Below are 98,150 nucleotides of genomic sequence, written 5' to 3' on the forward strand. Positions count from 1 at the left end.
TCTGCAGCTAAACGTGCTTTTTCATCGGCTTCTTGTTTGGCTTTGGCTTCTGCAGGTAAACGTACTTTTTCATCGGCTTCTTGTTTTGCTTTAGCTTCTGCTGCTAAACGTGCTTTTTCATCGGCTTCTTGCTTGGCTTTGGCTTCTGCAGCTAAACGTGCTTTTTCATCGGCTTCTTGTTTGGCTTTGGCTTCTGCAGCTAAACGTGCTTTTTCATCGGCTTCTTGCTTTGCTTTGGCTTCTGCAGCTAATCGTGATTTTTCATCGGCTTCTTGCTTGGCTTTAGCTTCTGCTGCTAAACGTGCTTTTTCATCGGCTTCTTGTTTTGCTTTGGCTTCTGCAGCTAATCGTAATTTTTCATCAGCTTCTTGCTTGGCTTTGGCTTCTGCAGCTAATCGTGGTTTTTCATCGGCTTCTTGTTTTGCTTTAGCTTCTGCAGCTAAACGCGATTTATCATCGGCTTCTTGCTTGGCTTTGGCTTCTGTTTCTGCACGATTTTTATTTTCGTTTTCTAATCGCTGGTTTTCTTCAAACTCTTTGCGTGCCTTATCTGCTGCTTCTTTTTTTAATTTTTCCGTAGCACTTAACTTTGCGTTTTCTTCAGCTTCAAGTCGGGATGTTTCTAGGGCATCATTTTTTGCTTTTAATTCAGCCGCTAATCGAGCTTTTTCTTCGGCTTCTTGCTTAGCTTTGGCTTCGGCTTCCAAACGCGCTTGTTCTTTAAACTTGGCTTGTTCAGCATAAAATGCAACCTTTTCAATAATACGATCATCAATTTTGGCTCCATCTAAAGAAAATCCTTTAAAACTACTAATCAATTTAATAATTATGGCACCATTTTCACCGTTTTTACCAAAAACCTCAATAGCATCTTCTGGTTCTAATTCAATAATACTTTCAATATGCTCTGGTTTTATTTTAGCATAATCGGCAAAACGAATTTTGTAACCATTTACAATAATCAATGGGTTTTTAGCACTAACTTCTATCGCATAAGAAATTGGCGAACTGGCATTAATCGTTAATGTTGCAAAAGCGCAACTAATTGATATAAGTATTTTTTTCATCTTAAATTTTAGAAATGATTGAAGCAAACTTCTCCATAGTATACAAACGTTTTTCTACGGAATATATTGGACACGACATCATAATTTCGTTTATTTGATAACGTTCGATAAAGTGTTTCAAATTTCGAGCCACATTTTCTTCGTCGCCAATAAAACTTCCGGCGGTCATTTGGCTTATCTGAGCTTCTTCTACCACAGACCAATCATCATAAAAAGCCATATCGGGTTGTTTCATTTTAGAACGTTGGTTGCGAATCAATCCTAAAAACATTTTATAAAAAGAAGAGGCACTTAATTTGGCATCCTCAGTAGTTTCACCAATAATAACATTAACACAAGCTATTTTATACGGAGCTGAAATTTCTCCGTTAGGCTGAAATTCATCGGTATAAAACTTAAAAGCAGCACCTAATTGTTGCGGAGCAAAGTGAGATGCAAATGCGTAAGGCAAACCGTAAGCAGCAGCCAACACAGCACTATCGGTACTTGATCCCAACATATAAACAGGAACGTTTGTACCTTCTGCTACAAAAGCACGAACCTTAGATTCTGTATTTTCTGTTGAAATATATTGTTGAATTGCCGAAACATTTTTAGGAAATTCATGAACGTTCTGCATAAAGTTTTCATTCATGTGTTGCGCGGTTAACCCGTCGGTACCCGGTGCGCGACCTAAACCTAAATCAACACGATTTGGATAAATTTGGGCAAGTGTTCCAAACTGTTCGGCAATTGCTAACGGTGAGTGATTTGGTAACATTACACCACCAGAACCCACACGTATTTTGTGAGTATTTGCCGCCACATAACCCATTAAAACTGATGTAGCATTACTTGCAACACCTTCCATATTATGATGTTCTGCTAACCAATAACGTGTAAATTGCAATTCATCGGCTTTTTGTGCTGTAACTTTTAATTCGTTAAACGCATCTTGAATCGTATGATTTTCTTTAACGTAAACCAGATCCAGAAAAGAATAGTTCATATTTTTTTTATAAAAATAGTCAATTTATTTCTAACCTTATTTGAAATTATTTTTTAGCTTTAAAAAAAACTTATTTCTACCTATGGATTTATTCTTAATTACATTTGCTGCCCTATTTTCTGTTATAAATCCGTTAGGATCGGTACCCATATTTTTAGGTTTAACCCAAGGCGATTCTAAAGAAACTAAGAATAAAACAGCCTTATGGGCTTCAATTAATGTTTTTATTATTCTTGTAATTTCTTTTTTAATAGGTAAAATTATTTTAAATTTTTTTGGTATTAGCATAGATGTTTTAAGAATTGCCGGTGGTGTAGTAATTTGTTCATCGGGCTTTGGACTTTTATCAGGAACTTTTAGCAAACGCCGCGGAGTAAACAAAAAAGTAACTGACGACGCACAACAGCGAAGTGATATTGCCTTGACACCGTTAGCTATACCAATGATGGCTGGTCCGGGATCTATGTCATTACTTATTGCCATGGATCAAGATTACCCAGAAATAACCAATAAACTAATTATTGTAGGTGCAATTATGGGTGTTGCAATCAGTGTTTTTTTAGTTTTACGCAGCGCTAATTATATTTCTAAACTTTTAGGAGCATCAGGAATTGTAGCTATATCAAGAATTATTGGATTTTTAGTTTTAGCAATTGGTATTCAATATATAATAAATTCGTTACTTATTATTTTTAAGATATAATCATGCTTCTTTTGTAAATAGATATCTTTGCAAAAATTAACAACAACTTTTTGTTATATACTTAATTAAGATTGTATTTATTTACAGCAATTAAGTAATTTCTTGTAAATAATTAAGAGCATGCTACTCGATTTAAAAACGTACCGAATAGAAATTTTAGCTGGTTTAACGGTTGCAATGACCATGATACCAGAATCGTTATCATTTGCAATTGTAGCAGGTTTACCACCTTTAACAGGATTGTACGGAGCGTTTATCATGGGAATTATTACTGCTTTTTTAGGCGGAAGACCTGGAATGATTTCTGGTGGTGCTGGCGCTACAGTGATTGTAATGATTTCGCTTATTGCCGTTCACGGAATAGAATATTTTTTTGCTGCAGTTGTTTTAGCAGGGCTATTTCAGGTTGTTGTCGGAGTTTTTAAACTCGGTAAGTTTGTACGCTTGGTTCCACAGCCAGTAATGTACGGATTTTTAAACGGCTTGGCAGTTGTGATATTTATGTCGCAAATAGAGCAGTTTAAATATGGGTCAGGTATTACTGCCCAATGGCTTCAAGGCGAATCGCTGTACATAATGGGTGGCTTGGTAGCTTTAACTTTAATATTGGTGTACTTTATTCCAAAGATATCAAAAGTGTTACCTACAACATTAATTGCCATTGCCATTGTTTTTGGTGTGGTTCATTTGTTTGGAATCGAAACAAAAACAGTGCAAGATATTGCATCGATCAGCGGAGGCTTTCCTCCTTTCCATATTCCACAGATACCTTTAAATTTTGAAACTTTAGAAATTATTTTTCCGTACGCAGCGATTATGGCGGGTGTAGGTTTGCTTGAAAGCTTACTGACCTTAACGCTGGTTGACGAAGTCACCGAAACGCGTGGAAATGCTAATAAAGAATCGGTAGCGCAGGGAATTGCCAATATTGCTAACGGTTTTTTCACAGGAATGGGTGGCTGCGCCATGATTGCCCAAACATTTGTAAACTTAAATGCGGGTGCGCGAAAACGTATATCGGCAATTGTGAGTAGTTTGGCTATATTGTTCATTATATTGGTCGCTGCGCCGGTTATAGAGCAAATCCCTATGGCTGCTTTGGTGGGCGTTATGATGATGGTTGCTATTACAACTTTTAGTTGGGGATTTTTTAAGAAGATGACCAAAATGCCTAAAACCGATATTTTAGTAACTGTGATTGTTGCCGGAATTACCATTATTTTTCACAATTTAGCTGTTGCCGTTTTGGTCGGAATTATTATTTCGGCATTAGTATTTGCATGGGAAAGCGCGAAACGCATCAGAGCCAGAAAATATATTGATGCAAATGGAATTAAGCATTACGAAATATACGGACCGTTATTTTTTGGATCGATCGCAAATTTTAACGAAAAGTTTGATCTAGCAAATGATCCCGAAACTATAATGATTTCTTTTAAGGAAAGTAGAATTGCCGATATGAGTGGTATTGAAGCGGTTGATTTACTGACAAAAAAATACAGCGAACGCAACAAAAAAGTAATTCTTACACATTTAAGTGAAGACAGCAGAAAGCTGTTAGAAAATGCATCGGCTATTATTAAAGTGAATATTGCAGAAGACCCGCATTATAAAATACCGAGTGATTTGTTGTAGATTAATAATAAACAATATGAGACTATCAAAATTTAAAATATTATTAATTACAGTATGTTGTTTTATAATTAGCTGTAAAAAAGAAAAATTGAATACTGCTAAAACAGAAAAATCAACTAAATATCTGTTAGAATCTCAGTATAACTCCCCTTTTTTTGAGACAATAATCTTTCAAATAAAAGAAGATAGTAGTTATATTTTCACTAAAGAAAGTGAATTAGATCATGATAATAGCTCTATAATTTCAAAAGGCAAAGTTCATATTCAAAATGATACAATTTATTTCAAATATCATCAATTTCCAATAAATCAAGCTAAGAAAGCAATATTAAAAAATAACTTAATCATTTTTTTAAATGCTGAAAATCCATATCGTCTTCCAATTTCCAAAACTAAATTAATTGTAAAGAATTATTATGATTTACATCAATTTAAAAATTACAGCACTTTTACATCAGATGAATTTTTGTTGAAATATCATTATAAGAAGGATTTTTCTAATTATGAATTACAAAACAATGATATGATACAATTAGATAGAATTCTAAAGAAAATGTTACTAGAAAATAATGATAAACTGAGAGCTTTTGAAGATTATATTATTCAATGTTGTGCGATTAAAAATGATCAAGATGAAATTGAAGTTTTTATTAATCTTTATTGTAACGATGAAATGATTAATTCTAGATTTAAAATTAGTACTATAAGAATGAAAGATGGAGGGAGTTGTAATGTAAGTTTAAAAATTAATCTAACAAAAAACACCTATTCAGATTTAGCTATAGCTGGAGTTGTATAGTAACATAAAACAAAAACGCAATGATTTCTCAATGCGTTTTTGTTTTATAAACTTAAAATTATTCCTGTGGTAAAAAAACTTCAGCCAGCATGCAACGGGCACTTCCGCCGCCACAAGCTTCAATGGTGTAAAGAGGTGTGTGTAAAATAGCACAATGCTTTTCTATTGCTTTAATCTGTACATCGGTTAAAATTTCATAAGCCTGTGTACTCATTACCATATATAATTGTCCGTCTTTTCCTTCAACCTGCAACATATTTCCTGCAAAATGATTTACTTGGTTTTCGGTAATATAGATAATTTCTTTACCGTCTTCTTTCAAGCTATTTACAACCAATTTACGTTCTTGTTTATCATCGATACTATCGCCACAAATAACAGCAAAAGTTTCGGCAATACTCATCATAACGTTGGTATGGTAAATTGGTAAACGTTTACCATCAACGGTTTGGTATGCTTCAAAAATAATTGGGTGCATGTCGTTATCTTCACAAAACTCTATAATCAGTTCTTCATCTGCACGAGGCGATAAAGCTGCATAAACTTTCGCATTTTCACGATCGATAATCATGCTTCCGGTTCCTTCTAAAAAAACATCGTCTTCTTCTGCCGATGTATAATCGTTTATTTCTGCTATTTTAAAACCTTTGTCTTCCAGAATATCCAAAATATCTTCACGACGTTCTAATCTGCGGTTTTCTGCAAACATTGGGTACAAAACTACTTCGGCATTTTCATGGAACGAAACCCAATTGTTAGGAAAGATACTGTCTGGTGTATCGCTTACTTTGGTATCATCTACCACAACCACGTTTACACCTACCGATCGCAAACGCTCTACAAAACCATCAAACTCTTCTTGTGCTTTTTGGTTTACGTTTGCCGGAGTTAATCCTTCTAATTTCTTTTGATAATAATTATTTACTGCCGTTTGTTCGTTCATACGGAATTGCACCGGACGAATCATTAATACGGTATTTGCTGCTTGCTGACTCATATATTTTATGTTGTATGTTGTGTGTTTTATGTTCTGTAATGTTTCTATTTCCAATTATTTTCAACGTATTTAATAAAAGAATAAATTTTAGCACTCAAAATTTGATAATTCTGAATCAGATCATTTCTAAATAAGTTACCGTATAAATGCTTAATCTTTTCAAGATGATTAATTGTCTCTAAAGAACTTGCCCATGAAAAGGTTAGGAATCTCACAAACTCTGCTTTATAAGCACTTCGTCCGTACCCTTCTACAATATTTGTTACAATACTATCAGACGATCTTCTTAATTGGCTACCTAATTCGTATAGTTCATATTTAGGTAATTTTAAAGACATTGGATGTACTTCATAAAACAAAGACAAACTTATTTTGTGAATATCTAAATCTTTATAACTGCTCATGATTAACCTAAAACTTATAACGTATAACTTATTCTCTAATTAACGGTAAAGTGGAACAACGTAAAAGTCCTTCTTGTTTAGAAATCTCTGCATACGGAATTTCTTCTACGGTGAATCCGTGATCGCGTAACCAGTTATTTAATCGAGTGAAATTTCGTTCTGAAACCACTACATTTTTATCAATAGAAAAAACATTCGAATTCATGTGGTACATTTCTTCACGTTCGATATGGAACAGATTTTCTCTGCCGAAAAGATTTACCAGATACATATAATCTGCTTCTTCGCGAAAGCCCGATTTATAGATAATTCCTTTATTTGCTCCTACAGGCTGAAAGCAACAGTCTAAATGCAAGGCGTTATCGCGAGGTTCAATTTTAGATTTTACCAAATCGAATTCCTTTACAATTTTATGCGGAAACAAATCTTTTATAAACTGTACACCTGCCATATTGGTACGTGCGGTAATGAAATCTTTATAATCGCTGCCTTTATAAGTTCCTATAAAAATATGATCGTTATAAAGCATTACATCGCCACCTTCGATATGAACTTCTTCTGGCGGACGAACAACCTTTGTTTGATCCATTTCATTGATTACATATTGAATTGCCTCTAATTCACGTTCACGATCTGGCAAAATATTTGCTTTAATAAAAACATCGTCAATTACAAAACCAATATCGCGACTAAAAATCTGATTGTAATCTTCAATAATTTCTGGTCTGTAAACTTTTACATTATATTTATTAAAAACCTGATTAAAAGCTTCCATTTCGTTTATCATATCTTTTTCTACCGGATACGTACCTGCTTTGATATGTTCTAACGATTTTGGATCATAAGCTTCATCTACTGTTGGTGTTGGGCCATTACTTTGAGCGGTTCCAAGTATTACGGCCTTAAGCCTTGAAGTTTCATCTGTTACATGTAATTTCATATTTTCTTGAATGTTGGTTTTAGCAAATATAAGAAGTTCTTTGTTGTTTTGCTATTAAAATCAGAAAAGCCAAATCGGTTTGATTTGGCTTTGTATTGTGAATGACAGATATTGATTATCTGTTTGACATTTCTTTGAACGGACGCAATGCTTCCCCTACATAAACTTGACGTGGGCGACCGATTGGTTCTTTGTTTTCGCGCATTTCTTTCCATTGAGCAACCCATCCTGGTAAACGACCAATTGCAAACATTACGGTGAACATTTCGGTTGGAATTCCTAATGCACGGTAAATAATACCTGAATAGAAATCTACGTTTGGATATAAGTTACGTGCTACGAAATACTCGTCTTTCAATGCCATTTCTTCTAAATCTTTAGCGATTTTTAAGATAGGATCGTTTACACCTAATTCTGCTAAAACTTCGTCTGCCGCTTTCTTGATGATACGTGCACGTGGATCGAAATTTTTATAAACACGGTGACCAAAGCCCATTAAACGGAACGGATCGTTTTTATCTTTTGCTTTTGCTAGATATTTGTTTGCGTCACCACCGTCTTTCTGAATTTCTTCTAACATTTCTAATACCGCTTGGTTTGCACCACCATGAAGTGGCCCCCAAAGTGCAGAAACGCCCGCAGAAATCGATGCAAATAAACCTGCATGAGAAGATCCTACCATTCTTACAGTAGATGTAGAACAGTTTTGTTCGTGATCTGCATGTAAAATGAACAATTTATCAATTGCATTTAAAACCACAGGGTTTACTTTGTAAGGACCAGTAGGTAATTTAAACATTAACTGTAAAAAGTTTTCTACATAAGGTAATGTATTATCGTAATAATTTAACGGATAACCGTTGATTTTTCTGTATGTCCACGTAGCTACAACCAAGAATTTACCCATGATTTTACAAACAGCCTCGTACATATCGCTTTTACTATCTGCATTTACAACTTTAGGATTAAAAGCAGTAAGCGAACAAGTTAACGATGCTAAGATACCCATTGGGTGTGCATGTTTAGGAAAACCGTCAATGATTCCTTTCATTTCTTCATTCACCAAAGTATACTTGCGTATGTCGGCTTCAAAAGTTTCAATTTGCTTAGTGGTAGGTAATTCTCCAAAAATAACTAAATAAGCTACTTCTAAAAAGTTTGAGTTTTCAGCTAAATCTTCAATAGAATAGCCACGATATCTTAAAATTCCTTCTTCGCCATCTAAAAAAGTAATAGCACTTTTACATGAACCAGAATTTTTATAACCAGGGTCTAAAGTAATGGCACCTGTTAAAGCTCTTAACTTTTCAATATCGATAGCTACTTCGTTTTCTGTTCCCACAATTACTGGAAATTCAAACGTTTTGTCATCTATCGCTATAGTTGCAGTTTTTGACATATATTTTTTAGTTTATCTTTTATTTGTTTGTTAGCGAATTTAATAAAAATGTTTCACTTGGTAAAGGATAAATATATAAATAATTCTTATTAATAATAGAAAATACTTATTATTTATACATAATGAGATAGGATACCTTGCCCCTAATTTATTGATTATTTAAGATGATCTTTTTATATTCTTAATTTTTGACGCTATCTATTGTGATATACCAAAAAAAAGAGGACAAAAAACAAAAATGACGCATAACGCGTCATTTTTATAGTAGGTGAAAATTATCTTTTTATCTTAAAGGCTTTGCTTTGTGGATAGTATGCCACACTGCCTAATTCTTCTTCAATTCTTAATAATTGATTGTATTTACTCATACGATCAGAACGTGAAGCAGAGCCTGTTTTAATTTGTCCGCAGTTTAATGCTACAGCCAAATCTGCAATGGTATTATCTTCTGTTTCGCCCGAACGGTGGCTCATTACAGATGTGTAACCTGCATTATGTGCCATGTTTACAGCAGCAATAGTTTCACTCAATGTACCAATTTGGTTTACTTTAATTAAGATCGAGTTTGCTGTGTTCTCACTGATTCCACGCTCTAAACGAGAAACATTTGTTACAAACAAATCATCGCCCACTAATTGAACTTTATTACCCACTTTTTGTGTTAATAAATTCCAACCGCTCCAATCGTCTTCATACATTCCGTCTTCGATTGATATAATTGGATATTTTTCGCACAATTCAGCTAAATAACTCGCTTGCTCTTCAGATGTACGTATTTTTCCTGTTTCGCCTTCAAATTTCGTATAATCGTAGTTTCCGTTTACATAAAATTCAGAAGCAGCACAATCTAACGCAATCATAATATCTTTTCCAAAAACATAACCTGCTTTTTCAACAGCTAATTTAATAGAATCCAAAGCATCTTCTGTTCCGCCGGCTAAATTTGGAGCAAAACCACCTTCGTCACCAACTGCTGTAGATAAATTTCTGTCGTGTAAAACTTTCTTTAAATTATGAAAAATCTCTGTTCCCATTTGCATTGCTTCGGTAAAATTAGCGGCAGAAACCGGCATAATCATAAATTCCTGAAATGCAATTGGCGCATCAGAATGCGATCCACCGTTAATGATATTCATCATTGGAACAGGCAATGTGTTTGCAGAAACACCACCAACGTAACGATACAATGGCATTCCTAATTCATTAGCTGCAGCTTTTGCAACCGCCAAAGAAACACCTAAAATAGCATTTGCTCCAAGGTTTGATTTATTTGGAGTACCGTCTAATTCAATCATTGTTTGATCGATTACGTTTTGTTCAAAAACACTAAAACCAACAATGTTTTCTGCAATTACTTCATTAACATTTTTTACTGCTGTTAAAACGCCTTTACCCATCCATTGCTTACCGCCATCACGTAACTCAACTGCTTCGTGTTCACCTGTTGACGCTCCCGATGGCACTGCTGCACGACCTAAAACGCCGTTTTCTGTAATTACATCAACTTCTACCGTTGGATTTCCGCGAGAATCTAAAATCTGGCGTGCATGAATTTTTACGATTGTACTCATAATATTTTAATTGTGTTGTATAATTTGTTGTGCAAATGTAAGTATTTGATGTTTAAAAAAAAAGAAGCTTTTTACACTTCTTTCACATCTATATTTTGATTGCTTTTTAAGTTTTCTATAAAAAATAACGTTAGTAATATGGTAAACATTAGAATGATATAATGTAGAAAACCATAACTATTTTCTAAAAACAAAACCGCTAAAACAAATAGTGCTATCGTTGAAAGTATTCTGGTTTTATATGTTCTCTTTTCTATTTGTAGATCTTTAAAATAAACCAAAGAAGCTATTGTTGACGAAAGCCCAATCATAAAAGCCAAAGGTGCTAATTCATTTTCTTGTTGCACTACTGAAAACAATAAAATAACTAAAGAAACAAGTAAGCTTATGATTGATGTTTTATTATCTTTTAATGTAATAAATTCTTGCTGATAAATATCGTTCTCAAATGAAGCGTATTCTTGTATGGTTAGTTTCACACTTCGCAAATAATCGGTTCGTAAACTATCGTAGAGAAAAAACAGTAAATTTCTATGATTAAGATGTAAGCCCATAAAAATTTCTTTCCGTTTTCTGTCTTCTTTTGTAACATACATATTGGTTTTATAATGATAAACCTTTCCTAATACAAAAGTAAGTTTTTGCGCATCGTCAGGTATTTCAATAATTGAAGTTCCTTGTGCCAAAAATTTAGTAAACAAAACATCATCTACATATAACTTTATACTTCTTAAAGAAAACCAACCATATATAAATCTTGTTTTAATATTTAAAGTTAGCATAACGATTTTATTTTAAGGAACTTAAAAATACTAAAAAATCGTTAAAAACAAAACCCTTTCAGCATTTGACTGCTGAAAGGGTTTTTCTTTATACTATGAACTATTAAGCTTCTTTTTGTTCTTTCATATAAGTAACAAACTCATCAAACAAATATTTTGAATCGTTTGGTCCTGGTGATGATTCCGGATGATATTGCACCGAAAACACCTGCTTATCTTTTAAACGGATACCTGCAACGGTATTATCATTTAAATGGTAATGTGTAATTTCTAAATTATCATTTTGCTCTACTTCTTCACGTACTACAGCAAAACCGTGGTTTTGAGAAGTAATTTCGCCTTTTCCAGAAACCGAATTCATAATAGGATGATTGATTCCGCGGTGACCATTAAACATTTTATACGTGTTTACACCCTGCGATAATGCAATGATTTGATGCCCCAAACAAATACCAAAAACCGGTTTATCTGTTGCAATAATATCTTTTGCCGTTTCAATAACCTGCGTTAACGGTTGTGGATCTCCAGGTCCGTTAGACAAGAAATATCCATCTGGATTAAAATTGTTTAAATCTTCAAGAGTAGCGTTATAAGGATACACCTTTACATAACAATCACGAGCCGCAAGACAACGTAATATATTTGTTTTAATACCAAAATCTAACGCTGCAACTTTATATGTTGCATTCTCATTGCCATAAAAATAAGGTTCTTTTGTAGAAACTGCCGAAGCCAATTCTAAACCGTTCATGTCTGGAACAGCTGCTAAAATCTCTTTTAATTCGTCGATTGATTTTCCGTCTGTTGAAATCACCGCATTCATAGCACCGTTATCTCGAATATAACTTACCAATGCACGGGTATCAACATCAGAAACAGCAACTAGATTTTTCTTTTCAAAGTAATCATACAGAGATCCATCAGCATCAGGTCGAGAAAAATCTTTACTAAAGTTTTTACAAACCAAGCCTGCAATTTTAATTCCATCTGAATCAACTTCGTCATTATGAACACCGTAATTTCCGATATGCGCTACGGTTGATAACATAATTTGCCCGTAGTATGAAGGGTCGGTAAAAATTTCTTGGTAACCCGTAACACCTGTGTTAAAACAGATTTCGCCCGTTGTTGTTCCTTTAATTCCTACAGATTTTCCATGAAAAATAGTACCATCGCTTAAAAGTACAATTGCTTTATCTTTAGAAGTATATTTCATTATTGTTGATTATTTCGGGGTACAAAATTAATACAAATACTTTAAAAAAAAGTATAAAAAAAAGGACAAACTATAAAAGTTTGTCCTTTTAATATTAAAGAATAATTTATGGTTGATAAATTACTCATTAGTTTCTTTAGCTTCAGTAGAAGTTTCAGCTGCAGGAGCAGGAGTAGTTTCAGCTGTATCCGCTTTTTTTCTACCTCTACGAGTTGTAGCTTTTTTAACTTCTTTTTTACCAGCATTATAAATTTCGTTGAAATCTACTAATTCGATCATTGCCATTTCAGCATTATCACCTAAACGATTTCCTAATTTAATAATACGAGTATATCCACCTGGACGGTCACCAACTTTAGGAGCAACCTCTCTGAATAATTCTGTAACTGCGTATTTGTCTCTTAAGTAAGAAAAAACGATACGACGGTTGTGTGTGTCGTCTGTTTTACATTTAGTTACTAAAGGCTCAATAAATTGCTTTAATGCTTTAGCTTTAGCAACTGTAGTGTTAATACGTTTGTGTTCTATTAAAGAACATGCCATATTAGCTAACATCGCTTTTCTGTGACTTGCTTGTCTACTTAAGTGATTTATTTTTTTTCCGTGTCTCATGACGTAGTTTTTTTAAGCTTCATCTTGCTTCAATCCTCTTTGGAGAGCAAAATATGAAGTAATTTATTCTTTATCTAATTTGTATTTTGATAGATCCATTCCAAAAGTTAAACCTTTAACTTGAACTAGTTCTTCTAATTCAGTTAATGATTTCTTTCCGAAGTTTCTAAATTTCATTAAATCGTTTTTGTTATAAGAAACTAAATCGCCTAATGTATCAACTTCAGCCGCTTTTAAACAATTTAATGCTCTTACTGAAAGATCTAAATCTACCAATTTGGTTTTCAGAAGCTGTCTCATGTGCAATGATTCCTCATCGTATGATTCAGTTTGAGCGATTTCATCAGCCTCTAAAGTGATTCTTTCATCAGAGAATAACATAAAATGATGAATCAACGTTTTAGCAGCTTCTGTTAAAGCATCTTTAGGATGAATAGATCCATCTGTAACGATATCAAAAACTAATTTTTCATAATCGGTTTTTTGTTCTACACGATAGTTTTCTATAGCATACTTAACATTTTTTACAGGCGTGTAAATAGAGTCTGTATAAATTGTTCCGAAAGGTGCGTTAGGTTTTCTATTTTCTTCTGCAGGTACGTAACCTCTACCTTTTTCGATAGAAATTTCCATGTTAATGGTAATTTTACCGTCAAGATTACAGATTACTAAATCAGGGTTTAAAACTTGGAATCCTGAGATATATTTTTGGAAATCGCCAGCTGTTAATTGATCTTTTCCTGTGAATGAAATGCTTACAGATTCATTATCAATATCTTCAATTTGACGTTTAAAACGTACCTGTTTTAAGTTTAAGATAATTTCTGTTACATCCTCAACAACACCAGAAATAGTAGAAAACTCATGCTCAACACCTTCAATACGTACCGAGGTTATTGCATATCCTTCTAATGATGACAGAAGCACTCTTCTTAGTGCATTACCAATGGTTAATCCATAACCAGGTTCTAAAGGACGAAATTCGAATTTCCCTTTAAAATCTGTTGAATCAATCATGATAACTTTATCGGGCTTTTGAAAATTAAATATTGCCATGTGTGTTTCGACTGAATGTCAATTATTATTTGTTGTACAACTCTACGATTAACTGTTCTTTGATGTTTTCTGGAACTTGAAGTCTAGCAGGAACACTTACATAAGTACCCTCTTTAGTATCATTATTCCAAGTAATCCATTCGTAAACAGCGCTAGAATTAGATAATGAACGTTCGATAGCCTCTAATGATTTAGATTTTTCGCGAACTGCTACTTTATCTCCAGCTTTTAATTGGTATGAAGGGATGTTAACTAATTCACCGTTAACGGTAATATGTCTGTGAGAAACAATTTGACGAGCTGCACGACGAGAAGAGGCGATACCCATTCTGTAAACAACATTGTCTAAACGAGATTCACATAACTGGATTAAAACTTCACCTGTTACACCTTTAGATGCAGATGCTTTTTTAAACATGTTACGGAATTGTTTTTCTAAAACACCGTACGTGTATTTAGCTTTTTGTTTTTCCATTAACTGGATAGCGTATTCAGATTTTTTACCTCTCTTTTTTGCTAAACCGTGTTGCCCTGGCGGGTAATTTCTTTTTTCGAATGCTTTATCATCTCCGAAGATTGCTTCTCCGAATTTACGAGCGATTTTTGTTTGTGGACCAGTATATCTTGCCATTTTAAAAAAAATAAAAAAGGTAGGGATTATGAATTCAGGTCTTATCCTCCGATAATCTATTCCTACCTTAGGTTATACTATAATATAAATTAAACTCTTCGTCTTTTTGGAGGACGACATCCGTTGTGAGGAATTGGAGTAATATCAATGATTTCTGTTACTTCGATACCACTGTTGTGGATAGAACGAATTGCAGATTCTCTACCATTTCCTGGTCCTTTAACGTAAACTTTCACTTTTTTAAGTCCAGCTTCTAACGCTACTTTACCACAATCTTCTGCTGCCATTTGTGCTGCATAAGGAGTGTTTTTCTTAGAACCACGGAATCCCATTTTACCTGCTGACGACCAAGAAATAACTTCACCTTTTTTGTTTGTTAACGAAATGATGATGTTATTGAAGGTTGCGCTGATATGAGCTTCTCCAGTAGATTCAACTATAACTTTACGTTTTTTTGTATTTGCTTTAGCCATACTACTTATTATTTAGTTGCTTTTTTCTTGTTAGCAACAGTTTTTCTTTTACCTTTTCTTGTTCTAGAGTTGTTTTTAGTTCTTTGTCCTCTTAATGGAAGACCAGCTCTATGACGGATTCCACGTTGACATCCGATATCCATTAAACGTTTAATGTTTAAAGATACTTCTGAACGTAATTCACCTTCAATTTTGTAATAAGACATTGCTTCACGAATAGCACCGATTTCTTCATCGTTCCATTCTGAAACTTTTTTGTCTTCATTAACGTTAGCTTTTGCCAACACCTCTTTTGATCTACTTAAACCTACACCGAAAATATAAGTTAAAGCAATAATTCCTCTTTTATTTTTAGGTACATCTACCCCTGCTATTCTTGCCATAATTATCCTTGTCTTTGTTTAAATCTAGGATTCTTTTTGTTTATAACGTATAATCTTCCTTTTCTACGTACAATAATGCATTCCGCACTTCTTTTTTTAACTGATGCTCTTACTTTCATTGTAAATTTGCTTTGGGCTTTAAGCTCTAGGCTTTAGGAATAAACATACTGCTTATTGCCTACTGCTTATAGCTTATTGCTTTTTTTAATATCTATAAGTAATTCTTGCTTTAGACAAATCATAAGGGCTCATTTCTAACTTCACTTTATCACCAGGTAATAATTTGATGTAATGCATACGCATTTTTCCAGAAATATGAGCAATTACAATATGTCCGTTCTCTAATTCTACACGGAACATTGCATTTGATAATGCTTCAATAATCGCTCCGTCTTGTTCTATTGCTGATTGTTTTGCCATATATTAAGCAATTGCTTTTCTATTTTTTCCACTCTTCATTAATCCGTCGTACTGCTTGTTTAACAAATAAGCATTAATTTGCTGTATTGTATCAATTGCAACACTTACTAAAATTAATAAAGATGTTCCACCATAAAACATTGCCCAACCCTGTTGAATTCCCATTAAAGATACCGCGATTGCAGGTAAAACTGCGATCACAGCAAGGAATAACGAACCTGGAAATGTGATTAACGACATTACGCGATCTAAGAAGTTTGCAGTTTCTTGTCCAGGCTTAATTCCTGGTATAAAACCTCCACTACGTTTTAAATCATCGGCCATTTTATTGGTAGGTACCGTAATTGCGGTGTAAAAGTACGAAAAAATTATGATTAACAAAGCAAAAACTAAATTATACTCTAAACCAAATATGTTACTAAACATTGTGGTTACAGTTTGCGCACTGTCTGAAGAGGATAACCCAGCAATTACTGGTGGTATAAACATAATTGCTTGTGCAAAGATAATTGGCATTACACCTGAAGCGTTAAGCTTTAAAGGAATCCACTGACGGTTTCCTGATACAGATGCAGCGTCGTATTCACCAGCTACACTTCTACGAGCGTATTGTACAGCGATTTTACGAACTGCCATTGTTAAAAATATACAAGCTATGATTATTAATAACCAGATGATAACTTCTATTACAATCATCATTGGACCACCGTTACCTGCTACCATACGAGACTGTGTCTCTTGCATGAATGCAATTGGTAATTTAGCGATGATACCAACCATAATTAATAATGAAATACCGTTTCCAATACCTTTATCAGTAATCTTTTCACCTAACCACATTGCAAAAACTGTTCCTGTAGTTAATATTAATACTGAAGAGAATAAGAAAGAGAAAGAATCAAAGCCTAATAAAAATGCATCAGGTGGTAATTGTTTATACAAGTTGTAAATGTAACCTGGACCTTGAACTAAGGTAATACCAATAGTTAACCATCTTGTAATTTGGTTCATTTTCTTTCTACCACTTTCACCATCGTTTTGAAGTTTCTGTAGGTAAGGCACAGCTATACCCATTAACTGAACTACGATAGAAGCAGAGATGTAAGGCATTATACCCAATGCAAAAATAGAAGCCTGCGAGAACGCACCTCCTGTAAATACATTTATAAGCCACCCTATTCCTTGATCAGTTTGATCTGATAAAGCGTGTAATTTTGTAGCATCAATACCTGGTAAGGTTACTTGTGCACCAAAACGATACACAAGTAACATACCTAAAGTTATTAAGATTTTATTCTTAAGTTCTTCGATATTCCAAATATTGGCTAAAGTTTCAAAAAACTTCTTCATAAGTAGTTAAAGATTTTTATAAAGATACAACTTCACCACCAGCTGCTTCAATAGCGGCTTTTGCTGTTGCTGTAAATTTATGAGCAGTTACTGTTAATTTCGCCTTAAGCTCTCCTCTACCCAAAATCTTAACTAAGCTATTTTTAGAAACTATTCTATTTTCAACTAATGCATTAAAATCAATTGCATTAGTAATTGTTCCGTTATCAACTAAAGTTTGTAATGTATCTAAATTAATACCTACATACTCTACTCTATTGATGTTTTTAAAACCAAATTTAGGAACACGTCTCTGTAAAGGCATCTGTCCACCTTCAAAACCAATTTTCTTAGAATAACCAGAACGAGATTTAGCTCCTTTGTGACCACGTGTAGACGTACCACCTTTACCAGAACCTTCACCACGACCTACTCTTTTGTTTTGATTATGTACAGAACCGTTTGCCGGTTGTAAATTACTTAAATTCATAATTCAATTAAATTAATTAATTTCTTCTACAGAAACTAAATGTTGAACTTTCTTTACCATTCCTACAATAGTTGGTGTATTATCATGCTCAACAACTTGTCCTAATTTATGTAAACCTAAAGCTTCTAATGTTCTTTTTTGGTTTTCTGGACAATTGATTTTGCTTCTAACTTGTTTTACTTTAATTTTTGACATACTACTCAAAATTAAGATTTAAATACTTTCTCTAAAGAAATTCCTCTTTGTTTTGCAATAGTAGCAGCACTTCTCATGTTTAATAAAGCATCGAAAGTTGCTTTAACAACGTTATGAGGGTTAGAAGAACCTTGAGATTTTGATAATACATTGTGAATACCTACAGCCTCTAGAACTGCACGTACGTTACCACCCGCAATAACTCCGGTACCTACTGATGCTGGCAATAAAAATACGCGAGCACCACCAAATTTACCTTTTTGTTCATGAGGAATGGTAGTTCCTTGTAATGGAATACGAACTAAGTTTTTCTTAGCATCTTCAACTGCTTTAGCAATTGCTTCAGAAACGTCTTTAGATTTTCCTAAACCATGACCCACTACACCGTTTTCGTCACCTACTACAACTACAGCAGAAAAGCCAAAAGCTCTACCCCCTTTAGTTACTTTAGTAACACGATTAACTGAAACCAAACGATCTTTTAAATCAAGACCAGCTGGTTTAACATATTCTACGTTTTTATAACTTTGATACATAACTAACTACAATTAGAATTTTAATCCAGCTTCTCTTGCGCCTTCTGCTAATGATTTAACACGACCGTGGTATAAGTTACCACCTCTGTCAAAAGAGATAGTTTCTACGCCAGCTTTCAAAGCCTTCTCTGCAATTAGTTTACCAACTGATGCAGCAGTTTCAATTTTAGTTCCTTTAGTTACACCAGCTTCTCTTGAAGATGCCGCAGCTAAAGTTACACCGTTCACATCATCTATGATTTGTGCATAGATTTCCTTGTTGCTTCTAAATACAGCTAAACGTGGTGTAGCAGCAGTACCGCTAACCGTTTTTCTAATTCTGTATTGAATTCTTTGTCTTCTTTCAGATTTGTTTAATGACATGATCTTAATTTTTAAGCTGATTTACCTGCTTTTCTTCTTAATACTTCACCAACAAACTTGATACCTTTACCTTTGTAAGGTTCTGGTTTACGGAAAGAACGAATCTTAGCTGCAACCTGACCTACCAATTGTTTGTCTGCCGATGATAATTTAACGATAGGGTTTTTACCTTTCTCAGAAACTGTTTCAACTTTTACTTCGTCAGTAATGTTTAAAACAATGTTGTGAGAGTAACCTAAAGCCAAATCAAGTTTTTGACCTTGATTTGAAGCACGGTAACCAACACCTACTAATTCTAATTCTTTAGTAAAACCTTCAGATACACCAACAACCATGTTATTGATTAAACTTCTGTATAAACCGTGTTTTGCTCTTTCTTCTTTTACATCAGATGAGCGCTCAACGATTACTTGTCCGTCTTCTACTTTCACATCAACTTTATCAAAAGCCTGTGAAAGCTCTCCTAATTTTCCTTTAACTACAATAACAGAATCTTTAACTTCTACAGTTACGCCAGCTGGTATTGCGATTGGATTTTTACCTATTCTTGACATTTCGCTAGTCTATTTTATTAGTATACGTAACAAACAACTTCACCACCAACATTTAACTGCTTCGCTTTTTTACCTGTCATTAAACCTTTAGATGTTGACACAATTGCAATACCTAAACCGTTTAAGATACGTGGTAAATCTGCAGATGATGCATATTTACGTAAACCTGGTTTACTAATTCTTTGGATATCTTTGATAACTGACTCTTTCGTGTCTTTATCATATTTTAAAGCTATTTTAATTGATCCTTGCACTGAAGAATCATCATATTTGTAGCTTAAAATATATCCTTGTTCGAATAAAATTTTTGTGATTTCTTTTTTGAAGTTAGACGCTGGGATCTCTACAACTTTGTGGTTTGCACGAGAAGCATTTCTAATTCTTGTTAAAAAATCTGCGATAGGATCTGTATACATATGTATAAAATTGCGATTAGGGTTTTCAGGAAACAAATGTTTCCTGAACCTTTAATCAATTAAAATTATTTTTTAGTTGGCAAAAGTACTAACTTTTTTCGAGATTACCAACTTGCTTTTTTAACACCTGGGATTAACCCTTGGTTAGCCATTTCACGGAAAGTTACACGTGAAAGACCAAACTGACGCATATACCCTCTTGGGCGACCTGTTAATTTACAACGGTTGTGTAAACGTACTGGCGATGCGTTAGCAGGTAATTTTTGAAGCGCTTCGTAATCACCCGCTTCTTTTAAAGCTTTGCGTTTTGCAGCATATTTAGCTACCAAAGCTTCTCTTTTTGCCTCACGGGCTTTCATTGATTCTTTAGCCATACTAGTTCTTTTTAAAAGGTACTCCTAATTCTGCTAATAATGATTTTGCTTCAGCATCTGTGTTAGCAGATGTTACAAAAGTAATATCAAAACCTGCAATTTTGTTAACTTTATCAATATCGATTTCAGGGAAAATAATTTGCTCAACTACCCCTAAGTTATAATTTCCTCTTCCGTCAAACCCAGTAGATTTAACACCAGCGAAATCACGTACACGTGGTAATGCAGATGTAACTAAACGGTCTAAGAATTCGTACATTCTTTCGCCACGTAAAGTAACTTTAGCACCAATTGGCATCCCTTTTCTTAATTTAAAAGAAGCAACGTCTTTTTTAGAAATAGTAGATACTGCTTTTTGTCCTGTAATTTTTGTTAATTCTTCAACAGCGTGATCAACTAACTTTTTATCAGAAACGGCAGCACCAACTCCACGGCTTACAACGATTTTCTCAAGTTTAGGAACTTCCATTACATTTTTGTAACCGAATTCTTCTTTTAAAGCAGAGACTACTCTGTCTTTATATTCTTGTTTAAGTCTTGGTATATAAGTCATGACTATAATGCTTGATTAGATTTTTTAGAAACGCGTACTTTCTTATCTCCTTCTACTTTGTAAGCAACTTTAGTTACACCTTTTGTGGTTGGGTCTACTAAAGCTATGTTAGAAATATGAATTGCTGCTTCTTTTTTTACAATACCTCCTTGAGGGTTGGTAGCACTTGGCTTAACATGTTTAGAAACCATGTTTACCCCTTCAACGATTGCTTTATTTTTGTCGCGGAAAACGCGAACAACTTTTCCTTCTGATCCTTTGTGATCTCCAGCAATAACGCGTACGTTATCTCCTGATTTAATTTTTAGCTTTGTCATCATTTGAAAGAATTAAAGCACTTCAGGTGCTAATGATACAATTTTCATGAATTGTTTTTCACGAAGTTCTCTTGCAACGGGACCAAAAACGCGAGTTCCTCTCATTTCACCTGCAGCGTTCAATAACACACATGCGTTGTCATCGAAACGGATGTAAGATCCATCAGCTCTTCTCACTTCTTTTTTGGTACGTACAACAACTGCAGTTGATACAGTTCCTTTTTTAGCGTTACTGTTTGGGGTAGCGTCTTTAATTGAAACTACAATTTTATCTCCAACAGAGGCATAACGACGTTTCGTTCCTCCTAAAACACGGATCGTCAAAACTTCTTTTGCGCCTGTGTTATCTGCTACTTTTAATCTAGATTCTTGTTGTACCATAATTACTTCGCTCTTTCAATGATTTCAACTAATCTCCAACATTTGTTTTTAGACAATGGACGTGTCTCCATAATTCTAACTGTGTCACCAATGTTACAGTCGTTCAATTCGTCGTGTGCAACATATTTCTTTGTTTTTAACACGAACTTTCCGTATAATGGGTGTTTTACCTTACTTGTTTCAGATACAACAATTGACTTAGTCATTTTGTTGCTTGTAACTACACCGACTCTTTCTTTTCTTAAATTTCTTTTTTCCATCTTTCAGCAGAATACAATTATTGTAAGTCTTTTTTGCTAATCTCAGTATTCACTCTTGCGATAGCTCTTCTTACAGTTCTTAATTGCAAAGGGTTAGCAATAGGTGAAATAGCGTGAGCATGTTTTAACTCAGCATATTGGTTTGTTAATTCACCAAGTTTTGCTTGTAACTCAGCTACAGATAGATTATTTATTTCTTGTTTCTTCATAATGATCTAAAATTAAGCTTCGAAATCTCTAGCAATGATAAACTTAGTTTTTACTGGAAGTTTTTGAGCAGCTAAACGTAATGCTTCTTTTGCAACTGCTAAAGGCACACCACCTACTTCAAACATAATTCTTCCTGGCTTAACAACTGCAGCCCAATACTCAACTGCACCTTTACCTTTACCCATACGAACCTCTAAAGGTTTTTTAGTAATAGGTTTATCTGGGAAGATTTTAATCCATAATTGTCCTTCACGTTTCATGAAACGAGTTGCAGCGATACGCGCAGCTTCGATTTGACGAGAAGTAATGAACGAGTAATCTAAAGATTTAATACCGAACATTCCGTTAGAAAGTTCGCTACCTCTTTGAGAAACTCCTTTCATTCTACCTTTCTGTACCTTACGGTACTTGGTTCTTTTAGGCTGTAACATTTTTCGTTAGTTTTAAATTACTTTCGTTTGTTGTTGCGTTGTTGGTTTGGTCTTCCATTTGGTTTTCCAGATCCTGATGGTTTAGACGACTTTTGTTGTTTGTCCATTCCAGCTAACGGAGAAAGATCTCTCTTACCATAAACCTCACCTTTCATGATCCATACTTTAATACCCATTCTACCGTAAGTAGTATGCGCTTCAGCTAAAGCATAATCAATATCCGCACGGAAAGTAGATAAAGGAATACGTCCATCTTTAAAGTTTTCAGAACGTGCCATTTCTGCCCCGTTCAAACGACCTGAAATTTGCACTTTCATACCTTCAGCGTTCATTCTCATTGCCGCAGCGATAGCCATTTTAATAGCTCTACGGTAAGAAATACGGCTTTCGATTTGACGTGCGATGCTTGTTGCAGCCAAATAAGCATCTAATTCTGGTCTTTTAATTTCAAAGATGTTAATTTGTACCTCTTTGTTAGTAATTTTCTTAAGTTCTTCTTTTAACTTGTCTACCTCTTGTCCGCCTTTTCCGATAATGATACCAGGTCTTGCAGTAGTGATAGTAACGGTTACAAGTTTTAAAGTTCTCTCGATAATGATTTTAGATACACTAGCTTTTGCTAAACGAGCATGGATATACTTTCTGATTTTTGCATCTTCAGCAAGTTTGTCTCCATAGTCATTTCCACCGTACCAGTTAGAGTCCCATCCTCTGATGATCCCAAGGCGATTTCCGATTGGATTAGTCTTTTGTCCCATACTGTTTATTAATTGCTTTGTGTGTTATTGTTTGATCCTAATACGATTGTAACGTGATTAGAACGTTTTCTGATTCTGTGCGCGCGACCTTGTGGTGCAGGACGTAATCTTTTCAACATTGCCCCACCGTCTACACGGATTTCTTTAACAAATAATTCTGCTTCTTCGATGTTTGCTTCAGCGTTTTTAGCTTGCCAGTTAGCAATTGCTGATAACAATAATTTTTCAATTCTACCTGAAGCTTCTTTTGTATTAAACTTTAATATGTTAAGAGCATTCTCAACTTTCTGTCCTCTTACTAAATCTGCAACTAAACGCATTTTACGAGGTGAAGTTGGGCAATTGTTTAGCTTAGCAAAAGCAATACTTTTGTTTGCTTCTTTTGTTTGCTCTGCTCTTTCTCTTTTACGAACTCCCATAGCTTCTTATTATTTTTTACCTTTATTTTTTGCACCTGCATGTCCACGGAATGAACGTGTTGGTGAAAACTCTCCTAATTTATGTCCTACCATGTTTTCTGTTACGTAAACTGGTACAAATTGACGACCGTTGTGTACTGCAATTGTTTGTCCTACGAAATCTGGAGTTATCATAGATGCTCTAGACCAAGTTTTAACAACTGCTTTGTTACCGTTTTCTGCGTTCTCTAAAACTTTTTTCTCAAGTTTAAAGTGAACATAAGGTCCTTTTTTTAATGAACGTGCCATACTTACTTAATTATTTCTTTCTACGTTCTACAATATGTTTATTACTTGCTTTTACTTTAGAACGAGTTCTATAACCCTTCGCTGGTAAACCTTTTCTAGAACGTGGGTGACCTCCTGAAGAGCGTCCTTCACCACCTCCCATTGGGTGATCAACTGGATTCATAGCAACCGGTCTAGTACGTGGTCTTCTACCTAACCAACGAGATCTACCTGCTTTACCTGAAACGATTAACTGGTGATCTGAGTTAGATACCGCACCAATTGTTGCCATACATGTTAATAAGATCAAACGAATCTCACCTGAAGGCATTTTAATTGTTGCGTATTTACCATCACGAGCAACTAATTGTGCAAAAGTTCCTGCAGAACGTGCGATAACAGCACCTTGACCTGGACGTAACTCGATACAAGAAATAATTGTACCAAGAGGAATGTTTGCTAAAGGCATTGCATTACCAACTTCTGGAGCTGCTTGTGGTCCAGAAACTACTTTCTGACCTACTTGCAATCCTGCTGGTGCTACGATGTACGTTTTTGCTCCATCTGCATATGCTAATAATGAGATAAATGCTGAACGGTTTGGATCGTATTCGATTGTTTTAACTGTTGCTGGAACTCCAGTTTTAGTTCTTTTAAAATCGATGATACGATATTGTTGTTTATGACCACCACCAATATAACGCATGGTCATTTTTCCTTGACTATTTCTACCTCCAGAGTTTTTTTTCGGTGCTAATAATGAACGCTCCGGCTTATCAGTTGTAATAGCGTCAAAACTATTAACAACTCTAAAACGCTGACCTGGGGTAATAGGTTTTAATTTTCTAACTGACATTGTTATTAGATATTAGTGTAAAAATCGATTGAATCTCCTTCTTTCAATGTTACAATTGCTTTCTTGTATGAAGACGTTTTACCAGTAATCATTCCGCTTTTCGTGAACTTTGTGCTTCTATCAGCTCTGTAAATCATTGTGTTTACATCTAAAACAGAAACTCCATAAGCTTTTTCAACCGCTTTTTTAATTTCTACTTTGTTAGCTTTTTTAGCTACTATAAATCCAAAACGGTTAAATGATTCACCGTCTTTTGTGATTTTTTCGGTAATGATAGGTTTAATAATTATACTCATTTCCCTATTTATTTACTTAAATTTTCTACAATTCCTTCTAATGAACCTTCAGTTAATACTAACGATTTTGCATTTAAAATACCGTAAGTGTTTAATTCTGAAGAAGTTACCACAGAAGCTCTTTCTAAATTGCGTGACGACAAATATACGTTTTTATTTGATTCACCCAACACAAATAATGATTTTTTACCTTCTAACCCTAAAGCTTTCAATACGTTAATGAAATTTTTAGTACTTGGTGCTTCGAAAGTAAAATCTTCTACAACAAATAAATTAGCTTCTTGAGCTTTAATTGTAAAAGCAGATTTACGAGCCAAACGCTTTAAAGCTTTATTCAATTTAAATGAATAACTTCTTGGACGTGGGCCAAAAATAGTACCACCACCTTTGAAAACAGGTGATTTCGCAGAACCTGCACGTGCAGTACCTGTACCTTTTTGTTTTTTAATTTTACGTGTAGATCCCGCTACTTCAGCTCTTTCTTTAGCTTTGTGCGTACCTTGACGTTGATTTGCCAAATATTGTTTAACATCTAAATAGATAGCATGTTTATTAGGCTCAATTGCGAAAACTGAATCAGCCAGTTGTACTGATCTGCCAGTTTCTTTTCCGTTGATATCTAAAACTTTTACTTCCATTACTTTTGAACGATTACGTAAGAGTTTTTGTGACCTGGTACAGCACCTTTAACTACTAATAAGTTTTTGTCTGTAACCACTTTTAAAACTCTAAGGTTTTGAACTGTTACTTTTTCTCCTCCCATTCTACCTGCCATACGCATACCCTTGAATACTCTTGAAGGATAAGACGATGCACCAACAGAACCTGGAGCTCTTAAACGGTTGTGCTGACCATGCGTAGCTTGACCAACCCCACCAAATCCATGACGTTTTACAACACCTTGGAATCCTTTACCTTTAGAAGTACCTTGTACATCAACAAAGTCTCCTTCAGTAAATAAGTCTACAGTGATAACATCACCTAAACCATAATTGCTTTCAAAATCTTGAATTTCAACGACTTTTTTCTTAACAGAAGTTCCTGCTTTTTTAAAGTGACCTTGCGCCGCTTTAGTTGCATTCTTTTCTCTAGCGTCATCGAAACCAAGTTGATAAGCTTCATACCCGTCAACCTCTTTGGTTCTGACTTGGGTAACGACACATGGACCTAATTCAATTACAGTACAAGGAATGTTTTTCCCGTTCTCATCGAAGATTGAAGTCATGCCGATTTTTTTTCCAATTAACCCAGACATAATTTTAAATTAGTAATTATTAAATATAAAAATTTCAAGCATCGGCAAAATTAATACCAATGCTTGAAATATACAAGTATTTTGTAAAATATTTTATTATTATACTTTTATCTCTACTTCTACACCTGAAGGAAGCTCTAATTTCATTAAAGCGTCGATCGTTTTAGATGATGATGAATAGATGTCTAATAATCTTTTGTACGAACTTAACTCGAACTGCTCTCTAGACTTTTTGTTAACGTGTGGAGAACGTAAAACAGTAAAGATTTTTTTATGAGTTGGTAATGGAATTGGTCCTGTTACCACTGCACCTGTACTTTTTACAGTTTTTACGATTTTTTCAGCCGACTTGTCAACCAAAGCATGATCGTAAGATTTTAATTTTATTCTGATTTTTTGACTCATTTTCTTAATTATTAAGCGTTACCTTTTGCTTTTTTAATTACTTCTTCTTGAATATTAGAAGGTGTTTGCTCGTAGTGAGAGAACTCCATTGTAGAAGTTGCACGTCCTGAAGATAATGTACGTAATGTTGTTACATAACCAAACATTTCTGATAACGGCACAGAAGCTTTTACAACTTTTGCTCCGTTACGATCGTCCATAGCATTAATTTGCCCACGACGACGGTTTAAGTCACCAACGATATCACCCATATTTTCTTCTGGAGTTAATACCTCTAATTTCATGATTGGCTCAAGGATAATAGCACCTGCAGCTTTTGCAGATTCTTTATATCCCATTTTAGCTGCTAATTCGAAAGATAGTGCATCCGAATCTACCGCATGGTAAGAACCATCGACTAAAGTAACTTTTAATGAATCCATTTCAAATCCTGCTAAAGGACCTTGTTTCATAGACTCACGGAAACCTTTTTCTACAGCAGGAATGTATTCTTTTGGTACGTTACCACCTTTAACTTCGTTAACGAATTGTAAACCTACAAATGGCTTACCATCAACATCGTCAGCTGGTCCAATTTTAAATACGATATCACCAAATTTACCACGTCCACCAGATTGCTTTTTATAAGTTTCTCTGTGACTAGCATCTTTTGTGAAAGCTTCTTTATATTCTACTTGAGGCTCACCTTGGTTTACTTCAACTTTGAATTCACGACGCATACGATCAACAATGATATCTAAGTGTAACTCACCCATACCAGAGATAATTGTTTGTCCTGAAGCTTGATCTGTACGAACTGTAAAAGTTGGATCTTCTTCTGCTAATTTAGCTAAAGCCATACCCATTTTATCAACATCTGCCTTAGTTTTAGGCTCGATAGCGATACCGATTACCGGATCAGGGAAATCCATAGACTCTAAAACAATTGGGTGTTTTTCGTCTGATAATGTATCTCCTGTTTTAATATCTTTAAATCCTACTGCTGCACCAATATCACCTGCCTCGATATATTCGATTGGATTTTGTTTATTAGCATGCATTTGGTAGATACGAGAAATACGTTCTTTATTACCTGAACGGTTGTTTAATACATAAGAACCTGCATCTAAACGACCTGAATAAGCACGGAAGAAAGCTAAACGACCTACGAATGGATCTGTAGCGATTTTAAATGCTAATGCAGCGAATGGATCATTTACAGATGGCTTACGTGTAATAGGCTCATCAGTATCAGGGTTAGTGCCTTCGATAGCTTCTTTATCTGTTGGTGCAGGTAAGTAATGACATACTGCATCAATCATGAACTGAACTCCTTTGTTTTTGAAAGAAGATCCACACATCATTGGAATGATACTCATATCTAAAGTAGCAGCTCTTAAAGCAGCATTTACTTCGTCTTCTGTGATAGAGTTTTCATCTTCCATGTATTTTTCAAGAAGATTTTCATCATATCCTGCAATTTCTTCGATTAATTGACCACGGTATTGTTTTACCTCGTCAACCATTTCAGCAGGAATATCAACTACGTCAAATGTAGAACCGTGATTTTCATCATGCCATACAATTGCGCGGTTTTTAATTAAATCTACCACTCCTTTGAAATCAGCTTCGTCACCAATTGGTAAAACGATAGGCACTGCGTTAGAACCTAACATTTCTTTTACTTGACGACAAACTTTTAAGAAGTCTGCACCTTGACGGTCCATCTTGTTTACAAATCCCATACGTGGAACTTTGTAGTTATCAGCTAATCTCCAGTTAGTTTCAGATTGTGGTTCAACACCATCAACTGCACTAAATAAGAAAACTAAACCATCTAGCACACGTAATGAACGATTTACCTCTACGGTAAAATCAACGTGTCCTGGAGTATCAATAATATTAAAGTGGTATTTTTGAGTATCTGCAGTGGGTTTTCCGTTTTCCATAGGAAAGTTCCACTCTACAGTTACAGCTGCAGAAGTAATTGTAATACCTCTTTCAGCCTCTTGCTCCATCCAGTCAGTAGTTGATGAACCTTCGTGAGTTTCACCAATTTTATGATTTTTTCCTGTATAGAAAAGAATACGCTCTGTTGTTGTTGTTTTACCAGCATCAATGTGAGCAGCAATTCCAATATTTCTAGTATATCTTAAATCTCTAGCCATTTCTGTTCTTTATGAAAATTAAAATCTAAAGTGAGAGAATGCTTTATTAGCATCTGCCATTTTGTGAACATCCATTCTTTTCTTAACAGCAGCACCTTCTTCTTTAGCAGCAGCTAAGATTTCAGCAGCTAATTTAGAAGCCATAGATTTATCGTTTCTTTTTCTTGCATAAAGAATCATCCATTTCATCGCCATAGAAATTTTTCTATCTGGACGAATTGGCATTGGAATTTGGAATGAAGCACCACCTACACGGCGAGAACGTACTTCAACGTGAGGCATAACGTTTGTTAATGCATCTTTCCATACTTCCAAAGAGGTTTTTTCTTCATCTTGCTTTTTAGTTTCAACGATTTCTAATGCATCGTAGAATACTTTGAAAGCTGTAGATTTTTTACCATCCCACATTAGGTTGTTCACGAAACGTGTTACTAACTGATCGTTAAATTTCGGATCTGGTAAAAGAGGTCTTTTTTTAGCCTGTCTTTTTCTCATTTCTTTGTTACTTTTAAAAGTTTCTAGTTTAAGGTTCCAAGTTTAAAGCTCTGCACTGATCAAGATCAACACATAAATCTTCACGACTTATAACTTTTGACTATTTTACTTAAATTAAATTACTTTTTTGCGTCTTTAGGGCGTTTAGCACCATATTTAGATCTTCTTTGTGTACGACCGTTAACACCGGCTGTATCTAAAGCACCACGTACAATGTGGTATCTAACTCCTGGTAAATCTTTTACCCTTCCACCTCTAACTAATACTATCGAGTGCTCTTGTAAATTGTGTCCTTCTCCTGGGATGTAAGCGTTTACTTCATTACCGTTTGTCAAACGTACACGCGCTACTTTACGCATTGCAGAGTTTGGCTTTTTAGGTGTAGTAGTATAAACACGCGTACACACACCACGTCTTTGAGGACATGAATCCAAAGCAACCGATTTACTCTTCTTAGTCAATTGGGTTCTCCCTTTTCTTACTAATTGTTGAATTGTTGGCATAATGTTTATTAAAAATTTTCTACATTCAATTTAATTTCCCGTGTATTTTCGGGGATGCAAATATATAAATTTTTACTTTCAAAACAAACCTATTTCGTTTATTTTCAAAATATTTCTGTTTTTAATAGATAACCCTATCAGAGTTAAAACTTTGATAGGGTTTATATTTTTTAGGATTACTAATTAACAATTACTTTTTAATTATTTTCTTAGTCATTGTTCTGCGGTCTTTGGTTTCAATAGTTACAAAATAATTTCCGCTTGCAAAATTAGCATGAATTTCCTGTAAAGGATTAGTATTTGAAACTTTCTTTATTAATTTTCCCGTGTTATCAAAAATTTTAATTTCTTTAATAATTTGCTCATAATCTTCTACAAAAAAATGGTCTGTAAAAGGAGTTGGATAAACTTTTACAAATTGTTCTAATTCATTTTCTTTAATATTAGCCAAAGGAATAGTGCTATAATAAGCTTTAATTCCTGCGTTGTTGGTTATGATTAGCTGATTATAACCAGAAAAATTATTAATAATATATGTAAAGGTATTATTGCGATAATTCTCAAAAAAATCATAGTATTTACCAAAATACTGAATTTCTTCATTAGTCATCCATTCACAAGGCATATTCATTGTAAGGATTATTTGTCCCGTAGGAAAAATAAAATCTGTAGATGTTACATTAACTTCAGCATCAAATTGGGAACAATAAGCACTTGTTAATTGAATTAATTCTGGGATAGGAGTATGGAAAATTGAAAAATGCCAATTTCCGCCTGTTGTTCCATTTACAGAAATAGGCACAATATCAATTTGATTATTTTCTTCTATTTGGGTTAAATACCAATTGGTATTCAATATTGGTATTTGTGCCGTGAGTTGATTTACCACTAAAACTGTAAGTACGATTAATATCTTTTTCATAACTTCAAAGCATTTGTTAATTTAATACAAACCTAGTTCTTTTTTGCAAAAAAACCTATTCAACTAACAATTAATAACAAAAACTCAAAAATAAAATTACACATTTTATAATCTACTAAATAAATACATGATTTGTAAAAAATTAAAAATGACTTGTTGCCTTAAAATGTTAGTTTAATTGTTTTTAATCTTTAGCGTATATTTACGGGAAATTTATCTGAATGCTGTTTTCAAAAAAAATCTTTTACTTACTTTTTTTAATCCTTACAACAAGCTGTAGTTTGTATGCTCAACAGATTTATCTAAAAGTAAATGGTAAAAACATCAACGAAACATCTTTTTTAAAACAAAATATTAAGGACAGTATTTTTAATAACGGACAAGAAGTTGAAACTAAATTGATTTTTTTGCAAGATTTTCTAAGAACGAACGGATATCTATTATCACCAAATAACATCGGCAGAAAAAAAAGACAGTCTGTATCTTGTACATTTTGATTTAGGCAAGAAAACTGATAGTTTAAAAATTAACTTTAACAAGCACGAAGCTCAGTTAAAATCGATCTTACAAATTAACGAACCTACCAAAACCATTGCTATACAAAATACCGAAAGCTTTCTTAAAAATATTGTTGAAAAATTAGCCAAAAAAGGTTATTCCATAAGCACGGTTAAATTGACAAATCATCAATTTTTGAATGATATGATTACTGCCGATTTAGATTTGCATTTAGATGAACAACGTAGAATAGATCAGTTGGTTTTTACGCCTTACAGCAATTTTCCGACAGGAATTAAAAACCGACTTGTAAAAAAATACGAAAAACAACCTTTTACCGAAGCTATTATTGCCGATTTACAAAAAGAAATGCGACAGTTTCCGTTTATTAAAACCACCAAACAACCCGAAGTTTTATTTACCGAAAGCAATACCGCTTTGTATTTATATGTGGAACGACAAAATGTGAGTCAGTTTGACGGATTGATTGGTTTTACGAACGATGACGACGGAAAAGTACAATTTAACGGTTATGCCGATTTACAACTGATGAATATTTTAAATAAAGGTGAACAATTGAAACTATATTGGAAAAACGACGGGAACCAGCAAACGCAGTTTAATTTATCTGGTGAAGTTCCTTATCTGTTCAATACGCCTTTTGGATTGAAAGCTTCGTTAGAATTATTCAAACAAGACAGTACCATGATGAATACCAAGTTTAATGCGGCGGTTTTATACTATCTTAATTTTAACCATAGAGTTGGTATCGGATATCAATCAACAGCATCGGTTGCGGGAACAGAAAATTTTTATCAGGCTGCAGATTACAACAACCAGTTTATTACACTGAATTATTTATTGAACAAATATCAAGATCATCCGTTGTTTCCGCAAAAATATCAGGTAACTGCTTTATTAGGAATTGGCTCTAAAACCGAAGAAAAAGATAACAGAAAAGCCGCCCAACAATTTGCACAATTAAGCGCTGAGTATCTTTGGCAGATTAACAACCGCTGGTACGCGCATCAAAAAATAGAAGGTTCTGTTTTAAACAGCGCTTCTGCCCTATTGTATAATGAGTATTATCGTTTTGGCGGTATTCATTCCATACGTGGTTTTGCAGAAAATTCGCTATTAGCAAAAACACAAGCTGGTTTATATAACGAAGTACGTTATTTATTAGCTCCGAATATGTACTTACACTCTATTACCGATGTAGCTTATTACGAAAGTGAGGATACCAATGATTTATTATATTCATTTGGTTTGGGTTTTGGTATACAAACCGGCGGCGGCTTATTCAATATTATTTATGCCAACGGTGTGCAACCTAATACCGATTTTAAACTATCGAACGCTATTTTTCATTTAAGTTATAAAACGCAGTTTTAATTTTATTTGGTTTGATAAATCAGTAAATCTAAAACAGCATTTTATTAAAAAATCAGTATATTTATAGAATATAAAACATAATAAACACTCATTTATTTATAATTTTAAAAATTACAGTTATGAGGATTTTATGTTTTTTACTTTTATTATTTACGCTCCAATCATGTGCTACTAAAAAGTATACGAAAGCGCATTTGTTACCTGAAGGAATAAAATCTGCAACCGAAGAAAGGTACAATATTTCCAATAGTCAGAAAAAACTTTTGCAGAAAAAAGAAATCACTTTTAAAAACGGTCGTATTAAACATTCAAAAACGTTTGATTCATCGGGTAAACTCACGCAGGAGACAAACAAGAAAATGTGGTTCACCGAAGAACTGTATCCCAACAAAAAAACACTTTATCGAAAAACCCGCTGGAAACCCAACCGCCGCGAGCGTATTAGCACGTACTTAAAAAAGCAAGATAAGCAAAGCGAAAGTATCTATCATTATAACAAAGACGGATCGATCAATAAAATTGTCGATAATTTTTCTACTTTCCAAACGCAGCATTTTTATTACACCCATAACGAATTATCTAAAATTGAGATAACATCAAAAGATGGTAAAATTGTTGACGAAGTTTCTATTGACTGTAAAGAAAAAGACAACCAAGGCACATGTATAAAACAAATGCGAACATCAATAAAAAAAGGCACTAAAGAAGAAATTATTATTACACCTGTTTATGATTAGGTTTTAATAAAAAGTTCTTTCAATTTCATTAAATATAAATAATATCTTTGCGGTATGCAAAACGAACATCAAATATTTGGAATTCGTGCCATTATCGAAGCGATACAGGCAGGAAAAGAAATAGATAAGGTATTTTTACAGAAAGAAGCTCAAGGCGATTTAATGCAAGAGCTTATGAAAACGTTGAAGAAAAACAATGTAAATTTTTCGTACGTCCCTGTTGAAAAACTGAATAAATTAAGCAAATTCAACAACCATCAAGGTGCAGTTGCATCTATTGCTCCAATTAAATTTGTTACGATGGAAGAATTGGTTGAGGGCGTTTTAGAGAACAAACAAAACCCATTGTTTTTAATTTTGGATCAACTTTCTGATGCTCGAAATTTTGGAGCGATTATTCGTACGGCAGAATGTACAGGTGTTGACGGCATTATTATTCAAAAACAAGGTTCGGCTCCGGTAAACGGCGATACAGTAAAAACATCGGCAGGTGCGGTTTTTAACATTCCTATTTGTAAAGTAGATCACATTAAAGATGCTGTTTTTTACTTACAAGGATCGGGAATTGCTACTGTGGCTGCCACCGAAAAAACCGAAAATAACATTTACGATATCGACTTTAACAGAGGAATTGCCATTATTATGGGATCTGAAGATAAAGGTGTGAACCCTTCGGTTTTAAAAATCATTGATGAAAAAGCTAAACTACCAATGTATGGAACTATTTCATCGTTGAATGTATCGGTTGCTTGTGGTGCTTTTTTATACGAAGCTGTTAGACAACGTTTGTAGTTTTATTTCGTTCAGTTTTTCATTCCGTGATTGATACAAGAACGAGTTTATAACTGGCAAAGCAATCGATTTATAATTATTTTTTATGAGATGTTGAACCAAGTTCAGCATGACACGAAAAAAACAAAAATGCTCTCTTTAAATTGTAAAGAGAGCATTTTTTATTGAAATACGTTTTATTAAATAAAATTATCTGATGCGTTAGTTCGTCCCGATAGCTATCGGGATTATCGAGAACTTATAGATAAAGAAACTTCTCGATAAGCTTCATTTCATTTACGCTACTCGAAGTGACGAGTTATCAGTAATTAATTCTTATTTTAAATCATAACGATCTGCGTTCATCACTTTGTTCCAAGCTTTTACAAAGTCGCTTAAAAATTGATCTTCTGAATCTGCACAAGCATACACTTCAGCGATAGAACGTAGTTCCGCATGCGAACCAAACACTAAATCGGCACGTGTAGCCGTCCATTTTGGCGTTCCTGTTTTGCGATCACTTCCTAAATAAACTTCTCTGCTATCATCCATTGCTTTCCATTGGTTATCCATGGTAAGTAGATTTACAAAGAAATCATTGGTTAATTGACCTGGACGATCGGTTAACACCCCGTGTTTAGATCCGTCGAAATTGATATTGACAGAACGTAAACCTCCTAACAACACCGTCAATTCAGGCGCAGTCAACGTTAACAAATGTGCTTTGTCAATCAACAACTCTTCTGTTGAAACAGAACGATTTTTTGATTTGCGGTAATTGCGGAATCCGTCGGCAATTGGTTCTAACCATTTTATTGAATCAATTTCGGTTTGTTCTTGCGAAGCATCGGTACGACCTGGTGCAAAAGGTACAGAAATGTCATACCCAGCATCTTTAGCTGCTTTTTCAATACCCGCATTTCCAGCTAACACAATTAAATCGGCTAAAGAAATCTTTTTAATATCTGTATTAAAGTCAGTTTGTACCGCCTCTAACGCTGTAATTACTTTATTTAGTTGAATTGGGTTGTTTACTTCCCAATTTTTCATTGGTTCTAAACGAATTCTCGCTCCGTTAGCTCCCCCACGTTTATCAGATCCACGGAAACTTGATGCCGAAGCCCAGGCTGTTCCTACCAATTCTGATACGGTTAGCCCTGTGTTTAAAACAGCTTCTTTTAATTGAGCGATATCTTGATCGTTTACCAATTCATGATCAACAGCCGGTACAGGATCTTGCCATACAAACTCCTCCGCAGGCACGTCAGGCCCTAAATAACGAGAACGAGGTCCCATATCGCGGTGTGTTAATTTAAACCATGCTTTGGCAAAAGCATCTGCAAACTGATCTGGATTTTCAAGGAAACGGCGACCAATTTTTTCGTATTCCGGATCTACTTTAAGTGCAATATCCGAAGTTAACATGGTTGGTCTTAAACGCTTGTTCGGATCGTGTGCATGCGGGATAATCTCGCCTACATTTTTAGCCACCCATTGGTGTGCACCTGCAGGTGACTTGGTTAATTCCCAATCAAAACCATAAAGGTAGCTTAAAAACAAGTTCGACCATTCGGTTGGTTTGCTTGTCCAAGTTACTTCTAAGCCCGATGTAATGGTATCGCCACCTTTACCTGTTCCGTAGCTGTTGTGCCAGCCAAAACCTTGCATCTCTAAATCGGATGCCTCTGGCTCTGATCCTACATGATCTGCCGATGCTGCTCCGTGTGTTTTACCAAAGGTATGTCCACCAGCAATTAATGCCAATGTTTCTTCATCGTTCATTGCCATACGTGCAAACGTATCACGAATATCTCTTGCTGAAGCTAACGGATCAGGATTACCGTCTGGTCCTTCTGGATTCACATAAATCAATCCCATTTGGACCGCAGCCAACGGATTTTCTAAATCGCGGGTATGAACCTTACCATCGGCATTATCATCAGACACCAAAACTCCTTCACCTTCTACTCCATGTGATCCTTGTGAATAACGTTCGTCACCACCCAACCAAGTGGTTTCTGACCCCCAATATACATCCATATCCGATTCCCATGAATCAGGGCGACCACCACCGAATCCTAAGGTTTTAAAGCCCATAGATTCTAATGCCATGTTTCCTGTTAGAATAAACAAATCGGCCCATGAAATTTTACGTCCGTATTTTTGTTTTACCGGCCATAATAAGCGGCGTGCTTTATCTAAGGATACGTTATCGGGCCATGAATTTAAAGGCGCAAAACGTTGTTGACCTGTTCCGGCTCCACCACGACCGTCTTGTACGCGGTACGTACCTGCACCGTGCCATGCCATACGGATAAATAATGGTCCGTAATGACCAAAATCTGCAGGCCACCAATCTTGTGAATCGGTCATTACTGCTTTTAAATCAGCTTTAACCGCTTCTAAATCTAATGAATTAAATTCTTTGGCGTAATCAAAATCAACCCCCATTGGGTTCATTTTTTCTGAATGCTGTTTTAATATGTGTATAGGCAGTTGATTAGGCCACCAATCTTTATTTTGTGTTCCTTTACCAGCAACAGGCTGGTTCATTGTTCCATTGTGGAACGGACATTTGCTGATGTCTCCTTTGTGATCTTCCATATTGTTGTTTTGTATTGTTCGTAACTTTTATAAAATTAACAAAAAGATCTCATAATTCCTTTTTATATCATATTAAAAATCTATTAATAAATAGATTTTTTTTAGTGTAGATCAAAAACTTTTACAGAATGATGAGTGGTTTCGTTTTTTCTGTGAAAGGTATCGTTATAAAGATAGCCATCGGCATCTTTTCTAAGTAACGGCAACGGATTAAAATTTCCTTTGGCATCAAACTGACGTATAAAATCATCTTTTGACTCGTCGTAATCTGGATGTTGCCAGTCGTATTTATACTCTGGTTCAAACTGTGTTTTTTTTAAAATATATGACAATAAAAATCCAGAAATAAATCCTGCTAAATGACCTTGCCACGAAATACCTTTTTCTACGTCGGGTAACATATACCAAACCGATCCACCGTACAAAATAATCATTAAAAACGATATTGCCATTAAACGGTATTGCTTGCTACGGATGCCTGTAAAAAACATATACGTCGTTAAAACGTAGATTAATCCGCTGGCACCAATATGCGTACCTGTTTTAGCGATAAGCCACGTTCCTATGCCCGATAACAAAATTCCACCAAAAATAAGAGTTTGCCAATTTTTATAGTAGTAATAACATATGAGCGGAAGTAATACCAAAAGTGCTAAGGTGTTGTTCCATAAGTGCTGAATGGATCCATGCAGGAAAGGAGAAAAAAGTACACCGCGCAAACCTTTAAAAGTACGTGGAACAATTCCGAAATTATTCCACTCAAAAAAATAACGCCAATCTAAATAATAAACCAGCCAAATAACCAATATGAATGCAAATGGCACCCATACGGATTCTTTTCTAAATGTTAACTGATCTGTTTTCATGGTTCATACAAATCAAAAATACATCCAAATAAAAAAGACTGCTATTTTGGCAGTCTTTTACTATTTATTTTACAATTATAATCCCTTTATCAATATCATTTAAAGAGTCGGTTTGTTGTAGAACTCCGTTGACTTTTACTTCTAATAGTTTATCTGACTCCTTCCATTCTGTTACGCTGTATTTCGTAAAAATGGTATCGTTAGGATACAATCCATTATAATCAATCACATAACGCCCCTCTTTAGTTCCGTTGTTATTTTTCATATACCAACTATAACTCAAAGAAATACTTTTTATGATTAATCCATCCGTATCAGAAATATATTCGTCAATTATACTGTTATTTCTCTGAGCTTGTGTAAGATTAATTGTGTGCTCTGCTGTTAATAAATAAAACGTTAATTGCTCTTCAGACACATATCCAAAAGTAGTGGGAAGTAACAAATTATCTCCGTTTTCATTTTTTAACGACACTATTAACCTTTCGTCAGGTCCCGGTGGAGTTACACAACCACATCCTCCGTCATCTGTAACGCAAGAAGCAAATACAAAACCAACAATACCGAGTAAAAATATTTTTTTCATAACAACAGTGTTTTTAATATTATTACTAAAATAACCCGTTGGGTGTAATTATTTTTAGGAAAAAAATTGATTAATATACTGAAATACAGCATCTTAAAATCGTTAAACAAACCAATATCCATGTCAAATATAGTAAAAAAATATTTTAGAGTCTTAGAAGTTATAAGTTCTTTGAATTGTAAATTGTAATATAAAACAGAGGTTGGTAAAAAATAAAAAATATCTGATTGTATGCTTATTGGAGACAGAGGGAGGGTTACTTGTTGGATAGTATTCAACTAGATTTATTTTCAAACCGTCAATATTAAATTAGAAAACCCCAAAAGAGCTAATCAAAAAGACTATAAACCACAACCTTATATATTTAGAAAATCAAGAAAAAGAATTGAACTGCGAAGCACATCACGAATACCTAAAAAAACAATAAAAAATGAGTAAACATTATTTTTACAATTGTGTAATCAGTTCAAAATTAGAAACAATTATGCTAAAGCTTTTGAAGGTTTTAAAACAAGATTTTTAGCAAAAATAACAGCATTAACATTGATTCAATATATCAATAAATTCATATTTGATAAACCAATTAATAATATTAAAAATCAAACAATTTAATTACGCCCAACGAGTTATACATATTACATTTTTATTAATTGATTTATGTATCATAAAAATTAATTATCTTCGCAAGGAAGAAAAAAAAAATTAATAAAATTTATAATGAAAAAATTAAGCTTATTTCTTTCTTTGTTTATGCTGGCAATGCCTTTGGGTATGTTTGCAAACGAAGGAATGTGGTTTTTAATGTTCATTGAACGTTTAAACCACCGCGATATGCAAAAAATGGGGTTACAATTAACCGCTGACGAAATTTACAGCATTAACAACCACTCTTTAAAAGATGCCATTGTACAGTTTAATGGTGGTTGTACTGCAGAAATTATTTCTGATCAAGGTTTGGTGTTAACAAATCACCACTGTGGATACGACAAAATTGCAGAACTCTCTACTCCCCAAGACGATATTTTAACAAATGGTTTCTGGGCAAAAAATAAAGCCGAAGAACGTAAACCAAAAGAAACTTCGGTGCGTTTCTTTGTTCGTATGGACGATGTAACTAAGCGAATTTTAGGTGTTGTGAATAGTTCTATGACCGAAGCTGAACGCGAAAAAGCAATCAATCAAGAAATAGCTAAAATCGATAAGGAAAACAACGAAGATGGTAAATATACTGTTTCGGTTCGATCTTTCTTCCAAGGTAACGAATATTACTATTTTGTTTATCAAGATTATACCGATGTTCGCTTGGTAGGAACTCCGCCAAACAGCATTGGTAAGTTTGGTGGCGATACAGACAACTGGGAATGGCCACGTCACACAGGCGATTTTTCATTGTTCCGCGTATATGGTGATGCTAACGGAAATCCTGCAGAATATGCTGCAAACAACGTTCCGCTAAAACCAAAACATTTTTTACCTGTAAATATTCAAGGGTTGAAACAAGGTGATTTCTCTATGATTTTAGGATATCCAGGTAGAACAAACCGTTGGATGCCGGCAGAAGGAATCCAACAAAACGTTGAATTTGCTTATCCTGCTTGGGTTGAAGGATCTCGTTTAGGAATGGATGTGATGAAAAAACACATGGATCAAAAAGACGAAGTTCGTTTGGCGTATGCAAGTAAATATGCAAGTGTTGCAAACTATTGGAAAAACCGTCAGGGTATGATTGATGCTTTAACGGTTCAAAAAACAGCTGATGCAAAACGCAAAGACGAAGCCAAATTTAATAAATGGGCGAACAAGAAAAAGAACAAAGAAGAGTACGGAACGGTTGTTGCCGATATCAACGCATATTACGCTGCAACAAACGAAAAAGCACGTCATGATAATTACTTAATGACCATTTTGCGTACGTCTGATTTAGCTGCAATTCCGTATAGTTTTGGAAATGCTTTAATTCAGTATGCGAATGAAAACGAAGCAAAACGCGCAGAAATGCGTCCAAGATTAGAAGAGGCAATTAATGATACGTACGAAGGTTTTTATGGTCCGTTAGAAGCAGAAATGTTGGCGCGCCAATTGAATCTGTATGCAACAAAATCTACAGGATATAATGTAGCTCCGTACGTAAAATCGTTAGGTGAGAAAAATAATTTCAATTATTCTAAAATTGTTGATAAAGCATTTGCAGGCAGTGTGTTTTCATCAAAAGATTTATTGATGAAATATTTAAAAAATCCTGAGAAATCAATGATCGAAAATGATGAATTATTTAAGATATCATCAGATTTATTAACAAAATACCGTGAGCAACCAGCAACAATAGCTCCTTTAAAAGAGAAATATGATGTTGCATTCCGTAAATTGGTTGACGGTTTACGCAAGGCAAATCCTAAAACAAAATACTACCCGGATGCTAACTCAACATTGCGTTTAACTTATGGAAAAGTAATAGATTTACCTCGCCGTGCAGATCGTATGAATGACGCTACAGAAAACTGGTACACAACATTAAAAGGAACCATTGCGAAACACAAAGCAGGCGACGAAGAGTTTGAAAACCCACAACGTTTAATTGATTTGTACAACGCAAAAGATTACGGACAATATGCTGATAAAGACGGAACCTTACACGTAAACTTTTTAACAGATCACGATATTACAGGTGGTAACTCTGGTTCACCGGTTTTAAACGGAAAAGGAGAGTTGATTGGTTTAGCTTTTGACGGTAACATTGAAGCTATGGCGGGTGATGTTATTTTTGATCCTAAATTACAACGTACCATTAATGTTGATATTCGTTACGTATTGTTCATTATTGATAAATACGCTGGCGCAACCAACTTAATTAACGAAATGAAGATTATTAAGTAATAACTTATCTTTTAAATAAAAAAGCTTCTCAATTGAGAAGCTTTTTTATATTTGTAAAAAAAATAAATATGAAAAGAATCGTAACTGTCTTTCTATTAATCGTTGCATTAGTTTCTTGTAATAGCAACGATGATCAAGTTAACCCTGTGGAGAATGTTTCAAAAAAATTAAAAAGCATTAAATCTTCCACTTCAGGTAGAATATTTGAGTATGGTGCAAATAATTTTATTACAAAAGAGTACATTAATTATGGTGTTGATGGTATTGTTGGTACATTAGATTATATATATAATTCTAAAAATCAAATAATTGAAATAAAACAACAAAATAAGAACAAAGAAGTTGATGGAACATTTAGAGATTTTATTGGAAATACAACCTATAAATATGATAATAATGGTTTAATTAGTTCATCATATCAATATTACAAATACAAAAATGAGCAAGATAGTACAAGAATAGAAACGGTTTATGAATATAATAATGGAAATTTAGTAAAAAAGATAGAAGAAACTACTGATACCTTTAATAACTATTATAACATTCATACTTTTTATACTTATACAAATAATAAATTAATATCTGCTGAAAGTAAACTCTTTGAGAATGGGACTTATATTCCAGGATCTAAAACTGTAAGTTATACATATGATACGAAAATAAATCCTGAATACAGCTTGTTTCCCAAAAGTTATGTTATGATAAAAGGGTATGATGTTAATAACATCATTTCATATTTTGATGACAAAAATCCTAACGCAAGTTATGATAATGTGTTTGAATATGATAAAGATAATTTTCCAAATAAAACTTCAACAACTTATAAAAATGGTAATGAAATTGAATATTTTTATGAATACCAGTAATCTGAAATTTTCATAATAAGAAATCCAGGAGCGTTATGTTCTTGGATTTTTTTATTTTAGAGATATTAATTCTTTACTATGAAAACCACTTATCACATATTATTTCTGTTCCTAATGATTTTAATGACTTCATGTAAACGTCAAATTCCTTTTGATAAAGAGAGTTGGAATACAATTAATGATATAGATTATAATCACCGTGAATTTATGGTTGAGGATATACAGCGAAATTATTTAAAGTCGAAAATGCATTATAAAGATGTTGTGAAACTTTTAGGAATTAATGGCGAATACCACGATTCAACAGATATGCAGCTTCATTATGAAATTTTTGTAGATTACGGTTGGGATATTGATCCTGTTGAAACAAAAAGTCTAATAATAAATTTTCTGCCCGATTCAACTTATGTAAGTTCAGGAATTTCTCATTGGAAAAATAATTAAGGATATAGCATTTAACATTAAAAATGATTACTTTTAATTAGAATTAAATGTTTCAGTTATGAAAAAGATCCTATTTAAAAAAGTAATACTACTTCTTTTAATTGTTGTTAGTCAGAATGTTTTGGCTCAAAACAAAAAAGTAAAATCAGTTTCACACGATGCTTTAACAAAAGCGGGTACTTATACCGAGTATGTTTCAAAAGGCGGTGCAACAGTTAAAGTAGGTGACAGTCTGCAGATTAACAACCCAAGTAATTTTGAACGTTACATGTATATCACACAAAACGATGCCTACCTGCGTGCCGACAATATGAACAAAAAGTTAAAACTGAAAGCGATTAATGTATCGGGTGACGATAAAAAAGGCTACACCGTATTTTTTACCTGTAAAGGTTTGGGTGCAACACCAGTTTTTGTTCGATACGAAGAAGCTGTACAAACAAACGAAATTAAATTGTTAGATCAAGATAACACAAATTTGCAGGAATAGTTTTTTCTTTGCATTATGAAAAAGATTTGGTTGTTAATGCTGCTGGTTACCTTGTTGGCAGCTTGTTCCACAAAAACAGAAAAAATAAACACAGCATTTTACTTTTGGCGCACAACATTTAGTTTAACCGAAACAGAACAGCAGTATTTAAAAAATCTGGAAGTAAAAAAACTATATATTCGTTATTTTGATGTTGGGTTACAAAATAATGAAGCTATTCCCGTAGCTCCGATCGTTTTTAATGTGAAACCATTAGGCTACAGCGTTGTTCCGGTGGTGTATATCAAAAACGAAGTTTTCTTGCAAAATGAAGCTGCCGATAGTTTGGCGGTAAAGGTATACAGCTACATCCAACAAATCAATAAATCAGTAAATGTATCGGTAAACGAAATTCAGTTTGATTGCGATTGGAGTCTAAAATCGAAACAAAACTACTTTCAATTTTTAGAAGAATTTAAAAAGTTACATCCCAATTTATCGGCGACGATCCGTTTGCATCAAATCAAATATCCCGATAAAACAGGTATTCCTGATGTTGATAAAGGCGTGTTAATGTATTACAACATGGGCGTTATCAATGCTGGCGAAGACAATTCCATCTACAGTCAAAAAATAGCAAGAAACTATATAAATTCGTTAAAAAATTATAACCTGCCTTTAAATATTGCATTGCCCGTTTTTAGTTGGGGCGTGCATATACGCAACAATCAGGTTACTAATTTAATAGGTGGTTTGCGAGTGAACGATTTAACGGAAGGTCAATTTGAAAAGATTACAGAAAATAGATTTAAGGTTGTAAAAGATGTTGTTTTTAAAGGCAGATATCTGGCAAAAGACGATGAAATTAAAATTGAAGCTGTAAGTGCTGAGCAATTGAAAGAAATGATGCACGATATTAAAAAGAACAGCAAACACAAACCCAACGAAATTATATTTTACGATTTAAATGAAAATAATTTAAAAGCTTATGAAAAAGAAGATTTTAAAACTGTTAGCCGCTGGTAGTTTAACTGCTATATTAGGTTACGGAACGTACGCTTATGGTTGTGCCGACGGTTGGTGGGGAGCGGGATATAATTCGGTTTTTTCACCAGAAATCACCGTAAACAATAAAGAATACGAACCTTTTTTTTACGACGATTATACCATTTTTTACAACGGATACACCGTGCAGTCGCCTGGAGATTTGTTTAAAGACGCAAACGTTGCAGACTGGACAAGTTATTTAAAAAAATACACGCCTGAAACGGTTGAATATTATTTGTACAACAAAGATTTAGACACGTCTTTAAGAACTATAAGCACGGCTAAAAATCCGGCAGCGGAGTTTAAAAAGCAAAATTTTAAATATACGTTAGATTTAAGTGATGAAAAATCGCAAAAGTTTGTGCTGTTTATAATGTTAGCGCGTGGAATTGAAATCTATTCCAACCAAACCTACAACTATTGGGATTACAAAAACCATACACAGGAAAATGCCGATACTGAGTTTACAAATAAGGTAGAAAATCTGTACAAAAAACAGACTTCAAATAAAGACGATTTCTTTAAAAATCGTATGTGGTTTCAGGTGGTTCGTTCTAAATTTTATTCATCAGATCGTGGTTCGGTGATTCCCTTTTTTAACGATACCCAGAAAGATCAGCCTAAAAACAATTTGTATTATCAGGCATTAAGTTATGTTGGTGGTGCTTATAAAAACCTGAAAAATTACGAAAAGGCAAATGCTACTTTTGCACAAGTTTTTAATCAGTGTAAACCCATGATGGCATCGGCACTTTTTGACTATAAACCGTTAGAGGCTGCTGCTTTTAAAGCATCTTTAAGTCAGGCGCCAAATCAGTCTGCCAAAGAAACAATGTATGCCTTACAAGGATATTATACCAATGAATTTACTGCTTTGCAAGACTTGTATAAGCTCAATCCAAACTCACCTCACATCGATTTTCTGTTATCGCGTTGGGTCAATATCAACGAGCAAAGTATCAATATTTATAATGAATACGAAAAGTTGGATATCGATGCTAAAAAGGTAAAGAAAGAACTGAAAGATAAGGTAAATACAGCCGAATTAAAATGGATTAACGAAGTAGCAAACGATTCTAAAGTGCATAATCTGTATATTTGGAAAGCAACTGCAGCGTATTTTAATTCGTTGGTTGGCGATTATTCTAAAGCCGATAATTTATTGAAAAGTGCGCATAGTTTAGCAGAAAATTCCAATCAAAAAGGTCAGGTTCGAAGTTTGCGTTTGTTGAATAATCTTTTAAGTGTTGATCAGATCGATTTAAAAGTAGAAGGAAAACTGATTGAAGATGTGAATTGGTTGTTTTACGAAGAAACATTTCCGGTAAAAGATTACGTTAGTGAAGGCAGAACCGGTTATTTGCAATCGTTTGCAAAAAAATATATCAGTTCGCTTTACAAAAAACAAGGTGATGGATTAATGTCTGAATTAACCTATCCTATCAAAGGATTTTATAAAGATCAAAAGCAGGGCACCGCAATGGAAAAACTGTTGTTAAGCAGTCAGCGTTCGGCGTGGCAGGATATTTTTGTAGGAATTTATCCTTACAAATTGGCAGATATTTACGAAAGTCGTGGAATTTATCTGTTCTATCAAGATAAGATTGATGAAGCTATTGTTGAATTTGAAAAAATCACTCCATTTGAAAGCCAGCAGTACAATTGGCAAAAAAGCGAATATGAAACCATAATAATTGATTATAAGACTCAAGAATTATTAGGAAATCCGTTCAACGGAAAAATTAAAGACTGCAACGATTGCGATCATTCCGCAAAACAATCGGTAAAATATTCGCAGTTGAATTTCCTTCAAAAAATAAAAGAAATGAAAGCAAAAATTGCAGCAGGTGAAGATGTTTATAACAATGCTCTTTTGGTTGGAAATGCCTTTTACAACGCCTCGTATTTTGGCAATGCACGTCCTTTTTATAACAACAGTATTATTAACGAATACGGAAACAGCATTTCAAAAGAACACGAAAAAATGTTGTACGGTATGGATAATGTGCAGAAATATTACAACATGGCTAAAAAAGCGGCTGCAGATAACGAGCAAAAAGCAAAAATGGCGTATATGTTAGCTAAAGTAGAACGCAACAATTTTTACAGCAGTACGTATTTTATGCCTAATGAATATTATTATGGTTATGGAAACAATGTGATGGTTCGTAAATGGGGTGGTTTTGAAGATCTCAAAAATACCTATAGCGATACAAAATACTATCAAGACGTAATTGCAGAATGTGGCTATTTCCGTAAATATCTAGGTTTGCAATAGTTTCTCTAGATAAAAGAAGATAGAGAAAAGAGTAAAGACGCAATGTTTTTACTCTTTTTTATTTTATATGATACAATATGTTTTCAGTGAATATATTCACCAAAAAAGGTGTATTTTGGTGAATATAATCACCAAAAAAGGCTTAATTTGGTGAATAGAACTTTAATTTGTATCTTTGTATAAACTGTAAAGATATGATACCAAGAGGGTTTATTGATGTTTTACAAACAAAACTTCACAAAGGAAAAGCGATTGTTCTAATTGGACCTCGACAAGTAGGGAAAACCACGCTTATCCGTACTTTGTTAAAAGATAAAAAGTTTCTGTTTTTAGATGGAGATGATGCTACTGTGGTTGAAATTTTATCAAACGCAAATACAGAAACATTAAGAAGTATTATTAGCGACTACAAATATGTTTTTATTGATGAAGCGCAACGTATTCCTCATATTGGATTGAAACTTAAAATCATCGTTGATCAAATCAAAGAAGTGCAGGTCATCATTAGTGGTTCGTCTGCATTTGATATCAGTAATGAAATTCAAGAACCGCTCACAGGGCGCAAATTTGAATACCATTTATTTCCTATTTCTTGGAACGAATTTGAAAATCATACAGGATATATTAAAGCTCAACAACAATTAGAATTGCGATTACTTTATGGAATGTACCCCGATGTAATTAACAATTTTGGTAACGAGTACGAAATTTTAAAGAATTTAACTTCAAGTTATCTTTATAAAGATATTTTGTCGCTGTCGAATATTAGAAAACCCGATGTTTTAGAAAAAATAGTTCAGGCATTAGCGTTTCAAGTAGGAAGCGAGGTTAGTTACAACGAAATCGCTCAATTAGTAGGTGTCGACAAAAATACCGTAAGTGATTATATCGATTTGTTAGAAAAAGCATTTGTTGTTTTCAGACTTAACAGTTTCAGTAAAAATTTACGAAATGAAATAAAAACCAATCGAAAAATTTATTTTTACGATAATGGCATCCGCAATATGGTAATAGGTAATTTCAGTCCGTTTGAAATAAGACAAGACAAAGGTGCTTTGTGGGAGAATTTTATGATTTCCGAGCGACAAAAAGTGTTGAATTTAAAACTCAGTTCTGCCAAATCGTATTTTTGGCGTACAACTTCCCAACAAGAAATTGATTATGTTGAGGTAGAAAACAACCAGCTAAAAGCAGTTGAGTTTAAATGGTCGAATCAAAAGAAAGCAACGCTTCCCAAGACATTTGCAGAAGCATATCAACCAGTTTTTTTAGTTGTTACCAAAAGTAACTTCCGTGAGTTTTTAAAATAAATTTTCATAAACAAACAAATGACACATCGCATTTACATACAACCATTGTTGTCCCATAAACAATAGTTTATAATCTGACTTCACATTGATATTTACACCGGAAAAGAATACAGAGATTAATAAATGAAAACACATTTTAATATTGAAACTGCATTAGACCTTGCTAGAAAGCAGGTTGAAAAACATTATGAAGATAAGTATGTGTATGCTTTGCCTGCTTGGGCTATGTTAAGTGCGCAGCCTACATGTATTGCGGTAGTTACCGTTTATGGAACCGAAGGCATAGCAATAGCCAAACAGCGGGTAGATTTTAGAGTTGATTTTAAAGATCCTGCATCAGTTAGCCAGTATGCTGATTTTTTAAATGAACAAATGAACACCGCACATGATATGATGGGATATGTCGTTTTTTTTGATAAAAAGGTTTATTTAAAAAAAGATCCTAATTATATAGAGGAACTGACAGAAAGCCAACAATTAGAACTCGATAAACAGAATCAACTAAAAAAAGATGTGGAAATCTCGATCATCCTACTTAATAAAAATCACCAACCTGTTGCAAATTTAGATGAACTCGCATCGAATTAATTGCAAAAAAAATAATAAACTATGAAATTATTGTGCCTCCTTATGTGTATCCCTTTTTTAAATTGTTCTGCACAGCGAAAATTAAATATAGAAACCATACTTGCTGAACCTTCTCGCATTACACAAGAAGATCCCGAAACCGGAAAAACCATTCAGCGTACTACCTTAAGCGTTGTAACAAATGTTTTAGAGCCCATTATAAAACTACAAAGTAAAGCAAACGATAAGATAACTTTTTTACTTCAAGGAAATGTCTCTTCGAGTGGGCATTCAATTAATAAAGTAAGAAGAATCCGTCTCGAAAAAGCGCAACAAGAAGGTAATAGTGTAAGATTGAAATATTATGTAGAAATTAAATATATTCCGGGAAAAGAAGGTGCTAATGTGCGTGGGTATAACTATTCACAACAAGAAACTTACCACATTCCTGAAGGGGTACAATCGGTTTATGTTGAAATGTACGAAGATCGTATCAACAAAAAAGCAGATTCAAAACAACCATACCTTAAATTGGTTGCAGAACAAGTAGTTGAATTATAATCGAAAAGGTTATTTGTAACGAAATGATTTATTTCTTTTTCATCGAATTTCATTCCAAGTGATAATTTTTTTAATTCCCTTAAAAATATTGTAGTTTTGAAATGACAAAATATAAAACAATGCGCGTACATTTTATAGCAATCGGCGGCAGCGCCATGCACAATTTAGCTTTAGCTTTACACGATAAGGGCGAACATATAACAGGAAGTGATGATGCTATTTTTGAACCATCTAAATCACGTTTACAGGCGAAAGGTTTGTTACCAGAACAGCAAGGTTGGTTTCCCGAAAAAATTACGATCGATTTAGATGCCGTTATTTTAGGTATGCACGCCAAAAGCGATAACCCAGAATTGCTAAAAGCGCAAGAATTAGGATTGAAAATTTATTCGTATCCCGAATTTATTTATGAACATTCAAAAGATAAAACCCGAGTAGTTATTGGTGGCTCGCACGGAAAAACCACTATTACATCTATGATTCTGCACGTAATGAATTATCATAATGTAGCTGTTGATTTCTTGGTGGGAGCTCAGTTAGAAGGTTTCACTAATATGGTGCATCTAACCAAAGAAAATGATTTTATAGTTATTGAAGGCGATGAGTATTTATCTTCACCAACCGATTTACGTCCGAAATTTCATTTGTATCAGCCAAATATCGCCTTAATTAGCGGAATTGCTTGGGATCATATCAATGTGTTTCCAACGTTTGAAAACTATGTCGATCAATTCAAAATTTTTATCGATAAAATAACCAACGGTGGTATTTTAATTTATAACGAAGACGATGAAACCGTAAAGCAGATCGTTGAAGAAGCTGAAAAACCCATCCGAAAATTACCGTATTCGTTACCCGAATATACTATTGATAACGGCGTAACCTATTTAGAAACGTTGGATGGATCAATGCCAATTGAAGTTTTTGGAGCGCATAATTTAAGCAATTTAGCAGGAGCCAAGTGGATTTGTCAGAATATGGGAGTTGATGAAGCCGAGTTTTACGAAGCTATTGCCTCGTTCAAAGGAGCATCAAAGCGATTAGAAAAAATTGCCCAAACACCAACGGCAGTTGCCTATAAAGATTTTGCGCATTCGCCAAGCAAAGTGAAAGCAACTACACAAGCGGTAAAAAAGCAATATCCAAATAAAAAATTAGTAGCTTGTTTAGAATTACATACTTATTCGAGTTTAAATACCGAGTTTTTAACCGAATATCAAGGAGCTTTAGATGCTGCCGATACAGCCGTAGTGTTTTATTCGCCCGATGCAGTTGCTATTAAAAAGTTAGAAGAAATAAGCAAAGAGCAAATCGAAAAAGCCTTTAACAGAGAAGATTTAATTGTGTACACCAATCCTGATGAATTTAAGTCGTTTTTATTGGTACAAGAATTTACCGATTCGGTTTTATTGCTGATGAGTTCAGGCAATTACGGCGGACTGAATTTTGATGAGGTTCAAAGTATTATAAAATAATTTAAAGCCGATTGATGCATCAATCGGCTTTAATATTTAAAATATACGGTAACCAAATTTTAAGCGCAAGATAGGTGATATACTACCTGCGGTATTTTCAAAGTCATGCATATAACCTAAGCCAATGTTGGTATTTATTGTAAATTTAGAACCTAGGTTTCTTTGTAATCCCCAATGAATATCTGTTAATAAAGCTTAGTTTTGAAAGTTTATAGATCCATCATTTCCAAAACTAAATTTAGTTTGTAAGCCTAAGTAATTAGCAGCATTGTTTTTAGTGTCTTTTTCTTTAGCAACTCTTTTGTCAAAATTATACATCCAATTAGCTCCGGTTGTAATGAAGGGAGCAACGTTTGGAATATTAAAATTGTATTCAACACCGTTTTTAGTTGCATTCATTCCTACACCCGCGCCTAAAGAACTCTCCCAAATAAATGTTTTAGCAAACGGATGTTCGTAGCTTAATTCAAATCCTTGTAATCCTAAAGAAACTTTTCCTGTTTGTTCAAGTTTTTCTTGTGAGAATATTGTCGAGTTCGTTAAAAATAGTGTGGCTAAAGCAAATGTTTTTTTCATATTTTGATTTTCTACAAATATATAAATTCTTGCATACTGTTTTAATTATAGTTAAATTTTAATATTTTATTTACAACTGATAATTAGTATATTCGTTAAAACATTTGTATGAGAGCGTATTCCGAAGAAGGTTTAAGTATTGTTGAGGTTCTACCTAAACCAAGAAATAAATTCTATGCTTTTATGGAATGGAAATATCTTTTAATAATTTTTTTGATTTCTTCACTTTTTTACTTTTTTGAAAAATATATCCCTAATGAGGATAATTTTTACTCAGGAATTTTTGTTGGTTTTCCTTTACTTTTTTATCTTACTTATGTTTCATTAGGGAATACTTTTAGAAAGGAAAATATTAGGTATAAAATTATAGGAAAAATATTTTTTAAAAATGATTTTATAGAAATTAATAACTTAAAAAATAGCTTAAGCGAAATTGATCAAATTAAGATTGATAATTATGATTTTAAGGGAAGTTTGATAACAAGTATAGGAGGGGCAAATCCTTCAAGATCTTTAGGAATTTCAAATTTTCTTACCATTTGTTTTAAAGACGGAAGAATAGAAAAAATTCAATTCCTGCAAGAAAATCAGTATCATTTAACCTTTTTTCATCAAGAATTAATGCACAATCATCATCGTAATTTAATTGATAGCACCACAATTAAACGCATATTAAATTCTTCATAACATTTACCCCTCATAAACAAAATGCCCAGTAATACGATACTTAAACAAACAATCTTCTAAAACCTGTCCGCCGCCAACATTATGAACGATTAATTTACGTTTAATATCTTTTGTTAATCGGTTGGTAACAATGCCAATATGTGGCATTTTATCATTAATCATCCAAGTAACTATAGCTCCGGTTTTATAATCATCTGCGTTTTGAGTTATTGGCAATTCCTTTCCTTTTCTGCGGAAAAAAGTTTCTAAATTCGGAACACGTCGGTGGTCTATGTTTGTATCTGGGCGATTCAATCCCCATGTTTTTGGATAGTTTTCAAAAGAATTCTTCATATCCTCATGAACTTCTTTTTGAAAATCGATACCCAATTTACGATAAGCTCTGATAATAACATCGGTACAAACACCCGTTTTTGCAGGAACATCACCATTAGGGTACGCAATAGAAACATAATCGGGCGTATATTTAATCGTAGGATCAATGATCTCTAAAGCCACTGCAGAAAGTTGTTTTCTAAATGCAGATACCTCGTCATTTATGGTGTCCTTTTGATTATTTATAGAATTTTCTGTTACTTCAGTATGATGAAATGTGTGAAGTGAAGTGTCTTTGCATGACAATACAATAAACAATCCTATAAAAATTAAAAAACCTTTCATATATTTAACAGACTAAATTGTTAGGTATGAGTAACGAAGATACGTATTTTTCAATAAAACATTGGTCGGAAGACGATCAACCACGCGAAAAATTATTGTACAAAGGCAAAGCCGCTTTAAGCGATGCTGAATTAGTAGCTATTTTAATAGGATCAGGCAGTAGAAACGAAAGTGCCGTTGATCTGTGTAAACGCATCTTACAGCAAAACAACAACCAATTGCATCAATTACAAAAGCAAAGCATTCAGCAACTCATGCAATTTAAAGGTATTGGCGAAGCAAAAGCCATTACCATTGTTGCTGCTTTAGAACTGGCTAAACGCTTGCAGTTGTCAGAAACTAAAGAACTCACAAAAATTGGTTCCTCTGCCGATGTTTGTAAATTAATGCAGCCATTAATTGGCGATCTGCCTCACGAAGAATTTTGGTGTTTGTTATTAAACAACAGTAATAAAGTTATTTATAAATTTCAGCTAAGCAAAGGCGGATTAACTCAAACTGTAGTTGATATTCGTATGCTGTTTAAAACCGTTTTAGAACATTTGGCAACCGCAATAATTTTGGTGCACAACCATCCGTCGGGACAATTACTTGCTAGTGGTGCCGATAAAGATATTACTCAAAAAATTAAACAAGCAGGAACCACTTTAGACATCAAATTATTGGATCATCTAATCATAACTGCAACCGATTATTTAAGCTTTGCCGATGAAGGGATTTTGTAAGAAGAACTTTAAACTTTAAACAAACTTAAACCGTTATTAAATCCGTAGAATATTCACTATCTTGCATACCGTTTAAGAATTTACAAAATGATTAAAACGCAAAACGTTACTTTTTCCTATTCGGCGCAACAAAATTTCCATTTCCCTGATATCGATTGTCCCAACGGACAAACTTTGCTGATTACAGGAAATTCAGGAACAGGTAAAACCACTTTATTGCATTTGCTAGGTGGCTTGTTGCAGCCAAACGCAGGAAACATTACTATAAATAATCAGGATATTTTACAGTTAAACGCAGCTAAATTGGATGCTTTTCGCGGACAATCGATCGGAATGATTTTACAGAAATCGTTTTTTATCGAAGCACTTACGGTTTTAGATAATGTTGTTTTGGCTTCTTGGATCGCTAAAAAAGCAAAAGCCAAAGAAAAAGCCTTAAATATTTTAGATAATTTAGGATTGAAAGATCATGTGCACAAATTGCCAAGTCAGTTAAGTATTGGTCAGCAACAGCGTGTAAATATTGCGAGAGCTTTAATAAACAATCCGTCGGTAATTTTGGCAGATGAACCTACATCAAGTTTAGATGATGAAAACGCCTTAATTGTAGCTCGATTGTTGAGCGATTTAGCAAAAGAATATCAATCTTCATTGATTATTGTAACACACGATCAACGCTTAAAATCATTGTTTAACCACCAAATTACCTTGTCATGATTAGTAAAATAGCTTGGAAAAACACGTGGTTTAAACCGTTGAATACTTTTTTAAGTATTGTACTTTTAACCGCATCGGTTTCTATTATATCGATATTGATTCTGCTTCAAAAACAGTTCGAAGAAAAGTTTTCATCATCAATGGATAATATCGATTTAGTTTTAGGAGCAAAAGGAAGTCCGTTGCAGTTGATTCTTTCTTCGGTTTATCAGATCGATGCACCTCCGGGAAATATTTCGTACACCGAAGCCGAAGCTTGGATGAACAAACCAATGGTAGAAAGTGCTGTTCCGTTGGCTTATGGCGATAATTATTTAGGCTATAAAATTGTAGGAACTACCGAAAACTACACCAAACATTTTGGATTGAAAATTCAACAGGGAACTTTATTTGCTAAAGATTTTGAGGTGATTGTAGGATCTAACATTGCAGCGAATATTGGTTTAAAAATTGGCGATACTTTTTTTGGAACACATGGCGATGTAGAAGAAGGTGAAGTGCACGACCATCATGCTTATAAAGTAGTAGGTATTTTAGCACCATCGGGTAAGGTGGCTGACCAATTAATTTTATCGAATATTTCATCGGTTTGGCACATGCACGATCATGAGCACGAAGATCATACCGAAGAAGCGCACGTACATGCCGAAGGCGAAATCCATCATCCGCACGAAGGAAAAGAAATTACCGCAGTTCTTTTAAAATTGCGTAACAACATGGCTAAAATGACCTGGCCAAGAATCATTCCTCAAAATACCGAAATGCAAGCCGCGTCGCCAGCTTTAGAAGTGAATCGTTTGTTTGCTTTGTTCGGTGTAGGAATTTCGGCATTAACCTATTTGGCTTATGGAATTATGTTTATTTCGGGTATCAGTATTTTTGTGGCGTTATACAATACGTTGAAAGAACGTCGATACGAATTTGCGTTGCTACGAATTACCGGAGCTACTAAATTTCAGTTATTGTGGTTGGTTCTGCTAGAAAGTATCTTTTTATGTACCATAGGTTTTATTCTTGGTATTGTTTTTGGTAGAATTGGCTTGTACTTCTTATCCGTATCTTCGCAAGAAGAATTTAAAATGGCATTTGATCCGTTTGAATTTTTATGGAAAGAAGAGGGAATGCTGTTTTTAGCCACATTATCTGTAGGAATCCTTGCAGCAATTATTCCGGCAATTAAAGCGTATTCATTAAACATATCAAAAACATTGGCAAATGCTTAATAAGATAATCATTACAGTTTATTGCGGATTAGCCTTTTTTTTAATGAGTTTTTCAGCAGATAAAACAAAAAATTTTAATGAAACCACTGTTCAGGATCAACCAACCGAAGTTACTTGGCAAATGTTGGGTAGAATGGGCGGAAGTTTAAAGGTGATGGCAAATTATGGCGATGCTATAAAAGAATCATTACAGGGCAAAAAAATAAGAATAAGCGGTTTTGTAATCCCTACCGATAATAAATCGTACGTTTTAAGTAAAAATGTATATTCGCACTGTTTTTTTTGCAGTATAAGTGCAGGCATAGAAACCATAATGGGTATACAGTTTAAAAACAAACAACCACGATTGAAAACCGACGATTACATTACGCTAGAAGGTATTTTTTATTTTAACGATAAAAACAAAGACGATTGGACTTTTAGTATACAAAACGCAGTAATTACAAATAAAAAATAAATCACATGTTAAAAAAAATATTTGTTGCAGCCTATTGTGGATTAGCTGTTTTTTTAATGAGCTTTTCTACAAATAACACAACAGAAAAACCATCGGAATTTTACTATCAGAAACCAACCGAAGTTACTTGGAAATTATTAGGACAAATTGATTTCGTTAAGAAGAAAAACCCTCATTACGGCGAAGTAATGTATCCAATGATTAACGGAACATTAAAGGCTTTGCAAGGTAAAAAAATTAAAGCTTCGGGTTTTATTGTGCCTATCGACAGTAAATCGTACGCCTTAAGTAAAAATGTTTTTGCACAATGTTTTTTCTGTGGAAATGCAGGTCCCGAAACCATTATGGGAATTAAGTTTAAAGGCAATACACCACGTTTAAAAACCGACACTTATGTAACTATTGAAGGAACTTTTAGATACAATGCAGACGATATCGACGATTGGATTTATCACATTGAAAACGCTGTAATTACACACCAAAAATAATGATTGTTAAAGAACATATTACCGATTTGTTTTTTGATCTGGATCATACCATTTATGATTTCGATAAAAATTCGGCATTAACTTTTAATGCTGTATTTGCCGAAATGCAATTAAGTGGTGTAGACAATTTTATGACGCATTTTAAAACCATAAACAATGCGTATTGGGAACGCTTTGCCAATGAAGAAATATCTAGAGATTTTTTACGTTATGGCAGATTAAAAGATACTTTTTCTGCAATCAATTTAAAGGTCTCAGATGACAATATTCATCACATAGCCAATTATTTTATTGATAATCTTACCAATTACAATCATGTTTTTACAGGAGCACATGAAACGCTAACGCATTTAAAAAGTAAATATACTTTACATATTATCACTAATGGTCCGGAGGGTGTTCAACATAAAAAACTAAAAAATGCACAATTAGATCATTACTTTAAAACAATAACAAATTCTGAAAAAGCGGGAGTGAAAAAACCCCATCCGGGCATATTTAATTACGCATTAAAATTAGCAAACGTAAAGCCGCAAAATAGCTTAATGATTGGCGATAACATAAATGCCGATGTTCATGGCGCTTTAAACGTGGGTATGCAGGCGGTTTGGTTTAACGAATTTAAGTTAGAAAACACAACTGGTGTTGCAGAAGTACAACAATTAAAACAACTTTTAGATATTTTATAAAATGAAGAAATTTTTATTATTAATGCTTTTTGTCTGCTTAGGAATAGGGACAAATGCACAAGGTTTAAGCACAAAATACATTCAAATTAAAGAAGTATACGATTTTCAGGATAAATTCAACGAATACCGTGTAAATTCTTATTTAAAACACCAGTTAGAAGAAGCAGGTTATTCCGTTTTTTATGAAAATCAAGAATTACCCCAAGAAGTAAAAGCCGATCCTTGCAAAATGCTTAAATGCAACGTAGTGCGTGATAAGTCTATGTTGGCTACAAAATTACAAATTACGTTGGTTAACTGTAAAAACGAAACTGTATTTACTGCCAACGGAGAAAGTAGAGAAAAAAAACGTAGTAAATCACACGTTGATGCTATTAAAAAGGCTTTAAAATTTTCGGTGCTAAATAAAGATAAATAGTAATAAAAAAATCTCGTCATTAATTTTTGGCGAGATTTTTTTTTGGGCGTTCCCCTTACATTTGGTTTTAAAAATAAGCTATAAGTTTGTAGCACATTCTCTGTAAATCAGAAAATAAGTGTCAGTAGTCGGGTCGGGTTTTTTGCTCCAAGTCCTCGGTGCACTTCGCTATCGCTTCGGCACCTGCGGGCTATCCGCTACAATACCTAACGCAAACATCCAGCATCCAACAGCCATCACCCATCAATACCCATACTTTCCTTGCCAACGTTGGTGTAAAGAATCTTTGGTCTGCTTCTCTCGCGCATTCTCACCAGGTTCATAAAACGGAGTATTAATTAAATCGTCTGGTAAATATTCCTGATACGTAAAATTCCCCGGATAATCGTGACTATATTTGTAATCTTCGCCATAGCCCAGCTCTTTCATTAATTTAGTTGGCGCATTACGTAAATGAATAGGAATAGATAAATCTCCCGTTTGTTTCACCGCTGCTTGTGCTTTGCCAATTGCCATATAACTTGCGTTACTTTTTGGTGAAGTAGCTAAGTAAATAGCACACTGGCTTAGTAATATTCTACTTTCGGGATAACCGATAACCGATACCGCCTGAAAAATATTGTTTGCCATAATAATTGCTGTGGGGTTTGCCAAACCAATATCTTCAGAAGCCGAAATAACCAATCTGCGTGCAATAAATTTTAAATCTTCGCCGCCTTCAATCATTCTCGCTAGCCAATAAACAGCACCGTTTGGATCACTTCCACGAATCGATTTTATAAAAGCCGATATGATATCATAATGCTGTTCGCCCGTTTTATCATACAAAACCGTGTTTTTTTGTACAATTTGCATTACTTTTTCATTGGTAATTTCAATAGTATCCTCACCAATAGAATTTACAATCAACTCAAAAGTATTCAGCAGTTTTCTGCCATCGCCTCCCGAAACCCTAAACAAAGCTTCGTTTTCTTTAATAGTTATACTTTTATCTTTTAGTTCTTCATCAACAATCAATGCACGTTTCAGTAACTCCTCTAAATCTGCTTTTGTAAAGGCATTTAATGTGTATACTTGGCAACGCGATAACAATGCAGGAATAACCTCAAAACTCGGGTTTTCGGTTGTTGCGCCAATTAGTGTAATCCATCCTTTTTCCACCGCACCTAATAAAGAATCTTGTTGCGATTTGCTAAAACGGTGAATTTCATCAATAAATAAAATAGGATTTTTTGGCGTAAATAAGCCATTGTGTCCTTTAGCTTTCTCAATAACTTCCCGCACATCTTTTACACCTGCATTTATCGCACTTAACGCATAAAAAGGTCGCTTACTTTCTTGTGCAATAATTTCTGCTAAAGTTGTTTTTCCAGTTCCTGGCGGTCCCCAAAAAATCATCGACGGGATAATACCGCGTTTAATGCTTTGTGTTAAAATGCCTGTTTCACCTACCAAATGTGTTTGACTGATGTAATCTTCTAATTGCTTAGGACGGATGCGTTCTGCTAAAGGAGTTATCATAATGTAAAATTAGGGAATTGATTTGGCGTTACAAAAAAATATGTATTTTAACCCGTTGGGTGTAATTAAATTGTTTGATTTTTAATATTATTAATTGGTCTATCAAATATGAATTTATTGATATATTGAACCAATGTTAATTCCAATTTAATATTGACGGTTTGAAAATAAATCTAGTTCAATACTATAAGACAAACAACCACCTGTTTTCAATAAGCAAACAATCGAACATTTGTGGTTTTATATTTTTTAAAAAATGAACATCATGCACTTCTGCTTTTGTAATATCCAAAGAATGAAAAATTTCATTTATAGAACAAACTCCATGTAATTTATATTCGTAAAACCAATTATTTTGAGAAGCACAAAACCCTTTTGAAGGAGCAGTTTTAAACTCATTTTACAGATTTTAATTTTCCTGTGACGTGCAAATTTACAAATCTCCAACGGCATACTAATCAATATTTTTTCTAAAAATAATGACAACCAACAGGTTATGTATAATTATTTTTTTTATATTTATTAAAATTTAAAAATTAATTTAGAGTATGGGATTATTTTCATTTATTAAAGAAAAGGGGGCTAAAATTTTTGGCAAAAAAGAACAAGAAGCTCCTGTTGAAGAGAAAAAATCATTGCAGGCACAAGCTTTGCTTGATTATGTTAAGCAATTAGGCTTACCGTATAACAAAATAAAATTATCGGTTACAGATGATGATGTTAAGGTTGAAGGTGAAGTTGCTGCACAAGCAGATGCCGAAAAAATTGTTTTAGCTATTGGTAATGTTGAAGGCGTAGATCAGGTTGATAATTTAATGACTGTTGCTACACCTGCACCGCAAGCGCAATTTTACACGGTTGTTAGCGGTGATACTTTATCAAAAATTTCAAAAACTTTTTATGGTGATGCCAACAAATACAACACAATTTTCGAAGCAAATAAACCCATGTTAAGCCACCCAGATAAAATTTACCCGGGTCAGGTTTTAAGAATACCTAATTTATAAACTACAAAATCCTCTTTAAAACTTAAAGAGGATTTTTTTATTCTTAAAAATAATACACTACTAAAAAGTTTAATTCAGCATCTGCCACAATTTATCTTTTAATTCCGTAAGTCCTTGTTGTGCAACGGATGATATAAAGATATACGGCAATCCGTCAAATTCTTTATCAAGCTGTTCTTTTAATTCTGCTTTTAGTTCATCGTCTAACATATCGCATTTAGAAATGGCTATTAAACGATCTTTATCTAACATTTCCGGATTGTATCTTCTTAATTCATCCAACAAAATATCGTATTCTTTTTTAATATCGTCTGCATCGGCAGGAATTAAAAATAACAACGTTGAATTTCGCTCAATATGGCGTAAAAAGTAATGACCTAATCCTTTTCCTTCGGCAGCACCTTCGATAATTCCAGGGATATCTGCAATTACAAACGATTTAAAATCGCGGTATTCTACAATACCCAAGTTTGGCTTTAAGGTTGTAAACGGATAATCGCCAATTTTTGGTTTTGCCGATGTTAATACAGACAGTAAAGTAGATTTTCCTGCATTTGGAAATCCAACCAAACCAACATCTGCCAAAACCTTTAATTCTAAAATAATATCAACCTCTTGCGGTGGCATACCAGGCTGCGCATAACGCGGCGTTTGATTGGTTGACGAGCGAAAATGCCAGTTACCCAAACCACCTTTACCACCTTTTGCTAAGATTTTTTCTTCGCCATTTTCGGTAATTTCAAAAAGTAATTCGCCTGTTTCTTTATCTTTTACAACGGTTCCAAGCGGTACATCGATAAAACGATCTTCTCCATCGCTACCCGTACTGCGTGAACTACCACCGTCACCACCGTGACCTGCTTTTATGTGGCGTTGAAAACGTAAATGATGCAGTGTCCATAAACTTTCGTTGCCACGAATAATTACGTGACCGCCACGACCACCATCACCACCATCGGGACCGCCTTTTTCTATAAATTTTTCACGGTGTAAATGCGATGATCCTTTACCACCTTTACCAGATGCTACATATATTTTTACGTAATCTACAAAATTTCCTTCTGTCATTGTTTTAATCTTTTAATGATTATACCACTCTATTACCTTATTTAATATCACAACTCCGTCAGTTCGAGCTTGTCGAGAACTCATAAAAAGCTTCTCGATACACTTCACTACGTTTTGTTACTCGAAGTGACGAATTCTATATAAAATTGCTGTTTGGCAAAGAATTCCAGCTAATCAATATGTTAATCTTTTAACAGGCTAATGCCTATTTTATCAATTTTTACTCCGTTTGAAGCCAATACTTCAAACTCCATTTTATTCCAAATTAATTTTTCGCCTGTTTTTGGTATGTACGATAATTCTTTCATAACCAAACCGCTTATGGTTGTTACATCGTATTCGGGCATTAATTCATCTAACTCAAAATACGAAAGCAGATCATGCAGGGGATAAAATCCATCTACAATCCACTTGCCATCGGCTACTTCTTCTAACTTAAATTCTTCTTCGTAAAATTCAGACGCATCGCCAACCAACGATTCTAAAATATCGTTTAAGGTAATTACTCCTTGAATGACACCGTATTCATCAGACACCAAAGCATAATGATTTTTCGATGATTTAAACAATTCTAGGGCTTTATATGCTGATGTATGTTCAATAAAAAACGTAGGTTCTTTTATGATTGATTTTAAATCGGTATTGCCTTTTTCAAACAAAATAAACAAATCTTTTAAAGAAACCACTCCGATAACCTCATCTAATCCGCCTTCGCAAACAGGATAAAACGAATGTAAATCTTCTATTACTTTTGCTTTTAATTCCTGTAAATTGTCTTCGCAATCTAAATACATCACCGATTTTCGATGCGTCATTAAGGCATTAACTTTTAAATCACCAATGTTAAAAACACGTTCTACGATGTCTTGTTCAATTTCTTGCACCTCGCCTACTTCGGTACTTTCTTTAATGATCGATCTAATTTCTTCTTCGGTCACTTTTCCGTCGGCTGTGGGTTTGATGTTTAAAATATTCAACAACAAATCAGACGATTTTGTAAGTAACCATACGAAAGGAGCAGCTAATTTTGAAACGAAGGTCATGGGTATCGCTACCATTTTTGAAATGGTTTCAGGATAGTTTAGTCCTAAACGTTTTGGAACCAATTCACCTAAAATCAATGTAAAAAAAGTAAGTAAAACCAATACCACGCCAACGCTTAACGACGATGCATAAGGTTGTAACGATGGTATTTGAGAAATAAACGCTTTTAAATCGGTAGTGATTTTATCGCCCGAATATATACCTGTTAAAATACCGATTAAGGTAATTCCGATTTGAACTGTCGAAAGAAAGTTATTAGGCTCTTCAACCAATTTTAATGCTGCTTTAGCACTACCACTTCCTTTTTTTGCTGCCATTTCTAAACGGTTTTTCCTGGAAGAAACCAACGCCATCTCTGACATAGAGAAAATACCGTTTAAGATGATCAAAATAAAAATAATTAAAATTTCCAATGTGCTTTGTTTGATTTGTTAAATGCAAAAATCTTACCCTAAATTACAAAAAAGAGTAAGATTATTGATAATTATTTTTCTTTGACATTAAAAACGACTGATCACCTCGCTTAAACGTTCGGTAATTTCTGCAATGGAACCGATGCCGTTTACTGCGTAATATTTGTCTTGATTTTTATAATATTCAATCAAAGGAGCTGTTTTCTCATTGTATTCTTCGTAACGCGTACGAATTTTTGTTTCGTCTTGATCGTCTGCTCTACCCGATGTTTTTCCACGTTCTAAAATACGTTGCACCAACACTTCATCGTCTGCTTCTAAAGCAACCGTAGCGGTAACTTTTAGATTAATAGATTGTAAAAAAGTATCTAAGGCTTCGGCTTGAGCTATGGTTCTTGGAAATCCGTCAAACAAAAAGCCTGCTTTATCCATATTTTTTTCAACCTCATTTTTAAGCATATCAATCGTAATTGAATCGGGAACCAATTCTCCTTTATTGATAAATTCTTGTGCTTTTTTACCTAATTCGGTTTCGTTTTTAATATTAAAACGAAAAACATCGCCTGTAGAGATGTGCGTTAAATTGTATTTTTCTTTTAAAAACTCTGCCTGTGTACCTTTACCTGCACCCGGCTTTCCGAATAAAACTATTGCAATCATTTTTGTATGTTATTTTATTTGATAAACTTCGCCTAAATTTCTACCTTGTTTGTTGTAATCCAATCCATAACCTACAATAAACTTGTTTTCGATACTAAAACCGGTGTGTTTAATATCAATAGTTTGTTTGTAAGCTTCGGGTTTAAAAAACAAAGTGGCCGTATTTATGCTCTTTATCTTGAATCTGTTTACTAAATTGTACAGTGCCGCAATGGTGTTGCCGGTATCAACGATATCTTCTACAATAACAACGTGTTTATTGGTAAGATCAATATCCAAACCTAAAAGTTCGGTTACATTCCCTGTAGTTTCTGTACCGTTGTACGATGCCATTTTTATAAATGAAATTTCGGCAGCACTGGTGTAATATTTCATTAAATCGGCAGCAAAAATAAACGCACCGTTTAAAACCACTAAAAAAACAGGAACTTCGTTTTTATAATCATTCAATAAATCTTTTGCCATACGCTGTACTTCCACATCAATTTCTAATGCCGAAAGGTAGGGTACAAAGGTTTTATCTAAGATTTGAATTTCCATATTATTTTTAACCGTGCAAATATACGAATACCCCTACTTTAAATAAAGTTTATTCGCAGTTTTACAAAATAAATTTTACTTTTAGCTTAAATTTTCTCTTTAATAATTTTTCATGGATCTAATTGATTATTTCTCAACACATAATTACAACTTAAGCACACCAAGTCGAACGCTTGCTATGAATCATATTTTAGAGCAAAAAATTTTAGCCGACGCTTTTATTGAAGTGATTTATTTTGTTGATGAAAAACAGAAAATTGTGCTGTATCATACATTGGATATGTTAGTTGAACGCCATATTGATTATTTGAACGATTATTTGGATCTGTATCTGGAAAAAGCGTTGAATGAAACCCACGAATCTACCAAACGCTGTGTATCACGTACCATTTTCCATCAGTTAAAAAACAATAAAAACCTTTACAGCAAAGAACAAAAACAACAGATTGTTCACACCATGTTCGATTGGATTATTCTACCATCGGCAGTGGCTACTCGGGTAAATGCTATTCATGTTTTGTATTTTTTGGTCGATCAAGAAGATTGGATAAAAGAACAATTAATTGCACTTATTGAACAAAATTTGCTATTACAAGAGCCATCTTTTTTAAGTCGAGGAAGAAAAATATTGAAACTTTTACATAAGCAAAAATCGTAAACCCATTATTACCGTAGTTAGAATCTATTTTTTAATAAAACTTTTTACTGCAGTACCACTTTCGGTTTTAATATGTAATAAATAAGTACCTGCAGAAAGATTGTCTACATTTAGCGTATGTTCTTTTTCAAAGCTACCTTTTTGCTCTTTTATTGTTTTACCATTAACATCATAAACTGTTAATTCTTTTATAGTAATATTCTCACTGTTGGTTACAGTAAGCATATTGGTGACCGGATTAGGGTAGATGTTGAATTTTGATGATAGAACATTATCCACACTTGCAGTAGGTACCGTGCTAACAGCAGAAACAATTATATTATCATATTTATAATCAGATGCCATTACTGTTAAAGTACTGTGTTGAAGTACAACTGATAATGTAACGGGAATTTGATTTTGACTGGTGTGTACTACGTTAAAGCCTAAAGAAGGAATAGAAAAATAAACTTTTTGGTTGGTGTAGTCAATATAAAAAGTTAAAGTATACCAAGTATTAGGTTTTAATTTAGGAAATTGACTGTGTGGTAAGTTAAAAGGATTTGGTCCTAAATTCATACTTCCATTCATGGGTACATATGTTAATACTCCAAGGTAATCACCTGATAAATTGTGAAAACTATTGGTTTTCAATATATAAAAACTGTAATTCGGTCCTGAAATAGATAAATTAGGTCCAGTAAAAAAGTCGTAGGTTACTTTTAAAACATTATTTCCCTGATTTCTATTATTCCATAAATTATCAATTCCACTTTTTAGTAAATAATTTGCACCAAAACTTGGTAAAGCACTTGTTTGTAAAACTTTTCCTTTATTGGGCTCCGATACAATTTTGAAATAATTGTTTCCAGCATCAGAAGGAACATTATCCGCTCGGGAATAAGTATGCCACCCACCTTGCCCAGGTGTAGCACCTGTAAAATCGGTACCTACGTTGCCTAAAGTTAAATTGTCAAAATTTTCGCTGTACAATACTTGCGCAGTGGTTAGTTGCGTGGCAAATAAAAACGTTGCAACAAATAGCACTTGTTTTTTCATAGCATTTTATTTAAAATAATGTTAATTATACTGTTTTTTGTTGTTTAAAGCAATTTGTTTATAATATATAGCTAAAAATTGAAGCATATTACTTTGTAGAAAAAGCGTTTTCCATTAGTAACATTTATTTTCATTAAAATGTAAAAACAGTATCTTTGTGGTTTAAAACATTATTAAATTTATATTTTTCCGTAAATTTGATTTAATTGAATGAATAAAAATGGCAACAATTTCTGACATACGTAGTGGATTAATTGACAAAATACTTGCAATTAAAAACAAAGAGCTTTTGCAGGCGCTAGATCAATTGATTGCCACAACCTCATCTGTTTCGAACATTATTGAAATTACATCTGAACAGAAAATAATACTGGAGATGAGTGAAGAAGATATTAAAAATGGTAAATTGATTTCGCAAGAAGAAATGATTAAAAGAAATCTTGAATGGCTGAACGAGCTATAATCTGGACGAAAACAGCCAATATACAATTAGAAGAAATTTTAAAATATTGGGTTCAGCGAAACAAATCAAACATTTACTCCAAAAAACTTCTTAAAGTTATAACCAAAAGAACGATACAACTTTCAGAATCGCCTTATATAGGTAAACTTACCGATTTTGAAAAAACACGAACAGTTTCTTTAGGTCAGTTTAGTATCTTCTATCAAATAACTACTGAAAAAATAATTATCACTGTTTTTTGGGATAACAGACAAAACCCTGAAAAGCTATTACAAATTTTACAAGAAAAAATAAACAAACAACAATGAACTATTTTTCATCAGATTTTAAATTGGGAATTTTAGGTGGCGGACAATTAGGTAAAATGATGCTGACCGAAACCCGAAAGTTCGATATTCAAACATATGTAGTTGATCCAAGTGCCGAAGCACCTTGCCAGTTTGGCGCTACACAATTTTTTCAAGGCTCGTTGAACGATTACGATACCGTGATGAATTTAGGAAATCAGGTAGATGTTTTAACCATTGAAATTGAAAACGTAAATCTGGAAGCTTTAGAAACCTTGGAAAACGAAGGTAAAAAAGTATATCCGTCGCCAAAAACGTTGCGATTAATTTCCAACAAAGGCAATCAAAAAGATTTTTATACTCAAAACAATATTCCAACCGCGCCTTACAAACGTTACAAAACTTTACAATCTTTAAGAATTGATGCTGAAAATGGTTTGGTTGAACTTCCGTTTGTTTGGAAAACTACCGAAGGCGGTTACGACGGAAACGGTGTAAAAGTGGTTCGTCAGATTACTGATTTGGAAAATTTACCTGAAACCGAATGTATTGCCGAAACCATGATTCCGTTTAAAAACGAATTAGCGGTGATTGTAGCTCGTTCTGCATCGGGCGAAATTAAAACGTATCCGGTGGTAGAAATGGAATTTCACCCAGAAGCCAATCAGGTAGAATACGTGATTTGTCCAGCGAGGATTGATGAAACTGTTGCTAATAATGCACGCGAAATTGCTTTGAAAGTTTCCGAAAGTTTTAATCATGTGGGTTTATTGGCTGTGGAAATGTTTCAAACTGCCGATGACGAAATTTTAGTAAACGAAGTAGCTCCGCGCCCGCATAATTCTGGTCATTATTCTATCGAAGCGAGTTATACTTCACAATTTGAACAACACATTCGTGCTATTTTAGATTTACCTTTAGGAAATACCGACAGCAAAGTTGCCGGAATTATGGTGAATTTAGTAGGCGAAGAAGGTTATTCAGGACAAGTGGTGTATGAAAACATTGAAAAAATTATGGCGATTGATGGTGTTACTCCACACATTTACGGAAAACGAGAAACACGTCCGTTCCGAAAAATGGGTCACGTTAGCATTGTTAATGCAGATATGACCGAAGCGCGCAAAGTGGCACAAGAGGTTAAGGAAACGATTAGAGTGATTGCTAAATAGTATTAAGACTGTGGTATTAAGTAGTGAGATTAGAATCTTTTTATTAACTTTAATGTAAATTTCTTCCAATGAGTACTTCAGAATTACAACTAAAGCTTGATATAATCAGCAGAATTACCGAATTAAAAGAAGTTCGGGTAATTAAGGAAATTAAAAAACTTTTAGATTTTGAACTAGAAGAAAATTTGTATGAATTATCTACAGATCAAGAAAATCGAGTTGCAGAAGCAAGAAAGGAATATAAAAACGGCGATTATATTACGAATGAAGAAGCTGATAATGAAATTGACCAATGGTTAAAAGAAGAATAGTTTGGACAAAATCGGCTCACTTGGAAAGAATAGAAATATTGAATTATTGGTTCAATAAAACCAAATCAAAACCTTATTCAAAAAAACTTAATAAATTATTTTCCGAAACAATTAAACTTCTCTGTACACATCCTGAAATTGGCAGAATTACAAAAGACAATTCTATAAGGATAACCATTGTACGAGATTATTTGATTTTTTACGCATTTACCACAACCGAATTAATAATTTTATCTGTTTGGGATACAAGAAGAGATGAAAAAGATACTGAATTTGATTACATCTCTTAATTAAAAAATATATAAACAAAAAATGAAAGTAGCAGTAGTAATGGGCAGCATTTCTGATATGCCGGTAATGCAAGATGCCATAGATATATTAAAAGAATTTGGCGTAGAAACACATGTTGATATTGTTTCTGCACACAGAACACCAGAAAAATTAGTCGATTTTTCTACCAACGCACATAAAAACGGAATTAACGTAATTATTGCTGGTGCAGGTGGAGCCGCACATTTACCAGGAATGGTTGCAAGTATGAGTCCATTGCCAGTGATTGGTGTTCCGGTAAAATCGAGCAATTCTATTGATGGTTGGGATTCTGTTTTATCAATCCTGCAAATGCCCGGCGGTGTTCCTGTGGCAACCGTAGCTTTAAACGGAGCGAAAAATGCAGGTTTGTTGGCAGTTCAAATTTTAGCTAGTCAAAATGCAGAGTTGCTACAAAAAATGACCGATTACAAATTAGGTTTAAAAGAAGCTGTTTTAAAAGCGGCTGAAGGTTTGAAATAACAAGAAGAGGCTGTCTTAAAAGTGTTCAACGTTGTCATTCCGAACTTGTTTCGGAATCTCATTGTATTGATTTTTAAATGTTAATGAGAAGCTGAAAATAATTCCGATAACTATCGGAACAACTTGACAATCAGAGACTTTCAGGACAACCTCTTTTTAGTTGCTACAAGGTTTAAAACGTCAGTTCGAGTGTTTTTTGTGTAATGAAATGAAACAGAAAATGTATCGAGAACCAATATTCAGAATGAACTTATAGAACAGCCTCTTTATTTAATCCATTGTTTTTGGAAGGAAATCGTTTCATTTTCATTTTCATCTGTAACTATTTCAGCAAAGATTTCTTTTAAGGGGTGTAGTTCTTGTAGTGAAAAATCAATAGGAAATAGTTCATATCGAATGGTGTCGATTCCTTCTATATTTCTCCCATTAAAAGATTTTGATAAGTAATACGGCTTATCATCATTATAATTGTACAGTTCCATATCAAAACCTGTTCTAAATCTTCCAAAAGCAAATGACTTTTTTGTTTTTGTGTGATACATTACTTGGTAGTTCACACCACAACCAAGACCCGTACACGGATAAAAATGAACTAAAAACATTAGAATATTCAACTCTTTATAATAATTAATTTCCAAAGGAGAATTCGCATAATCTACTTGTTGTTTTTCATCTTCAACTATATTTTGAGTAATCAATTTATAAACATTCAACGTATCTTTATTTATATATATTTTTAAGGAATCATCCAACTCAGAAAAACTTATAATAAAATCTTCAAAACGGACCATATCACTTTCAACCTGAATTCTATAAGTTGGTGTAATTTTTTTATACTCTAATTCTTTTTCAAATTGATTTAATTCAAGGTCGTATTTGTTTTGTGGTTGTGCAAAAGTGGAATAACAATTAAATACAACTATAATTAACGAAACAAAAAGTAAACTATTTTTCATAAACGGAATTTAAAATCGAATGTAAGGAATTTTCATTTAGCTTTAATACTTCATTAACGTTATAATCCTTAATTTTAAAACTTTAATTTTTAAAGGAATCATGAACAATATATTATTAACTGATTTTGATACGGCACCGTTCTCTAAAATCAATACACAATATTACGAACCAGCATTTGATCAAGCGATTGCCGATGGTAAAGAGGAAATTCAACAGATTACAGAAAATAAAGATGCTGCCGATTTTAAAAACACCATTGAAGCCATAGCTTTTTCGGGTATGCAGTTAGACCGTATTTCGAATATCTTTTTTAACTTGAATTCGGCAGAAACCAACGACGAATTACAAAAAATCGCTCAAAATGTAGCACCCAAATTATCGGCTTTTGGAAATGATATTTCGCTAAATCCTGATTTATTCGCTCGGGTAAAAGCTGTACATGACACTGTAGACCAATCGACTTTAACAACCGAACAAAAAACCTTGTTAGACAAAACATACAAAGGTTTTGTGCGCAATGGCGCTTTATTGAACGACGATCAAAAAACCAAACTCCGTGAAATTGATGCGCAATTGTCGATTCTTTCGCTAAAGTTCAACGAAAATATATTGTCTGAAACCAACGCCTATCAGTTACATATTACCAACGAAAAAGATTTAGCAGGATTACCTGAAGGTGTTATTGAAGCAGCTAAAAATCTTGCCGAACAACAAGAGAAGCAAGGTTGGATCTTTACGTTAGATTACCCAAGTTACCTGCCATTTGTAACCTATGCTAAAAACCGAGAATTGCGTAAGGAAATTGCGATTGCGAACGGTAAAAAAGGTTTTCAGGATAATGACTTCAACAACGAAGAAAATGTTTTAAAAATTGTAAAATTGCGTAATGAACGCGCACAATTATTAGGTTATGCAACTCATGCTGACTTTGTGTTGGAAGAACGCATGGCACAAAATCCGGAGAGCGTTTTTAATTTTCTTAATGAATTATTAGAGAAAGCTAAACCGGCTGCCGAAAAAGAATTTCATGAATTGACAGATTACGCTAAAAAGCTTGATAAAATTGATCAATTACAAAAATGGGACGGCAGTTATTACAGCGAAAAATTGAAACAAGAACGCTTTAATTTAGACGATGAAGTACTGAAACCGTATTTTCAATTAGAAAATGTATTGAACGGTGCTTTTGAAGTGGCTAACAAATTATACGGACTTACATTTACCGAAGTTCACAACATTGACAAATACCACGAAGATGTGCAAACTTTTGAAGTGACTAATGAATCAAGAAATTTAGTTGCTATTTTTTATTCAGATTTTTTCCCAAGAAAAGGCAAGCGAAACGGTGCGTGGATGACATCATTTAAATCACAATGGATCAAAAATGGTGTAAACGAACGCCCGCATATTTCTATTGTTTGCAACTTCACGCCTCCTACCTCATCTAAACCATCGCTATTAACTTTTAACGAAGTAACCACCTTGTTTCACGAATTTGGCCACGCATTGCACGGCATGTTAGCAAATACCACCTATCCATCATTATCAGGAACATCGGTTTATTGGGATTTTGTAGAACTTCCAAGTCAGATTATGGAAAACTGGGTGTACGAACCTGAAACATTGGCATTGTTTGCCAAACATTACCAAACTGGTGAAACGATTCCACAAATTTACATCGATAAAATAAAAGAAAGTGCCAACTTTTTAGAAGGAATGGCAACTTTGCGTCAGTTGAGTTTTGGTTTGTTAGATATGGCGTGGCATACAAAAAATCCTAACGACATTAGTAGTTTAAAAGATTTTGAAAATCAGAAATTCCAATCTACTCAGTTGTATCCTGATGTGGCAGAAAACGCCATGAGTACTGCTTTTTCGCATATTTTTGCAGGCGGTTATTCATCTGGTTACTATTCGTATAAATGGGCAGAAGTATTGGATGCCGATGCGTTTGACTATTTTAAACAACACGGTATTTTTAATAAAGAAATTGCAACCAAGTTTAAAGATTTTGTTTTATCGCAAGGTGGAACAGAGCACCCAATGACGCTCTATAAAAAATTCCGCGGACAAGAACCATCGCCTAATGCACTGCTAAAACGTGCAGGATTGATATAAATAAAAAGAGGCTGTCCTAAAAGTCTGCGATTGTCAAACTGAATTTATTTCAGCTTCTCATTAATATTTGAAAATCAATATAATGAGAGTCCGAAACAAGTTCGGAATGACAACGTTGAATACTTTTTAGACAGCCTGTTTTATTTTTATGATGCTTCTTTAACATCAGAAGGTTCATCTTCTTTTAAAACTTTTTTAGCAACTTTACCAACAGTTAATCCTTGTACAACAATGGAGAACAGAACTACGATATAGGTAACTTCTAACAAAACATCTTTTATATCGCCAACCGAATTAGGTATACTCATAACCAATGCAATAGAAACTCCGCCACGAATTCCGCCCCAAACCATGGTTGTTAACGATCCTTTAGAATAAGTGTTTTTTCTTAAAATAGTCGATGCAGGAATAAAAATAGCCAATGTTCGTGCCAATAAACAAATGAAAATTGCAATAACACCTAACAGTAATTGTTCCTGTAAATCGGGTAACATTAATAATTCAAATCCAATGAAAAGGAATAAAATGGCATTTAAAATCTCATCGATTAATTCCCAGAATTTGCTTAAATAATCGCGTGTGGTTTCGCTCATTGCAGCGGTTTTTCCAAAATTCCCGATAATTAATCCGGCTATAACCATGGCAAGTGGCGATGAAAAATGCAGTTGTTTCGCAATTAAAAATCCGCCCATTACAATTGATAACGTAATAAGAACCGATACTTTATAATCATCGATCTTTTTCATAACGTTGCTTGCGGTAAATCCTAACAGAGCTCCCAATAAAATTCCTCCACCGGCTTCCAGTAAAAACAGTTTTGAGATTGATCCAAAGGTAGCATCAAAATTAACATCGGTTGCCATTTTTAATACAACAGCAAACATTACTACGGCAACACCATCGTTAAAAAGTGATTCGCCTGTAATTTTTGTTTCGATCATTTTTGGAACCTTCGCTTCCTTCAAAATTCCTAAAACAACAATAGGATCGGTTGGCGAAATTAATGTTCCAAACAGCAAACAATATATAAAAGGAATTTGCAAACCTAACATTGGAGCAACCATATAAAACAAACCTGCAATTATTAAAGCAGACAAAACTACACTTACAGACGCATACGTTAATATGGGCCATTTATGTTCGCGTAAATCAGATATATTAATATGTAATGCACCAGCAAACAGTAAAAAATTTAACATGGCCCCCATTAGAATTTCGGTAAAATCGAACGCGCGAATTAGTTCAAAAAACTCTTTAGTGGTATCGGGAAAATATTGATCGCCCAACAAACGAATTGCTACCGAAACTAGCATGGCAATAATCATGATACCTATGGTACCAGGTAATTTTAAAAAACGAACATTCAAATAGGCAAAAATCGAGGCAAGTACTATTAAAACTGAAAACGTGTAATATAATTCCATAAAAATGTATTTACTGCAAATTTACAATTTTATGCCTTTTTATATGATGATTACAGAAATTTAAAGAATCTTTTTAATAACTTAAATTTGCTTTGAGTGTATGGTGGATATTTTAATTCATTGTCGTACCACGTTTTTCGATACACAATTGCTTTGGTTTGCGAAAAAGCTTTAAGGCTGAATTTACCATGATAATTTCCAAAACCGCTTGCATCTATTCCTCCAAATGGTACTCTGCCATTTACAATGTGCGATAAACAGTCGTTAACACACGCGCCACCGTATTTACAGTGATTTAATAGTGTTTGAATTTCGGTAGTATCATCACCAAAAACATAAAAAGCCAACGGTTTATCGTTTTCATGATTATAGGCAATAATTTCGTTTAGGTGGTTGTAATTTACAATAGGTAACACAGGACCAAATATTTCATTTTGCATGACCTCATCATTCAAATCATTAATTTTAATCAGTGTTGGTGAAATATATCGTTTTTTAGAATTGGTTTGTCCGCCAATTAAAACATTACCGCTTAAAATATAGTTTTTTATTCGGTGAAAATGTTTTTCGTTGATAATTCGTGCAAAGTATGACGATGCTTCGGGCTCTTCTCCATAAAATGTTTCCACGACTTTTTTCATTTCGGCAATAAACTGTTTTTCTACTTTTGAATGGATGAATATAAAATCGGGCGCAATACAGGTTTGTCCGGCATTTACAAATTTACCAAAAGCAATGCGTTTTGCTGCTAGCGGAATATTAGTGCTTGGCGTAACAATACAAGGCGATTTTCCGCCTAATTCTAGAACAACTGGTGTTAAAGTTTTAGCTGCTGCCTGATGTACGATTTTTCCTACCGAAGTACTTCCTGTGAAAAAAATCTTATCAAATTTATGATGTAAAAGTTCGGTTGTTTCTTCCACACCACCTTGAATTACTTGTATAAAATCACCACTAAAGTATTGGTTAATTAGTTTAAAAATTAAATTACTGGTATGTGGTGTAAGTTCTGATGGTTTTAAAACTACGCAATTCCCGGCTGCCAAAGCTGCAAGTACAGGTTGCAAAGACAACAATAAAGGATAGTTCCAAGGTGAAATAATTAAAACAACTCCGTAAGGTTGATACGCAATTGTTTCTTTTGATGGAAAATTTAATATGCTTGGAAACACCGTTTTAGGTTTCACCCAACTTTTTAAGTGCTTTTTAAAGAAATTCAATTCTTTTTGTAGCATCACAATTTCGGTAATTAGGGTTTCAAACTCAGGTTTATTAAAATCGGCTTTTAAAGCTTCTATAATTTCACCTTTATGGTTATCTAGCAAATGCTGAAACTGTTGTAAACAAGCTTTTCTATGTTCTAGACTTAGTGTTTTTCCTGTATAAAAAAAGTTACGTAAATGTTGTATGTTTTCCAAAGCGAATCATTTTTATTGAAATTATAAAAATTATGACAACTGACTCTAAACTTTAAATAAAAATATTGTAAAAATACCGTTAATTTTTTATAAGTTCGAATTGAATAAAAAGCATCAATTTAATTAAAAAATGGAAAAGCCCACAACTATAAAAGAATACCTTGCACAAGTAACTATAGAAAGACAATTGGCGTTTAATATGAAACCATTAAAATGAATCTTCCTAAAGGATTCGAAGAACAATTTATTTATGACAACATTGGTTTTGTAGTACCTAAAAGTATTTATCCGGCAGGTTATCACTGTACGCCAGAACTGCCTTTGCCTTTTATAAACATTGCATCACAAAAAAGTCATATCGCCTTATATCACATGGGTATTTATATGATGCCGCAAGTGCATGATTGGTTTGTAAACGAGTATCCAAAGCAGAGCAAACGCAAGTTAGATATGGGTAAAAGTTGTATTCGCTTTAAGAAACCAGACGATATTCCGTTTGATCTTATTACAGAATTAATTCAAAAAATATCTGCAGAAGAGTATATAAACACATACGAATCGCTCTTAAAAAAATAAACAAACTTGCCATAAGACAAGTTCATTTGCTTATTGGTGTTTTAACTTTGAATAAATTAACTCTAAAAACTAAAATCATGGCAAAAATTCATGCTTACTTAAACTTTAACGGAAATTGCGAAGAAGCATTTCTTTTTTACGAAAAAGTATTCAAATCTAAAAATATTGGTATGTACCGTTTCGGAGATATGCCTGCCGATCCTAACTTTCCAATAAACGAAGAAGACAAGAAAAAAATTATGCATACTGCTATAATGGTTAACGATAGTACCATGATTATGGGATCGGACTGTTTAGAAAACTTCGGGCATAAATTAACCTTAGGCAATAGCACTTATGTTATGTTGGATACTGATACAGCCAAAGAAGCTAAAGACTTATATGCGGCTTTAAGTGAAAACGCCATGAAAATGGAAATGGAATTGGGCGAGCAGTTTTGGGCAGAATTATATGCATCGTTTCAAGATCAGTTCGGTATTTATTGGATGATTCATTTTGAAGGAAATAAAAAAATGGAGTAACTATTAAAATTTATACTATGAAATTTTTAAAATACGCACTTTTTACCGTTTTAGGAATAATAGCTTTATTATTAATTGCTGCCGCTGTTCTACCTAAAACATTTCATGCAGAAGGATCTGTAGTAATTAACAAACCCAATGCAGAAGTTTTTAATTATGTAAAACACATTAAAAATCAGGAGAATTTTGGAGTTTGGTTTGATGCTGATCCCAATATTAAAACAACTTTAGAAGGAACCGATGGAACAGAAGGTTTTAAATACAGCTGGACAAGTGAAAAAGTTGGAAATGGTTCACAGGTAATCACAAACATTGAAGAAAACAAACGCGTTGATATCGATTTGTTTTTAATGGACAGCACCGAACCGGCAAAATCGTTTTTTACTACAGAAGAAGTTAGCGCAAACGAAACCAAAGTTCGTTGGGTGGTTGATGGCGAAATGCCTTATCCGTTTAACCTAATGGGGCTTTTTTACGATATGAACAAAGATTTTCAACAAGGAACCGCTAATTTAAAAGCTGTTTTAGAAAAGCAGTAAACCAATATTAAAAAAAGCAAAAAACCTGTAAATTAATTTACAGGTTTTTTGCTTTTTTTAATTTATTTCTTAACCAGCTTTTTAACCGCTATGCCTTCATTGGTTCGCAAATGCAGCATATACGTACCGCTTGCCAAGTTTTCTACGCTTAGGTGTATTTGGGTTTCTTCATTGAAATTTTGCGTGTTTAATTGTTTACCTACAACATCGTAAATTGTTACTTGTTGAACAACCATATTTTCGCTGTTGGTAATATTAATCACATTGGTTGCTGGGTTTGGGTACAAATTAAATTTTGCTGCCAACTTTTCGTTGGTACTTAATATATACGAAGGCAATGTTTGCAATGCAGAAATTTTAATGTTATCTAATTTAACAACTGATGATGAATTTAGACTACCTGCGCTAAAATATACATTTTCAGGCATTCTGTTATGGGCAAAAGTATCTGCTTTTTGAAGGTTTAATGTTGGTATATAAAAATACACATTTTTAGTATTGTAATCTATAAACATTTCTACTTTAATCCAATTATTAAAAGGATAAGGGTCTGTGTTATAATTTTTTAAAATGATATTTTTATTTGAAATTGAATTCCAATAATTTGCCACAATACGTTTTTGAGTAGATTGAAAAGCTATATTTATTAATGAAGGCCCTTGACTTAAAACACTACCTCCTACAACAAAATTATCAGTTCCATAGAATTCGTACTCAAACTTTAAAATATTATTACCAACCGTGCGGTTGTTCCATAAAACATCTATAATACCATAATCTTGACTAAAAGTAAGTCCCCCAACAGTAGAAACACCATTAGATGTTATAATTAGCACATTACCTTTACCCGCCTCTGGTGTAACCATTGCACTACCAAGCACGGGAGGTGTTATACCAGAGTACCATCCCCCTTGTTGGGGTGTGGTGCTGGTATAATTGTTTATTAAATGCCCAGCGGGATAATTGTTAAAATCTTCTTCAAATAAAGCCTGTGCTTTTAAAGTTGTACCAGACCCTAAAAAAAACAAGCACAAAATAGTGGTAATTAACTTTTTCATAGCAAGATTTTAATTGTACGTTAATTTAAGTTCGGAAACCGGATCATTGGTTCCGCCTAAAAATGTTTTCAGTTCTACTGTGTATGTATAAGTTTGTCCACCTACTGTGTATGTAAACGATTCCACACTAGGATAAGTACCACCTTCTAAAACAATTTCATACGATGGGTTGCCCGTATTGTAATATAAATTGGCAACACCACCTGCGGGTAAATTAGCGGTATACGGAGTATTTGTCCAATATGCCGCAACATTGGTATCGCATTCAGCCATAATGTATCCGCTACGCACCACTGCTAATGTTGTTTGGTCTAAAGCTTCCCAATAATAGAAAAACACTTTCCCGTATTTTGACAGCAAATCCTCTTCCTGTGGTGTGCTTGGTTGGTAAAGTGGTGTCAGTGGTGTAGAAATATCAAAGAAAACACCATTGGGATTGTACAAATTGGTTTGGGCATTGGTAGCTATAACGTGGCAATGATCAGCTGAAAAAACCTCTAACCTTACCGTTCCCCAATAGGTTGGAATTCCCGCACCGGTTAAAGTAAAAGGGCGTGCTGGCACAAAATTGCCAATTTCGTTACCCGTAGGGTCATATATATTAGGATACATACCAGGAGAAACTGTATTAAAATCTTCTATTGTATTACCTTGATCATCATATTTTCCATCAGGAGTGCCGTCATAATACGCCAAGCCTACATAAGGTGTTATTTTAAAATGTAGCATGGCTGGGTTGCCGTTATCACCGGTATGATTTTTATAGTGGTAAAACATCTCCCTACGTTCTGCTATATCCCAAAAAGATTGGTAACCATCAGCACCTGTGTCAGAAAAAGTAGTCGTACCGCCCGAACCATCGGTGCTAGAATTAGCTGTTTGCGAGCCATCATCTTGTTGCTCCATGTCGTTAAAAACGCTGTCGGTTGTACACGCTGTAAGGCTTAAGGCAATTACCCCCCCCCCACAAAATTTTGGTAAATTTTGTCATAAATAATTATTTTTTAATAAAGTTAGATAGTAAATATATTAAAAAATTTAACATGCTGTTAAATAAAACACAAAAATTAAAAAATACCTGTTTAAATTAACAGCAGAATATCTTAAAAAATAGCCAGGTACTCATTTATCTTATTATTTTTGTGCATTATTATATTTGTATGAAACTGAAAGTAAATAAATACTTGGCTTTTATAGCACTAGCCTCTTTATCTTTAATATCGTGTGCGGTACAGCAGCAGCAAAAACCTACAAAAGTTACGGTTGTAAAAAAATCTGAAGTAGCAATAGAAACCAAAGCACCTTCACAACCTTTAGAACCTACAAAACCAACCACAGCTAACGATTTTAAAATAAATTTACCCGAAGTTAAACGCGAGTTTCGGGCGGCGTGGATTGCTACCGTTGCCAATATCAACTGGCCAAGCAAGAAAAACCTTTCTACAGAAGAACAAAAAAGAGAAGCAATACAATTGCTTGATTTATTACAAGACGCCAATTTTAACGCCGTTGTTTTTCAAGTTCGTCCGTCTGCCGATGCTTTGTACAAAAGTAATTACGAACCTTGGTCGTACTATTTAACCGGTGAAACAGGCAAAAGTCCTTCACCTTATTACGATCCGTTGGAATTTTGGATCGAAGAAGCCCACAAACGCGGCATGGAACTACATGTTTGGCTGAATCCTTATCGTGCACATCATTTAAGCGGTGGATCGGTTAGTAGTGAATCAATGGTTAAAAAATCGCCAAGTAATATCGTAAGACTTAAAAACGGTATGTATTGGTTTGATCCGGCAAGCATAAAAACACAAGATCACGTTTCAAATGTGGTGAAAGATATTGTATCGCGCTATGATATTGATGCGGTTCATTTCGATGATTATTTTTATCCGTATGCATCCTATAACGGTGGTGCCGATTTTCCTGATACTGCTTCATGGAACACTTACAAAAATGCCGATGGATCATTATCAAGAGCCGATTGGCGTAGAGATCATGTTAATAAATTCATTGAACGTATCAACAAAGAAATCAAACAAGAAAAACCGTACGTTAAATTTGGTATTAGTCCGTTTGGAATCTGGAAATCGGGCTATCCATCAGGTGTTGTGGGCTCATCGCAATATGATGAGCTTTATGCCGATGCTAAATTATGGTTGAACAAAGGCTGGGTTGATTATTTTTCACCTCAATTATACTGGCCGATCAATTCTCAACGTCAGAATTTTCAGGATTTGTTGGAATGGTGGCAAGATGAAAACACCATGAACCGACATTTATGGCCTGGTTTGAATACGGTTGAAGTAAAAGCAGCCAACAGATCGACTGAAATTGTAAATCAGATAAAAATTACTTCCAGCGTTTTAAGTAAAAATAGCGTGGGCGCGATCCATTACAGTGTGGCAGGTTTAACTAACAACAGCGAAATGATTCCCGCACTAAAAAATGGTCCATATAAAGAAAAAGCGTTGATACCATTGAGTCCGTGGATGAAAATAAATAAAATTGCTATGCCGAATTTAACGGTTAATAATGACAATTCTTCTATAAAAATCGATTGGTCAAGCAGTAAATTGAACGATGTCTTTCAGTGGATTTTGTACATGCGTTACGATAACGAATGGCAAATTGAGATCCTTCCGAAAAACCAGCTGACTAAAAATATTGCACGTTCTAAAAACGGAAAAAACTGCAATACCGTTGCTTTAAAAGCTATTGATCGTTTAGGTAACGAAAGCGATTACGCAGCCAAAAAAATATAAACAATGAAAACTTATTTAGTTCTTTTACGCGGTGTAAATGTTTCGGGTAAAAACATTATTAAAATGGCAATTTTAAAAGATGTTTTAATTGATAACAACTTTAAAAACGTAACAACTTATATACAAAGCGGAAATATTGTTTTAAGTTCTAATTTAGAAAAACATGAAATAGAAACGAAGGTTCAACAACTTATTTACGATCATTTTCAACTGCAAATTACGGTCTTTTGTTTGGATCTTCAGGAAATGGAAATCGCTTTACAAAACAATCCGTTTAAAGAAAATATTGAACCAAATAAATTGTTTTTTACCTTTTTAAAAGAAGAGCCTGCTGCTGGTTTATTGGCTGATTTGGAAAAGATTTCATTTGAAAACGATCAGTTTAAGGTAATTGATAAAGTGCTGTATTTTTACTTACCAAACGGTATGAGTAATTCTAAATTGAGCAATAATTTCTTCGAGAAAAAACTAAAAGTAACCGCAACGGGCAGAAATTTAAACACCATTCACAAACTGATTGATCTGGCTAAAAACAACAATAATTAGCCGTATTTTGTGTATATCATACTCAAAATGTATAAGTTCATTCAAACTTTATTTGCAAAAAGCCTTTATTTATGCAGGTTTAAGCTTTGGCATTTTTATTGAATCATTCTTTACACAATTATAAATTTATAAGTTATGAAAAAAAGTATCTTCACACTTTTTGTTTTGGGTTTAATTATTTCTTGTAATAAAAAAGAATCCGAGACCACTATAAGTGCAGACAACACTGAAATTATTGCTAGCGATACACTTGCAAATATTAATGACGAGCATAATTCGCAAAATTCTTTAGATTGGAATGGAAGCTACGAGGCAACCTTGCCTTGTGCAGATTGTACTGGAATTAAAACTACAATTACTTTAATTGATAACGGAACTTTTAATTATGTAGCAGAATATTTAGATAAAGATTATACCGCAAAAGATTCAGGAGATATTATGTGGCATAGCAACGGATCGGTGGTGCATTTAAAAGGAAAAGACATTAATATAAAGCTAAAAATTGTTGAAAACGGATTGGTTGGTTTGGATACCGAAGGTAACGAAATTGATGGTCCATTAAAAGAACATTACAACTACAAGAAATTAAATTAATTGATTATCTAGAGTTATATCAAAATAAATTCGACTTTATTCTGTTGACAAACCGTCGCTTCGACTAACGAAAACGGAGTGAAGTGTATCGAGAAGTTCTCGACGGGCTCGAACTCACGAAAAGTGAATAAATCCTTTTGTTATAAATTTCACAACAATCAATTAATGTAAAAACCGGAAGCTATAAACTTCCGGTTTTTTTGTTTTAATCATGCTCTTCTAATTCAAAAAGAATGTCTAAAGGCATATTGAAAATCTTGGCAATTTTTAATGCCAAAACCGCCGAAGGAATGTATTTTTTTGTTTCGATAGAATTAATTGTCTGACGTGAAACTCCGACTTTTTCCGCCAAATCTCCTTGCGTTAAATTGTGTCGTGCACGTTCTATTTTAATGTAATTCTTCATATTGTATTATTCTTCTGATAATTCTTTTTTAAGTGAATAGCGCTTCATTTGAAACATTAATATTTGATAAAATAGTAAAACCATAATTATTTGTCCTGCTTTAATTTCTTGAATTTCATCATCAAAAACAAAAAATTCCAAAATCGGAGAAACAATTAAATATAAAGTTCCAAATAATAATGCATTCATTACTAATCTTAAACGAATTTCTAGCATCATTTCGTCATCGTCTTTATACTTTGAAAATTGAATAAAGAACAGAGACAAACATATTAAAGACATTAAAATACTTTTAACAAGTAGTTTTGTTTGTGGGTCATTAGCTAATAGATTTAATTGACCTGCAATAATAATAAAAGTAAATATTATTAGTAAAATACAGAAAGCAAACTTCCTTACTTTTGCTGGAAATAAAATATTTATATTCATAGATATATAGTTAAGTTTATTTGTTACAAATATAAACAAACTTTTCAATTTGTAAAGAAAACTTTACTTTGTGATATAAAAAAATCGATATGCTGTAATAACATACCGAATATTTTTATTCTATAACTTTAAAATTTGATATTTCCGAGGAATGACCTCCTCCTCCTGGCGGCATATTATACTGTGTAAAAGATATTCGGGTTGGTATATGATACTCTTTATTATACTTAAAATAATAAGATATATGAAATGGTGCTCCATTGTTCATACTGCCTGATAAATAAGAGTTTGCTATGTTTTCACAATTATTATAAATTTCTGAAATAGTATAAGCATCCATATCTTCATTATCACCTACTGCTATACCATTTATAACAGTTATATTATTTTCTTCATACCCAAATGATGAGGATTCACGAGAAAAAGTATAAGAATAGTTTTGATAATTTGCATTCTCCCACGCTGTTTTTTCTTGCCGAAAAGTAGGTTCATCAAATTCAAAAATATACTCATTTAAATTTTCATCTTTATCACAAGATATTAAACTTAAAAAAGTAATCATGATTAAAACACAATTTGTTCTCATAATCAACATAGTTTTTATTAAAAATAACATTTTTTATTTAATTAAATAAAAAAAAATCGATATGCTCATTGAAGCATACCGATTCTAAAAATATAGTTAGTTTAATTGTATTTATGCGGCTGCAGGTAAATCGCGGGTTAACCAACCACTGCGACCTGCGGTTATTATTGCGTAAGGTGTAATCCAAAACAAAGTAAACAAATAGAATACGCTATAAGTGTATGCCAAAAATGCTTCGGCTATATTGTATTTTTTTGCGTAGAAAAACATTTGAATGCTCGAGAACACAAAGATTCCAGCTAAACTTGAACATACAAACAATACAGGATGCGTAACTACAAAAAACATTAGCAATAATAGTAACGGATAAGCCATAATTACCTTAATCCACTGCATGCTTAATAAAATACGTGAACCTGCTGTTGATTCTTCTCTAAATTTTGTAAAAGCAAACTTACTCATCATAATATTTTCACGCACATTGCTTCGTTCCCAACGGACAAACATTTTATACAGACTTTTATATTTTTCGGGAATATTGGTATATACATACGCGTTTTTCTGGAAAAGTACGTGTAAGCCTTGTTTTAAAATCATGTTGGTCATTGCACGATCTTCGCCTATATCACTTGGTTTTCCTTGAAAAGTTTGGTTCATCCAATCTTCTAAACAATTCATTACCGCATCTTTTCTGTAAGCTGCCAAAGCACCTGGTGTGCATAAAACTGATCCAATGGCACTTTGTGCAGATCTAACAAATTCAAAACTAAAAACAAAACTTACGTTTAACATTTTTGGTATTAAACCTTTTTCTTTGTTTAAAACGCGAACATTTCCTGCAACGGCACCACATTTTTCATTTTCTGCAAACGGGCTTACCAAGTTACGTAGCGTATCTTCTTTAACGATTGAATCGCTATCTACCGTGACAAAAACATCGCCCGTTCCTTCGTTAAAACCGCGATAAAGCGCATGGCGTTTACCCATATTTTGCGGTTGCTGATAAATCGTCAATCGGTCGCCCAATTTGGCTTTTGCCTTCAACATCCATTGCCAGGTATCGTCTTTACTTCCGTCATCAATCGATAAAATCTGTAATTTTTCTGCCGGAAAATCACTGTCTGCTAAACTCAATAAGGTTTCATAAACCAGTTTTCCTTCGTTATAAGCCGGTACAATTACCGTACAAGTAGGCAATTTATCGTTACTTACCGCTTTTACAGGTTTGTATTTTATGTACAGAACAATTAAATACGTTAAAAAGCTTAATTGCAAAACCAACAAGGTTAAGGCAATGTAATTGATAGATGCTCCCCACCACGTACTCATACGTTCAAAGTGTAGCTTTTCCATATCGGGCTGAAAATTTATGAACGCAGCTACCGATAGCACCATTAAAAAAAGGGTGGCGCCTATTACTAGATAATCTTTATTTTTAAGGGAGTTTAATGAAAGTTGATCTAGAAATTTAGATCGATCTGCTTTTTGTTTTGAAATATCGTTTCGAACTACAGAAAGTGTACATTTTTGATCTTTGTTTATAGGCTCAGAAAATGGTTGGCTTTTAAATTGCTGAATTGGTGTAGGCATATACTTTACTTTAAGAAAAAATGTTCGATCTTTTATTGGTTAGATTAAAATAAACAAACATCTATGGTTTTTGTGTGAAAAACTTTTCAAGTATTGTGCCAGCGGGCATTTAGACTAAATTAAGTTAAATTTTAAGAAAATTTAAAATTAAATTGTAGAAGTGAATCCCCACATTGGGGTACGGTTATTGTAGCACCCCACGATTTCACAGTCTTTTATATAGATGTTATCTGGGTTTACTTGGGTTTAGCGAAATGAAAAATCCGTTACCAAACGATAACGGATTTTGAAATTATAGTAAATTTTAGATCAAATATAAATTATAAGTTCTCGGCAAGCTTAAACTAACGAACCGACAAATTCAATTTGATAACTTTGCTGTATAATTATTTACTTTTTATAATTCACAAAGAATTCATGCAGTGTGCGAATTCCTGTTCCTGTTCCACCTAAACCTTTATAATTTTCAGGAGCTTCGGTAAAAGCAGGTCCGGCGATATCTATATGCACAAACGGAGCTTTAGCGAAATGCTCTAAAAATTTCCCGGCAGTAATGGTTCCAGCCATGCGTCCGCCAATATTTTTAAGATCGGCACAGCTCGATTTTAACTGTTCTTTATAATCATCCCACAAAGGCAAATGCACCATACGTTCGTACACTTTTTCTCCAGCATTTAACAACGCAGTGTTCACCTCATTGGCTGCATTACTCATTAAACAGGCAGCGCGCGTACCCGCAGCAATTAAAGCCGCACCTGTTAACGTTGCAGAATTTATAATTAATTCCGGATTGTATTTAGTTGCATAACTAATAGCGTCAGCCAAAATCATACGTCCTTCGGCATCGGTATTTAAAACCTCAACCGTAGTTCCGTCCATCATAGTAACAATATCGCCCGGCGCATACGCATCGCCACCCGGACGATTGTCTGTAGCTGGGATCAATCCTATAATATGAATATTCAATTTGTTTAATGCCGCTGCGTAAACCGTTCCTGCCATCATTGCTGCACCACCCATATCCGATTTCATTAAATCCATGGAGTTCGGTGTTGGTTTAAGCGATAATCCGCCGGTATCATAAACCACACCTTTCCCAACCAAAACAATTGGTTTTTCGTTAATCGGATTCGCAGGTTTGTACTCCATTACCGTAAATGTAGGCGGTTGAATAGAACCTTTATTTACAGCCAATAATCCGCCCATTTTTAAGGCTTCGATTTCTGATTTACGAAAAACTTCAACATGAAAATGAGCTTCATCTCCAATTTCCTGAATTTCTTTTGCCAGCTGATTTGCTGTTAAGAACGAATTTGGTTCATTCACCATATCGCGCGCCCAGAAAACGGCTTTTATTACGTTATTGATTCGGTTGATTTCTTCGGCAGAAATTTCGCCCAACATAAAAATATTTTCTAAAGTGTATTCGCGCTCGTCGGCATCTTTAAAGTATTTTAAAAACTGATAGTTCGATAAAGCAAAACCTTCTGCCAACGCTAAAGTAGTTTCATCAGATCCGATGATGGTTATGTCGCTTGCCTTTTTATCTAATTTTTGTCGGATATTAAAACCAGCAACACGCATTTTTTCCAAATCGCTGTTTTCTTTTACAAAAAAGTAAAACTGACTGCCTATTTTTATAAAATCTTCTTTAGTTTCTGCTGATTGAAAGGTTTTAAAAGCCTCGCTAACGTAATCAGGTGTTTGATTATTTAAAGTAGTTTGCGCGTTTACAACGTAAACAAAAGCATTTCCTTTAATTTCTTGAGTTAATTGTAACATTGTTTGTTTTATTTTGATTTCAAAAGTACGAAAAATGTATAAAAACTTTACAAATTACCTGCAGACAATAAAAACGGTAGAAGAATACCTAAAAATATTGCTAACAATAGGGCAACAATTAATGGTAAAGTAATATCTTTTGATCGATACTTAGTTTCACCGATATAATTTTTCCATAAATAATCAACTGTAAACTTAATTGTGAAATAAGTAAATATTATTCTGATAATAAGTTGCAAAATATCGAATCCGAAAACTGATCCTAAATCAACAAGACTAACTAACACAAGATAAACTAATACTAAAATTATCTGATCAAAAATTAAAAGCAATAAAAAAGCACCCACAAGAACTAATACTATTTTTATAAGAGCACCTTTTTCTAACTTAATTCCTGTTCTTAAGTTCTCAAAAAGCATATAAAAACAAACCAAAGGACTTAAAATTGCTCCTAAAACTATAATATTCGTTTTTGAGTACATTTTTACATATTGTTCATTTTCCTTAGTATCTATTACAATATTGTTATCTAAATCATTATCTTTTAAAAAGTCTGTACTTCTTTTATTGATAATCATGTGTTTAATCCTAATTATTTCAGCTTCCGAAAAATTATGATTACGTTCTTTTATTAAGATATCAAACGCAATTTCGCATGCATCACCAACAAACTTATTATCTTCCTTTAAATAACATAAAAGTTCTTTGTCAGATAATTTTCTGATTTTACTTTTATCAATACTCATATTGTTTTTTTGTGTTTGGCAAAAATAATCTTTTATCTTTGATTATATCTAAATTTCCACCATGCAAAAATCGCTATTTATAAAACTGGTTGTGCTGTTTGTTACAGTAAACATAAGTTGTTTTTCAACATCGTTATACGCACAAAAAAAATCTGCTAAAACAACGACCACACCACAATTGACCGAAAAAGTTTTACAGGATATTTTAAACCAAAACAAACATTTCGCTGCACAAGGAAAAGTTGCCGATTATATTCCCGAATTAGGAAAAATGAGTGCCGATGCGATTGCTTTTTCTGTGGTTGATGCTCAAGGAAAAGTCATTAATGTGGGCGATACTGATAAGAAATTTACCATGCAGAGTATTTCTAAAATTATTGCATTGATGGTGGCTGTTCAGGAAAATGGTGAAGAAGCTGTTTTTAAAAACATGGGGTATTTTGGATCTGATAAACCTTTTAATCATTTTGGAAATTTAGAAATTACCGGTAAACCATTAAACCCGATGATGAATGCCGGAGCCATTTTAACGGTATCAATGATTAAAGGTGAAGGTGAAACTGCTTTCCAAAAGGTTTTAAAAATGGTGCGATTTATTACCAAAAACAACAACATTAACTATAACGAAGCTGTTTATTTGTCTGAAAAAGAAACTGGACACCGCAACCGTGGTATGTTTCATATTATGAAAAACAGCGGACTTATTATGGGAACTGAAGATCAATTAGACAATTATTTTAAACAATGTTCTATAGAAGTTACAGCAGAAGATTTGGCGAAAATTGGTTACTTTTTTGCTAATGAATGCGTTCGGTTTGATGGTGATGCTACTTACAAAAATGCCAATTTATCTAAATTAATTCAATCACAAATGCTTGTTGCAGGCATGTATGAGTTTAGTGGCGAATATGCTCGTAGAATTGGCTTACCAAGTAAATCAGGTGTTGGCGGCGGAATTACCGTTAGTGTTCCGGGTAAAATGGGAATTGGCGTTTTTAGTGCGCCTTTAGACAGTCACGGAAATTCGGTTGCTGGTTACCAAATGATTTTAGATTTTTCGGAAAGATTTAATCTAAATATTTTTCAACCTTAAATTTGATTTGCCACAGATGCAAGGATTAATTTTCACCAGATAGAAATATAGTTTTACAACTAAATTAAATATTTCTAATAAATCTGCATTTTGGATAAGAAGCACAACCAAGAAAAAATCCAAATTTCCCTTTTCTTTTTATCAAATCACAGCCACAGCTTGGGCATTTATTTGCTACTATCGATTTTTCACGATGATTAATCCTCTTTTTAATTGACTTTATGTGTTGACGCTTATCATATGAGTCAATTAAATTAGATGATTTTATTTTTTTCGTAATTTTTTCCTTTTCTGTTTCTGTAAGATTTATATCTGAATATTTTTTTATCGTTCTTAAAAGCTGACTTGAATTTATAACATCTTGAGAAGTATTTACTTTAATTTCGGCGTTGTTTGAAAAAACAATTATTGAATAGTACTTTATATGTGGATAATCAACAAGACATTTTTTTAGTGCTTTTATATGCCCTGAATTTTGTAGCAAAGGATTGTAAAATTTCTTTTTATACTTGAATATTATTTGAGTCCAAAATTCTGATTTCTCACCACCCACAATCCATCCTTTAAAATTTTTAGTTTCAATAACGAAAATTCCGTAGTTAGAAATTACAATATGATCAATTTGTGATGTTACTTCATCATTTTTTATAACAACATTATTAATTACTTTATACTTCGAGTTACCTAAAAAATATAATATTGAAGAAATAGTCTTTTCTCCAATTACACCTTTGATTTTTGCTTTGTAAAATACCCAGAAGATTGCTGGTACAATAATTAATACTAGAATAAATAGTTCCATTCTTACTCTATATAAAATTCAACTTAAGACTTCATCTGCCTAAACGTCAAACTTATTCTTGGTTCGGTCACTTTTTTTGTCGGAGCAATTCTGTGCAACCAATGCTTCTGAGTTTCGCCTTTCATTTCAATTAATGAACCATTTGGCAAATCGAACTGCTTTTTTTCTGCCGATTGTTTGTGTTTAAAATCAAAACGACGTTGTGCACCCAAACTTAAACAGGCAATAGAACCGTTATTTACCAAATCTTTTTCACCATCGCTGTGCCACGCCATACCTTCTTCTCCACTATGATACAAATTCAGCAAACACGAATTATACATACTGTCGGTATACAACTCAATCAACTGTTTTAATGCCAGTAATTCTTCAATCCACGGCGTTGCAATCCGTGTAAAACCTGAATAAGTGTACGAAAAATCTTTAGATCCGTACCAAGCAACCTTTCGTTTGGTAGTAATTTCCTTACCATAAATAACCGATTTATCGTGATACCAGTCAATTTTCTGCATTAAAGCATTAAAAAAGTGATCGGCTTCATTGGTATCCAACAAAATTCCATGATAAATAACCTCGCCATCATACGGCAATAAATTATCGGTTGTAGCGTTATTGGTAAATAAATCCATAATATCAAATCTGTCAGACAAAGATACTTATTTCATTTTTTGTATCTTCCTGTAAATTTTATCATTACCTACCTAATTTAAATTTAAACTTATGAAAAAACTTATTCTATTGTTCGCTTTTATCGGCTTGATATCATGTAATGATGATGATTTAAAACCGGTCGATATTTCAGGCGAATGGAAAATGACTGCGTATCTTGGTTTTGTACCCGAATTACCGCAGATTGAAAAAGGTTCGGTTGTTTGGAAGATCGATCCCACAAATATTTCAATGATCAACAACAGTGAACATGCTTATGTTAGCCAAGAAGGAACTTTTGGTTACAATTGGATCAATGAAGAAACCATTTTTATACACTATTCGCAATTTACCGCATATTACAAAGTTAATTTATTAGACGGAAAATTGCGTTTAACCCAAACAGTTGAACCTGGTACGCCAGAAATTTCGGATCAACCTGTTCTTGAATTTGAAAAATAAAAAAAGCAACTCGGTTTGAGTTGCTTTTGTGTTTTTAGAATACTTCCATTTGATAATGTTCTGAAATAAACGGAATCGAGATAAGTTCATCGTCAAAAATCTGCACTAAACATTCTTCGTCCAAGTTCACAAAAAGATCAATTAATTGATCGTTTGGTAAAATTTCTTGAAACAATTTCCCTTCCGGATTTTCGTCGCAATCACAAGCATCAACCACCATATCTAAATTGGTTAAAGTGGTTACAAAAGTAAACTTGTTTAAATACTCTTCTTTTGTAAAAACCGTTTTTAAATAAACTTTATCATGTGCTTTTACAATGAATAATGCCTTTACGTTTTCGTTTAAAAAAGTGGCGTTTACGGCTTTAAAATAATTGATAAAATTTTGACTTTCGTCTGTTGATTGAAAATAATTTTCGGTCATAATAGTACATTTTGTTTAGTTAATTGTTTAAATATACAGCTTACACTTTATGTACTGTTATTAAAAATGTTAATTTATAAAATTTAACAAACCACAACTACTTAACGACAAACAACGTCATTCCAAATCAGGAAATTTGGTTAAAACAAAAAATATGATTACTTACTACAGACATCAATATGAATTATTACAGTTGAACCTACAAATTGTGAACTGCAATTTAGAAAAACTTACGTGGTTGGAAATTAACGATGAACAATCGGTTAAATTATATCAAGATAAACTGAACAGCCTAGAGTTTAAAAAAGAAAATTATTTGAATAATTTACTACAAAGTTTATTGAAAACCGAAATCACCCAGCAAAATATTAGCGAAGTAAAACTTTGTTACGAGCTAATTGAACAATACAGTAAAAAACATTACAGCCTGCTTTTTAAAACACATTTAAACAGAACTATTGAAAATCATCAGAAAAAATACGGCGATTTTTTATTGAGAAACCAGTTAAAAAAAGCGGTAGAAATTGAACAAATTATTACAAATTTAGAACGTGTCGCTTAATATTATTTAGTTTGAACATTACTAAAAGTATTCCATTTTATATTATTCAAAGATCCGCTGGTTTCTTCTACTTTATTTAAATGAAACGTTTTACCATTCTCCTTTACTAGAATTTCTTTTGATGAAACTTCGTAGATGGTGCTTTTGTTTTTAAAAGTTAATGTTTGCGTGGCTTTATTAAATATAAAATCAGAATCAATAAATAATTCCACCACATTATCTGCATTAGTAAAAATATACCCAAATGATCGCCACCATATATTTTGGTAAGATACATTTTTTTGCCATTTTCAAAAATCATGGTAAACACATTTTCGCTATTTTGTAAAGGAAATTCTTGATAGTGACTAGTAAGCATTTTACCATTCACGCGTTTCTGAACCGAATATTCTGCAAAAATACCCGAATATGATTCTTCGATGATTTCGATAGGAACCGCCTGATTATTTTCTACCACATAGGTTGAAAACTGATGCCAGCAACAACCACTTTTCGTCATGGTTTGCAACTGTTTTTTTTCATTATCAACCATAAACATTCCGCAGTAGTTTGATCCTAATTCGGTAAAACTTTCATTGTAAACAAAACTGTTTTTATCTGCCAAATAAATCTCAAACGACGGACCACCGTAACAACTGAAATTCCCCGTTCGTAAGGCAATATCTTCTTTTCCGTCAAAATTAAAATCTTCGTAAATTAAAATACTTTGTTCTCCATAAGGAATTTTGTGAATGTTCGATTTTACTTTAGAATCTTCTAAATCATAATCCGAATAAAAAGCAGGTTTAGAGAAAATCAGCTTGCCGTTTTTCTTTTGATAGATATTCAGCGTACAATTGGTTTCCAAATCAGAATTTTCTTGATTGTCATCAACAATAATTTTTGCCGAAAGATCATCAGAAAAATCAATTAAATCATACGATTCTTGCGCGGTTGCAAAAAAGGGCATCAATAGTAAAACAAACAACAACTTTTTCATGAAGTTTTAGAGAAAGTTAAACAAAATAATCAATAAATACCATAAAACAGGAATACTTTCTACCCAAAAAAGCGTGTAATATTTAGATCGGTTTTTCGTTAAAATCTAAATACTTTGTTTACTTAGATCTTTTTTATATTTTTACATTAAGCTAACGCCCAAAATAACAAATGTGCTAATATAAAAAATCTTTACTTGTCGGTAAGGTAGCTATTTGTAATGTTTGAATCAAAATCTCTATTGGCACATAAGGTATTTAACCTTGTTTTTCATATTTGTGGGATAAATTACAAAAAGACTGACAGCTCGGAAAGACGAGTTTTTTCTAATCACAAATAATGTGTATTAAACAAAATAATCAACAAATACCATAAAACAGGAATACTTTCTACCCAAAAAAGCGTGTAATATTTTGATCGGTTTGGATTGGCATAATACGTAAACAATGCAATGACAGATACCAAAATAAGATTGATGATCCATTGATTTCCGTAATAATTCACTTTTAAAAACTCGAGAAAGTAAAACGGAATCAGCAACAAACCAATCAGGTATTTTGTTTTTAAAACGCCAATCGTCTGCGGAACGGTTTTCAGTCGGATATCATCGTACTTTAAATCGTTAATTTCGAAAACTAAAATGAGAATCAATGTAAGAATAAATCGCTGTAAAAACTTAAAAAGAATATCATTTTCTATGGTTTGATCGGCATTTACAATGGGCAATAAAGTGGTTACACCCGCCCAACATAACGATACAATATATATTTTTATGCCCGCATAATTACGCAGATTGGTCTTTGATTTTGCCAACGGAATTACATACAAAACACACAACAACCCAAAGAAAACAGTGAGCAGTTGTGCTTTTAAATCCAGAAACAAAAAACTTATCAACGCAATTATTAAACTAATTACGCTTAAAACAATAATACTTTTTAAAAACCGGGTAAGTTCTTTTTTCTTGGCAATAACTTGTGCATACTTAATAAAGTTGTAGCTAAAAACAGTACCAAAAAAAACAAGGCTGGTAATAGCGATATTAAAAGGTAAAAAACAAAAATAAAACGTCATTTGTACCAACACCGTAGTAGCTAATGCCACGTGTAAACTTGCGTGCAAATACCAGTCAAAAAAACGTTTTATAGTACTATTACTTTGCTGCTGCATAACTTGTTGGGGGTCGCTTTATATTATTTTAATATCCCGTAAAATTAATCAAATAATAGTTGTATTTTTGCTTTCTTTATACACAACTATAATTATATTAATAGCAGATGAAGACAAATGCTTTTGCTTTAAGACATATTGGTCCTAGAGCAACCGACTTACAACACATGTTTGACACAGTAGGTGTGAAAGATATGGATCAATTGTTATACGAAACTTTTCCAGACAAAATTCGTTTAGAGAAAGACATCGTTTTAGACGAAGCTCTTACAGAATACGAATATTTGGCACATGCTACGGCATTAGGTGCACAAAACAAAGCATTCAAATCAATGATTGGTTTAGGATATAACGAAGCAATTGTTCCGGCTGTTATCCAACGTAATATTTTCGAAAACCCAGGTTGGTACACTGCTTACACACCTTATCAGGCAGAAATTGCTCAAGGACGTTTAGAGGCTTTATTGAATTTCCAAACTACGGTTATTGAATTATCGGGAATGGAAATTGCGAACGCTTCGTTATTAGACGAATCTACTGCAGTTGCCGAAGCTATGGCTTTGTTGTTTGATGTTCGTACAAGAGATCAAAAGAAAAACAACGCAAACAAATTATTTGTTTCAGAAGAAATTCTACCTCAATCGTTATCGGTTTTACAGACTCGTTCTACGCCAATTGGCATTGAAGTTGTTGTTGGAAACCACGAAGCATTCGAGTTTACAGAAGATTTCTTCGCTGCAATTTTACAATATCCTGGTAAATTTGGTCAGGTTCACGATTATGAAGATTTCATAAACAAAGCACATTCAAAAGATATTAAAGTAGCCGTTGCTGCCGATATTTTATCGTTAGCACGTTTAAAATCTCCAGGCGAAATGGGTGCCGATGTTGTTGTTGGTACTACACAGCGTTTTGGTATTCCGTTAGGTTTTGGTGGACCACACGCTGGTTTCTTCTGTACAAAAGAAGAATACAAACGTTCTATGCCGGGTAGAATCATTGGTGTTTCTCAAGATACCAACGGAAACCGTGCATTGCGTATGGCATTACAAACGCGTGAACAGCACATTAAACGTGAAAAAGCAACATCGAACATCTGTACTGCACAAGTATTGTTAGCTGTTATGGCAGGTATGTATGCGGTTTATCACGGACCAAAAGGTTTACGCCGCATTGCAAACGAAGCACACGCAAAAGCAGTTACTATTGAAACCGAATTAACCAAATTAGGTTTTGAACAAGTAAACGATGCGTATTTTGATACTATTTTAGTAAAAGCCGATGTTGCTAAAGTAAAAGCGGTTGCCGAAGCTAAAGAATTCAATTTTTATTATGTTGATGCTAATACCGTTTCAATTTCTGTAAACGAAACTATTTCATTAAACGATATTAATACAGTAATTGGTATTTTTGCCGAAGTTGCCGGAAAATCATTTGATGCCGTTACCGAACTTTCTCAAGAAGCTTTGGTTCCTGTAAAATTAGAAAGAACATCAACTTTCCTTGAGCATGATGTTTTCAATACGTATCATTCAGAATCTCAGTTGATGCGTTATATTAAAAAGTTAGAGCGTAAAGATTTAGCATTAAACCATTCTATGATTTCTTTAGGATCTTGTACAATGAAATTGAATGCAGCAGCAGAAATGTTGCCTTTAAGCAATCCTAACTGGAATAATATCCACCCATTTGCTCCGGCAGATCAAACCAAAGGATATTTAACTATGTTGCATAAGTTAGAGCAGCAGTTAAACGTAATTACCGGTTTTGCTGGCACCACGTTACAACCAAACTCTGGCGCACAAGGTGAATATGCTGGTTTAATGGTTATTCGTGCATACCACGAATCTCGTGGCGAAGGTCACAGAAACATTGCGTTAATTCCTGCATCGGCTCACGGAACAAACCCTGCATCGGCTGCAATGGCTGGTATGAAAGTGGTTGTTACCAAAACGACGGAAGAAGGAAATATCGATGTAGAAGATTTAAGAGCGAAAGCAGAATTACACAAAGACAATTTATCTTGTGTAATGATTACCTACCCTTCTACTCACGGAGTTTACGAATCATCGATCATTGAAATTACCGACTTGATCCACGCTAACGGCGGACACGTTTATATGGATGGTGCCAATATGAACGCACAAGTTGGATTGACAAATCCTGCTAAAATTGGTGCCGATGTTTGTCACTTAAACTTACACAAAACGTTTGCAATTCCTCACGGTGGTGGTGGTCCAGGTGTTGGCCCAATCTGTGTAGCAAAACATCTAGTAGAATTTTTACCAACCAACCCAGTTATTAAAGTAGGTGGCGATAACGCTATTACGGCAATTTCGGCAGCTCCTTACGGTTCGGCTTTGGTTTGTTTAATTTCTTACGGGTACATTTGTATGTTGGGTGCCGATGGTTTGAAAGAATCTACCATGACTGCGATCTTAAACGCTAACTATATGAAAGCGCGTTTAAGCGAAGGTTACGATGTATTGTATTCTGGAGAACGCGGACGTGCAGCGCACGAAATGATTATTGACTGCCGTATGTTTAAAGCAAAAGGTATTGAAGTTACCGATATTGCTAAACGTTTAATGGATTACGGTTTCCACGCACCAACGGTTTCTTTCCCTGTGGCAGGTACGTTGATGATTGAACCAACAGAATCGGAAGATTTAGCAGAATTAGATCGTTTTTGTGATGCCATGCTTTCAATTCGTAAAGAAATTGAAGCTGCAACTGCAGAAGACACCAACAACGTATTGAAAAATGCACCACATACTTTAGCTATGTTAACTGCCGAAACTTGGGAATTACCTTATTCTCGTGAAAAAGCAGCATATCCGTTAGAATATGTTTCAGAAAACAAATTCTGGCCAAGTGTACGCAGAGTTGATGATGCGTATGGCGACAGAAACCTTATTTGTTCTTGTGCTCCTATTGAAGCTTATATGGAAGCGTAATTGCTTTTTGATAAATAAAATGCCCAACTGAAAAGTTGGGCATTTTTTGTTTTGTATTGATAGCTTAGAGAATCTCAATTGTGGCTTCGAGTAGCTTTATTGTGACTTCGAGAGCCCATCTATTGTTCCCTTCGAGTGCCTCAGGGAACTCGTGGAAGAACCTCAGGGAACTAAAATTACCGGTGGCTGAAGCTCTCAAAGTCACGTCTCTTTCACTTCGAGAACTCATATCTTGTTCCCTTAGAGTGGCTCAGGGAACTCGTGGAAGAACCTCAGGGAACTAAAATTACCGGTGGCTGAGGACTCTCGAAGTCACGGTTCATTTAATTATTAACTACGCACCCATTTAGATATACTTTCTAAAAGCTGGGGTTTGTCTTCCAGTGCTATTTTGGCTACGCTGTAAAATTCGCTTACCCATTTACTAACCTCATCAAAGGCTTTTTTTTTGTCTTGGGTGGCTTGTTGGCTTTCGCCTTTTTCCTGCACATAAGCAGCGTAAACGGTTTGTACGTTGATTACATTTGCCAATTGCTGGTTTACGTGGTCTGTGGTAATTTTTAAGCGTTGTAAGGCATTTAGCAATTCGGTGTTATTGTGCAGCATGTCGTAAAACAAACGCATGGTATCAATAACCAAGGCATTGCGTTCTAGCAAGGGTTTGTTTAATTGTAAGTTTCGCAATACATCGGGTTGATTTTTATACAATTTATGCCTTTTTACGATCGGTTTTGTAAATAGCTGCGGTGGTTTCAAATGCGTTGCTAAATAAGGCATACGCTGTAGTTTCTTGTGCAGTTTCTGTTTTGTTGGTGTCGTACTTTTGTACAAAGTTGTTGTAAAGTGCTTCGCCTTGTGCTATGGCTGCGGCATTGTAACCGTATTCTGCCAGTTCGGCTGCTAAAACAGTATCCTTTTTTACGTTTTCAAATAAAACGCTGTAGCTTTGCATTAACTGTGTTTCTGATTTTTTCTTGCCCATTCTTCTAAATTTAAAATTGATTATATAAAGTATTGTGATTTTACATTACTTCCGACCCGATTTGTGTTGCTACCGACCCGATTTGTATTGCTACCGACCCGATTTGTACTGCCACTGACTCGATTTGTGTTGCTACCGACCCGATTTGTGTTGCTACCGACCCGATTTATCTTGCTACTGATCCGATTTATCTTGCTACTGATCCGATTTGTGTTGCTACCGACCCGATTTGCATTGCTACCGATCCGATTTGTATTGCTACCGACCCGATTTGTATTGCTACCGACCAGATTTGTGTTGCTACTGACTGGATTTGCTTTACTACCGATCCGATTTGTGTTGCTACCGACCAGATTTGTGTTGCTACTGACTGGGTTTGCTTTACTACCGATCCGATTTGTTTTGCTACTGATCAGATTTTAAAGCTGGTGCGAGCATCTTGATCGTGCAATTATTACATTTTAATACGAGCGTGACGCTCGCACTAACCGAATCAACTTATTTATATTATTTTTCTTTATTTATTACCAACAACTGGTTTAAATTAACATTTTTTAGAATAGGTTGCAAATTATTTATAATAAAACATACACTTCATTATTATGTTGTTTTTGTATATTAGCTTATACAGTATACTGAAAACATATTACAAACATTACTACAAATATTAATTATGGAATTACAAGAAGCGCGTAAAATTGTTAAAGACTCTCCTTATAAGGATTTTTTAAATACGATTGAACTACCTTTTACTCTTCGCCATATCAATGTTGAATATAATATTGTAGGCATTATTAACATCTTCAAATTTTTTAAAGAAAATGATGAACAATGGACAGAGAGAAAAAAAGAATTAGATAATAACCTTTTTAGTGAATCAATTTCTTTTTTCACTACAGCTCGTACTTATATAGATGAGTTTATAAATACTTATGTGAAAAATGAAGGTTACGATGAAAGCAGTTTACAACAACAGTTTACAAGTTTTACTAGATATTATTTTTCTCCATCTCAACATGTATTTACTGCTAACAGTCCTGAAATTGATTTCATGATTAAGTTGTAAGCTGAAAATCCGAATATTTTCAACGGAGCACTTTTGTATTTTACCAATCAAGGCATGAGTTACAGTGACAGAAGTAGTATTAACGGATATTTGTTAGCCTACGAATTTACTCATCGCGAAAATTCTGTATTATTTTCCAGAAGAGAAACTGATAAAAGATATATTAATGATATTAGAAACAAAATCGAAACTTTAGAAAATGATTATCAGAATAAAGTTATTTCATTAATAAGAAATATAGAAGATGATTATACAAAGAACAATGATTTCCAAACAGAAAGAGTATCTGAGTCTCGAAAGTTATTAGCGAATTGGTTACATTATAAAAGAAACAAATTTTCATCGTTTATAAATCATACCGATAAAGAATTTAAAGATCTTTTTGAAACTACTGATTCTGAATTCACAAGTCTTCAAAATCAATATAGCGAATTACTAAAACTCGAAGAACCAGTCAAGTATTGGAAAGATAGAGCTAGCGAATTAAATAAAAAGGCTAACATGATGATGTGGGTTTTAGGTGCAATTACTTTCGTAGCAGTTATTTTAACTTATTTTCTATTGTGGCAAACACCAGAAGGTATGCTTGAATCAATTTTTCAAGGAGATACAACAGCTGCAATCCGTTGGTCTATTGTTTTCGCGTTATTTATTTCGTTCATAGCATTTATGTTCAGAGCTGTAATGAAATTTATGTTTAGTAATTATCATTTGGCTCGTGACGCAGAAGAAAGAGAAAAATTAACCTATTTATATATTTCTCTGTTAAGCAAAGGAGATTTTTCTGAAGAAGAAAAGAAAATTGTTTTTCAAGCACTATTCAGTCGATCGGACACAGGACTATTAAAAGATGACTCATCGCCCACCATGCCTGGTATATCATCAGTTATTGAAAAAGTGAAATAGATTTTAAACATTAACCTACAAGGTTTTAAAACCTTGTAGGTTGTGTATTTACTTCTTACTCTCGTTTAACAAACGTTTCATAATCGCCCATTGTTTTAGGGTATCACGGGCTTCTAATGCTGGGTAGCCCAACATGGTTTTACCGGCTTCTACATCGCCTGTTACACCAGAACCTGCACCAATAACAGCACGATCGCCAATGGTTGTATGGTCTTTAATAGAGGCGCTGCCGCCAATGATTACGCCGTTGCCTAATTTAACCGATCCTGCCAAACCGC

The 98,150-nt window shown here is 33.8% G+C and carries 116 protein-coding genes and 4 pseudogenes; 46 read left to right on the top strand and 74 right to left on the bottom strand.

Going from position 1 to position 98,150, the window contains the following annotated elements; all coding sequences use genetic code 11:
* Together EG242_RS03690 and EG242_RS03695 are read right to left on the bottom strand one after the other, a co-directional pair.
* Window positions 1-1,067, bottom strand: a pseudogene (locus EG242_RS03690) (hypothetical protein); the annotation flags it as partial.
* A 1-nt stretch (window position 1,068) separates the two neighbouring features.
* Window positions 1,069-2,055, bottom strand: coding sequence for an LLM class flavin-dependent oxidoreductase (locus EG242_RS03695; RefSeq protein WP_124898569.1), 987 nt, complete (start codon window positions 2,053-2,055; stop codon window positions 1,069-1,071).
* Window positions 2,056-2,137: 82 nt separating this feature from the next.
* Between EG242_RS03695 and EG242_RS03700 the strand changes: the two genes are divergently transcribed.
* The 3 genes from EG242_RS03700 (at window position 2,138) to EG242_RS03710 (ending at window position 5,192) form a co-directional block, all read left to right on the top strand.
* Window positions 2,138-2,758: a MarC family NAAT transporter gene (locus EG242_RS03700; protein WP_124898570.1), complete on the top strand. Its 621-nt coding sequence runs from the start codon at window positions 2,138-2,140 to the stop codon at window positions 2,756-2,758.
* A gap of 120 nt (window positions 2,759-2,878) precedes the next feature.
* Window positions 2,879-4,393, top strand: coding sequence for a SulP family inorganic anion transporter (locus tag EG242_RS03705; RefSeq protein ID WP_124898571.1), 1,515 nt, complete (start codon window positions 2,879-2,881; stop codon window positions 4,391-4,393).
* 16 nt (window positions 4,394-4,409) lie between these two features.
* On the top strand, window positions 4,410-5,192 hold the full coding sequence (locus tag EG242_RS03710) for a hypothetical protein (RefSeq protein WP_124898572.1): 783 nt from the start codon (window positions 4,410-4,412) through the stop codon (window positions 5,190-5,192).
* A 58-nt stretch (window positions 5,193-5,250) separates the two neighbouring features.
* Here the strand turns inward: EG242_RS03710 and ctlX are convergent, their stop codons facing one another.
* The 40 genes from ctlX to EG242_RS03910 all read right to left on the bottom strand — a co-directional run bounded on the left by ctlX (window position 5,251) and on the right by EG242_RS03910 (window position 30,808).
* Window positions 5,251-6,189: a citrulline utilization hydrolase CtlX gene (gene ctlX, locus EG242_RS03715; protein ID WP_235831861.1), complete on the bottom strand. Its 939-nt coding sequence runs from the start codon at window positions 6,187-6,189 to the stop codon at window positions 5,251-5,253.
* A gap of 44 nt (window positions 6,190-6,233) precedes the next feature.
* Window positions 6,234-6,593 (bottom strand): four helix bundle protein, encoded by a 360-nt coding sequence (locus EG242_RS03720; protein ID WP_124898573.1) that lies wholly within the window; start codon window positions 6,591-6,593, stop codon window positions 6,234-6,236.
* 28 nt (window positions 6,594-6,621) lie between these two features.
* Window positions 6,622-7,533 carry a dimethylarginine dimethylaminohydrolase family protein gene (locus EG242_RS03725; protein ID WP_124898574.1) on the bottom strand — a complete coding sequence of 304 codons (912 nt, stop codon included), beginning with the start codon at window positions 7,531-7,533 and terminating at the stop codon, window positions 6,622-6,624.
* A gap of 115 nt (window positions 7,534-7,648) precedes the next feature.
* The gene (locus EG242_RS03730) at window positions 7,649-8,932 is read right to left on the bottom strand and encodes a citrate synthase (RefSeq protein WP_124898575.1); all 1,284 of its coding nucleotides are present in this window, start codon (window positions 8,930-8,932) and stop codon (window positions 7,649-7,651) included.
* Between the two features lie 275 nt (window positions 8,933-9,207).
* Entirely contained in the window at window positions 9,208-10,503 is a 1,296-nt protein-coding gene (eno, locus tag EG242_RS03735) for a phosphopyruvate hydratase (protein WP_124898576.1), read from the bottom strand.
* 71 nt (window positions 10,504-10,574) lie between these two features.
* A complete protein-coding gene (locus tag EG242_RS03740) occupies window positions 10,575-11,285 on the bottom strand; it encodes a hypothetical protein (protein ID WP_124898577.1) in 711 nt (236 codons plus the stop codon).
* A 103-nt stretch (window positions 11,286-11,388) separates the two neighbouring features.
* Window positions 11,389-12,501 carry a glutamine-hydrolyzing carbamoyl-phosphate synthase small subunit gene (gene carA / locus EG242_RS03745; RefSeq protein ID WP_124898578.1) on the bottom strand — a complete coding sequence of 371 codons (1,113 nt, stop codon included), beginning with the start codon at window positions 12,499-12,501 and terminating at the stop codon, window positions 11,389-11,391.
* Window positions 12,502-12,621: 120 nt separating this feature from the next.
* Entirely contained in the window at window positions 12,622-13,113 is a 492-nt protein-coding gene (rplQ, locus tag EG242_RS03750; protein ID WP_124898579.1) for a 50S ribosomal protein L17, read from the bottom strand.
* A gap of 63 nt (window positions 13,114-13,176) precedes the next feature.
* Window positions 13,177-14,169, bottom strand: coding sequence for a DNA-directed RNA polymerase subunit alpha (locus EG242_RS03755; RefSeq protein WP_124898580.1), 993 nt, complete (start codon window positions 14,167-14,169; stop codon window positions 13,177-13,179).
* A 25-nt stretch (window positions 14,170-14,194) separates the two neighbouring features.
* Window positions 14,195-14,800: a 30S ribosomal protein S4 gene (gene rpsD / locus EG242_RS03760; protein ID WP_124898581.1), complete on the bottom strand. Its 606-nt coding sequence runs from the start codon at window positions 14,798-14,800 to the stop codon at window positions 14,195-14,197.
* A gap of 89 nt (window positions 14,801-14,889) precedes the next feature.
* The gene (gene rpsK / locus EG242_RS03765; protein WP_091522117.1) at window positions 14,890-15,273 is read right to left on the bottom strand and encodes a 30S ribosomal protein S11; all 384 of its coding nucleotides are present in this window, start codon (window positions 15,271-15,273) and stop codon (window positions 14,890-14,892) included.
* Window positions 15,274-15,281: 8 nt separating this feature from the next.
* Window positions 15,282-15,656 carry a 30S ribosomal protein S13 gene (rpsM, locus tag EG242_RS03770; protein WP_124898582.1) on the bottom strand — a complete coding sequence of 125 codons (375 nt, stop codon included), beginning with the start codon at window positions 15,654-15,656 and terminating at the stop codon, window positions 15,282-15,284.
* A 2-nt stretch (window positions 15,657-15,658) separates the two neighbouring features.
* Entirely contained in the window at window positions 15,659-15,775 is a 117-nt protein-coding gene (gene ykgO, locus EG242_RS03775) for a type B 50S ribosomal protein L36 (protein ID WP_002987490.1), read from the bottom strand.
* A gap of 85 nt (window positions 15,776-15,860) precedes the next feature.
* Complete coding sequence (infA, locus tag EG242_RS03780; protein WP_011963449.1) at window positions 15,861-16,076, bottom strand: translation initiation factor IF-1; 216 nt, start codon at window positions 16,074-16,076, stop codon at window positions 15,861-15,863.
* A gap of 3 nt (window positions 16,077-16,079) precedes the next feature.
* Window positions 16,080-17,426 (bottom strand): preprotein translocase subunit SecY, encoded by a 1,347-nt coding sequence (gene secY, locus EG242_RS03785; RefSeq protein WP_124898583.1) that lies wholly within the window; start codon window positions 17,424-17,426, stop codon window positions 16,080-16,082.
* Between the two features lie 16 nt (window positions 17,427-17,442).
* Complete coding sequence (rplO, locus tag EG242_RS03790) at window positions 17,443-17,895, bottom strand: 50S ribosomal protein L15 (RefSeq protein WP_124898584.1); 453 nt, start codon at window positions 17,893-17,895, stop codon at window positions 17,443-17,445.
* Window positions 17,896-17,907: 12 nt separating this feature from the next.
* Window positions 17,908-18,090 (bottom strand): 50S ribosomal protein L30, encoded by a 183-nt coding sequence (gene rpmD / locus EG242_RS03795; protein WP_091522133.1) that lies wholly within the window; start codon window positions 18,088-18,090, stop codon window positions 17,908-17,910.
* Window positions 18,091-18,101: 11 nt separating this feature from the next.
* Window positions 18,102-18,626 (bottom strand): 30S ribosomal protein S5, encoded by a 525-nt coding sequence (rpsE, locus tag EG242_RS03800; protein WP_124898585.1) that lies wholly within the window; start codon window positions 18,624-18,626, stop codon window positions 18,102-18,104.
* Window positions 18,627-18,638: 12 nt separating this feature from the next.
* Window positions 18,639-18,989, bottom strand: a complete 351-nt coding sequence (gene rplR / locus EG242_RS03805; RefSeq protein ID WP_124898586.1) for a 50S ribosomal protein L18 — start codon at window positions 18,987-18,989, stop codon at window positions 18,639-18,641.
* A gap of 11 nt (window positions 18,990-19,000) precedes the next feature.
* On the bottom strand, window positions 19,001-19,543 hold the full coding sequence (gene rplF / locus EG242_RS03810; RefSeq protein WP_124898587.1) for a 50S ribosomal protein L6: 543 nt from the start codon (window positions 19,541-19,543) through the stop codon (window positions 19,001-19,003).
* Between the two features lie 17 nt (window positions 19,544-19,560).
* Window positions 19,561-19,959: a 30S ribosomal protein S8 gene (gene rpsH / locus EG242_RS03815; RefSeq protein WP_124898588.1), complete on the bottom strand. Its 399-nt coding sequence runs from the start codon at window positions 19,957-19,959 to the stop codon at window positions 19,561-19,563.
* A gap of 104 nt (window positions 19,960-20,063) precedes the next feature.
* Window positions 20,064-20,333 carry a 30S ribosomal protein S14 gene (rpsN, locus tag EG242_RS03820; protein ID WP_124898589.1) on the bottom strand — a complete coding sequence of 90 codons (270 nt, stop codon included), beginning with the start codon at window positions 20,331-20,333 and terminating at the stop codon, window positions 20,064-20,066.
* 1 nt (window position 20,334) lies between these two features.
* A complete protein-coding gene (gene rplE, locus EG242_RS03825) occupies window positions 20,335-20,886 on the bottom strand; it encodes a 50S ribosomal protein L5 (RefSeq protein ID WP_124898590.1) in 552 nt (183 codons plus the stop codon).
* 2 nt (window positions 20,887-20,888) lie between these two features.
* Window positions 20,889-21,203, bottom strand: coding sequence for a 50S ribosomal protein L24 (gene rplX, locus EG242_RS03830; RefSeq protein ID WP_124898591.1), 315 nt, complete (start codon window positions 21,201-21,203; stop codon window positions 20,889-20,891).
* Between the two features lie 12 nt (window positions 21,204-21,215).
* Window positions 21,216-21,584, bottom strand: coding sequence for a 50S ribosomal protein L14 (gene rplN, locus EG242_RS03835; protein ID WP_124898592.1), 369 nt, complete (start codon window positions 21,582-21,584; stop codon window positions 21,216-21,218).
* Between the two features lie 2 nt (window positions 21,585-21,586).
* Window positions 21,587-21,844: a 30S ribosomal protein S17 gene (rpsQ, locus tag EG242_RS03840; RefSeq protein WP_124898593.1), complete on the bottom strand. Its 258-nt coding sequence runs from the start codon at window positions 21,842-21,844 to the stop codon at window positions 21,587-21,589.
* Window positions 21,845-21,861: 17 nt separating this feature from the next.
* Window positions 21,862-22,053 carry a 50S ribosomal protein L29 gene (rpmC, locus tag EG242_RS03845; protein ID WP_124898594.1) on the bottom strand — a complete coding sequence of 64 codons (192 nt, stop codon included), beginning with the start codon at window positions 22,051-22,053 and terminating at the stop codon, window positions 21,862-21,864.
* 12 nt (window positions 22,054-22,065) lie between these two features.
* Entirely contained in the window at window positions 22,066-22,485 is a 420-nt protein-coding gene (gene rplP / locus EG242_RS03850; protein WP_091100323.1) for a 50S ribosomal protein L16, read from the bottom strand.
* A gap of 17 nt (window positions 22,486-22,502) precedes the next feature.
* A complete protein-coding gene (rpsC, locus tag EG242_RS03855) occupies window positions 22,503-23,243 on the bottom strand; it encodes a 30S ribosomal protein S3 (protein ID WP_124898595.1) in 741 nt (246 codons plus the stop codon).
* Between the two features lie 8 nt (window positions 23,244-23,251).
* The gene (gene rplV / locus EG242_RS03860) at window positions 23,252-23,662 is read right to left on the bottom strand and encodes a 50S ribosomal protein L22 (RefSeq protein ID WP_124898596.1); all 411 of its coding nucleotides are present in this window, start codon (window positions 23,660-23,662) and stop codon (window positions 23,252-23,254) included.
* Window positions 23,663-23,671: 9 nt separating this feature from the next.
* Window positions 23,672-23,950, bottom strand: coding sequence for a 30S ribosomal protein S19 (rpsS, locus tag EG242_RS03865; RefSeq protein ID WP_091100312.1), 279 nt, complete (start codon window positions 23,948-23,950; stop codon window positions 23,672-23,674).
* Window positions 23,951-23,960: 10 nt separating this feature from the next.
* Complete coding sequence (gene rplB, locus EG242_RS03870; protein WP_124898597.1) at window positions 23,961-24,785, bottom strand: 50S ribosomal protein L2; 825 nt, start codon at window positions 24,783-24,785, stop codon at window positions 23,961-23,963.
* A gap of 5 nt (window positions 24,786-24,790) precedes the next feature.
* Complete coding sequence (rplW, locus tag EG242_RS03875; RefSeq protein WP_124898598.1) at window positions 24,791-25,081, bottom strand: 50S ribosomal protein L23; 291 nt, start codon at window positions 25,079-25,081, stop codon at window positions 24,791-24,793.
* Between the two features lie 8 nt (window positions 25,082-25,089).
* A complete protein-coding gene (gene rplD / locus EG242_RS03880; protein WP_124898599.1) occupies window positions 25,090-25,719 on the bottom strand; it encodes a 50S ribosomal protein L4 in 630 nt (209 codons plus the stop codon).
* A complete protein-coding gene (gene rplC / locus EG242_RS03885; protein WP_124898600.1) occupies window positions 25,719-26,336 on the bottom strand; it encodes a 50S ribosomal protein L3 in 618 nt (205 codons plus the stop codon). The genes rplD and rplC overlap by 1 nt, the downstream gene beginning before the upstream one ends.
* Window positions 26,337-26,435: 99 nt before the next feature.
* A complete protein-coding gene (gene rpsJ / locus EG242_RS03890; RefSeq protein WP_091522187.1) occupies window positions 26,436-26,741 on the bottom strand; it encodes a 30S ribosomal protein S10 in 306 nt (101 codons plus the stop codon).
* A gap of 11 nt (window positions 26,742-26,752) precedes the next feature.
* The gene (gene fusA, locus EG242_RS03895) at window positions 26,753-28,888 is read right to left on the bottom strand and encodes an elongation factor G (RefSeq protein WP_124898601.1); all 2,136 of its coding nucleotides are present in this window, start codon (window positions 28,886-28,888) and stop codon (window positions 26,753-26,755) included.
* Window positions 28,889-28,906: 18 nt separating this feature from the next.
* Entirely contained in the window at window positions 28,907-29,383 is a 477-nt protein-coding gene (rpsG, locus tag EG242_RS03900; RefSeq protein ID WP_091522195.1) for a 30S ribosomal protein S7, read from the bottom strand.
* Window positions 29,384-29,502: 119 nt separating this feature from the next.
* Window positions 29,503-29,886 (bottom strand): 30S ribosomal protein S12, encoded by a 384-nt coding sequence (rpsL, locus tag EG242_RS03905; RefSeq protein WP_091100281.1) that lies wholly within the window; start codon window positions 29,884-29,886, stop codon window positions 29,503-29,505.
* Window positions 29,887-30,076: 190 nt separating this feature from the next.
* Window positions 30,077-30,808, bottom strand: a complete 732-nt coding sequence (locus EG242_RS03910; RefSeq protein ID WP_124898602.1) for a T9SS type A sorting domain-containing protein — start codon at window positions 30,806-30,808, stop codon at window positions 30,077-30,079.
* A gap of 675 nt (window positions 30,809-31,483) precedes the next feature.
* On the opposite strand from EG242_RS03910, the gene EG242_RS03915 reads away from it, so the two are divergent.
* From EG242_RS03915 to rlmB, 3 genes are all read left to right on the top strand, one after another.
* Entirely contained in the window at window positions 31,484-32,701 is a 1,218-nt protein-coding gene (locus EG242_RS03915) for a BamA/TamA family outer membrane protein (RefSeq protein WP_124898603.1), read from the top strand.
* Between the two features lie 119 nt (window positions 32,702-32,820).
* The gene (locus EG242_RS03920; protein ID WP_124898604.1) at window positions 32,821-33,438 is read left to right on the top strand and encodes a hypothetical protein; all 618 of its coding nucleotides are present in this window, start codon (window positions 32,821-32,823) and stop codon (window positions 33,436-33,438) included.
* Between the two features lie 54 nt (window positions 33,439-33,492).
* Window positions 33,493-34,230: a 23S rRNA (guanosine(2251)-2'-O)-methyltransferase RlmB gene (rlmB, locus tag EG242_RS03925; protein ID WP_124898605.1), complete on the top strand. Its 738-nt coding sequence runs from the start codon at window positions 33,493-33,495 to the stop codon at window positions 34,228-34,230.
* 315 nt (window positions 34,231-34,545) lie between these two features.
* On the opposite strand, the gene katG is transcribed toward rlmB, so the two are convergent.
* From katG to EG242_RS03940, 3 genes are all read right to left on the bottom strand, one after another.
* Window positions 34,546-36,813, bottom strand: a complete 2,268-nt coding sequence (gene katG, locus EG242_RS03930; protein ID WP_124898606.1) for a catalase/peroxidase HPI — start codon at window positions 36,811-36,813, stop codon at window positions 34,546-34,548.
* Window positions 36,814-36,914: 101 nt separating this feature from the next.
* On the bottom strand, window positions 36,915-37,679 hold the full coding sequence (locus EG242_RS03935; protein WP_124898607.1) for a rhomboid family intramembrane serine protease: 765 nt from the start codon (window positions 37,677-37,679) through the stop codon (window positions 36,915-36,917).
* Between the two features lie 64 nt (window positions 37,680-37,743).
* Window positions 37,744-38,265, bottom strand: a complete 522-nt coding sequence (locus tag EG242_RS03940; protein WP_124898608.1) for a hypothetical protein — start codon at window positions 38,263-38,265, stop codon at window positions 37,744-37,746.
* A gap of 254 nt (window positions 38,266-38,519) precedes the next feature.
* Here EG242_RS03940 and EG242_RS03945 point away from each other — a divergent pair.
* The 11 genes and pseudogenes from EG242_RS03945 to EG242_RS03995 all read left to right on the top strand — a co-directional run.
* Window positions 38,520-38,877 (top strand): annotated as a pseudogene (locus tag EG242_RS03945) (hypothetical protein); the annotation flags it as partial.
* A 105-nt stretch (window positions 38,878-38,982) separates the two neighbouring features.
* Window positions 38,983-41,139, top strand: coding sequence for a S46 family peptidase (locus EG242_RS03950; RefSeq protein WP_124898609.1), 2,157 nt, complete (start codon window positions 38,983-38,985; stop codon window positions 41,137-41,139).
* A gap of 68 nt (window positions 41,140-41,207) precedes the next feature.
* Window positions 41,208-42,005 carry a hypothetical protein gene (locus EG242_RS03955; RefSeq protein ID WP_124898610.1) on the top strand — a complete coding sequence of 266 codons (798 nt, stop codon included), beginning with the start codon at window positions 41,208-41,210 and terminating at the stop codon, window positions 42,003-42,005.
* Between the two features lie 123 nt (window positions 42,006-42,128).
* Complete coding sequence (locus EG242_RS03960; RefSeq protein ID WP_124898611.1) at window positions 42,129-42,449, top strand: hypothetical protein; 321 nt, start codon at window positions 42,129-42,131, stop codon at window positions 42,447-42,449.
* A 58-nt stretch (window positions 42,450-42,507) separates the two neighbouring features.
* The gene (locus EG242_RS03965) at window positions 42,508-42,939 is read left to right on the top strand and encodes a hypothetical protein (protein ID WP_124898612.1); all 432 of its coding nucleotides are present in this window, start codon (window positions 42,508-42,510) and stop codon (window positions 42,937-42,939) included.
* A 15-nt stretch (window positions 42,940-42,954) separates the two neighbouring features.
* Complete coding sequence (locus tag EG242_RS03970; RefSeq protein WP_124898613.1) at window positions 42,955-43,944, top strand: hypothetical protein; 990 nt, start codon at window positions 42,955-42,957, stop codon at window positions 43,942-43,944.
* Window positions 43,907-46,243, top strand: a complete 2,337-nt coding sequence (locus EG242_RS03975) for a hypothetical protein (RefSeq protein ID WP_124898614.1) — start codon at window positions 43,907-43,909, stop codon at window positions 46,241-46,243. Before EG242_RS03970 ends, EG242_RS03975 begins: the two co-directional genes overlap by 38 nt.
* A 194-nt stretch (window positions 46,244-46,437) precedes the next feature.
* Window positions 46,438-47,553, top strand: a complete 1,116-nt coding sequence (locus EG242_RS03980; protein WP_124898615.1) for an ATP-binding protein — start codon at window positions 46,438-46,440, stop codon at window positions 47,551-47,553.
* 123 nt (window positions 47,554-47,676) lie between these two features.
* Window positions 47,677-48,141 (top strand): hypothetical protein, encoded by a 465-nt coding sequence (locus EG242_RS03985; RefSeq protein ID WP_124898616.1) that lies wholly within the window; start codon window positions 47,677-47,679, stop codon window positions 48,139-48,141.
* Window positions 48,142-48,162: 21 nt separating this feature from the next.
* The gene (locus EG242_RS03990; RefSeq protein WP_124898617.1) at window positions 48,163-48,681 is read left to right on the top strand and encodes a hypothetical protein; all 519 of its coding nucleotides are present in this window, start codon (window positions 48,163-48,165) and stop codon (window positions 48,679-48,681) included.
* Between the two features lie 119 nt (window positions 48,682-48,800).
* Window positions 48,801-50,156 (top strand): UDP-N-acetylmuramate--L-alanine ligase, encoded by a 1,356-nt coding sequence (locus EG242_RS03995; RefSeq protein ID WP_124898670.1) that lies wholly within the window; start codon window positions 48,801-48,803, stop codon window positions 50,154-50,156.
* 195 nt (window positions 50,157-50,351) lie between these two features.
* Here EG242_RS03995 and EG242_RS04000 read toward each other — a convergent pair whose 3' ends face one another.
* Complete coding sequence (locus EG242_RS04000) at window positions 50,352-50,732, bottom strand: hypothetical protein (RefSeq protein WP_124898618.1); 381 nt, start codon at window positions 50,730-50,732, stop codon at window positions 50,352-50,354.
* Window positions 50,733-50,840: 108 nt separating this feature from the next.
* Between EG242_RS04000 and EG242_RS04005 the strand changes: the two genes are divergently transcribed.
* Window positions 50,841-51,419, top strand: coding sequence for a hypothetical protein (locus EG242_RS04005; RefSeq protein ID WP_124898619.1), 579 nt, complete (start codon window positions 50,841-50,843; stop codon window positions 51,417-51,419).
* Window positions 51,420-51,422: 3 nt separating this feature from the next.
* On the opposite strand, the gene EG242_RS04010 is transcribed toward EG242_RS04005, so the two are convergent.
* A complete protein-coding gene (locus tag EG242_RS04010; RefSeq protein ID WP_124898620.1) occupies window positions 51,423-52,079 on the bottom strand; it encodes a DUF1287 domain-containing protein in 657 nt (218 codons plus the stop codon).
* A 26-nt stretch (window positions 52,080-52,105) separates the two neighbouring features.
* Between EG242_RS04010 and radC the strand changes: the two genes are divergently transcribed.
* The 7 genes from radC to EG242_RS04045 all read left to right on the top strand — a co-directional run bounded on the left by radC (window position 52,106) and on the right by EG242_RS04045 (window position 56,796).
* Complete coding sequence (radC, locus tag EG242_RS04015; RefSeq protein WP_124898621.1) at window positions 52,106-52,804, top strand: RadC family protein; 699 nt, start codon at window positions 52,106-52,108, stop codon at window positions 52,802-52,804.
* A gap of 87 nt (window positions 52,805-52,891) precedes the next feature.
* Window positions 52,892-53,521: an ABC transporter ATP-binding protein gene (locus EG242_RS04020; RefSeq protein WP_124898622.1), complete on the top strand. Its 630-nt coding sequence runs from the start codon at window positions 52,892-52,894 to the stop codon at window positions 53,519-53,521.
* Complete coding sequence (locus tag EG242_RS04025; protein ID WP_124898623.1) at window positions 53,518-54,744, top strand: ABC transporter permease; 1,227 nt, start codon at window positions 53,518-53,520, stop codon at window positions 54,742-54,744. Before EG242_RS04020 ends, EG242_RS04025 begins: the two co-directional genes overlap by 4 nt.
* Complete coding sequence (locus EG242_RS04030) at window positions 54,737-55,201, top strand: hypothetical protein (protein WP_124898624.1); 465 nt, start codon at window positions 54,737-54,739, stop codon at window positions 55,199-55,201. The genes EG242_RS04025 and EG242_RS04030 overlap by 8 nt, the downstream gene beginning before the upstream one ends.
* Before the next feature lie 5 nt (window positions 55,202-55,206).
* On the top strand, window positions 55,207-55,689 hold the full coding sequence (locus tag EG242_RS04035) for a hypothetical protein (protein WP_124898625.1): 483 nt from the start codon (window positions 55,207-55,209) through the stop codon (window positions 55,687-55,689).
* The gene (locus EG242_RS04040; protein WP_124898626.1) at window positions 55,689-56,378 is read left to right on the top strand and encodes a YjjG family noncanonical pyrimidine nucleotidase; all 690 of its coding nucleotides are present in this window, start codon (window positions 55,689-55,691) and stop codon (window positions 56,376-56,378) included. The genes EG242_RS04035 and EG242_RS04040 overlap by 1 nt, the downstream gene beginning before the upstream one ends.
* A gap of 1 nt (window position 56,379) precedes the next feature.
* Window positions 56,380-56,796 carry a hypothetical protein gene (locus tag EG242_RS04045; protein WP_124898627.1) on the top strand — a complete coding sequence of 139 codons (417 nt, stop codon included), beginning with the start codon at window positions 56,380-56,382 and terminating at the stop codon, window positions 56,794-56,796.
* 243 nt (window positions 56,797-57,039) lie between these two features.
* Here the strand turns inward: EG242_RS04045 and EG242_RS04050 are convergent, their stop codons facing one another.
* Window positions 57,040-58,317: a replication-associated recombination protein A gene (locus EG242_RS04050; RefSeq protein ID WP_124898628.1), complete on the bottom strand. Its 1,278-nt coding sequence runs from the start codon at window positions 58,315-58,317 to the stop codon at window positions 57,040-57,042.
* A gap of 65 nt (window positions 58,318-58,382) precedes the next feature.
* Window positions 58,383-58,782 (bottom strand): annotated as a pseudogene (locus EG242_RS04055) (transposase); the annotation flags it as partial.
* An 83-nt stretch (window positions 58,783-58,865) separates the two neighbouring features.
* Here EG242_RS04055 and lysM point away from each other — a divergent pair.
* Window positions 58,866-59,324, top strand: coding sequence for a peptidoglycan-binding protein LysM (gene lysM / locus EG242_RS04060; protein WP_124898629.1), 459 nt, complete (start codon window positions 58,866-58,868; stop codon window positions 59,322-59,324).
* A 69-nt stretch (window positions 59,325-59,393) separates the two neighbouring features.
* On the opposite strand, the gene obgE is transcribed toward lysM, so the two are convergent.
* The 4 genes from obgE to EG242_RS15015 all read right to left on the bottom strand — a co-directional run bounded on the left by obgE (window position 59,394) and on the right by EG242_RS15015 (window position 63,049).
* Window positions 59,394-60,392 carry a GTPase ObgE gene (gene obgE / locus EG242_RS04065; RefSeq protein ID WP_124898630.1) on the bottom strand — a complete coding sequence of 333 codons (999 nt, stop codon included), beginning with the start codon at window positions 60,390-60,392 and terminating at the stop codon, window positions 59,394-59,396.
* A 182-nt stretch (window positions 60,393-60,574) separates the two neighbouring features.
* Window positions 60,575-61,849: a hemolysin family protein gene (locus EG242_RS04070; protein WP_124898631.1), complete on the bottom strand. Its 1,275-nt coding sequence runs from the start codon at window positions 61,847-61,849 to the stop codon at window positions 60,575-60,577.
* An 87-nt stretch (window positions 61,850-61,936) separates the two neighbouring features.
* Window positions 61,937-62,509 (bottom strand): adenylate kinase, encoded by a 573-nt coding sequence (locus EG242_RS15010; RefSeq protein WP_235831862.1) that lies wholly within the window; start codon window positions 62,507-62,509, stop codon window positions 61,937-61,939.
* A 9-nt stretch (window positions 62,510-62,518) separates the two neighbouring features.
* A complete protein-coding gene (locus EG242_RS15015) occupies window positions 62,519-63,049 on the bottom strand; it encodes a phosphoribosyltransferase (RefSeq protein ID WP_235831863.1) in 531 nt (176 codons plus the stop codon).
* A gap of 112 nt (window positions 63,050-63,161) precedes the next feature.
* On the opposite strand from EG242_RS15015, the gene EG242_RS04080 reads away from it, so the two are divergent.
* Complete coding sequence (locus EG242_RS04080) at window positions 63,162-63,707, top strand: hypothetical protein (RefSeq protein WP_124898632.1); 546 nt, start codon at window positions 63,162-63,164, stop codon at window positions 63,705-63,707.
* A 24-nt stretch (window positions 63,708-63,731) separates the two neighbouring features.
* Here the strand turns inward: EG242_RS04080 and EG242_RS04085 are convergent, their stop codons facing one another.
* Window positions 63,732-64,745, bottom strand: coding sequence for a T9SS type A sorting domain-containing protein (locus tag EG242_RS04085; RefSeq protein WP_124898633.1), 1,014 nt, complete (start codon window positions 64,743-64,745; stop codon window positions 63,732-63,734).
* 220 nt (window positions 64,746-64,965) lie between these two features.
* On the opposite strand from EG242_RS04085, the gene EG242_RS04090 reads away from it, so the two are divergent.
* The 6 genes from EG242_RS04090 to purE all read left to right on the top strand — a co-directional run bounded on the left by EG242_RS04090 (window position 64,966) and on the right by purE (window position 67,770).
* On the top strand, window positions 64,966-65,208 hold the full coding sequence (locus EG242_RS04090) for a hypothetical protein (RefSeq protein ID WP_124898634.1): 243 nt from the start codon (window positions 64,966-64,968) through the stop codon (window positions 65,206-65,208).
* Window positions 65,190-65,516, top strand: coding sequence for a type II toxin-antitoxin system RelE/ParE family toxin (locus tag EG242_RS04095; RefSeq protein WP_124898635.1), 327 nt, complete (start codon window positions 65,190-65,192; stop codon window positions 65,514-65,516). Before EG242_RS04090 ends, EG242_RS04095 begins: the two co-directional genes overlap by 19 nt.
* The gene (locus EG242_RS04100; protein WP_124898636.1) at window positions 65,513-66,667 is read left to right on the top strand and encodes a 5-(carboxyamino)imidazole ribonucleotide synthase; all 1,155 of its coding nucleotides are present in this window, start codon (window positions 65,513-65,515) and stop codon (window positions 66,665-66,667) included. Before EG242_RS04095 ends, EG242_RS04100 begins: the two co-directional genes overlap by 4 nt.
* Window positions 66,668-66,735: 68 nt before the next feature.
* The gene (locus tag EG242_RS04105) at window positions 66,736-66,978 is read left to right on the top strand and encodes a hypothetical protein (RefSeq protein ID WP_124898637.1); all 243 of its coding nucleotides are present in this window, start codon (window positions 66,736-66,738) and stop codon (window positions 66,976-66,978) included.
* Window positions 66,960-67,268 (top strand): type II toxin-antitoxin system RelE/ParE family toxin, encoded by a 309-nt coding sequence (locus EG242_RS04110; RefSeq protein ID WP_124898638.1) that lies wholly within the window; start codon window positions 66,960-66,962, stop codon window positions 67,266-67,268. The genes EG242_RS04105 and EG242_RS04110 overlap by 19 nt, the downstream gene beginning before the upstream one ends.
* 22 nt (window positions 67,269-67,290) lie before the next feature.
* Window positions 67,291-67,770 carry a 5-(carboxyamino)imidazole ribonucleotide mutase gene (purE, locus tag EG242_RS04115; protein WP_124898639.1) on the top strand — a complete coding sequence of 160 codons (480 nt, stop codon included), beginning with the start codon at window positions 67,291-67,293 and terminating at the stop codon, window positions 67,768-67,770.
* Between the two features lie 266 nt (window positions 67,771-68,036).
* Here the strand turns inward: purE and EG242_RS04120 are convergent, their stop codons facing one another.
* Window positions 68,037-68,726, bottom strand: a complete 690-nt coding sequence (locus EG242_RS04120; RefSeq protein WP_124898640.1) for a hypothetical protein — start codon at window positions 68,724-68,726, stop codon at window positions 68,037-68,039.
* A 100-nt stretch (window positions 68,727-68,826) separates the two neighbouring features.
* Between EG242_RS04120 and EG242_RS04125 the strand changes: the two genes are divergently transcribed.
* Window positions 68,827-70,845, top strand: coding sequence for a M3 family metallopeptidase (locus EG242_RS04125; RefSeq protein ID WP_124898641.1), 2,019 nt, complete (start codon window positions 68,827-68,829; stop codon window positions 70,843-70,845).
* Window positions 70,846-70,991: 146 nt separating this feature from the next.
* Here the strand turns inward: EG242_RS04125 and EG242_RS04130 are convergent, their stop codons facing one another.
* Window positions 70,992-72,269: a cation:proton antiporter gene (locus tag EG242_RS04130; RefSeq protein ID WP_124898642.1), complete on the bottom strand. Its 1,278-nt coding sequence runs from the start codon at window positions 72,267-72,269 to the stop codon at window positions 70,992-70,994.
* Between the two features lie 50 nt (window positions 72,270-72,319).
* A complete protein-coding gene (locus EG242_RS04135) occupies window positions 72,320-73,687 on the bottom strand; it encodes an aldehyde dehydrogenase family protein (RefSeq protein ID WP_124898643.1) in 1,368 nt (455 codons plus the stop codon).
* 213 nt (window positions 73,688-73,900) lie between these two features.
* Here EG242_RS04135 and EG242_RS04140 point away from each other — a divergent pair, with 213 nt between their 5' ends.
* The 3 genes from EG242_RS04140 to EG242_RS04150 all read left to right on the top strand — a co-directional run bounded on the left by EG242_RS04140 (window position 73,901) and on the right by EG242_RS04150 (window position 75,323).
* Complete coding sequence (locus EG242_RS04140; protein WP_124898644.1) at window positions 73,901-74,263, top strand: DUF1801 domain-containing protein; 363 nt, start codon at window positions 73,901-73,903, stop codon at window positions 74,261-74,263.
* Window positions 74,264-74,340: 77 nt separating this feature from the next.
* Window positions 74,341-74,784: a VOC family protein gene (locus tag EG242_RS04145; protein WP_124898645.1), complete on the top strand. Its 444-nt coding sequence runs from the start codon at window positions 74,341-74,343 to the stop codon at window positions 74,782-74,784.
* A 17-nt stretch (window positions 74,785-74,801) separates the two neighbouring features.
* Window positions 74,802-75,323, top strand: coding sequence for an SRPBCC family protein (locus tag EG242_RS04150; protein ID WP_124898646.1), 522 nt, complete (start codon window positions 74,802-74,804; stop codon window positions 75,321-75,323).
* Window positions 75,324-75,385: 62 nt separating this feature from the next.
* Here EG242_RS04150 and EG242_RS04155 read toward each other — a convergent pair whose 3' ends face one another.
* Window positions 75,386-76,381, bottom strand: coding sequence for a T9SS type A sorting domain-containing protein (locus EG242_RS04155; protein WP_124898647.1), 996 nt, complete (start codon window positions 76,379-76,381; stop codon window positions 75,386-75,388).
* A gap of 9 nt (window positions 76,382-76,390) precedes the next feature.
* Complete coding sequence (locus tag EG242_RS04160) at window positions 76,391-77,287, bottom strand: hypothetical protein (protein ID WP_124898648.1); 897 nt, start codon at window positions 77,285-77,287, stop codon at window positions 76,391-76,393.
* Window positions 77,288-77,541: 254 nt separating this feature from the next.
* On the opposite strand from EG242_RS04160, the gene EG242_RS04165 reads away from it, so the two are divergent.
* The 3 genes from EG242_RS04165 to EG242_RS04175 all read left to right on the top strand — a co-directional run bounded on the left by EG242_RS04165 (window position 77,542) and on the right by EG242_RS04175 (window position 80,283).
* On the top strand, window positions 77,542-79,143 hold the full coding sequence (locus EG242_RS04165) for a glycoside hydrolase family 10 protein (RefSeq protein ID WP_124898649.1): 1,602 nt from the start codon (window positions 77,542-77,544) through the stop codon (window positions 79,141-79,143).
* A 3-nt stretch (window positions 79,144-79,146) separates the two neighbouring features.
* Window positions 79,147-79,689 (top strand): DUF1697 domain-containing protein, encoded by a 543-nt coding sequence (locus tag EG242_RS04170; protein ID WP_124898650.1) that lies wholly within the window; start codon window positions 79,147-79,149, stop codon window positions 79,687-79,689.
* A 135-nt stretch (window positions 79,690-79,824) separates the two neighbouring features.
* The gene (locus EG242_RS04175; protein ID WP_124898651.1) at window positions 79,825-80,283 is read left to right on the top strand and encodes a copper resistance protein NlpE; all 459 of its coding nucleotides are present in this window, start codon (window positions 79,825-79,827) and stop codon (window positions 80,281-80,283) included.
* 205 nt (window positions 80,284-80,488) lie between these two features.
* Here EG242_RS04175 and EG242_RS04180 read toward each other — a convergent pair whose 3' ends face one another.
* From EG242_RS04180 to EG242_RS04205, 6 genes are all read right to left on the bottom strand, one after another.
* Window positions 80,489-80,689 (bottom strand): helix-turn-helix transcriptional regulator, encoded by a 201-nt coding sequence (locus EG242_RS04180; protein ID WP_124898652.1) that lies wholly within the window; start codon window positions 80,687-80,689, stop codon window positions 80,489-80,491.
* Window positions 80,690-80,695: 6 nt separating this feature from the next.
* On the bottom strand, window positions 80,696-81,118 hold the full coding sequence (locus EG242_RS04185; protein ID WP_124898653.1) for a hypothetical protein: 423 nt from the start codon (window positions 81,116-81,118) through the stop codon (window positions 80,696-80,698).
* 115 nt (window positions 81,119-81,233) lie between these two features.
* Window positions 81,234-81,704 carry a hypothetical protein gene (locus EG242_RS04190; RefSeq protein ID WP_124898654.1) on the bottom strand — a complete coding sequence of 157 codons (471 nt, stop codon included), beginning with the start codon at window positions 81,702-81,704 and terminating at the stop codon, window positions 81,234-81,236.
* A gap of 111 nt (window positions 81,705-81,815) precedes the next feature.
* Window positions 81,816-83,294: a glycosyltransferase gene (locus tag EG242_RS04195; protein ID WP_203227678.1), complete on the bottom strand. Its 1,479-nt coding sequence runs from the start codon at window positions 83,292-83,294 to the stop codon at window positions 81,816-81,818.
* A 390-nt stretch (window positions 83,295-83,684) separates the two neighbouring features.
* Complete coding sequence (locus EG242_RS04200) at window positions 83,685-85,076, bottom strand: leucyl aminopeptidase family protein (RefSeq protein ID WP_124898655.1); 1,392 nt, start codon at window positions 85,074-85,076, stop codon at window positions 83,685-83,687.
* 47 nt (window positions 85,077-85,123) lie between these two features.
* Window positions 85,124-85,822, bottom strand: a complete 699-nt coding sequence (locus EG242_RS04205; protein WP_124898656.1) for a hypothetical protein — start codon at window positions 85,820-85,822, stop codon at window positions 85,124-85,126.
* A 61-nt stretch (window positions 85,823-85,883) separates the two neighbouring features.
* On the opposite strand from EG242_RS04205, the gene glsA reads away from it, so the two are divergent.
* The gene (gene glsA, locus EG242_RS04210; RefSeq protein ID WP_124898657.1) at window positions 85,884-86,915 is read left to right on the top strand and encodes a glutaminase A; all 1,032 of its coding nucleotides are present in this window, start codon (window positions 85,884-85,886) and stop codon (window positions 86,913-86,915) included.
* A gap of 64 nt (window positions 86,916-86,979) precedes the next feature.
* Here the strand turns inward: glsA and EG242_RS04215 are convergent, their stop codons facing one another.
* Together EG242_RS04215 and EG242_RS04220 are read right to left on the bottom strand one after the other, a co-directional pair.
* Entirely contained in the window at window positions 86,980-87,717 is a 738-nt protein-coding gene (locus EG242_RS04215) for an NERD domain-containing protein (protein WP_124898658.1), read from the bottom strand.
* 23 nt (window positions 87,718-87,740) lie between these two features.
* Window positions 87,741-88,346 carry an alpha-ketoglutarate-dependent dioxygenase AlkB family protein gene (locus EG242_RS04220; RefSeq protein WP_124898659.1) on the bottom strand — a complete coding sequence of 202 codons (606 nt, stop codon included), beginning with the start codon at window positions 88,344-88,346 and terminating at the stop codon, window positions 87,741-87,743.
* 91 nt (window positions 88,347-88,437) lie between these two features.
* Here EG242_RS04220 and EG242_RS04225 point away from each other — a divergent pair, with 91 nt between their 5' ends.
* The gene (locus tag EG242_RS04225) at window positions 88,438-88,827 is read left to right on the top strand and encodes a hypothetical protein (protein ID WP_124898660.1); all 390 of its coding nucleotides are present in this window, start codon (window positions 88,438-88,440) and stop codon (window positions 88,825-88,827) included.
* Between the two features lie 34 nt (window positions 88,828-88,861).
* Here EG242_RS04225 and EG242_RS04230 read toward each other — a convergent pair whose 3' ends face one another.
* On the bottom strand, window positions 88,862-89,251 hold the full coding sequence (locus EG242_RS04230) for a hypothetical protein (RefSeq protein ID WP_124898661.1): 390 nt from the start codon (window positions 89,249-89,251) through the stop codon (window positions 88,862-88,864).
* Window positions 89,252-89,405: 154 nt separating this feature from the next.
* On the opposite strand from EG242_RS04230, the gene EG242_RS04235 reads away from it, so the two are divergent.
* Window positions 89,406-89,813, top strand: coding sequence for a hypothetical protein (locus EG242_RS04235; RefSeq protein WP_124898662.1), 408 nt, complete (start codon window positions 89,406-89,408; stop codon window positions 89,811-89,813).
* Between the two features lie 2 nt (window positions 89,814-89,815).
* Here EG242_RS04235 and EG242_RS04240 read toward each other — a convergent pair whose 3' ends face one another.
* From EG242_RS04240 to EG242_RS04250, 3 genes are all read right to left on the bottom strand, one after another.
* On the bottom strand, window positions 89,816-90,025 hold the full coding sequence (locus EG242_RS04240) for a hypothetical protein (RefSeq protein ID WP_124898663.1): 210 nt from the start codon (window positions 90,023-90,025) through the stop codon (window positions 89,816-89,818).
* On the bottom strand, window positions 89,971-90,792 hold the full coding sequence (locus EG242_RS04245) for an XAC2610-related protein (protein WP_124898664.1): 822 nt from the start codon (window positions 90,790-90,792) through the stop codon (window positions 89,971-89,973). Before EG242_RS04245 ends, EG242_RS04240 begins: the two co-directional genes overlap by 55 nt.
* A 329-nt stretch (window positions 90,793-91,121) precedes the next feature.
* Window positions 91,122-91,961: a UbiA prenyltransferase family protein gene (locus EG242_RS04250; protein ID WP_124898665.1), complete on the bottom strand. Its 840-nt coding sequence runs from the start codon at window positions 91,959-91,961 to the stop codon at window positions 91,122-91,124.
* A gap of 107 nt (window positions 91,962-92,068) precedes the next feature.
* Between EG242_RS04250 and gcvP the strand changes: the two genes are divergently transcribed.
* Window positions 92,069-94,918 carry an aminomethyl-transferring glycine dehydrogenase gene (gene gcvP, locus EG242_RS04255; protein WP_124898666.1) on the top strand — a complete coding sequence of 950 codons (2,850 nt, stop codon included), beginning with the start codon at window positions 92,069-92,071 and terminating at the stop codon, window positions 94,916-94,918.
* A gap of 330 nt (window positions 94,919-95,248) precedes the next feature.
* Here the strand turns inward: gcvP and EG242_RS15020 are convergent, their stop codons facing one another.
* A complete protein-coding gene (locus tag EG242_RS15020; protein ID WP_235831864.1) occupies window positions 95,249-95,626 on the bottom strand; it encodes a hypothetical protein in 378 nt (125 codons plus the stop codon).
* A 1-nt stretch (window position 95,627) separates the two neighbouring features.
* The gene (locus EG242_RS15025) at window positions 95,628-95,900 is read right to left on the bottom strand and encodes a hypothetical protein (protein ID WP_235831865.1); all 273 of its coding nucleotides are present in this window, start codon (window positions 95,898-95,900) and stop codon (window positions 95,628-95,630) included.
* A 673-nt stretch (window positions 95,901-96,573) separates the two neighbouring features.
* On the opposite strand from EG242_RS15025, the gene EG242_RS04270 reads away from it, so the two are divergent.
* The gene (locus tag EG242_RS04270; RefSeq protein WP_124898667.1) at window positions 96,574-96,966 is read left to right on the top strand and encodes a hypothetical protein; all 393 of its coding nucleotides are present in this window, start codon (window positions 96,574-96,576) and stop codon (window positions 96,964-96,966) included.
* Between the two features lie 54 nt (window positions 96,967-97,020).
* A complete protein-coding gene (locus tag EG242_RS04275) occupies window positions 97,021-97,872 on the top strand; it encodes a DUF6161 domain-containing protein (protein ID WP_124898668.1) in 852 nt (283 codons plus the stop codon).
* 48 nt (window positions 97,873-97,920) lie between these two features.
* Here the strand turns inward: EG242_RS04275 and EG242_RS04280 are convergent.
* Window positions 97,921-98,150 (bottom strand): annotated as a pseudogene (locus tag EG242_RS04280) (UDP-3-O-(3-hydroxymyristoyl)glucosamine N-acyltransferase); the annotation flags it as partial.

This window comes from Paenimyroides viscosum (assembly GCF_003858535.1).
GTDB classification, from domain to species: Bacteria; Bacteroidota; Bacteroidia; order Flavobacteriales; family Flavobacteriaceae; genus Flavobacterium; species Flavobacterium viscosum.

Coding starts and splice junctions, on each gene's coding strand:
- EG242_RS04195 (WP_203227678.1), bottom strand. CDS start 83,294: ATGCCTACACCAATTCAGCAATTTAAAAGCCAACCATTTTCTGAGCCT.
- rplR (WP_124898586.1), bottom strand. CDS start 18,989: ATGTCATTAAACAAATCTGAAAGAAGACAAAGAATTCAATACAGAATT.
- EG242_RS04220 (WP_124898659.1), bottom strand. CDS start 88,346: ATGGATTTATTTACCAATAACGCTACAACCGATAATTTATTGCCGTAT.
- EG242_RS04200 (WP_124898655.1), bottom strand. CDS start 85,076: ATGTTACAATTAACTCAAGAAATTAAAGGAAATGCTTTTGTTTACGTT.
- ctlX (WP_235831861.1), bottom strand. CDS start 6,189: ATGAGTCAGCAAGCAGCAAATACCGTATTAATGATTCGTCCGGTGCAA.
- EG242_RS04040 (WP_124898626.1), top strand. CDS start 55,689: ATGATTGTTAAAGAACATATTACCGATTTGTTTTTTGATCTGGATCAT.
- EG242_RS04185 (WP_124898653.1), bottom strand. CDS start 81,118: ATGAATATAAATATTTTATTTCCAGCAAAAGTAAGGAAGTTTGCTTTC.
- purE (WP_124898639.1), top strand. CDS start 67,291: ATGAAAGTAGCAGTAGTAATGGGCAGCATTTCTGATATGCCGGTAATG.
- rpsS (WP_091100312.1), bottom strand. CDS start 23,950: ATGGCACGTTCATTAAAAAAAGGACCTTATGTTCACTTTAAACTTGAG.
- EG242_RS03710 (WP_124898572.1), top strand. CDS start 4,410: ATGAGACTATCAAAATTTAAAATATTATTAATTACAGTATGTTGTTTT.
- EG242_RS04045 (WP_124898627.1), top strand. CDS start 56,380: ATGAAGAAATTTTTATTATTAATGCTTTTTGTCTGCTTAGGAATAGGG.
- EG242_RS04030 (WP_124898624.1), top strand. CDS start 54,737: ATGCTTAATAAGATAATCATTACAGTTTATTGCGGATTAGCCTTTTTT.
- EG242_RS04100 (WP_124898636.1), top strand. CDS start 65,513: ATGAACTATTTTTCATCAGATTTTAAATTGGGAATTTTAGGTGGCGGA.
- EG242_RS04235 (WP_124898662.1), top strand. CDS start 89,406: ATGATTACTTACTACAGACATCAATATGAATTATTACAGTTGAACCTA.
- rplN (WP_124898592.1), bottom strand. CDS start 21,584: ATGGTACAACAAGAATCTAGATTAAAAGTAGCAGATAACACAGGCGCA.
- rlmB (WP_124898605.1), top strand. CDS start 33,493: ATGCAAAACGAACATCAAATATTTGGAATTCGTGCCATTATCGAAGCG.
- EG242_RS03940 (WP_124898608.1), bottom strand. CDS start 38,265: ATGAAAAAAATATTTTTACTCGGTATTGTTGGTTTTGTATTTGCTTCT.
- EG242_RS04005 (WP_124898619.1), top strand. CDS start 50,841: ATGAGAGCGTATTCCGAAGAAGGTTTAAGTATTGTTGAGGTTCTACCT.
- EG242_RS15025 (WP_235831865.1), bottom strand. CDS start 95,900: ATGGGCAAGAAAAAATCAGAAACACAGTTAATGCAAAGCTACAGCGTT.
- EG242_RS04245 (WP_124898664.1), bottom strand. CDS start 90,792: ATGAAAAAGTTGTTGTTTGTTTTACTATTGATGCCCTTTTTTGCAACC.
- rpsC (WP_124898595.1), bottom strand. CDS start 23,243: ATGGGACAAAAGACTAATCCAATCGGAAATCGCCTTGGGATCATCAGA.
- EG242_RS03965 (WP_124898612.1), top strand. CDS start 42,508: ATGAAAAAGATCCTATTTAAAAAAGTAATACTACTTCTTTTAATTGTT.
- fusA (WP_124898601.1), bottom strand. CDS start 28,888: ATGGCTAGAGATTTAAGATATACTAGAAATATTGGAATTGCTGCTCAC.
- EG242_RS04035 (WP_124898625.1), top strand. CDS start 55,207: ATGTTAAAAAAAATATTTGTTGCAGCCTATTGTGGATTAGCTGTTTTT.
- katG (WP_124898606.1), bottom strand. CDS start 36,813: ATGGAAGATCACAAAGGAGACATCAGCAAATGTCCGTTCCACAATGGA.
- ykgO (WP_002987490.1), bottom strand. CDS start 15,775: ATGAAAGTAAGAGCATCAGTTAAAAAAAGAAGTGCGGAATGCATTATT.
- rplW (WP_124898598.1), bottom strand. CDS start 25,081: ATGAGTATAATTATTAAACCTATCATTACCGAAAAAATCACAAAAGAC.
- EG242_RS04095 (WP_124898635.1), top strand. CDS start 65,190: ATGGCTGAACGAGCTATAATCTGGACGAAAACAGCCAATATACAATTA.
- EG242_RS03950 (WP_124898609.1), top strand. CDS start 38,983: ATGAAAAAATTAAGCTTATTTCTTTCTTTGTTTATGCTGGCAATGCCT.
- EG242_RS03985 (WP_124898616.1), top strand. CDS start 47,677: ATGAAAACACATTTTAATATTGAAACTGCATTAGACCTTGCTAGAAAG.
- EG242_RS04085 (WP_124898633.1), bottom strand. CDS start 64,745: ATGAAAAAACAAGTGCTATTTGTTGCAACGTTTTTATTTGCCACGCAA.
- EG242_RS04080 (WP_124898632.1), top strand. CDS start 63,162: ATGGATCTAATTGATTATTTCTCAACACATAATTACAACTTAAGCACA.
- EG242_RS04020 (WP_124898622.1), top strand. CDS start 52,892: ATGATTAAAACGCAAAACGTTACTTTTTCCTATTCGGCGCAACAAAAT.
- rplD (WP_124898599.1), bottom strand. CDS start 25,719: ATGGAAGTAAAAGTTTTAGATATCAACGGAAAAGAAACTGGCAGATCA.
- EG242_RS04205 (WP_124898656.1), bottom strand. CDS start 85,822: ATGAGTATTGATAAAAGTAAAATCAGAAAATTATCTGACAAAGAACTT.
- carA (WP_124898578.1), bottom strand. CDS start 12,501: ATGAAATATACTTCTAAAGATAAAGCAATTGTACTTTTAAGCGATGGT.
- radC (WP_124898621.1), top strand. CDS start 52,106: ATGAGTAACGAAGATACGTATTTTTCAATAAAACATTGGTCGGAAGAC.
- EG242_RS03725 (WP_124898574.1), bottom strand. CDS start 7,533: ATGAAATTACATGTAACAGATGAAACTTCAAGGCTTAAGGCCGTAATA.
- EG242_RS03970 (WP_124898613.1), top strand. CDS start 42,955: ATGAAAAAGATTTGGTTGTTAATGCTGCTGGTTACCTTGTTGGCAGCT.
- infA (WP_011963449.1), bottom strand. CDS start 16,076: ATGGCAAAACAATCAGCAATAGAACAAGACGGAGCGATTATTGAAGCA.
- EG242_RS03730 (WP_124898575.1), bottom strand. CDS start 8,932: ATGTCAAAAACTGCAACTATAGCGATAGATGACAAAACGTTTGAATTT.
- EG242_RS04025 (WP_124898623.1), top strand. CDS start 53,518: ATGATTAGTAAAATAGCTTGGAAAAACACGTGGTTTAAACCGTTGAAT.
- EG242_RS03695 (WP_124898569.1), bottom strand. CDS start 2,055: ATGAACTATTCTTTTCTGGATCTGGTTTACGTTAAAGAAAATCATACG.
- EG242_RS04120 (WP_124898640.1), bottom strand. CDS start 68,726: ATGAAAAATAGTTTACTTTTTGTTTCGTTAATTATAGTTGTATTTAAT.
- EG242_RS04160 (WP_124898648.1), bottom strand. CDS start 77,287: ATGGAGCAACAAGATGATGGCTCGCAAACAGCTAATTCTAGCACCGAT.
- EG242_RS03990 (WP_124898617.1), top strand. CDS start 48,163: ATGAAATTATTGTGCCTCCTTATGTGTATCCCTTTTTTAAATTGTTCT.
- EG242_RS04175 (WP_124898651.1), top strand. CDS start 79,825: ATGAAAAAAAGTATCTTCACACTTTTTGTTTTGGGTTTAATTATTTCT.
- EG242_RS03920 (WP_124898604.1), top strand. CDS start 32,821: ATGAGGATTTTATGTTTTTTACTTTTATTATTTACGCTCCAATCATGT.
- EG242_RS04140 (WP_124898644.1), top strand. CDS start 73,901: ATGAATCTTCCTAAAGGATTCGAAGAACAATTTATTTATGACAACATT.
- EG242_RS04105 (WP_124898637.1), top strand. CDS start 66,736: ATGAGTACTTCAGAATTACAACTAAAGCTTGATATAATCAGCAGAATT.
- EG242_RS04180 (WP_124898652.1), bottom strand. CDS start 80,689: ATGAAGAATTACATTAAAATAGAACGTGCACGACACAATTTAACGCAA.
- EG242_RS04010 (WP_124898620.1), bottom strand. CDS start 52,079: ATGAAAGGTTTTTTAATTTTTATAGGATTGTTTATTGTATTGTCATGC.
- EG242_RS03980 (WP_124898615.1), top strand. CDS start 46,438: ATGATACCAAGAGGGTTTATTGATGTTTTACAAACAAAACTTCACAAA.
- EG242_RS04145 (WP_124898645.1), top strand. CDS start 74,341: ATGGCAAAAATTCATGCTTACTTAAACTTTAACGGAAATTGCGAAGAA.
- EG242_RS04250 (WP_124898665.1), bottom strand. CDS start 91,961: ATGCAGCAGCAAAGTAATAGTACTATAAAACGTTTTTTTGACTGGTAT.
- EG242_RS03720 (WP_124898573.1), bottom strand. CDS start 6,593: ATGAGCAGTTATAAAGATTTAGATATTCACAAAATAAGTTTGTCTTTG.
- lysM (WP_124898629.1), top strand. CDS start 58,866: ATGGGATTATTTTCATTTATTAAAGAAAAGGGGGCTAAAATTTTTGGC.
- rplV (WP_124898596.1), bottom strand. CDS start 23,662: ATGGGAGTTCGTAAAAGAGAAAGAGCAGAGCAAACAAAAGAAGCAAAC.
- obgE (WP_124898630.1), bottom strand. CDS start 60,392: ATGACAGAAGGAAATTTTGTAGATTACGTAAAAATATATGTAGCATCT.
- EG242_RS04150 (WP_124898646.1), top strand. CDS start 74,802: ATGAAATTTTTAAAATACGCACTTTTTACCGTTTTAGGAATAATAGCT.
- glsA (WP_124898657.1), top strand. CDS start 85,884: ATGCAAAAATCGCTATTTATAAAACTGGTTGTGCTGTTTGTTACAGTA.
- rpsM (WP_124898582.1), bottom strand. CDS start 15,656: ATGGCAAGAATAGCAGGGGTAGATGTACCTAAAAATAAAAGAGGAATT.
- rpsH (WP_124898588.1), bottom strand. CDS start 19,959: ATGTATACAGATCCTATCGCAGATTTTTTAACAAGAATTAGAAATGCT.
- EG242_RS03955 (WP_124898610.1), top strand. CDS start 41,208: ATGAAAAGAATCGTAACTGTCTTTCTATTAATCGTTGCATTAGTTTCT.
- EG242_RS04230 (WP_124898661.1), bottom strand. CDS start 89,251: ATGACCGAAAATTATTTTCAATCAACAGACGAAAGTCAAAATTTTATC.
- secY (WP_124898583.1), bottom strand. CDS start 17,426: ATGAAGAAGTTTTTTGAAACTTTAGCCAATATTTGGAATATCGAAGAA.
- EG242_RS03910 (WP_124898602.1), bottom strand. CDS start 30,808: ATGAAAAAGATATTAATCGTACTTACAGTTTTAGTGGTAAATCAACTC.
- rpsN (WP_124898589.1), bottom strand. CDS start 20,333: ATGGCTAAAGAATCAATGAAAGCCCGTGAGGCAAAAAGAGAAGCTTTG.
- rplE (WP_124898590.1), bottom strand. CDS start 20,886: ATGACTTATATACCAAGACTTAAACAAGAATATAAAGACAGAGTAGTC.
- EG242_RS03705 (WP_124898571.1), top strand. CDS start 2,879: ATGCTACTCGATTTAAAAACGTACCGAATAGAAATTTTAGCTGGTTTA.
- eno (WP_124898576.1), bottom strand. CDS start 10,503: ATGAGTACAATCGTAAAAATTCATGCACGCCAGATTTTAGATTCTCGC.
- EG242_RS04050 (WP_124898628.1), bottom strand. CDS start 58,317: ATGATAACTCCTTTAGCAGAACGCATCCGTCCTAAGCAATTAGAAGAT.
- EG242_RS04110 (WP_124898638.1), top strand. CDS start 66,960: ATGGTTAAAAGAAGAATAGTTTGGACAAAATCGGCTCACTTGGAAAGA.
- EG242_RS04090 (WP_124898634.1), top strand. CDS start 64,966: ATGGCAACAATTTCTGACATACGTAGTGGATTAATTGACAAAATACTT.
- rpmC (WP_124898594.1), bottom strand. CDS start 22,053: ATGAAGAAACAAGAAATAAATAATCTATCTGTAGCTGAGTTACAAGCA.
- rplF (WP_124898587.1), bottom strand. CDS start 19,543: ATGTCAAGAATAGGTAAAAATCCAATCGCAATACCAGCTGGCGTAACT.
- EG242_RS04170 (WP_124898650.1), top strand. CDS start 79,147: ATGAAAACTTATTTAGTTCTTTTACGCGGTGTAAATGTTTCGGGTAAA.
- EG242_RS04155 (WP_124898647.1), bottom strand. CDS start 76,381: ATGAAAAAGTTAATTACCACTATTTTGTGCTTGTTTTTTTTAGGGTCT.
- EG242_RS04270 (WP_124898667.1), top strand. CDS start 96,574: ATGGAATTACAAGAAGCGCGTAAAATTGTTAAAGACTCTCCTTATAAG.
- EG242_RS03960 (WP_124898611.1), top strand. CDS start 42,129: ATGACTTCATGTAAACGTCAAATTCCTTTTGATAAAGAGAGTTGGAAT.
- EG242_RS04275 (WP_124898668.1), top strand. CDS start 97,021: ATGAGTTACAGTGACAGAAGTAGTATTAACGGATATTTGTTAGCCTAC.
- EG242_RS04225 (WP_124898660.1), top strand. CDS start 88,438: ATGAAAAAACTTATTCTATTGTTCGCTTTTATCGGCTTGATATCATGT.
- rplX (WP_124898591.1), bottom strand. CDS start 21,203: ATGACAAAGCTAAAAATTAAATCAGGAGATAACGTACGCGTTATTGCT.
- rplQ (WP_124898579.1), bottom strand. CDS start 13,113: ATGAGACACGGAAAAAAAATAAATCACTTAAGTAGACAAGCAAGTCAC.
- rpsK (WP_091522117.1), bottom strand. CDS start 15,273: ATGGCTAAAGCAAATACAAAAAAACGTAAAGTTATAGTTGAATCTACT.
- EG242_RS03935 (WP_124898607.1), bottom strand. CDS start 37,679: ATGAAAACAGATCAGTTAACATTTAGAAAAGAATCCGTATGGGTGCCA.
- EG242_RS04130 (WP_124898642.1), bottom strand. CDS start 72,269: ATGGAATTATATTACACGTTTTCAGTTTTAATAGTACTTGCCTCGATT.
- rplB (WP_124898597.1), bottom strand. CDS start 24,785: ATGTCAGTTAGAAAATTAAAACCTATTACCCCAGGTCAGCGTTTTAGA.
- rpsL (WP_091100281.1), bottom strand. CDS start 29,886: ATGCCAACAATTCAACAATTAGTAAGAAAAGGGAGAACCCAATTGACT.
- EG242_RS04000 (WP_124898618.1), bottom strand. CDS start 50,732: ATGAAAAAAACATTTGCTTTAGCCACACTATTTTTAACGAACTCGACA.
- EG242_RS03755 (WP_124898580.1), bottom strand. CDS start 14,169: ATGGCAATATTTAATTTTCAAAAGCCCGATAAAGTTATCATGATTGAT.
- rpsE (WP_124898585.1), bottom strand. CDS start 18,626: ATGTATCAAAGTTATAAAAACGTAGAATATGTTAAACCAGCTGGTCTT.
- EG242_RS03700 (WP_124898570.1), top strand. CDS start 2,138: ATGGATTTATTCTTAATTACATTTGCTGCCCTATTTTCTGTTATAAAT.
- EG242_RS03975 (WP_124898614.1), top strand. CDS start 43,907: ATGAAAAAGAAGATTTTAAAACTGTTAGCCGCTGGTAGTTTAACTGCT.
- gcvP (WP_124898666.1), top strand. CDS start 92,069: ATGAAGACAAATGCTTTTGCTTTAAGACATATTGGTCCTAGAGCAACC.
- EG242_RS04215 (WP_124898658.1), bottom strand. CDS start 87,717: ATGGAACTATTTATTCTAGTATTAATTATTGTACCAGCAATCTTCTGG.
- rplP (WP_091100323.1), bottom strand. CDS start 22,485: ATGTTACAGCCTAAAAGAACCAAGTACCGTAAGGTACAGAAAGGTAGA.
- EG242_RS04125 (WP_124898641.1), top strand. CDS start 68,827: ATGAACAATATATTATTAACTGATTTTGATACGGCACCGTTCTCTAAA.
- EG242_RS03740 (WP_124898577.1), bottom strand. CDS start 11,285: ATGCTAACTTTAAATATTAAAACAAGATTTATATATGGTTGGTTTTCT.
- rpsQ (WP_124898593.1), bottom strand. CDS start 21,844: ATGGAAAAAAGAAATTTAAGAAAAGAAAGAGTCGGTGTAGTTACAAGC.
- EG242_RS04165 (WP_124898649.1), top strand. CDS start 77,542: ATGAAACTGAAAGTAAATAAATACTTGGCTTTTATAGCACTAGCCTCT.
- EG242_RS15015 (WP_235831863.1), bottom strand. CDS start 63,049: ATGGAAATTCAAATCTTAGATAAAACCTTTGTACCCTACCTTTCGGCA.
- EG242_RS03995 (WP_124898670.1), top strand. CDS start 48,801: ATGCGCGTACATTTTATAGCAATCGGCGGCAGCGCCATGCACAATTTA.
- EG242_RS15010 (WP_235831862.1), bottom strand. CDS start 62,509: ATGATTGCAATAGTTTTATTCGGAAAGCCGGGTGCAGGTAAAGGTACA.
- EG242_RS04190 (WP_124898654.1), bottom strand. CDS start 81,704: ATGAGAACAAATTGTGTTTTAATCATGATTACTTTTTTAAGTTTAATA.
- rplO (WP_124898584.1), bottom strand. CDS start 17,895: ATGAATTTAAGTAATTTACAACCGGCAAACGGTTCTGTACATAATCAA.
- rpsD (WP_124898581.1), bottom strand. CDS start 14,800: ATGGCAAGATATACTGGTCCACAAACAAAAATCGCTCGTAAATTCGGA.
- rplC (WP_124898600.1), bottom strand. CDS start 26,336: ATGTCTGGGTTAATTGGAAAAAAAATCGGCATGACTTCAATCTTCGAT.
- rpmD (WP_091522133.1), bottom strand. CDS start 18,090: ATGTCAAAAATTAAAGTAAAACAAGTTAGAAGCAAAATCAATTGTCCA.
- rpsJ (WP_091522187.1), bottom strand. CDS start 26,741: ATGAGTCAAAAAATCAGAATAAAATTAAAATCTTACGATCATGCTTTG.
- rpsG (WP_091522195.1), bottom strand. CDS start 29,383: ATGAGAAAAAGACAGGCTAAAAAAAGACCTCTTTTACCAGATCCGAAA.